A 114,652-nucleotide genomic window follows, 5' to 3' on the forward strand; every position below is an offset into this window, starting at 1 on the left:
TTTTACCTGTCTACTTGACAGGGGGCATATCATTATCCAGTGTTTTTTTGTTTCTTTATGTTTCTTTACGCTTCTTAAAATGCTCCCTGCAGGAATCGAACCTGCAACTACTCCTTAGGAGGGAGTTGTTATATCCATTGAACTAAGGGAGCTAGAGAAAAACCCTGCCGAATGAGCAGAGTTTTATTGTCGAATTAACGACGGATTTCTTTGATACGAGCAGCCTTACCTTGAAGAGCACGCAAGTAGTACAATTTCGCACGACGTACTTTACCGTAACGAACAACCTCAATCTTTTCAACACGTGGAGTGTGGATTGGGAAGATACGTTCAACACCGACACCGTTAGAGATTTTACGAACTGTGTAGTTTTCTGAGATGCCAGCACCTTTACGTGCAATAACAACACCTTCAAAGATCTGAACACGTTCACGGTTTCCTTCGACAACTTTCGCGTGTACACGAACAGTGTCACCAGGACGGAATGAAGGGATATCTGTACGAAGTTGACCTTCAGTCAAGCTTTGGATTAATGGATTCATTTTATTCTCCTATCTTTGTCAATCTTGAGGAACCTTCCTCAGCGGATAAACTGTATTTTTGTGCGTCCATTACACACAAAGTCTAGTTTATCAGATTTCTTTGAAAAAGTAAAGAAGTTTATAGCAGATTTGCTATAAAAAATGCAAGAAAACCAAGCAAGTAGGTTACTAGTAAATAACTAAAAAACGCCTTCTTGTCACTTAGGAGCCTTTGGAGCTCATCATTCAAAGTTGAAAAAGTCGTCAAACCGCCACAAAAACCAGTTGCAAGGACAGTATAGACTTCTTTTGACTCCACATGACTGTAAAATAATCCAATCAAAAAACAGCCTAGAATATTAGCTATGAGAGTTCCTAGAGGTAGTACTGAACCTTGATTATAACGTGAAAAGAAATAACGCACAAGGGCACCCAGTCCACAAGCAAGCATTAGATATAATACTACCATTTCTTCCTCCCTAAAATATAGGCCAATACGAGCCCACCACCGACACTCAACACTAGATAGATAACCAAACTGACATATCGCTCTGTGCTCATCAATCGATCAACGTCTACTATTAGACTAGAAAATGTCGTTAAACCGCCACAGAAGCCTGTTCCAAGAGCTAGAACAAGTCCTTTACTGGTTCCCTTATAAACTAGATACCCCTTTACGAGATAGACAAGACAGAAAATCCCTAGATAGTTGACAACTAATGTTCCCCAAGGGAAGTCTGGACTAGCTGGTAGCCATTTGGAAATCAGATAACGGACGAGTCCTCCTAACATACCAGCTAGAAAGATTCCTAGTGTATAGAATTGTTCTTTTTTCATTTGATGTTTTTATCCTGATAATCACGCGAACGTTTGAGAATATCTGAAAAAGTCTCAACGATTGTTTCTTCGTATTTTTTATTGCTGATACGACTTCTGACTTTTTCAAAGATAAGTTCTTCTCTTTTGGTATCCAAGATTGGTTTTCCTGTAGCCTTTTTATAAGCAACTACGTCTTCAACTAGATGCATTCTTTCTTCCAACAGTTGGACGATTTGGCTATCTATTTCGTCAATTTCTTGTCTAATCTTATCTAAATCCATCTTGTCTCCTTATTCATTTCTGTAATGAAAACTATAAATCCTCAAACAGTCCGAAAAACAAAACTCCTCGAAAATAAAAACTGTGCCAACCTTTTCCAGTCAGCACAGTCAGAGGTCTATCCTACTTTAGCAGCTAACTCTTCTGCGAATTGCTCCAAGCGTTCGATATCTTCTTCTTCAGCAGAAAGATCTACTTTGACACATTCTGAACCCTTTTCAGCTCCTGTTGCGACAAACACACGATCAAAGTCGTCAACAGCTTTACAAAATTCATCGTAGAAGGTATCACCTGAGCCAACTACTCCATAGATTTTACCATTCAAGTTGAGATCTGCTAGGTCTTCGTAGAAGTCCATCATCTCATCTGGCAATTCTCCATCACCATAAGTATAGGTCGCAACAATAGCGATATCTGCTTCTAAAAAGTCAGAAGCGTCCACAGTTGTACACTCATCAACATCGACATCTAAACCTAATTCTCTTAATTTATCTGCTACAATATCTGCGATTTCTTCGGTATTACCGGTCATGCTGGCAAATACAATTTTTGCTAATGCCATATCGTCCTCCTCAATTAATCTTTCTCCATTATATCACATCTTTTTCATTTTAAAAATAAAAATTCTTATGCTACAATGAAATGAGAAAGAAACGAGGTTACTTATGGAAATTTGTCACCAAATTTTAGAAAAAATCAAAGCATACGATACGATTATTATTCACCGTCATATGAAACCAGACCCTGATGCTCTAGGAAGTCAAATGGGACTTAAGTATTTACTTGAAAAACATTTTCCAGATAAACACATAAAGGCGGTAGGTTTTAATGAACCTACACTTACCTGGCTAGCTAAGATGGATACTGTTGAAGATAGTGATTACCAAGGGGCCCTCGTGATTGTCTGTGATACTGCAAATACTGCACGAATTGATGACAAACGCTATGACAAAGGTGATTACCTTATCAAAATCGATCATCATCCAAACGACGACCAGTACGGAGATCTCGCATGGGTTGATACAAACTCTAGTAGTGCGAGTGAGATGATTGCTCTTTTTGCTGAAGCTACAAATCTTGATTTATCAGACTATGCTGCTAGATTACTATGCGCTGGAATTATTGGCGATACAGGACGTTTTCTATATCCTTCTACCTCAGTCCGTACCTTGCGTATCGCTAGTCGCTTGAGAGAGCACAATTTTGATTTTTCCGAATTAACACGGAAAATGGATACTATCAGCTTTAAAATCGCTAAATTGCAAGGCTACGTTTACGATCACTTGGAAGTGGATGAAAATGGCGCTGCTCGTGTCACTCTTACTCAAGAAGTATTACAAGCTTATAATGTAACTGATGCTGAAACAGCTGCCATTGTAGGTGCTCCTGGTCGCATTGATAGTGTGAGCCTTTGGGGAATCTTTGTGGAACAAGCAGATGGCCACTATCGCGTACGTCTCCGCAGTAAATTTGTCCCAATTAATAATGTCGCAAAAGAACATGATGGTGGTGGTCATCCACTAGCAAGTGGCGCCAACTCCTACAGTTTAGAAGAAAACGAACAAATCTACCAAGAATTAAAAAACTTAGTAAAAAACTCATAAAACACTTGCCAAATCTTTTAATATCTGATAGACTAGTAAGGTAACAATCTATGGCTCGCAAAGAGACCATGGCAGAAAGGAAATATTGCAAAATGAAAAAAGATATCCATCCAGAATATCGCCCAGTTGTCTTCATGGACACTACTACTGGTTACAAATTCCTTAGCGGTTCAACAAAACGCTCTAGCGAAACAGTCGAGTTCGAAGGCGAAACTTACCCATTGATCCGTGTGGAAATTTCATCAGACTCACACCCATTCTACACTGGACGTCAAAAGTTCACTCAAGCAGATGGACGCGTGGATCGTTTCAACAAAAAATACGGTCTCAAATAATCAACCGCATTCCTTACATAAGGTTGAACAAAAACAACTTCGATTCGGAGTTGTTTTTTTATTGCTTTCATGAGTTTCATCGATTGACAATTTCAAATGTAGTCCCACTAGAAATACTATTTTATCTTCTCCTGCCCTTTTTTGCCCCCTACACACAAAAAAAAGCCTGTCACACAAACTCAAGTGCTTGATATGACGGGCTTTTTATAAAATCATTATTTAACTGCTTCTTTAAGAGCTTTACCAGCTTTGAATGCTGGAACTTTAGAAGCTTTGATTTTGATTTCTTTACCAGTTTGTGGGTTGCGGCCTTTACGAGCTGCACGTTTACGAACTTCAAAGTTACCAAAACCGATCAATTGAACTTTTTCACCAGCTGAAAGGAATTCAGTTACAGCTGCGAATACAGCGTCAACTGCTGCTGCTGAATCTTTCTTAGTCAATTCTGTAGCTTCTGCTACTTTAGCGATCAAATCTTGTTTGTTTGCCATGTTAATGAATCCTCCAAAATTATTTCTAATTAACACTTATAATCATAACCTAAAATTCCTTTTAGGTCAAGTCAAAAAGTTCCATTTCTTTGATTTTTCTTCATTTTTTTAGGAATTATAGTGAATTAAGATAGCCCAAGCGTTTTCACCAGTGTGAGTTTGGATAATTGATCCTGTTTCAAGAACTGAAATTGGCTTTTCAACATAAGGTTGAAGAACAGCTTTCATCTCATTTGCCCATTCGTTTGTACCGGCATAAGAAATACCAATCTCTGCCACCGAACGTTGTGACAAGGTCCCTACTAGCTCATCCAACCATTTCTTAAAGGTTTTGGCACCTCGTCCCTTAACAATCGGTTGAAGCTCATCACCTTTCATCTGCATAACTACACGAATATTGAGTAACGAGCTTATTAGACCTGTTACACGACCAATACGCCCACCCTTAACAAGGTTTTCCAAAGTAGAAACACCGATGTAGAGTTCTGTATTATTTTTTACTTCTTCTACACATGACAAGATGGTTTCTAAGTCTTTTCCTTCTTGAGCCAATCTAGCCGCTTCTACTACTTGAAACTTTAATGCCTGATCCGTAAATGAGCTATCCAAAACAGTCACATCAGCTGTTGATAGACTTGCTCCTTGGCGAGCTGCTTCTACAGTCCCTGACAAAGCATGAGACATGTGAATAGCTAAAATCTGACTACCATCTTTACCCAAATCATCAAAAATTTCTGCAAAAAGTCCCACAGGTGGTTGACTAGTCTTAGGAAGATTTTTACTTGCTTGCATCAAGCGAAGAAATTCTCCCTCTTCAAGATCTGCATCTGAATAAAGGACACTATCAATCATTACAGATAGAGGAACAATAGTAATATCTAATTCTTTAACCACTTCTGGTTCTATGGTAACAGACGAATCCGTTACAATTTTTACTTTTGTCATCATTCAAATCTTTCTATTTTTACATATTGTAATTATTCAACTTTACTATAACAATTATATCAAAAAAAAATAAAAAATTCACACTCTACTTATCTATTTTAATTACTTATTCTATAATTATTCTTTCGAAGTGTTTCCCAAAAAAATAATCGCCTGTTTAAGGGCGATTACAATCAATATCTTAGAGTAAATGATCATATAATTCCTGCATTTGCATATCGTCTGGTACTAAGTGAAGATAAATTTGGATGTATTCTTTTGCTTCTTCTAGCTTACCTAGTTCTCTGAGTAAATAGATAAATTGTTCCAAAAATTCTGGATTATCCTTGAGTTCAGGAAAAAGTTTCTCATATAGCTCGTATGCTGCATCTAACTCTTCTGTCTCTTGATAGCTTCTTGCAATTATCCATTTCGTTAAGAGATTTTCAGGTTCATACGTTTCTAAAGCTAGAATATCTTCGTATCTTTCTTGTTCTTGGTAGATGGTAGCTAAGCGTAGCAAAATTTCTTCCTGGTCATCAGCATTCTCTTGTGCTTGTAGTAGATATGCTTCTGCTTGTTCCGGTTGATGCAATTCATAAGATAGCTGAGATGCAAGGAGTAAAAGCCGAGTTTCAAAAGGATTTTTTGACAAGCCCTGTTGAGCTATTTTAAGAGCCTCTTCTGTCTGATGCTCCTGATGCAGTGCCTGACTATAGCCGTACTCGTATCCTTCGAAATCTGGAGAAATCGTATCTAACTGCTTAAAGAATAAGGTTGCTTTTTGATAGTCCTCTTGGTCTAAATAGATACTTGCAAGTTCATAGGCTGTTTGGTCATCATATTCTAACTCTAGGGATTTTTCTAAAAACTCAGTAGCAGACTCGAACTTTCCAAGTCGTGCATAGGCAAGACCAATTCTCTGATAGGTCGAAATTCCAGTTTGATCGTAGATAGCACGATTATCAAGTTGAGCATAACCCTTAATGGCCTCTAAATCGTTTCCTAGCTCGCTGTCTAGTTCAGCCAGTCCAAATATCAAGAGAGGATCATCAGAGTAGCTACGAGCTTCTAAGAGCTTCTCACGCGCAACATCAGTCAATCCTTCCATCTGATATAAATCTGCTTTTAAGGCAAGTGCTGATACATACCATTCGCTTTCTGGACCGATATTTTCTAAATAATCAAAAGCCTCCTCAATCAATCCATCCTCACCAGCTATTGCAGCTAGATTGATGTATACTTCTGGAAATTTTGGTGCTAGTTTCTCGTAGATTTGTGCTGCCTGAGGATAGAAGCCGATCCCTTCTAGATATGCAGCCAGTTCCAAAAGAACATTATCTGAATCTTCTTTTAGCGCCTTTTGAAAAAAAGAATCTGCACTTGATAAGTCTTGTTGTTCTAAAGCCTCAAGCATCTGTTGACTATTATTCACGATCAGACTCCTCTTTCGGTTGTTCATAAAGTCCACTTACTTCTGTGTACCAATCAAAAATAGCTGAAATGACTACTTTTGCAGAAGCATAGATTGGAATCCCAAGTAGTACTCCCCAGATACCAAACATAGAACCTGAAGTCAATAGAACAAAAAGTATGGTAATTGGATGAATATTCAATTGGCTTCCTAAAATCAGTGGTGAAACGAAACGACCTTCAATGGTTTGTTCAACAATAAAAACTACAATAACCTTTAGAAGCATGATTGGTCCTGCAATTAAGCCAAGGACAAGTGCAGGAATCATGGCAAGGAAACTTCCAAGATAAGGAACAAGATTTAAAAATCCTGCTGTAATACCTAGCACCACTCCATATCGAAGCCCTATTATCTTAAAGAAGATGATGAACATGATAGCTACAATAACAGCAACAGTAATTTGCCCTCTAACGTAGTTAGCAAGTTGTTGGTTTACTTCCGATAGAACCTTACCTACTGGTTCTCTCAATTTATTTGGTAAGAACTGAGTGATATAATTTCTTAAACCTTTTCCATCTCTAAGAAGATAAAAGAGCATAAAAGGCATGATAATCAAAGCGACAATTACTTGAGACGTTCCGCTAATAAGAGCACTCACCCAGTTAACAGCTTTGGAAGAAATATTACTTGCCCAAGCAGTTGCTTGTGTTGAAAATTGAGCTAAAACCTGTTCCAATTGGGGTCTAAAGTCATCTGGCAAACGCTTAGTTACAAGGTCATCAATAACTTTATCAGCATCTTCCAAATAACTTGGCACATTTTGCGCAAAAATGACTACTTGACGTTGCAGATTTGGGATTGCAACAGCTAGACCAACAATCAAGAGTATGGCGATAATGACGAAAATAATACTAATGGCTAAGACACGATTTATCTTGTGCTTCTCCATGAAATCTACTAATGGATTTAAGAGATAGAAAAGCAATCCTGATAAAATAACAGGCAACATCACAACAGATAAAAAGTCTATAACAGGTATAAATAAAAAGCTAATCTTACTGAGAATAAAAATATTGAGACCTAATAATAAGGTTACTAAGAAGACTGTGATAGCTTTATTATCTAAAAACCATGTAAAAAACCAAGATAAGTGAAATTGTTTCTCTTTTTGTTCCATATTTTCTTCCTTTCCTTTGTCCTAACATTATACCATTTTTTAAGAAAAATAAGGGGTTTTTATAGTGTTTTCGTTGAGGAGAAATTTATATTTTCCTAATCTGGATGCTCACTATTTTCACCTGAGAATTTTCATCTAGTAAACCTTTTTATGTTATAATGGAAGTATATTTTTTTAGAGGTATGTACATGAAAAAAACAGTCTATTTTGGAACTTATACTCGTCGTATATCCCAAGGGATTTACAAGGCTGAATTTGATACCGAGACAGGTCAATTAGCAAATTTAGAACTCTTTGCAGCAGAACCAAGTCCAACCTATTTAGCATTTGACAAAGACCAACATTTATACACTGTTGGAAGTCACGATGGCAAAGGTGGTATTGCAGCATTCAAAACTGATGGTAGCCTTATCAATCATGTAGTTGAAGAAGGTGCTCCCCACTGTTACGTTGCAGTTGATGAGAAACGTAGCCTAGTTTATGGTGCCAACTACCACAAAGGTCAAGTTTTGGTATACAAACGAAACGAAGATGGCAGTCTCGAATTGGCTGATAAAGTTCAACATGAAGGCCATGGTCCACATGAAAACCAAACTTCTCCCCATGTTCACTTTACAGATTTAACACCAGATCAATACTTAGTCACTTGTGATCTAGGTACTGACGAGGTCACTACCTATGATGTTGATTCAGAAGGAAAATTAAGTCCACTAGCAACCTACAACTGTAACCCTGGTGCCGGTGCTCGTCACCTTGTTTTCCACCATCACTACAAGATTGCTTATCTCATTTGCGAACTCAATAGTACAATTGAAGTGTTGATTTACGATGGAGTTGGAGCATTTGAAAGAATGCAAACTATCTCAACACTTCCAGAAGGCTACAATGATTTTAATGGTACTGCTGCTATTCGTCTATCAAAAGATGGTAAATACCTCTATGCTTCTAACCGTGGGCATGATTCTATTGCTGTGTATAGAATTTTAGCAGATGGAAGCTTGGAGTTATTAGAGATTGTACCAACTCATGGACAAAACCCACGTGATTTTGATTTATCTCCTGATCAAGAGTTCCTCATCGCGGTTCACCAAGATTCGGATAATGCGACTGTCTTTAAGCGTAATCCTGAAACTGGTCGACTTGCAGAACTTTCTAATGACTTCCATGTACCTGAAGCAGTCTGCATTAGCTTTACTAACTAACCAATAACAAAAAAGAACTTGAACAAACATCAAGTTCTTTTTTAGTTTATAGTTTATTTCCGACATTGATACGGTTAATGGCACGTTGCAATGCAATCTTAGCACGGCGCTCTTGGTCAATCAAATGTTTATCTTGTGCTTCTTCGATTTCACGTTCAGCACGAAGCTTCGCACGTTCTGCACGACTAACATCGATATCACGAGCTCGTTCAGCTGAGTCTGCAATGATAGTAATGACATCATTTGCAATCTCAATGATTCCCCCGTTTACTGCTATCCAGTTCACATGAGTATCATCATCGATACGTTTGACTTTAACTTCATCAACTGCTAATACCGCAATCATATTTTGATGTCGTGGCAAGATCCCCATCTCACCATCCAGAGTTCGAACTGATACAAAGCTGGCATGGTGATCATAGACGAGGCCATCTGGTGTCACGATCTGGACAGTTAACTGAGCCATAGGTCACCTCTTAAAATCCCATTTTTTCAGCCTTAGCAATAACATCTTCAATTGAACCTACTCCACGGAAGGCGTCTTCTGGGAGATGATCGTATTTCCCTTCAAGAATTTCCTTAAATCCACGAACTGTTTCAGCTACTGGAACATACGAACCTGGTTGACCAGTAAATTGTTCCGCAACGTTGAAGTTTTGTGAAAGGAAGAATTGAATACGACGTGCACGAGCAACCAAAGTCTTTTCTTCATCAGAAAGTTCATCCATACCAAGGATAGCAATAATATCTTGCAATTCATGGTAGCGTTGAAGGACACGTTTAACCTCAGCAGCAACTGCATAGTGTTCTTCACCAACGATTTCAGGTGCCAAGGCACGTGAACTTGAAGCAAGAGGGTCAACGGCTGGGTAAATACCCAATTGAACCAATTTACGTTCCAAGTTAGTAGTAGAATCCAAGTGAGCGAAGGCTGTTGCTGGCGCTGGGTCAGTATAGTCATCTGCTGGCACGTAGATAGCCTGGATAGAGGTTACAGAACCTTTCTTAGTTGACGTGATACGTTCTTGCAATTGACCCATTTCTGTTGCGAGTGTTGGTTGGTAACCAACGGCTGATGGCATACGACCCAAAAGGGCAGATACTTCTGAACCAGCTTGTGTGAAACGGAAAATGTTGTCAATGAAGAGAAGAACGTCTTGACCTTCTACATCACGGAAGTATTCAGCGATTGTCAAACCAGTAAGGGCAACACGCATACGTGCTCCTGGTGGTTCATTCATCTGACCAAAGACCATGGCAGTCTTTTCAATAACTCCAGATTCCTTCATTTCCCAATAAAGGTCATTCCCTTCACGAGTACGTTCCCCAACACCAGTAAATACTGAGATCCCACCGTGTTCTTGGGCAATGTTGTGAATCAATTCTTGAATCAAGACGGTTTTACCGACTCCGGCACCACCGAAGAGTCCGACTTTACCACCTTTAAGGTAAGGTGCAAGAAGGTCGATAACCTTAATCCCTGTTTCTAGAATTTCTGAAGAGGTAGACAACTCATCAAAAGTAGGGGCTTTTTTATGAATTGGCTGACGCTCTGCATCTTCTGTAAATGGAGCTTCCAAGTCAATGGTATCTCCCAAAACGTTGAAGACACGTCCTAAGGTTTCTTTACCTACTGGTACAGAGATTGGACGTCCTGTGTCCAAGACTTCCATTCCACGAGTCAAACCATCTGTTGATTCCATGGCGATGGTACGAATCATACCATCTCCCAACTCTAAGGCTACTTCAAGGACGATTTTTGTTTTCTTTTCGTCATTTTTGTAGACGACAAGTGCATTGTTTATCTCAGGTAGTTTTTCGCCTGCTGCAAACAAAACGTCTACAACGGGTCCGATAACCTGAGCAATTTTACCTGAACTCATCTCCTTCTCCTATTCTATATAAGATACTGTTGTTCCTAGTTTAGCTAGGTCCTAAGTTCATTGATTTTAGCAGGATAGCTTTATTCTAGAGCACTAGCTCCTGCCACGATTTCTGTGATTTCTTGTGTAATCGCCGCCTGTCTGGCACGGTTATACTGAATGGTCAAATCATTAATCACTTTTTTAGCATTATCAGTCGCTGTTTGCATAGCTGTCATACCAGCAGCATTTTCAGCTGTTTTGGCATCAATAATAGCACCATAAATCATGCTCTCTGCAAACTGTGGCAATAGTTGATCCAAGATTTCTTCTCGACTTGTTTCAAGATCAAAGGTCAAGCTATAGTTATCATCCGCTTCATTTGGATCCAAGTCCACGATAGGAAGCATCTGTTCCACACGCATTTGACTGGTCAAAGTATTCACATGGTGGTTATAGCAAACATAAAGCTCATCGAAAAGTTCATTTTGATACATTTCAATTGTTTTAGTGATAATCTTATGAACCTCATCAAAGCTTGGTTGACTTGCAAGGCCGCGTAATTCATAGATTGGTTGAATTCCACGAGCTTTAAAGAAGTCAGCCCCCATACCACCGATACAGATGACTTCAAAGTCATCACCATTTGGGTGGTATTCCTTCTGAAGTTCCATGACAGCCTTCAAGATTGAGGAATTATATCCTCCAACAAGACCACGGTCAGAAGTTATGACGATATAGCCTGTTTTCTTGACAGGGCGACTAATCAACATAGGGTTTGTTGATCCAGCGGCACCATCACCATGAAGGATATCTGTAACTAGCTTACGCACCTTTTGAGCATAAACCTGGAAGTTACGAGCAGCTTCTTCCGAACGACCTAACTTGGCAGCAGAGACCATCTGCATAGCATTAGTAATTTGACTAGTATTTTTTGTTGAGGCGATTTTTGTTTTAATATCATTTAGAGATACTGCCATTTGACACCTCTATTCTTATTGGAAGCTTGATTGATTGAGAAACTCAGTAATCGCAGCATCCAAGACTGCTTCATCTGGCAAGTCTTTTGTTTCACGAATGGTTTCCAAAATCTCAGGATGCTGAGCATCAAAGAACATATGGAACTCTTCTTCGAAACGAACGATATCGTCTACAGGAATTGTATCCAAGAAACCATGGGTCAAAGCATAGAGAATCGTTACTTGTTTCTCAACAGGTAATGGTTTGTGAACGGGTTGTTTCAATACTTCTACAGTACGACGACCACGGTTCAATTTAGCCTGAGTAGCCGCATCCAAGTCTGACCCAAATTTAGTGAAGGCTTCCAACTCACGATATGAAGCAAGGTCGATACGAAGTGTACCAGCAACCTTTTTCATAGCTTTAATTTGAGCAGAACCACCAACACGAGATACAGAAGAACCCGCATCAATGGCCGGACGAATACCCGCATTAAAGAGACCATCACCAAGGAAGATTTGTCCATCAGTGATAGAAATTACATTAGTTGCGATATAGGCTGAGATATCTCCCGCTTGAGTTTCGATAAACGGCAATGCAGTGATTGACCCACCACCAAGTTCATCTGAAACTTTGGCAGAACGTTCAAGCAGACGACTGTGAAGGTAGAAGACATCCCCTGGGAAGGCTTCACGACCTGGTGGACGACGGAGCAAGAGAGAAAGTTCACGATAAGCTACCGCTTGTTTAGATAAGTCATCATAAACGATCAAGACATGCTTACCTTGGTACATAAATTCTTCTGCCATAGCAACCCCTGCATAAGGTGCAAGGAAAAGCAATGGAGAAGGTTGTGAAGCTGATGCTGTCACAACAATTGTGTAATCCAAAGCTCCGTACTGGCGAAGTGTTTCTACTTGTGTACGAACGGTTGATTCTTTTTGTCCAATCGCAACATAGATACAAATCATATCTTGACCCTTTTGGTTCAAGATAGCATCAATTGCGATAGTAGTTTTCCCTGTTTGACGGTCACCGATAATCAACTCACGTTGACCACGTCCGATTGGAACAAGGGCATCAATAGCTTTCAAACCAGTTTGCAATGGTTCTGATACTGATTTACGTTGCATTACCCCAGGTGCTGGTGCTTCAACTGGACGAGTCTTGTTTGTGTCGATTGGACCAAGTCCATCTACGGGACGACCAAGTGGATCCACGACACGTCCAATCAAGCTATCACCAACTGGAACTTCCATGATTTTTCCTGTACGACGAATGGTGTCGCCTTCGCGGATATCTGTAAAATCTCCAAGGATGATAATACCAACATCTGTTGATTCTAAGTTTTGCGCCATACCATAAGAGCCGTTTTCAAAGATTAACAACTCTCCACTCATGGCATTTTCAAGGCCATGAGCACGCGCAATTCCGTCCCCGATATAGGTTACAACACCTGTTTCAGTCACATCAAAATTGGGTTTGAAATTTTCAATTTGTTGCTTAATTAAAGCGCTGATTTCTTGTGCGTTAATTGCCAAAAGAACACCACTTTCTATTTCAAATTTTCCTTAACAACTTTAAGTTGTTGTTTAATACTAACATCAATTGTCTTATGATTGGCGATAATGACAAAACCACCGATTAAACTATCGTCGATTTCTTCTTTAATGCTACGCACTTTTAAAGACATCTTTTTCTCTATAATAGGAAGTAGACGGTCTTTCTGTTCATCAGTCAGAGGATGAGCAGACATAATCGTTACTTCAAAACGATTCGTTTCTCTCTCAAGACGGTTTAAACAATCTACAATCACATCGTAAAAAAGATTTGAGCGATGATTGTACAACAGAACTTGAATGAAGTTTTGTACTAATGGTGATGCAGAGTCTTTGAAATAACTAACTGTTTTTTCCTTGTCAGACTCATCAACATCTACCTGAGCCAAAAAAGAAGGTAAGTCTGTTTCTTCAGCAACTTGTTTGATTTGAGTCAAGTCTGAAAAGATACGGTCTTCTTCTCCTTTTTCAATCACCAATTGGACAAAAGGCATGCTGTATTTTTCAATTACCTTTACTGTCTTTTTGTCCATTAAGCTTCTCCTAGCTGATCGATATACTGATCAATGAGTTCTTTGTGGGCATGACCATCAAGGTTTTGTGAGATAATTTTTCCAGCTAGACTTACTGTTAAATCTGCTACCTCACCTTTAACGCTTTGCAAAGCCTCAGCTTTATTTTGAGCAATTTCTTGGTTTGCTTTATCTTTTAAGCGTCCAGCTTCAAGCTTAGCTTCTGCTAAGATATCAGCTTTACTTTTCTCAGCTGTATCCTTTGCATTATCAATGATGGTCTTAGCTTCCTTACGGCTTCCAGCCAATTCATCTTCACGTTTTTGAGCAAGAGTTTCCGCTTTTTGACGGGCTTGTTCAGCTCCATCAATATCAGCAGCAATTTTCTCAGCTCGTTCTTCGAAGATACTTGTCAAATTTGACCACGCGAATTTTTTGACTAAGACGATCAAAAGGATAAAGGAGCCAGCAATTAAAATAAAGTTACCAATTAATTCACCTACTGTTACGTGCATCAGTTACTCCTTTCTACTCTTCTTCATCATTTATTTTATGTCCTAAATACATAGAAGACAATACTGTGAACACATAAGCCTGTACACAGGAGATGAACACAGAAAATGCCGTCCAGACAAGATTGGTAACAAATGCGACTGGATACCAATACAGTGCCTGATGAGAAAGAATAATTAGCAAGCTTGCCATCACTTCTCCGGCAAAGATATTCCCGAACACCCGCAAAGCAAGTGATAGGAAATTTGTGACTTCTTCAAGGAGATTCATCGGTGTCATAAAACCTGGGGTTGCAAAACCTTTCAGATATTGTTTAACACCACGACGACGAATTCCTTCGATATGGGTCATCAGGATAATTCCAAATGACAAAGCCAAGTCAAACTGGAGATTTGCTGTTGGCGATGTCCAAAGGTTTGTCCCATCTGTAGTTTGAATTTTTGCCATCAAACCAAGATTATTTGCGATGACCATAAAAAGAAACAAACACAAATAAAAGAGTGAGTAATCTTTCATGTACCGTGAACCTACGTTAGGTTCTGTAAAACCGACTACAAAGTCATAGAGATACTCTAGTACATTTTGCTTTCCCTTGGGTTTTACCGTCATGTTGCGACTTGCCCAATAGATAAAGCCAAAAATAACTGCCACAGACAACAAGGTCAAGGCTGTCAAGGTTAAATCAAAGGTAACAGGACCAATATTGATGGTTGGATTGATACTTTCTTCCATCTAGAATCCTCCCTTTTCCAATTTATACTTCTTTTTATTTGATGATAAATGAAAAGACAAGAGTTACAAAGAAAGTTCCTTCAATAAAGGCAATCCCCATGATCATCAAGCTACGTAATTGAGGGATGATATCTGGTTGGCGTGCTGCAGATTTGAACAAACCGTTCATCAAAAATCCTTCTGCAAGAGATACCCCCATACAGGCAAGACATAGACCAAAAAATGTTAAATTCATGACGAATTCTCCTTTTTATTTAATTTTTACTTAATTAGTTTAGTCCTAAAATTTTGATTTGTCAACTTTTTACTAATGTTGAAAGCGTTTCTCATTACTAATTTCCATTTTTTCGATTTTCAAGACTATCATATAGAAAATGTTATCGTATTTTCAGACCTATTTCGCTTTTTTCTTTATTTTCTGAAAATGAAAACCCGAGTTTTACAACCCGGATTTATCGTCTCTTATTTAAAATAATAGGAATAGTGACTCTGGCAAGCAGGATTAAATGCAGCTTTACAATAAGGACAGTTTCCCTTCCCTGAATACTCCTCATAGGTTAGTGTTTTCTTGCAGGAACCACATAAGACGGGCCTATCTCCTTTTAGACTTAAAGGGTAGGGAGAAAAAATGTGCTCCTCTATCTCATTGTGACACTGATAACAGGCGTAATACTTTTTACACTCGTAACACTGAAGCGCTACAATATCTTTATCACTATGGTAATGAACACATCTGCTTTCATCGTCCACTAGTAATCCCTGAGCTTGAACCATTCTTTTTCCTTATCTAGGCACGAACTGTGACGCTTGTTCCATCTTCTTTGTAAAGGTTAATCAGTCCTTCTTTCAAGGCACGTACCATATCCCCGGCTTGCACTGGTTGAGGAACCTTGATAGTCAAAAGTTCCATTGGGTTTGGTGCACGATCGATTTTATTTCCTTTAGCATCATGAAGATCTTGAATATAAGTTTCAAAATGACGGAAACCTGGTCCGTAAAATTCAACTTGGTCACCTTCGTTGATGACATTCCGTTGACGAATAGTTGCTGTTTGTGTTGCATCATCATAAGCTACTACTTCAGCAACAAACTTGTATTCTGGAATCTTACGACGTGCTCCGAACAGTTGTTCATTTTCAGATGGTGTTCCGTAGTAGAAACCTGTAGCCAATTCACGTTGGGCAACCTTCCACATTTCATCAATCAAGTCTTGCTTAATAGCTTCAAACTTTTCAGGACTCTCAAGATAGGCATCAACAGCAGCCTTGTAACAGTTTGTTACTGTTGAAACATAGTGGATGGATTTCATGCGACCTTCAATCTTAAGACTATCCACGCCATTTTCAATCATATCTGGGATATGGTCAATCATAGACATATCAACTGCAGACATAGAGAATTCTTCAGGAATTTCTCCCTTGAGACTCTTACGTTCTTGACCAAATGGCATATCATAAAGGTCGTATTTCCAACGGCAAGATTGAGAACAACCACCACGGTTGGCATCACGCATACTCATGTGGTTTGAAAGAGTACAACGACCAGAGTAGGAAATACACATAGCTCCGTGTACGAAGGCTTCGATCTCAACGTCTGTGCGTTTGCGGATTTCTGCCAATTCTTCCATAGAGACCTCACGCGCCAAAACGACACGCGTCAAGCCAAGTTCTTTCCAGAATTCAAGAGTTTCATAGTTAGTCGCACTAGCCTGGGTTGAAAGGTGGATTTCAAGTCCTGGAGCTTCTGTTGCTGCAATCATGATTAGGGCTGGATCAGACACGATAACCGCTGCAATCCCAATATCACGTAATTTACGGAACCATTCTCCCGCTCCCACTTCATTTCCTTCGTGCATGACCATATTAGCTGCTACATAGACTTTAGCGCCATATTTAGCAGCAAACTGTACTCCTTCTTCCATCTGTTCGAAAGTGAAGTTCCCTGCACGGCTACGAAGACCATAGGCCTGACCACCGATAAAGACAGCATCTGCTCCATATTGAACAGCTACTTTTAGTTTTTCAAGTGTTCCTGCAGGTGATAAAACCTCAGGACGTTTCAAAGTTTTTGTCATGTTTTCTCCTATTTGCAATATAAAAGTTTGACACTAATCTTTACCATTTTATAGCAAAAAGGTTTTAAAATCAAGTTTTGATTGATTGTTTAGACAATTTTAATTTTCTTCCAAAATCTAAAATCATCGAACTGTTTCAATTTGCCAAGAACTCCAGCCTCTAAAACGTATGGCTCCCTTTGTGTCGGTTTTGTAAATTGAATTCTCTATATTTTTATCTTCTTGGTAATTCTCCCCATTTTTAACTTTAAATGTTTTTTTCTTGTCTACTGAAATAACTGTAACTTTGGGTTGAAAGGTTTTGAATGCTTCGATATCTGAATTTTTCTTAGATGATTTCTGATGATTTATCACTACATCTGCTTGGAATTTTGGATAATGACTCGTTAAGAACTTCTCCTCTGTATTTCCTGTAACTAGAAAGGTTTGATTTAATAGCTTCCCGTACAAGGCAATTGAGCCCTTATTTTCTCTGTTTTGGCTAGCAATTACTTCCAAACTACTCCCAAAAATAGATAACTGCTGTCCTGTTTTGATAACACCTACCTTGACTTTGCTTTCAGTTAGCTTATCCATAAATTCTCTCTGTGATAGTATTTCTTCAGTTACTAGAATCTCTCTAAGCACGAAGGCTTTACCAATTTCTAGTAGATGGTCTAGTTGCTTAGGTTCACTATCCGTTAAAACAAGTTGATCAATCTTTGCCACACCTCGACTTTTCAGATAAGGAATTAAACTACGTTTGGCATTGCTAGTTGTGACTTTCTCTTGCCATGCTTCTTTCTTTTCGCGTTCAGATTTTTCTCCGACATCCAGTAGGATAGTCTTTCCTGTCGTGTCTCTTAGAAAAATACTCCGCCCCTGTTCCATATCCAGGACTGTGATTTCATTTTTCATGGGATGTTTGGTTATAAAAAAGAGCGAAATGACAACTATGACAAGCATAGATATTTTTTTCAAGTTTTTTCGATAGTCATAGATGAGAGCTAGAGTAATCAAAAGAAGGATTAAAATCCAAAGACTCGGTTGTCCAAAAACAAGAGGCCTCGTAGATAGCTGAGAAATATAGCGTATGATGTTTTCTAACCATTCAAAGAGAAAGTTGAACTGGGTGATGGGATATATAAATGACAGACAGAAGAGAATCGATAAGAGTGGTAACAGGATCGTATCAAATAAGAATGAAAAGGCAAAGGTCAAGAGTATAGACCACGGTTGGAATTCAGAAAAGTAAAAAGATAAAATTGGCAGAATACCCAAAGAAATGATGCAACTCTCTCTAACTAGTCCCTTTATTCCTTCTACTTCCTCACCAGTCATGGTCAGGATAAAGGCATAAGCACAGGAAAGAACTCCCCCAGCAGTTAAGAAAAAGTTCGGCATGATAAGAAATAGAATAAGAATCGTCAAAGCAAAATTATCCAGCCCCTTGAAGCCATGTTGAGCCAACAGTTTTTGTAGTAAGCTACGAATAACAGAGGCTGAAAATCCTGTCAAACCTGCATAGACCAAAGAAAATGGATAGGCAAGCCATTTGAACTTTTCTTGGGTCAATCCCAATCGTAAGAATAACTTCTTGAAAGCATCCATGAAAAATCCGACTTGCATTCCTGACAAAGCAAAAAGGTGAATAATCCCTAGACTAGAGTAGAGTTCATTCATTTCCTCAAAGTCGGTGTCCAAATGACCCAATAAGAGTCCCGTCATATAATTGCGCATGGGGTCAGGAAAATTCCTTTTTATCCAGACAACTGCTTTTCTCCGCAAGCTGGATAGATTTTCACCTATATCCCAGCTGGATGCTTTCTTTAATTCAACAATTTCCGAGATAGTTAAGCTCTGATAAATTCCCTGCGTTTTGAGATAGTTTCGATAATCAAATCCAGCAAAATTATTTGCTCCTTGAGGAATAGCTAGCTTTCCTTTTACTACTATCTCATGCAGTTCAGACAACTGCTGAAATTTTTCTTTTTCAGATTCTGACTGGAGTTTATAATAGACCTGAAAAAGTCTACCATCAGCCTTACCACGAAAAGAGAGACTATCACCATTCACCTTGATGGTATCTGGTAAGACTCGGACTGTATCAACTGTATTGACTAGATGTTGACTCACTTCTTCTTGCTGCCATTTTTGAAATACAAACCAACTCCCAAATAGGCTACAAACCAATAGAACCTTGACCACAGTCTTCCACGGAAATTGCAAAAATAGACAGATGACTAGAAAAACAAGTCCTAGCAAAGCAAGGAAGGAAGCTGAAAAAATAGCATAGTAAAGCCAAAGCAACAGAAAGCTGAGATAGATTTTAGGGATAGGGAAACGATTAATCCACTGTAACATAGTCTTTCAACTTTTCTATCGTCTTTGCACCAAACCCAGAAATTTTCTTGAGGTCATCAACTGACTTAAACTTACCATTGGAATCACGATGGTCGATAATATCTTGAGCACGTTTTGAACCTAGTCCTTTAACTTGTTTAAGCTCCTCCAAACTAGCTTTATTGAGATTAACTTTCTTATTTCCCTTGCTGTTAGAAGCACTTGATGGCGTTTCTTGACTAGTCGCTTCTTCCTTAGTTGGAACATAGACAAGTGTTTCGTCACTAATCTTCTGAGCAAGATTGATAGACTTACTATCAGCATTATCTGTCAGTCCGCCCGCTTTTTGAACAGCATCATTGATCCGACTTCCAACTGGCAAATCGTAAAGCCCTGGTGCTTTAACAGCTCCTTTCACATCGACAGTGATCAGATCTTGCTTAACAGACTCTTCTTTCTGGTTTTTGTCTTCCTTTTCATCCGTCGAATCCTTTGGAATAGTGGTAACTTCTGTTTGTGCCTTTGTTTCTTTAGCAGGTGCTTGAGCGACTGGTTTTAGGAGGAAAAATCCACCTAAAACCAGACCCAAACCAGCACAGATGACAATGATTTTATATTCTTTGATTTTCTCGATAAGTTCTTCCATATTTTCTCCTCTCTTAGCTTATTCGTAAGAGAAAGAAAAAAACAGCTGAAAAATCTTTTCAACTGCTTACTTATTTGCAAAATAATCTTCCTTGGTCAAGACATAATGTACACGTGTTACAATTCGTCCCGGTTCTTTTTTGTCCATTCTGGCATATGGTTCTTCGTGAGAAAAGTGCATGCCTGATTTCTCCATCACCTTTCCTGACGCAGGATTGTCTTTATCGTGAAGGGCGGTCAGCTTATTCATCCCTATCTTTTCAAAAGCTAGTTCAATCACGGCACGATTGGCTTCTGTCGTCAAACCTTGGTTCCAATATTTTTTGTTGATAATGTAACCAATAGCTGCCTTCTTAAGAACGGTATCCATCTTGTGCAAATCAATAGTTCCGATGAACTCCCCCGTACTTTTTAGTTCAATTCCCCAACGTCCCAAGGGACTAGCTAAGTAAAACTGAGCAATATTGTTCTTAGTTTCCTCTAAACTTTGATTGGTTGGAAAAGTGTAGCGCGTATTTTCCTTGTCAGAGGCATATTCAAACATGGCTTCTGCATCGTCCAAAGTCACAGGTCTGAGCACCAAACGATCCGTTTCTACAATTGGATACTCTGCAAATTTAACAAGAATCGATTCCATTCTCTTTCCTCCATTTCATGAGAATTTCTACTTAATATGGCACAAAAAATGAAGAAAACAAGAATATTCTTAGAGTTTAAAAAAATTAAATAGAAATTGACCATCTTTCAAACCGAGGTCAGAAATCTGTTTCTTCTTTAGCTTCCTCATTTTTAACTGGAGCTGGTTCATAAGCTCGGATAATCTGAGCAACGACTGGATGACGAACTACGTCCTTAGCTGAAAAATGAACAAAGTCGATTTGTTGAATATTCTTAAGCTTTTCCTGGGCATCAATCAGACCTGATTTAACATTACGCGGCAGGTCAATCTGGCTAATATCCCCATTGACAATCATTTTAGAGTTGAAGCCTAAACGAGTCAAAAACATCTTCATCTGCATGATGGTTGTATTTTGGGCTTCATCCAGAATGACAAAAGCATCATCCAAAGTTCGTCCACGCATATAGGCAAGCGGTGCGATTTCGATAATTTCACGCTCCATCAAGCGTGTAGTCTGATCTTTCCCGAGAATCTGGTACAAGGCATCATATACTGGTCGAAGATAAGGGTCTACCTTTTCCTTAAGGTCACCTGGTAGAAATCCTAGACTTTCTCCCGCTTCTACCGCTGGTCTTGTCAGGATAATACGCTTGACTTGCCCACGCTTGAGAGCCGTCACAGCTAAGGTCACTGCGAGAAAGGTCTTCCCTGTCCCAGCAGGTCCAATTCCAAAAGTTACATCGTGATGTTTGACACTATCGACATAGAGTTTTTGCCCTAATGTCTTCACACGAATCGGCTTTCCTGTACTATCCTTGATAATTTCTTCTTCGTAGAGGGCGACGAACTTATCAATTTCATGATTTCGAACCATATTAATAGCTGTCACCACATCAGGAGTTCCAACTGTCATCCCACGATTGACCAAGACCATCAAGGCTTGAATAACCTGACGCGCTTCCTCACAAGCAGACTCCTCTCCCAAGACTTGAACAATCTCAGTACGTGCATGGATGATAACATCTAACTCATCTTCCATCAAACGAAGATGGCGCTCATTGGAACCAAAAAGATGAAACAGGTCATCTGGATGACTTAACTGAATGTCTATTGAATGTTCCTTCAAACAAAGAACCTCTCTAACTCTTTAATTTCTTTTTATTATAGCAAAGGCACATCGAAATTACTATCTCTAGCACCTCAAGCCACTTAATGTTCTACATATTCTTGCCAGATACGATCAAATTCGCCTAGGTTAAAGGAAAAACTAGCATGCTCCTCCAAAAATCTACTCACTTCATCAAAATCATCCGTATGTTTTGGAAAAGCTGATTCCTGAAAGGCTAAGTCCGCTAATATGGCTTTAGGACTATTACTTTTAGGATTTCGTTCTGTCATAAGCCAGGTATAAAATGATTTTCTCATAAGTCCCCTTCAATCAATTCTGTTCCAAACTGATCTTGCTTGATTTTTCCTGCCTTCATCAAACCACCGAGTGCTTTTTTGAATTGACCTTTTGAAATACCAAAAGTAGCCTTGATGTCATCTGGAGACGACTTATCGTTTAGTGTCATGAAACCACCATTGCTTTCCAAGTAGGTCAAAATCATCTGCGCATCATTTTCTAACATCTCAAAAGAACGTGGCTTTAGAGAAAGGTTCAGTGTACGTTCAACCTCACGGAAACCAATGACTCGCGCATCTAAGACTTGTCCCAAACGTGGTTCTGCATAGCGCTCACTTGGATGGATAAATCCAAGCATGTTATTCTCTGGTAGATAGACAAAGGTTCCTGATAACTTAAGACGATATACGATTGCAGGCCAGTTTTGATTCTGCATGTTGTTGTATGCTGGACGTGCCAAACGTTGGAAGTCCTCTTGGTAGGCTAAGAGTCCCCAGATACGGTCTTTCTTGTCCACTTCTAGACGAACATAAAGTTTATCGCCCTTCTTAGGCCAGAGTTCTTTGAGTTCAGGGAGAATATCAAGAGATACAACGATTTCCTTGTCAGGAAGCCCTGTGTCAACAAAGACCCCCAAATCCTTGCGCACTTCTGTTACAGTTCCCCAGCCAAATTGATCCTGGGTCGCAGTGACTTCTGTAGTAGTGAGACGCAATTTTTGCTTCATATCTGTGTATGCAAAACCTTTGACCGTATCCCCAACTGCATGCTGACCTTCTTCTTTAGAAAGAGCATAGGTATGCCCGTCCTTTTGAACAAAGTAATAACGGTCATTTTCATCGATGATAAGTCCAACGATAAAACTTGCAAGATTTGTATTCATGTTTCCTTCTTTCGAATAAAACTCAGCCAGCAATGCCAACTGAGTTTTTCTGTTTATTTCTTAGACTTCCAAGATTTCTTTTTCTTTATTGGCAGTCATATCGTCGATGTGTTTAACAGCATCGTCTGTCGCTTTTTGAATCTCTTTCTCGAGAGTTTTCAACTCATCTTCAGTGATTTCTTTAGCTTTTTCTTGTTTTTTAGCTTCATCCATAGCATCACGACGGATATTACGGATAGCTACTTTAGCATTTTCACCAACTTTTTTCACTTCTTTAGCGAGATCGCGACGAGTTTCTTCTGTAAGAGCTGGGATAACCAAGCGAATAACAGAACCATCGTTAGCTGGTGTAATACCAAGATCTGAAGCGTTCAAAGCACGCTCGATATCCTTCAATGAAGATTTATCAAATGGTGTTACCAATAGGACACGCGCTTCAGGAATTGTGATAGAAGCGATCTGGTTCAGAGTTGTTTCGACACCATAGTATTCAACAGTAATACGGTCAAGCAAGCTTGCGTTTGCACGTCCTGCACGGATACCACCAAACTCACGAGCAAGTGAGTGGTGAGATTGAGTCATTCTCTCTTTAGCTTTTTCTACAATTGCGTTAGCCATAATTTTTCCTATTCCTTTTCTTCGATATTGTTTGAAACTGTTGTACCGATATTTTCACCAAATACAACACGTTTGATATTACCAGGTTGGTTCATATTAAAGACTACCAAGTCAATGTCGTTATCCATTGACAGTGTTGAAGCTGTTGAGTCCATGATACGAAGGCCTTTATTGATGACATCACGGTGAGTCAATTCTTCAAATTTAACAGCAGTCTTATCTTTCTTAGGATCGGCATTGTAGACACCGTCTACACCATTCTTAGCCATCAAAATAGCATCTGCTTCAATTTCAGCTGCACGAAGAGCTGCTGTAGTATCTGTTGAGAAATATGGTGAACCGATTCCTGCACCAAAGATAACGATACGTCCTTTTTCAAGGTGGCGAAGGGCACGCCCGCGAATGTAAGGCTCTGCTACTTGTTGCATAGCAATAGCTGTTTGTACGCGAGTATCAACACCTACTTGTTGCAATGAATCTGCCATCACAAGAGCATTCATGACTGTCCCAAGCATTCCAGTGTAATCCGCTTGAACACGATCCATACCAGCTTCTGCCGCAGGTTCTCCACGCCAAAGGTTTCCACCACCGATAACCAAGGCAATTTCAATTCCTAGCTCGTGAACTTCTTTGATTTCTTGGGCCATACTTTGGACAGTTTTGATATCAATCCCGACACCACGTTCGCCAGCAAGGGCTTCACCAGATAGCTTGATTAAGATACGTTTATACTTAGGTTCTACCATTTTCTCTCTCCTTTTTTTATCCTACCTATTTTATCACAATTTCAAAGATTTTTATAGTATCATGAGTAATTCTTTCAAAAAAATTAGACAGATAAAAATTTCTCTAAATCAGACAAGGCACGTTCCGCAATTTTTTCATAACGAGTCTTCTTATCACGGATTCGTTCACCTTCTAATTCTTTGATAATACCGAAATTGACATTCATAGGTTGAAAATGTTTGCTATCAGCATGGGTGATATAATGAGCTAAACTTCCGATTGCAGTTGTCTCTGGGAAAATAGCTTCGCTTTCTCCCTTGAAAAGACGAGCTGCGTTAATACCTGCTACTAACCCTGAAGCTGCTGATTCAACATAACCTTCCACGCCCGTCATCTGACCAGCAAAGAATAGATTTGGTTGTTTCTTAGAACGATAAGTCTGCTCAAGGAGATTTGGAGAGTCCATGTAGGAATTGCGGTGCATGACTCCATAGCGAACAAACTCAGCGTTTTCAAGACCTGGAATCATTTGGAAGACACGCTTCTGCTCTCCCCATTTGAGGTGAGTCTGAAAACCAACGATATTATAAAGACTTCCAGCTGCATTATCCTGACGAAGCTGAACGACTGCGTATGGCGTCTTAAATTCTCCGTCACGAGGACCAGTGTAATCATCTGGATACTCTAGACCAACTGGTTTCATAGGGCCGTAGAGCATGGTTTTTATGCCACGTTTGGCCATAACTTCGATGGGCATACACCCTTCAAAATATTTTTCTTTTTCAAAAGAATTCAACGGAGCTTCTTCCGCATTGACCAAAGCTTCATGGAAATCCATAAATTCTTGCTTGGTCATTGGAGCATTGAGATAGGCAGCTTCTCCCTTATCATAACGAGATTTGAGATAAACCTTGTTCATATCGATTGTATTGACATCCACAATAGGCGCTGCAGCATCGTAGAAATAAAAACCATCTCCTCCATTGAGTGCATGAATTTTCTCAGCAAGAGCATCACTTGTTAAAGGACCAGTTGCTACAACTGTAATAGCATCTATTGGCAATTCTGTGATTTCGTCACGAACGACCTTAATCAAAGGATGATTGGCAATCTTTTCAGTAACCATTTGCGAGAAACCATCACGGTCAACCGCGAGAGCACCACCAGCAGGAACACGCGTTGCTTCTGCTGATTCCAAGATAAGAGAACCTAGACGACGCATTTCTTCCTTGAGGAGACCTACAGCATTTGTAAGAGAATCTCCACGCAAGGAGTTGGAGCAAACCAACTCAGCAAAATTGTCTGTTTTATGCTGAGGTGTTGATTTGACACCACGCATTTCATAAAGTTTAACTGGAATACCACGCTCTGCGATTTGGTAAGCTGCTTCAGAACCTGCTAAACCCGCACCGATAACATTGATATAAGATTGAGACACGACACTAATACCTCTTTGGGTGGAACATAGGTCCATGTCAAAAAGCTGGACTGTTTGACACCCACAAATCTTTCTAAATTATTACTTGGTTCATTATACCAAAAAGCTAAGTAAAAAGACAGACAGGAAGATTCCTGAAAGTCTTTCCAAAATTATTGTTTAACAAAACTGAATTTTTTAAAATCATCCCAACTCAGTTTGCTTTTATAATTTATAGTAAAACGTACTTCTGTATTCTTAGGTAGTTTTTCGATTTCAACTATTTGACCGAGTAAATATTGGAAATCAGAGTCTGTCCAATTGTCAATATCTTCATTAGTTAATTGTAGATTTTGTTTTCGTACCTGTTCAATATCAGTATTTATATAAATACTAAAGGTCGAACGATTATCAGCAACCCTTTTTAAAAGTAGATCTCGATTGCGAACAAGCACATCTTCATCTAGACTGTTGACTCTACTTGGGTCTAAGTCCTCGATTAAGGGAGTTAGTTCTTCTACATCCGTCTTCAAAATTGCCTCTCTTTTTTCTTGCTCTTTAAGACGAGTATTAGGGTTACCACTGTATTCTTCTTTTGGAACTAAAGAATAATAGTAGTCAAAGGAGTCCAATTCAATTGAGTTTTTAACATAAAGCTTCCTAAGCTGATCATCTTTTAAATATGTCGAAGTCAAACTATCACTTTGAAGTATCCTACTGTAAGCTTCCTCAAGTCGGTCATAGTTCTTATCTTCAGAAACATACTCCATTTCTAAACGGTAAACTGTTTTTTTGGAAAAACCAAAGAAAATTTTCTTTTCAACTTCTTTAAGTTTCGGATTGTATTTAAGAACTGGAGTTTTCTCAACATAGTCTTTTTCAAAATCCACATAGACATCAACTACTCGTCTACTAGTTCCTTCAACGTAAGCTGTCGAGTATTCTTCTGCTTCTAGTCCTGCAGCTTCTACTACGGAACGAATGTTTGAAATAGCTGTTTTAGCTAAATCACGATCGACTCTATTGTTACATGCTGACAATATAAATAATGCGAGAATAGGAAACAGTAGGCCAATTACTTTCTTCATCGCTTTGATTTTCATTTCTCCTCCAAATAAGCAATCTTAGCAAAATGTTTATGATTGTTATTTTTGTTTCAGGAAGAAGGCAAACTTCCCTGTTTAGTCATCCGATTGTTTCTCTTCCCATTCGTGGTAGGCAGCGTAGAGCTGGCTTTTGTTCCACTGATAAATTTTAGCGACTTCCTTAATGGCTTGATTTTTCTTAACACCTTCTTGGATGCGCTCTTGGATTTCTGAGAACAAGTCCTCTTCATCCTTATCTTCTACTTCTTGACTAGCACCTTCTACGATGAGAAGGCACTCGCCCTTGAGCGGTGTTTGAGAAATATTTTCTAATAATTCAGTAATACTTCCACGTTGGTATTCTTCATAAATCTTGGTCAATTCTCGAACAAGAACTACTGAACGGTCACCGTAGACCTCTAGCATATTTTCCAAGGTATCTGCTACACGGTGAGGAGATTCATAGAAAATCTGAGTTTCTGGATAATCATTTTTTGATTCGAAAAATTGCTTTTGTTGACCTGATTTTCTTGGTAAGAAACCATAAAAAGTATGAGGTTGTGGTGCCAACCCGCTAGCTATTAAGGCAGAAATTCCTGCACTAGCACCTGGAACTGTAATAACCGCGATATCCTCTTCAATTGCAGCCTTAACCAAATCGTGACCTGGATCCGAAATGCTAGGTAGACCCGCATCCGATACCTGAGCGATATTTTGACCTTGTTTCAACAAATCAATCAAATCAGGAATTTTTTCCTTGGCATTGTGCTCATGAAAACTGATTTGTTTGGTTGAAATATCGAAATGCTTAAGCAATAGACCAGTATTACGAGTATCCTCGGCAGCAATCCAGTCCACTTCTTTCAAAGTCTGAATAGCACGAAAGGTCATATCCTCTAGATTTCCAATTGGAGTTGCGACAAGATATAACTTGCCAAAAGGTGATTGACCTTTAAAACTTTTTTGAATTTGCATGCTTACTCCCTAAACAACAATTCATCACAAAACATGCATTCTTCGTCTTGTTCACGACGTTGGCCGTAAAAATCGCGACAAACATGAAAACCGTCGTCATAGATTCGACTCACGTTTTCTCTAACATGCTTGGTCTTCGTTGGAGCTGTTTCTTCTTCCTCACTCAAGCGCTCTCTCAGTTTATCGTTCTCTAAACGAAGAGCTGTATTCTCTTCTACAACACTCTTGAGATTTTTTTTGATGGCTTCGACATCTGCCAAGGTCGCCAACAACTGTTGAGAAAAATCATCTAAGGCATCAAATAATTCTTTCTTGTTCATGAACAGCCCTTTCTTTTATTTTTCCATTTTATTATTATTGTAAAGCGAGGTATTCCAAAGAATTTTGGAAGGAAACATTTGCCTTCCACATTCTTCGAGCTTCAAGGAGATTTTGTAAGATTGTAAGTGCTACTTTTTTTTGAATCTCTTGGCCTGCTAAAACTTCTAAAATTCTAAACACTTGGTCTTGTTTTTCTTTGTCATCTGCTAAACTAGATAACTTTGCCACCTGCAAATACGATTCCTTTTTTCCAGCTTCTAACCAAGTATAGAATCTCTCACATTCTTCAACTAAAGTCCAAAAACTTGTTTGATTTGTCAGTTTTTCGGCTTCTGCTTGCGATTGACTAAACTCAGCTAAAAGTCTTGCCTTATTTTTGACCAAGCCTGATTTTTCAAGCTCAGCCATAAGATTTGCAACTTGTTTCTGAAATTGGAAAATCTGCGTGCGGCTTCGGATGGTTGGTAAAATCTGCTCTTGATCATTGGTTAAGAAGAAAATATAAATCTCACTTTGAGGATCTTCGATAACCTTTAGTAGCGAATTAGCAGCATTAACATGCATTTTTTCTGCTTGTTCAATGATAAAAACCTGACGTTGGTTTTCAATCCCTGATTGAGAAAACTGCCCAACTAATTCTCGGATTCGCTCCGTTTTTATGAGTTGATTCATCGGACGAATAATGGTGACATCAGGAAATTCTTCTTGATCAATCAACTTACAATTTCTGCAAGACTCACAGGGTAAGACACCTTGTTTTTCTGTACAGAATAAACTCTTAGACAGAAATAAGGCCATCTCCATACTTCCAAAAAATCCTGAAAAAAGATAAGCATGATTGAGTTGTCTTTGCTCTAAAATGTGAACAAAACGCTCAAATTGCTGAGGTTGAGAGGCTTTTAATTGCTCTTGATTCATTCTTGAATCCCCATTCTGTCAAATAAGACTTGCTTAGTATTCTCAACAACTTGATCTAGTGGTAAGCTGGCATCAATTTTAACAATGCGTTCACCCTCTTTTTCAAGAAGGGAGAGATATCCCTGACGGACTTTGCGATGCAAGTCTAAGCCTTCCAAATCTATACGATTGACTTCTCGATTGCTATTTGCAGCGATTCGTTCAAGCCCTTTTTCTACCTCAATATCAAAATAAAGTGTCAAGTCCGGCTTAAGTCCATCTGTCGCAAATTGATTGAGCCAATCAATGGCCTCAATATCCAAACCGCGACCGAATCCTTGGTAAGCAACTGAACTATCAATAAAACGATCCATGATGACCAGTTTCCCTGCTGCGAGTGCAGGTAAGACCTTCTCCACTAGGTGTTGTCTACGACTAGCAATATAGAGTAGAAGCTCTGTCTTGGCATCCATTTGAGTATGACTAGGATCTAAAATAACTTCTCGAATCTTCTCACCAATCAATACGCCACCTGGTTCACGTGTTGTTAAAAATTCGATATTTTTTTCTTTTAAAACAGGCAGGATAGCTTCAAGTACACTTGTTTTCCCAGCTCCCTCTGGCCCCTCAAGAGAGACTAAAAATCCTTTTGACATGACGAACTCATTTCTTTTTTTCTTCCTTCTATTTTATCAAAAAAATAGGCATTTGTGAAAAGCTTTTTAACCTTATAAAAATTTATTCTGAAAAACTAGGATATACATTCGTTAATAAATAAGGTAATTATTTAATTAAGTTTCTATATTCGTAATCAACTACCATACTGGCTTATTTTGTCTTTGTATAACTAGAAAAAAAGAACCTTGCATAGCAAGATTCTTTTAATGTCTGACTTAAATAATTGTTCTTCTGGGAACTAAATCGAATTAAGCTTCGATTTCTGTAACCATACCTGAACCAACAGTACGTCCACCTTCACGGATTGAGAATGTAGTACCTTGTTCTACGGCGATTGGGTGGATCAACTCAACGTCGATAGTCACGTTATCACCAGGCATTACCATTTCTGTACCAGCAGGAAGTTCGATTGAACCTGTAACGTCTGTAGTACGGAAGTAGAATTGAGGACGGTAGTTGTTGAAGAATGGAGTATGACGTCCACCTTCTTCTTTAGTAAGGATGTAAACTTCACCTTTGAATTTAGTGTGTGGGTGGATTGAACCTGGTTTAGCGATAACTTGTCCACGTTCGATTTCATCACGTTGGATACCACGAAGAAGTACACCAACGTTATCCCCTGCAAGACCTTCATCAAGTTGTTTACGGAACATTTCAACACCAGTAACAACTGCTTTTTGAATTTCTTCTTTGATACCAACGATTTCGATTTCGTCGTTGACTTTAACAGTACCACGGTCGATACGTCCTGAAGCAACAGTACCACGTCCAGTGATTGAGAATACGTCTTCGACTGGAAGAAGCAATGGTTTATCAGTATCACGTTCTGGTTCTGGAATGTATTCGTCAACAGTATCCATCAATTCCATGATGATGTCTTCGTATTTAGAATCACCTTCAAGAGCTTTAAGAGCAGAACCTTGGATAACTGGAAGTTCGTCACCTGGGAAGTCGTATTCTGAAAGAAGGTCACGGATTTCCATTTCAACCAATTCAAGCAATTCTTCGTCATCAACCAAGTCAACTTTGTTCATGAAGACGATCAAGTGTTTAACACCAACTTGACGTGAAAGAAGGATGTGTTCACGTGTTTGTGGCATTGGTCCGTCTGTTGAAGCTACTACAAGGATAGCTCCGTCCATTTGAGCGGCACCAGTGATCATGTTTTTAACGTAGTCCGCGTGTCCTGGAGCGTCGATGTGAGCGTAGTGACGTTTTGCAGTTTCATATTCAACGTGCGCAGTGTTGATAGTGATACCGCGTTCGCGTTCTTCTGGTGCAGCATCGATAGACGCATAGTCTTTAGGTTGGTTAACTGCTGAAGGCAAGCGACGTGCCAAAACAGTTGTGATAGCTGCAGTTAGGGTAGTTTTACCGTGGTCAACGTGTCCAATAGTACCAATGTTAACGTGTGGTTTACTACGATCGTATTTTTCTTTTGCCATTTGAGTAAAAGCCTCCAATAAAATATATTTTATAGATAGACAGTAGGCAATACAGTCTAACTTCCTTACTATTTTATCAAATTTTAGCTAAATTGCAAGTGTTTTACAAAGATTTTGTGAATTATTCTTATCCTTACACTTGCTTTTAGGGAGACTCTTTTAAGGTTATGAATCAAAAAACGAATCAGATAAAATCCGATTCGCTTATTCTGATAAATATTTTTCTACTTCTTTAGCTTCCTTGTGATTTTCATACAAACGAGCTAAAAATTTTGAAATTTCTTTTAAAATTGAGTAGGTAGGTACTGCTACAATCATTCCAACCACACCGTAAATATTACTTGATAACAACAGTAAGACTAAAATTGTAATTGGATGAACCTTCATGACTCCACCAACAATACGTGGATAAAGGATATTTCCATCTACTTGCTGGATAATCAACATATAAATGACAGCTATGATCATTTTTTGTGGGTCTGTGAATAAATTTGAAATAACCATAGGAATCAATCCGATACTTGGTCCAACATAGGGAATCAAATTCGCTAAACCAGAAAAAATTGCAAAAACCAATGCATATCTAAGCCCGATAACACTATAACCAATATAAGCTAAACATCCGATGATGAGAGCATCAATTGATACACCACTAATATAACGAGAAATAGTTGAATTCAGATTTTTTAATAAGCCAGAGATATTTCGCTTATCTCTTTTTAAAACAGATCTTTCCAGCATCGGTAAAAATTTATGCCCGTCCAGAAGGAAATAAATCAAGAAGACCGGTGTCATAATAATAATTAAAACAGTACTTACTAAAGCTGAAAGAACACTACCGACACTATTCGTCACACTATTTAAGATATTCTGTAAAATATCAACATAAGAAAGGTTTAATTGTTGAATGGTTTGCTGGATATCAATCTCTTGGAAAGTAGGATATTTTGATAACTCAATCACTAGATCTTGGAGTCGACCATAGATACCTTGGCTAGAACTGATCAAGCTACTCAACTGATTGATTAAAATCGGTAAAAGATAGACAACACCAATGACGATTGAACCAAAGAGAACAAAAAGAGTCAACAAAATCCCAATGATTCGGTTGATTTTACATTCTTTCTCTAAAAAGATGACAATTGGATTGGTTAGATAATACAAAAATCCTCCTAATAAAAAAGGAATCATGATTGTATTTACAACACTTACAAATGGCGTTATAATAGCCCCCATTTCCCTCCATAGGTATAAAATTAAGGTTATAAATAAAATTTCAGTTGTCCAGAAGAATAATTTATTTCTCCGAAACATAGGCCACCTCCTCTTTTTCCTATTTTACCATAATTCGAAAAAGATTGATAACCTTCATCATAAAAACAAGAATATTTTTAGTCTTTATGATAGAATAAAGTTACTATGAAGAAATTATTTTTAGCATTACTAACACTTATTTTGTGTGCTTCTACTACTACTGTTTTTGCTCAGGATTTTAACGTCCCTGCAAAACACGCCATTGCTGTTGAAGCTACTACTGGTAAAATTTTATATGAAAAAGACGCGACTCAACCTGTTGAAATCGCATCTATTAGTAAGTTACTTACTGTTTACCTAGTCTATGAAGCCCTAGATCAAGGAAAAATCACTCTTTCTACCCCAGTAGAAATTTCAGATTACCCTTACAAGCTCACGACCAACTCTGAAGCAAGTAACGTTCCTATGGAGGCTAGGAACTATACCGTTGAAGAGTTGCTAGAAGCAACTCTGGTATCGAGTGCCAATAGTGCAGCGATCGCTTTAGCAGAAAAGATTGCTGGTTCTGAAAAAGACTTTGTTGACATGATGAAGGCTAAACTTCTTGAATGGGGAATCCAAGATGCTACACTCGTCAACTCAACTGGTCTCAACAATGAAACCCTTGGAAACAATATCTATCCAGGTTCTAAGAAAGACGATGAAAATAAATTGAGTGCCTACGATGTTGCTGTTGTAGCTCGTAATCTGATTCTCAAATATCCTCAGGTCTTAGAAATCACGAAGAAACCTTCTTCTACTTTTGCAGGAATGACCATTCATTCTACAAACTATATGTTAGAAGGATTACCTGCTTATCGTGGTGGAGTTGACGGTCTTAAAACAGGAACAACGGATAAAGCAGGAGCATCCTTTGTAGGTACAACCGTAGAAAAAGGAATGCGTATCATCACAGTTGTCCTTAATGCAGATAACCAAAATACCAATCCCTACGCGCGTTTTACAGCAACCTCTGCCCTCTTAGACTACATCTCTTCTAATTTTGCACTTCAAACAATCGTCAATCAAGGAGAAAGTTATCAGGATAGCAAATCACCTGTCTTAGATGGAAAGCAAAATACTGTTGCAGCTGTCGCTAAAGAAGATATAAAGATTGTTCAACGTCTTGGAAGTCGAGCTCAATCATCTGTTACCTATACAGCGGATACTACTGAACACACTGCTCCACTTGAGGCAGGTACTGTCGTTGGACATCTAACATACGATGACAAGGACTTGGTTGGCCAAGGTTATATTACATCTGATAAACCAACCTTTGATATGGTCTCTGATAAAAATATCGAAAAAGCTTTCTTTTTAAAAGTTTGGTGGAACAACTTTGTACGATTCATAAATGAAAAATTATAAAAAATCGCGAATAATCGCGATTTTTTTGTATTGTTTAGAATTCGTAGTATGGGAACGGACGGTCACTATCTAAAGGACGATTTGAAATTTCTTGTTTCAGAATAGCGCGCCAACCAGATACCAATTCTTCAAAAGTCAATTTGGCTTCAGGAGAAGCTGTTATAAGCTTCCGTCCAAACCAAGCCATGGTTGCAGTTTCAAACTGAAGCATAGCGTACTGGATTACTGGTACATTTGCCTCTTCATAATTTTCATTTACTGCTTGGGCAACTTCTGATGCTTGTGGAAGAAGTTGATTGCTAATTTTATCTACAACACTTGCGTCCATCTCTCGCCAAGAAAGTAATTGACCATCTACCTGATAAAAGAGCTCAAAGGTTTCTTGATTTTCCTTGAAATTAGCAAGGACAAAAGCACGTTCTACTGCCTCAGGACCACCAGCAGCTTTTACAGCGTTTATCAAGAGAAGCTCTTCCGTTTGTCTCCAATAATCATCTGCTTCTTCTTCAAGATCAAAAACAATTGGCTGATCCAACTCTTCAATCGGTGCTTCTCCCTTATTCACTTTTTCAATCGTTCCAAACAATCGCTTTAAGAATCCCATTTGCGTCTCCTTTTTGTCCTTATCCGACTGATCCTTCCATTTCGTAGCTAATCAAACGGTTAAGCTCAACCGCATATTCCATCGGAAGTTCTTTGGTAAAGGGTTCGACAAATCCCATGACAATCATCTCAGTTGCTTCGGATTCTGACAAACCACGACTCATAAGGTAATAGAGTTGTTCTTCTGAAATCTTAGAAACCTTGGCTTCGTGTTCCAATGCAACTTGTGAGTTGTGGATTTCATTAAACGGAATAGTATCTGATGCTGACAAGTCATCCATGATAATGGTATCACACTCGATATGAGAAACAGATTTCTTAGAGTTCTTATTAAAGGTCACTTGTCCACGGTAGTCTACCTTACCTCCACCTTTAGCGATAGATTTAGAGACAATAGACGAGCTCGTATGTGGAGCATTGTGGATCATCTTAGCACCAGTATCTTGGTGTTGCCCTGCATTGGCAAAGGCAATCGAAAGCATAGTTCCACGCGCCCCTTCTCCATCGAGGTAAACTGATGGATATTTCATAGTTGTTTTGGCACCTAAATTTCCATCAATCCACTCAACTGTCGCATCTTTCAAAGCTTTAGCACGTTTCGTTACTAGGTTATAAACGTTATCTGACCAGTTTTGGATGGTCGTATAGCGCATATAAGCTCCGTCCAAAGCAAAGATTTCTACAATAGCAGCGTGCAAGCTGTTGCTTGAATAAGTTGGCGCTGTACATCCTTCTACGTAGTGGACACTTGCTCCCTCATCAACGATGATCAAGGTACGTTCAAACTGTCCAGTATTTTCGTTATTGATACGGAAGTAAGTTTGAAGTGGAATATCTACTTTGACCCCTTTTGGTACGTAGATAAAGGTTCCGCCAGACCATACTGCTGAGTTGAGGGCCGCCAACTTGTTATCTGTAGGCGGTACCAACTTAGCAAAGTATTGTTTAAACAAGTCTGGGTATTCCTTGAGGGCAGAATCTGTATCTGTAAAGATAATTCCTAACTTCTCAAATTCTTCCTTCATGTTGTGGTAAACCACTTCTGACTCATACTGGGCAGAAGCTCCAGCAAGATAAGCACGTTCAGCTTCTGGAATACCGATTCGTTCAAAGGTTTCTTTGATTTTTTCAGGAACGTCATCCCAAGAACGGGCTGGTTTATCCGATGGTTTTTGGTAGTAGATTAAGTCATCAAAATCAATCTCTGACAAGTCCGCTCCCCATGTTTGCATGGGCATTTTTTTGAAGGTTTCATAAGACTTCAAACGGAATTCTAACATCCACTCAGGTTCTCCCTTGGCAGCTGATAATTCGCGAATGACTTCCTCATTCAATCCTTTTCCTGTCGATAGGACAGGCTCTACATCGTCATGGAAACCAAATTTATATTCACCAAGGTCAATTGGTTTTGGTTCTATTCTTTCTTCAGCCATAATATCCTTTCTTTCATTCTGTATTTCTAATGATTCATAAGACAACAGAAACTTGTCTTATTGGTTTTCTTGGTCTTCAATTGTTTTTTTAAGGGCATTCCAAGCTAGGGTTGCGCATTTAATTCGTTGAGGGAATTTGGCAACTCCTGATAAGAAAGCTGCATCTCCGAGTTGGTCTTGGCGGTTATCATTTTGACCTTGAACCATTTCAGAAAAAATAGTCGCAAGTTCTAGAATTTCTTCCTTACTCTTTCCTAAAACAACGTCTGTCATCATGCTAGCAGAGGCAGTTGAGATGGTGCATCCTGAGTTTAGAAAAGCGATATCTACCAAACGATTATCTGCATCAAACTTAACAGAGAGATTGATGACATCTCCACAAGTAGGATTGTTGAGACTAATTTGCTCTGCGTCTTCCAACTTTCCTTGGTGATGGGGATTCTTCGAATGGTCTGCTACCACTGCCATATAAAGGCTATCTAGTTTAGAAAGTGCCATTGAAAAACTCCTTTGTCTTTAGTAAAGCATCGACTAGTTTGTCGCAATCTGCCTTGGTATTATAGATATAAAAACTAGCACGAGCTGTTGCTGGGACTTCCAAATACTGGAGCAAGGGTTGAGCGCAATGGTGACCGGCACGAACCGCTACTCCTTCATAATCCAGAGCTGTCGCAAGGTCGTGAGGATGAAGGTCTCCTAAGTTAAAGGCAATGACACCTGAACGTTGAGCTAAATCCTGCGAACCGTAAATGGTTAACCCCTCAATGGCCTGCAATTTTGGAAAGACATATGCAATCAATTCTTGTTCATGGGCTTCAATCGCTTCCATACCAAGATTTTCAAGATAATCTACTGCAGCAGCCAGTCCGATCGCACCTGCCATATTGGGAGTTCCAGCCTCGAATTTCCAAGGTAATTCCTTCCAGCTTGCAGATTGTTCATAAACAAAATCAATCATCTCGCCACCAAACTCAACTGGTGACATTTGTTCCAGATACTTTTCCTTCCCATAAAGGACACCGATACCAGTCGGACCAGCCATCTTGTGACCTGAAAAGGCAAAGAAGTCAACGTCCAAGTCCTGAACATCAATCTTCATATGAGGCGTAGACTGAGCACCATCTACCACCATAATAGCTCCAACTTTATGAGCCATTTGCGTGATTTCTTTGATAGGATTGATCACTCCAAGAACATTGGAAGCATGTGCTAGTGAAACAAATTTAACCTTATCAGTCAATTTAGCTCGCAAGTCACCCATATCCAGAGCGCCATCTTTGAGATAGACATAAACAAGCTCAGCTCCGGTCTTTCGACAAGCTTCCTGCCATGGGATAATATTGGAATGGTGTTCCATGACTGAAATCAAGACCTGGTCTCCCTCAGTCAAGATTTCCTCAGCGAAGCGTGCTACCCAGTTGAGACTAGTTGTGGTACCTCTGGTAAAGAGAACTTCCTTTGTTGAACCTGCATTGATAAACTTACCAATAGTTTCACGAGCAGCTTCATAAGATGCTGTCGCACGCTCTGCCAAAGTATGAACTCCTCGGTGGACATTGGCATTATCCTGCTCATAGTAGCGGTTAATGGCTTCCAGAACAGCTAGTGGTTTTTGTGTCGTCGCAGCATTATCCAAATAAATCAGAGGTTCGTCATTAACAATCTGATCTAAAATTGGAAAATCCTTGCGAATCGCTTCTACATCAAACATAGGCTTCCCCTTAGCGTTTTGACAATTTTTCTTCGATCGTCGCAATCATCTCATCACGAACTTCTTTGACTGGAATCTCAACGATTACAGATCCAAGGAATCCGCGAACAACCAAACGTTCTGCAGTTGCCTTGTCCAATCCACGGCTCATGAGATAGTACATGTCTTCTGGATCCACTTGACCGATTGAAGCTGCGTGTCCTGCAGTAACATCATTTTCATCAATCAAAAGGATTGGGTTAGCATCTGAACGAGCCTGGTCAGAAAGCATGAGAACACGGCTTTCTTGTTGCGCATCTGCTCCCTTAGCGCCCTTGATGATGTGTCCAATACCATTGAAAGTCAAAGTTGCTTTTTCAAGGATAACTCCATGTTGAAGGATATTACCAATAGAGTTGCAGCCATAGTTCGTCACTCGCGTATCAATCCCTTGAATCTGACGCCCACTTGATAAGGCAATGGCTTTAAGATCTGCATGGCTACCATTTCCAAGTAAATCACTATCAAAATCAGCAATGACGTTTCCTTCATTCATAACTGCAATTGCCCAGTCAATGCTTGCATCGTTGCCGAGTTTACCACGACGGCTAATGTAGGCCGTAACATTTTCACCTAGACGGTCAATAGCTGCAAATTTCACTTGCGCACCTGAACGTGCAATGACTTCTACTGTGATATTGGCAGTTGCTTTAGCACTACCTTCACCACGTGACTCTAGACGTTCAAGGTAGCTGATTTTAGAGTTTTTACCTGCAATGATCAGAATATGCTTGTTAAATGGTACATCGCTATCACTATCTTGGTAGAAAATCCCTTCAATTGGCTCTGTGATTTCTACGTTATCTGGAATATAGAGAACAGCACCACTGTTAAAATAAGCTGTGTGGTAAGCTGCCAACTTGTCATCATCGTATTTCACAGATGACATGAAGTATTCTTTGATAATCTCCGGAATTTCTTCTAGTGCTGAATGGAAATCAGTAAAGATAACACCCTGTTCAGCTAACTCAACTGGAGTTTGTTCAAAAACAGTTTGAGTTCCTACTTGCACCAACTTCAAATGATTATCCAAAGCAGTGAAGTCAGGGACATTTGCTGATGGCTCACTTTCTGTTATAGTTCCATCACCAAGATTCCAACGATGAAATTTTACACGTTCAATAGCCGGTAATTCCAAACTTTCAATTTTATCAAAAGCTTTTTGACGGAGGTCTGACAACCAGCTTGGTTCAGCGTGCATTTCTGAAAAAAGTTTAATAGTTTCTTTAGTCATTTACTTCTCCTAAAAGATACGAAGGAATTACAATTCTTCCTTGTAGTCATAGCCAAGTTCTTCAGCTAGTTTCGCGTATCCTTCACGTTCCAAGCGTGCAGCTAATTCTGGACCACCAGAAAGAACAACACGTCCTTCCATCATCACATGTACCACATCTGGTGTGATATAGTTCAAAAGACGTTGGTAGTGAGTAATGATCATAGCACCAAAACCTTCACCACGCATAGCATTCACACCTTTTGAGACAACTTTAAGGGCATCAATGTCAAGACCAGAGTCAATCTCATCTAAGAGGGCAAAAGTTGGTTCCAACATCAAGAGTTGAAGAATTTCGTTACGTTTTTTCTCACCACCGGAGAAGCCTTCATTGAGGTAACGCTCTGCCATTTCTTCTTTCATATTGAGCAATTCCATTTTTTCGTCTAATTTTTTCAAGAATTCACGAACTGAAATTTTTTCATCATCTTCTTTCCCAGCATTCATAGCTGCACGAAGAAATTCCGCATTGGTAATCCCAGGGATTTCTGATGGATATTGCATGGCAAGAAAAAGCCCCATGCGCGCACGTTCGTCTACTTCTAATTCTAAAATATTGACACCATCAAATAGGATTTCACCCTCTGTAACTTCATAGTTTGGATTTCCCATAATCGCTGCAGAAAGTGTTGACTTACCCGTTCCGTTTGGCCCCATAATAGCAGCAATTTCTCCAGTTTTAAGAGTTAAATTAACCCCTTTTAAAATTTCCTTATCTTCAATCGCAACATGAAGATTTCTGATTTCTAATACTGACATGATAATTCCTTTCTTTTCAATCTTTTTTACTGTTTTTACTTAAAACTAAATCTTTTTAAAGTCCTAGAAAAACACAGTAAAATGTCAATAAATATACTTTATTAGTATAACAAAAAAAAGCCTAAAAGGCTTTGATTTTGTCTAAAAACTAGTGTTACTCTTTTCTCTGAAAATGTTCATCTATAGCACTCACAATTTTACCCATGATATAAGAGACACGCAAATTTCGGAGAATGAGAATTGCCCAGAGAAGAGCCATTAAATACTGTCCATTCATCATTGATTCATTAAAAAAGTAAGTTTCAGCAGCTGTAAATAGAGCCATGATAATAAATTGTTGTCTGTTCATCGTCTTTTACCAAAAATTCCTTTTAGTCTTCTTCAATGACTACTTTATCCTCTAAAAATTCAAAACCTTGAGGTAGTATAGATTCATCGGTCGCTTCCTGAACTACCTGTTCTGGAGAAGATTTAACCTTTGCTGAGAAGTCTGCTCGAACTTCTTTCCACTCTTCCATTGAGATTGCAAGAATCTCTGGAGAAAATCCAGCGGCTTTACTGAGAATATTTCCGAACACAGTATTCAGATTGTCTCGTTTCATAGTTTGACCAGCGTTAAAGTTAGATTCAAAAGCCAAAATCGCATGGTGTTCATTTGCTGCGACAGGTTGAGAGCCAGCTAAAAGTGCCTTATCTGGTCCTGATAAGCTTTCGATGATTTCTCCCCAAGCATTTTGAAGTCGAATTAAGTTTTGACGGGCTAAGTCTGGATTTTCTATCGCTTCTTGCAAAATAGACTGAACCTTGTTTCGGTCTACACGATAGATTGACTTACTGTTAGACGGACGACTTGGTGTAGAAACAGTTTGCTTGGGATTAGAACCAACATTAGCAAGAGCTTGTTTCAATCGTGCAACTTCTTCTCGAAGAGAAGACAGTTCCTCAGACACTTCACCTGAAAGTTCTGGTTGGGCATCAATTTCTGCTAAACGAATGGTCATCATCTCGGCATAAATTTTAGGTTGTAGGCTAGCCTTAATATCAGCTAGACTTTTAGTAGCAAGACTAATCATCTCAAACAAGACATCCTGTGGAAGTTCTAAGTTACCCTTGAATACATCACTATGATGCGAATTTTCTCCACCTACTTGAACAATTAAGATATCACGCAAATATTGTAGTAAATCGACTACAAATCGTGTCATGCTTTTTCCATTCTCAAAAATCAGGTCCAGATTTTCCAAAGCACCTGTTACATCCTTTTGGGCTAAAGCTGCTACATAATTATCCAAAGCACTTAAACTAATGGTTCCAGTAATTTCCTCAGAAACTGCTGTCGTCAATTTGGCATCTTGAGTTAAACTCAGTGCCTGATCTAAAATAGACAAGGCATCACGCATACCACCTTCAGCTCGACGAGCAATAATTTCAACAGCTTCAGTCTCGTAATCAATCCCTTCCTTTTCTAAAATATGGAAGATGTGATCTCGAATATCCTGAGTTTTAATGGACTTAAACTCAAAACGTTGAACACGAGATAAAATCGTTGCAGGAATTTTATGAAGTTCTGTTGTTGCCAGAATAAAAACAACATTTGGAGTAGGTTCTTCCAGTGTTTTCAAAAGGGCATTAAAAGCGCCTGTTGAAAGCATATGAACCTCGTCAATGATATAAACCTTATACTGAGCTACACTTGGAGCATATGTTGATTTATCACGAATATCACGAATTTCATCAACCCCATTATTAGAAGCAGCATCCAGTTCGATAACGTCTTCTAAACTTCCATCTGTAACTGCTTGGCAGATATAACAGTTATTACAAGGTTCTCCCTCTACTTGATTAGGGCAGTTCATCGCCTTAGCAAATATTTTGGCTACACTAGTCTTACCAGTCCCACGAGGACCTGAGAATAGGTAGGCGTGACTAATTTTATCCTGTTCCACAGCCTGTTTAAGCGTTCGAGCAATAACTTCCTGGCCCACTAGTTGTGAAAAATTTTGACTTCTATATTTTCGATAAAGCGCCTGATACATTATGCTTTCTCCTCAAACATTGAAAATGCCCATTCTGTCTTTTCTAACAAGATGGTAACAAACTCTTCTAAATATCGTTGATCGATGTAATCATAATCATCTACATGAGATGAATCTAAGTCTAATACTCCAAGAAGACGCCCATCTTTTACCATTGGAAGAACAATCTCGCTACGAGCACTACTATCACAAGAAATATAATTTGGATAGGTCTTCACATCACCAACGATAACCGTTTGACGGCTTGCTGCAGACTCTCCACAAACTCCTTTTCCGAGCGCAATTCTAACACATGAGACTCCACCCTGAAAAGGGCCTAAAATAAGCTCATTTCCGTCATATAAATAAAAACCTGCAAAAACAGTATGCGGAAAGTTCATTTTTAAGAGAGCACTGGCATTTGATAGATTAGCCAACACATTGGTCTCACCTTCTAAAAGACTAGAGAGTTGTTCATTTACAATTTGATAAATTGATTCTTTTTCGGAATGTAACATAAATCCATTATATCAAAAAATACTAGTTGAAAAAAGAAAAATCCCTTGTTTTACAACAAAGGATTTTTAATTAAATCTGATTGATTAAAGTTCGATATCTCCGAACAAATCAGCCATTGAGAATCCTGTTTGAGTTTCAGGAAGTTCAAAGTCACGTTTTTCTTGACGTTTTGGACGACGTGGACGTGGAGCACGTTTTTCTTCGTTTTGTCCTTCTTCTTGAGCTGGACGTTCTTCAAGAGCTTTGATAGAAAGTGATACACGTTCTGCATCAGCGTTAACATCAAGAACTTTAACAGTAACTTCTTGACCAACTGTAAGAGCTTCTTTTGGATTTTCAATACGTTTGTGTGAAATTTGTGATACGTGAACAAGTCCATCGATACCTGGCAATACTTCAACAAATGCACCGAAGTCAGTCAAACGTTTAACTGTACCTTCTACAACGTCACCTTTAGCCAATTTTTGCTCAACGCCATCCCATGGTCCAGGTGTTGTTGCTTTAAGTGAAAGTGATACACGTCCTTCTTCTTCGTTAAGGTCAAGGATTTTCACTTCAACTTCTTCACCAACAGTTACAACTGATTTTGGTGAAACGTTACGTTCGTGAGACAATTCAGTCAAGTGAACCAATCCATCAACACCACCAAGGTCGATGAAAGCACCAAAGCTTGTGATACGTGCAACTTTACCAGTTACAACATCACCAACAGCCAATTTACCGAAAACTTCTGCACGAGCTGCTGCAGTAGCTGCTTCTACAACTTCACGACGTGAAAGGATGAAGCGGTTTTCTTTAGGGTCAACTTCTTTGATTTTAGCTTCAAATTCTTGACCTACAAAACGCTCAGTGTTACGTACGAAACGAGTATCCAACATTGAAGCTGGAATAAATCCACGCAAACCTTCAAATTCTACTGAAAGTCCACCTTTAACAGCGCGAGTTCCTTTAACTGTAACAACTTCTTCTTCGCGTCCTACAAGTTTGTCCCATGCTTTGCGAGCTTCAAGGCGTTTTTTAGATACAAGGTATGTTACTGTATCAGTATCTTTACCAACTACTTGACGAAGTACAAGAACATCAAATACTTCACCTACTTTTACAAAGTCATTGATATCTGCATCGCGATCGTTTGTCAATTCGCGAAGAGTCAAGACACCTTCAACACCAGTTCCTGAGATTGCAACGTTAGCTTGATTAGCATCAACTGTCAATACTTCGGCACTAACAACATCACCAGGTTCAACTTGGCTAACGCTATTTAGCAAATCTTCAAATTCATTCATCTAAAAAATCCTCCAACAATCAAGTTTTTTTAACTTGACATACTTATAATTTTTTTCCTAAGCACCCGCAACGACATGATAATCCCGAACGTCCTTCAATTATAAAAATAAAATACCCTAAGATATTTTCTTTTTATCTTGAACTTATTACCTAGAAACTGGGGTAGCTGGATTCGAACCAACGCATGAGGGAGTCAAAGTCCCTTGCCTTACCGCTTGGCTATACCCCATTAATGAGATGGAGAGAGAGGGATTCGAACCCCCGAACCCGAAGGAGCGGATTTACAGTCCGCCGCGTTTAGCCTCTTTGCTATCTCTCCGATAATGAACAAAGTCTATTATATCATGAAAATTTTCAAAAAACAAGCATTATTTTGCCAAATTATAGTTCTCAATCAAGATTTCCACAGCTTTTTCTAAATCTTTATAAAAACTTTCGACATTTCCATTTTTTACAATTGCAAATTGATTATCTAGTTCGGCAATTTCACCGATTAGCTTCTTCCCAATTGTTAACGTGTAACCATCGTAGTTGTCTTTTCCGACAGCTATTTTAGCATCCGATAACTGAATCTCTATTTTTTTATCTTTTTTGCTCATACCATACCTCTTTTCACTTTCTCTATTTTACAAGAATTTCCCTAATCTAGCAAGAAAAAAACTCTCTACCAAGCCAATCTTGATAAAGAGTTTTCTGGATCATATGTGGGATTTTATCCTGAAATTTGAATGATTAGTGAGTCGTTCCACCTATTAATTTCAAGTCTTTATCTTTGTAATCCACGATAGCGCCAATCGCAGCTTCGATACCCCTGATAATGTCTGTAAGGTTCATAGATGCTGTATTGGGTTTATTTATCACTTGTTCTGTCATATAGGGAATATGCATAAAGCCTGCTCTCATGTTTGGAAACTTTTTTTCCGCTAAATAGAGTGCCTGATACATCAAATGGTTGCAAACAAAGGTCCCTGCTGTATTAGATACTGTGGCAGGTAGTCCTTCCTCTTTTATGGCCTGCACCATTGCTTTGATAGGTAATTGGCTAAAGTAGGCTGCTGCTCCATCTGTACGAATCGGCGTATCAATTGGTTGATTTCCCTCATTATCAGGTATGCGAGCATCATCTTGATTGATAGCAACTCTCTCAGGAGTTAAACTCGCTCTTCCACCTGCCTGACCAATAGAGAGCACCACATCTGGTTGATATCGTTCGATTTCTGCTTCTAAAACCTCTGACGATTTATGAAAGACTGTTGGAATCTCTGCCCAACGAACCTCTGCACCATGAATTTCAGATGGTAATAATTTAACAGCTTCCAGAGCTGGATTGACCTTTTCACCACCAAAAGGATCAAAACCTGTAACTAATATTTTCATTTTATTTCCTTTGCTAAAATGCCAAAAAGTACATCAAAAACACATGTAGGATAATCATGACAATAGCAACTCCCGCTTGTGCTTTAATCACACCATTTGGATTTTTCATATCCAAGAGTGCTACCGGTAAGGTATTAAAATTCGCTGCCATAGGCGTCAATAAGGTTCCACAACAACCCGCTGTCATTGCTAGAGCAGAAGCTATAATAGGATTAGCTCCTAAAGAAAAAACAAAGGGAACACCAACTCCAGCGGTAATAACTGTAAAAGCAGCAAAGGCATTTCCCATTATCATGGAGAATAGAACCATTCCAAGAACATAAGCCAAAACTCCCATAAAGCGACCACCTGAAGGAACAAAATCGCTAATCAGATGAGAAATTAAATCTCCGACACCTGCAACTGTAAAAATCGCCCCCAAGGCTCCCAACAATTGAGGGACAATCCCACTAGTTGAGACTTGCTGAACCATGCGATTATTTTCAGATAGCAAACTTTTGGGATGACTCTTAGTAATCAACAAAAGAGAGATGGTTGCTAATAAAGCTGCGAGGCTGATAGAAATCTTACTAAACTCAGGAATCACTTTAGCTAATACTAGCGCAATCAAAGCCATTAGCATTACTGGAATAAAAATTTTATTCTTCAATCTTTTGTCTTCAATGTTTGCCTTGACTTCATCCACAGTGGGTAAGGTTCCGATACGAACCTGTTTAAAAAGTGTAAGTAGAGCTAATATCACTACGATAGCACCAATATAGAGAGATGGTAGATAAGAACCACCAATAAAACTGATGCCCAACAAAGCCCAAAATCCAGCTGTTCCAAATCGAACTGGGTTCGTTTTGTCTTTACAGCTACAATAGGCTGTATGAAGGAATTGACAACCAATCACAATATAGGTCCACTCTAAAATCTGGTTTGCTATATCTGTCATTTTTGTATTCCTTTACTAACCTTTTTTGCTAACAGTTTTCTATCAAATAGGTAATTATAAATTCCTACTACGATAAAAGCTATAGCAGCAATAATCAGAGAGGCTGAAGCAATTCCTGCATAATTGCTTTCGTAACCTAATTGGTCCAGTGTGCCCCCTATTAAGAGGACACCACCTGCACCAACGAAAGTGTTTTGAGCAAAGAAGTTTGCAAAATTATCATTTGCTGCAGCACGAGCTTTTATAGCTTCTTCTTCACTTTCAGTTAATTTTCGACCTAATTGTGATTCTGCAGCTGCCTTTCCCATGGGATGAACCAAGGGTCTTACAAATTGGGGCTGTCCTCCAAGACGAATAGCAAAGAAGCTATCTAGCTCTCGAATAAAGAAATAAACTGTATAAAAGCTTCCTACGGTTAATCCTTTAATCTTTTGAATCAAGTCAATCGAGCGTTTCTTGAGACCAAAAGTTTCAGATAAACCAACCAGTGGCAAGGTCACCATAAAAATCGTCAAAACACGTTGATTGCTAAATTCTCTTCCTAAAATTTCTAAGAATTCAGCAAGTGAAACTCCAGAAACTAGAGCTGTAACTAAACTAGCTAAGACTACCGTTGCAATGGTATCCAGTTTATAGATAAAACCAACCACAATGATAACGATTCCTATTAGTTTAATCCATTCCATATAGTCCCCTTTATACCAAAGATACTACCCTGTTTTATTGAACATGATTTTCTAGTTCTTTTTGGTATTTAGTATTTGATTCCAATTTTTCTTTTTGCCATTTTTCAAGGGCTGCTTGATATTCTTTAGCAGTTACAATCTCTTTTTGCAATTTCATTCCCTTAAAGATATATGGATCACCTTTAATACCAACTTGTGAGTATGGTTTAGAGAATGGAACGATATTGCTGACAACTGGTGAACCACCTGATGAAGCTGTTGGCAACAAGAGAGAACTGTCAGTGAGCCAGGCTTGAGCTTTGGCATATTTTTCATATCTTTTATCCAAGTCGTTTGTCTCAGAAACTGCATCATCCAAGAGTTTCTTATATTCGTCAAGACCTAGTTGAGCTACTACTTCCTTGTCTTTCCCTTTAGTAATACCAAAATGTTTCATAGCAGAACCGGTCTTAGGATCCATGATATTGAGATAACTTGCAGGGTCCTGATAGCTTGGAGCCCAACCAGTACTGTTCAAATCATAGTCTTTTTGAGAAGGGACACGTGCTTGTGATGTAATGGTTTCCTTTTCGTTATCTGTCATCTGAAGGACATCAATCACCACATTTTCTGAACCAAGAGTTGACTCGATTGATTGTTTAAAGGAATTGCTTTGTTGAACGGCAATGGTATCTGTTTGTTGAACTGGAACATCTAAGTGAATTGGGAAATTAACACCTTTTGCTTCCAATTCTTTCTTAGCTTTTTCAAATGCAGCTTTGGCTTTGTCAGGATTATAAATGGTATCTTTTCCGTCTACAAGCTCAACGCCTTTCCATTGGTCTCCATAGTTAACCAATTCTTTTTGAGCGATATCACCAAAGTTTTTGCCACCAGATTGTACAAAGTTATCTGGAACTAGACTGTTACGAATAATCTTGTCCGCACCATCTTCACCATTGAGCTGTGCAGCATATGAATGACGGTTGAAGGCAAAGTTGATGGCTTGGCGGAAGTCCTTGTTCAGCATTGCTTCTTTTGTAGAAGTTTTCTGTTCTTCACTTGTTTTCGCAGTCTTATTGTAGGATTGGCGGTTTACGTTAAAGGTAAAGTAATAACTAGTTGAATCCTGTGGACTGTAAGTGATTTTATCACCGTATTGTTCTAAAGTAGAGGCAAAGTTTGAACTACTTGGGAAGATACGAGCAGTTGTATAAACGCCTGAAGAGAAACTACGGATTAATGATTCTTGGTCTGAACCATCATAGTAGGTCAATTTAACCTTCTCAATTTTAACCTTTTCTTTGTCCCAATAATTTGGGTTCTTTTCATATTCGATTAAAGATTTTGAAGTCAATGTCTTCAAGATATATGGACCGTTATAAAGAATACCAGATGGGCTAACTGCTCCATAATTCTTGCCAGAAGCTTTGAGGAATTCTTCATTAACAGGCAACATAGTTGCGGAAGTCACTTTTGAATTCCAGAAACTTTCAGGTGCATTAAGAGTATACTGGACTGTATAGTCGTCCAATGCCTTAACCCCAACTGTAGAGAAGTCGTTAGTCTCACCAGTCACATATTCATTCAAGCCCTTGATTGAGTTTTGAATAAGGGTAATACCATCTGATTTGCCATCTGCTACGTGTTTCAACCCAGTAACAAAGTCATGTGCTGTTACTTCAGCGTATTCTTCACCTTCTGACGTGTACCATTTAACCCCTTTACGAAGTTTATAAGTATAAGTCAAACCGTCTTGTGAAACACTCCAATCCTCAGCGAGGGAAGGAATCAAATTTCCATATTCATCATTTTCCAATAATCCATCAACGACGTTACCGATGATATCTGTTGTTGAAGTACGAGTTGCAATACTATAGTCCAGAGATGATGGATCCACACCATAAACGTAAGAGAAGGTTTTAGGTGCGTCCGCTTCTTTATCAGTTTTTCCACAAGCTGCTAGAAGAACTGTTGTGCTCAGGGCTACTCCTGCTGTTACCATCCATTTTTTCAATTTCATCTTAAAACTCCTTTTATTTTCTTAATCTACTTTTACAATCCAACCTTCAGGTGCTTCTATATCACCAAATTGGATACCGGTTAATTCATCGTAGAGTTTACGAGTGACGGGTCCAACCTCTGTCTCACTGTAGAAAACATGGAAATCATCACCGTGTTGGATTCCTCCAATTGGTGAGATCACGGCTGCTGTACCACATGCTCCTGCTTCTACAAAACGATCCAAGTTATCAATTGGAACATCTCCCTCGATTGGAGTCAATCCTAAGCGACGTTCCGCAAGATACAAGAGGGAATATTTAGTGATAGAAGGCAGGATAGATGGACTAAGTGGTGTTACAAATTCATTATCTGCGGTAATTCCAAAGAAGTTTGCGGAACCTACTTCTTCAATCTTGGTATGTGTAGACGGATCTAGATAGATTACATCTGAGAAGTGACGGGATTTGGCAATCTTACCTGGCAAGAGACTAGCTGCATAGTTCCCACCGACCTTGGCTGCTCCTGTTCCATGTGGTGCAGCTCGGTCATACTCATCTTGAATCAAGAAATTAGTTGGGACTAATCCACCTTTAAAGTAATTTCCAACAGGCATCGCAAAGACCGTGAAAATATATTCTTCAGCTGGTTTCACGCCGATAATATCGCCAACACCAAGTAAGAGTGGGCGAAGGTAGAGTGTTCCACCTGTACCATATGGTGGCACATACTCTTCATTGGCACGAACCACAGCTTTACATGCGTCGATAAACATAGCAGTTGGCACTTTGGGCATCAAGAGACGGTCACAGGTGCGTTGCAGACGTTTTGCATTTTCATCTGGACGGAAGAGTTGAATACTACCATCTTTGGTACGATAGGCTTTCAATCCTTCAAATGCTTGCTGTCCATAGTGAAGACTTGGAGATGACTCTGAAATATGGAGAGTTGCATCTTCTGTTAGTTCTCCTTCATTCCACTTACCATTTTGGTAATGTGCGATATAACGATATGGTAATTTCATATAGGAAAAACCAAGGTTTTCCCAATCAATAGTAACTGTCATGTGTATCTCCTTTATTCTATTCAAACTATGTGTTCTATTCTACACTATTATCCCAAAAATTCAAGCATTATTTGTAATTTTCTGAAAATTTTATCGATAAGAAATCAGCCCTTACGGCTGACTTCTAATGTTATTTAATTTTCGTCCTTTAAAACTTCTTTGAGATAGGCGTCAAATACCTCTTCGTCTGAAATTGTTTCAGAAATGAAACTACCGTTGCTTGTACGCTCTGATAAATTCAAATCTTGTAAGATGGTTTCGTAAATTGTTCCTTTATTGGACTGAACAACTAGAGTCTGGTCACCATCTTCTACTTCTGTACTAAAGAGATCTCCAATGAAACCTTGCTCTGAAACCGTACCAGCCAAGAAGACGCGATGAGGTTTGTTCTTTAATTCTCTTAGAACTTGAAGACCACGTTTAGCACGGCTGGTAGCTGGGATTTCCTCTGTTGATACACGTTTCAAGCTTCCACGTTGCGTTAAAAGATAGAATGATGAAGTATTGCAGATAAAGGCAGCTTGAAGCTCGTCGTCTGCTTTCAAGTTCATAGACTTAACACCAGCCCCCTTAGCTCCAATGACTGGAACCTCTTCGATATTGAAACGCAAAGCGTAGCCGTTTTTACTGATTAATAAAACATCATCCAATTTGATAGGCGCTACTGCAACAATCTGATCGCTATCGTCTTTCAACTTGGCATATTTGACCGATTTAGAACGATAGGTCCGCCACGGAGTGAATTCTTTGCGTTCGACACGCTTAATCTGCCCAAGGCGAGTCGCTGCAAAGTAGGTTGTCGCATCATCAAACTGATCCACGACTTCTGCATAAAGGATTTCTTCATTGGTTTCAAAGTTGGTAATGGTCTGACTCAAGTGCTCCCCAATATCCTTCCAACGAATATCTGCTAGTTCATGGATAGGTCGATAAATAACATTTCCAAGAGTCGTAAACATCAACAAGTGCTGAGTTGTTTTGGCTACTTGTGTAAAAATGAGTCGATCATCTTCTCGTTTACCGATTTCTTCTAATGTTGAAGCCGCAAAAGAACGTGGGCTTGTTCGTTTAATATAGCCCGCCTTGGTCACACTCACATAGGTTTCTTCTTCTGCAATGAGACTTACAGTATCAATCTCAATAACCTTAGCAGTATCTTCTAAAGAGCTGAGTCGTGGAGTTGCAAATTTCTTTTTGACCTCACGGAGTTCCTTCTTCATGAGATTATACAAGGTACGTTCATCACCAATGACAGCTGCAAGCATAGCAATTTTTTCGCGAAGTTCTGCTTCTTCTTCTTGCAAAACAACCACATCTGTATTTGTCAAACGGTACAGTTGCAAGGTAACGATGGCTTCTGCCTGTTCCTCAGTAAATTCATAGCTAACTTTGAGGTTTTCCTTGGCATCAGCCTTGTTCTCAGAAGCACGGATAAGAGCAATGACTTCATCTAAAATAGAGATGACACGAATCAAACCTTCCACGATATGGAGACGTTTTTCGGCCTTTTCCTTGTCAAAACGAGAACGTGCCAAGATAACTTCACGACGGTGGGCAATATAGCTAGATAAGATAGGCACAATTCCAACCTGACGAGGGGTGAAATTGTCAATCGCCACCATGTTAAAGTTATAGTTGATTTGTAGGTCGGTGTATTTTAAGAGGTAGTTGAGAACAAGATCGGTATTGGCATCTTTCTTAAGTTCGATTGCGATACGAAGGCCATCACGGTCAGACTCATCACGAACCTCAGCAATACCTGCTACCTTGTTATTGACACGGACTTCATCAATTTTCTTGACCAAGTTAGCCTTATTAATCTCATAGGGAATCTCAGTGATAACGATTTGCTCCTTACCACCTTTTAACTTCTCAATTTCAGTCTTGGAACGAACAACCACGCGCCCTTTACCAGTTTCATAGGCCTTCTTGATTTCATCACGACCTTGGATGATAGCTCCTGTAGGAAAGTCTGGCCCAGGCAAGAATTCCATGAGCTTTTCAACCTTAGCAGTTGGGTGATCAATCATGTAGACTGTTGCCTCAATAACTTCGGCCAAATTATGTGGTGGAATGTCTGTCGCGTAACCAGCCGAAATCCCAGTTGAACCATTGACCAAGAGGTTTGGAAAGGCTGCTGGTAAGACAGTTGGCTCTTTCTCGGTATCGTCAAAGTTCCAAGCAAAAGGAACTGTTTTTTTCTCGATATCCTGAAGGAGATAGCCTGCAATTTCAGACAAACGCGCCTCAGTATAACGCATTGCCGCAGGCGGATCGCCGTCCATAGAACCGTTGTTACCATGCATTTCAACTAGAATCTCACGGTTTTTCCAGTCCTGTGACATACGAACCATAGCATCATAGATAGAAGAATCCCCGTGTGGGTGGAAATTACCCATGATGTTACCGACAGACTTAGCCGACTTACGGTAGCTCTTGTCAAAAGTATTACCATCCTTATTCATCGAATAAAGAATACGGCGCTGAACCGGCTTCAATCCATCGCGAATGTCTGGCAAAGCCCGGTCTTGAATGATGTACTTGGAGTAGCGACCAAAGCGCTCTCCCATGATGTCCTCTAAGGACATATTTTGGATATTACTCATATAAGATACAAAGGGACGTTTCGGCTTGCCGAAATTTCTGTAGAAAAATAGGAAATCGCTACAGGGTTCGATGAACCCAAGACGATTTATCTTTTTTCCTAAGTCTTAGTCCCGTGTTCAGTTACCTCTAGTAACTAAACTATCCTTTCTGTAGTTTAAAATACGTTTTAAAAGATGCGTCAGGAGTTTTCACACAGCATTTAGGGCGTGTTCAACTCCTTTCAAAGAATGTAGAGTAGTTTTTTATAGACAAAGGAGTTCAGTTACTATAAATAACCAAACTATCCTTTCTGTAGTTTAAAGTTTTGAATTGTGTTCATTATTTTCTAAGTGATTTAGAAGTTTTTCCTTAGCATATCTCATCATCTTCTCAGCCACTTCTTTTTCATACTTAAAGCCCATCTTTTGAGCAAGATATTGAGCTTCTTGATGGAAAAGTTGCATCGTAGCCAGAAGAGACTGAGTGATTTTCCCTATACTTGAAAAATCAAGGAGAGCAGAGAATTCCTTCTCTTTCTCTGTAGGTAAATACTGGAAAAGATATTTGTAGTTCTTACCAATATCGACTGTTCCCCTATCACTTGCGACCTGCCAAGCCCAGACCTTCAAGAGTTCATGTTGGCAAATACCGTAGAGATGGTCGGTCGCATAGATGAGCTGATTACGACAAATCCCTTTGACCACGTAGGCTGACACCCACCAAAATTCATTACAAGATTTTTCAAAATCCGTCTTACTAGCTGGATGTATCCAGAAACGCTGAGGACTGGGAGAATAAGTCTCAAAAATCCCCTTCTTATCTTCTAAAACTGTGAAGCCTGCCTCACTATCCACCCATTCTTGGATGTGCTCTTTTGGGCAGAGGGTCAAATCAAGCCGATTGCCATCTTCGAAAAGCATGAGATAAAGACGGCGATGTCCAAGAGTCAGCTCTTGCTCTACGATACGTTTACCAAACTTGTCCAGCCAAGAAAGGTCACTCGTTAGAGTGTCTATGTCATCTACGACACAGACAAGATCATAGTCTTGGAACTCGTCCTTGGGAGCCTTTGGGTTTGTCCGCGAGCCAGACATGGCGACTGCATTTACCTGTAGCACTTTTGCGGTTTGCAAAATCACATCAAACATCTCGGTTTCAGTTCTCATGGGAATACCTGCCTTTTTAGTGGAAACTCTTGATTCTGTAGAAGACATGTCTATAAAGCGGACTGTCTGCTGGAACTTTTTCATTATCAAATTCTTTGACAAATTCCATGTTCAGTTTTTGCATGACTTTTTGCGAAAGTTGATTGAGTAAGGATGTAAAAGAGTAAACTTCTGACAAGCCAGCTTGCTGAAAAGCAAAGTCTAGACAGGCTTGGGCAGCCTCCGTCGCATAACCATCTTGGCTAGTTCAAGCGAATCTGTCAGACCCAGTTTGTTGTCAAGCGTCATTAGCTGTCTCCTTTCATTCAGATTTTCTAAATCCTGTACCAACAGGCTTAAAACTTATTGACCGATAAAATCCATCTGCTTCAGATATTAATTCAATCCGTGTCAAAGGATATTTTTTGTGGATCTCCTCAATCAGCTGCTGTCCCAGTTTTTTTCTACGGTGGGATTTATCAATAATTATTTCAGCTAAAAAGGTCGTCATCACTTCATCTGTCAAGTAGCGGGCAAAACCAAGGATTTTCTGGTTCTCTTCAACTACCAAGTAATGGGACAGATTTGTTGAAAATAATGATGTCACTTTTTCCTCTGTAAAAGAAAGCCATTTTTCACTTTGATAAAGGCTATAAATAGCTTGACAATCTTTTCTGCTTGCAGGTCTGATAATCATCTTCTATTCCTCCAAATCTGTCAGACTTAATTAACACTCCCCACCGCTTCCGTTACCTTCATAGCAGGTTTGCGTTTTTTATAGCGACTACGGATACCGCAGAGATGGTCAGTCGCATAGATGATTTGCTTGCGACAAATTCCTTTGACCACGTAAGCTGACACCCACCAAAATTCATTGTATGATGCTGTAAATTCCTCTTCGGAGGGCGGAGCAGTCCAGTAGCGCTTAGGATTAGGCAGATACGCTTCAAACAAACCTTTTTTGTCTTTTAAGACTATGAATCCTACCTCACTATCTACCCACTCGTTGATGTGTTCTTTAGGACAGAGGGTTAAATCAATACGATTCCCATCTTCAAAAAGCATGAGGTAGAGACGGCGATGTCCCAGAGTAACCTCTTGCTCAATGATACGTTTGCCGAACTGATCCAGCCAAGAAAGGTCACTCGTTAGATTGTCTATGTCATCTACGACATAGACAAGATCATAGTCTTGAAATTCATCTGTTTGAACCTTTTGGTTTGTACGTGAACCAGATAGTGCCACAGCATCAACTTGTAATTTTTCAGCTGTTCCTAAAATCAGTTCAAGAATCTCTTGGTCAGTTCTCATTTGGCTCATCCTCAGTTGCCTCTATGTTCTGAATAACAGCATCTTCCCTTCTTTTCTGGAGAAGTTTTCGTACTCTTTTTCTTTCAAGCATCCAAAGTAGGAATTGAATTCCCGAAAAAAGGCTTTGCAAGAAAATAAGTATATAAATTTCTTTCGCTTCTCTAAATAATACAAAAATATTTACAATTGAGAGGAGAAATATAATCGTTACGTTGCATATTAATATCCAAGCAAACTTACTAGGAAAGTACTTGATGTGTTTGATACTTTTATAAAGAGTGGTAATCGCATAAGTTAAACTTAAAGGTATATGGGCTAGTATATAGAATATCTGTAAAAATACTTTTAAGTAGGGTTCGTCTATAGACGGATTAAATAATACGAACACACCAATATTACACGCCATAAATACTAAGGAACTTAATGAGTTTGAATAGTCTATTTCCTCTCTATTGGAGATTGCATCAAGAATTATACCAGCGATAACAATGATCTCGAAAAAGAAAAATATCATTATTAAAGAACTGTTCACTGTTCAACCTCCTTTAGCTTCTGAACTCTTTTTCTTTCAAGCTCTCCGACTATGAATTGAAAGATAAAACTAATACCAAAAATTGGTAATAGCAAAACAATTCCCATTTCTTGCGTCAGCATTATAAATAGTAGGTTCATACCTGATAAGATTGCTATTAGCCAAGCATTGATCCTAAGAAGTTTTGAGTAACTACTAGAGTAATACTTGAGATGTTTCGTACTCTTATAAATAGCTGTGATACTGAATGCTAAGCTAGCTGATGTGAAAATATAAAAGTCAAAAACATAGAATAGCAAACCTGCATAAGGATTGGTTCTTAAAGGATTATCAAATAAAAAGACAAAGATCGTTACTATGGTTAATAGTAAAAATTCAAGATAGCGACTTTGCTCAGGTTTACCTTGTTTGGCAATTATATACATCATTGCAGCTAAAGCTAGGAATATGACAAGAAATGGACTATCAAACAATAAACTGATCATGATTTATTCCTCTTTTAAAGAGTTGAAACTGTGAAGAAGGGTGATTTCTTTAAAACACTGTTGCTTCTTCTAGCGTAAATTTGACATTATCTTCAATCCATTTACGACGTGGTTCAACCTTATCTCCCATGAGGACATTGACACGACGTTCTGCGCGTGCTAAGTCTTCAATCGTAACACGGATGAGAGTACGAGTTTCTGGGTTCATAGTTGTTTCCCAGAGTTGGTCAGCATTCATCTCACCGAGCCCCTTGTAGCGTTGAAGAGTCGCACCTTTTCCAAATTGAATACGAAGTTTCTCTAACTCCCCATCTGTCCAAGCGTAAGCCACTTCTTCTTTCTTGCCTTTCCCTTTGGACATCTTATAAAGAGGCGGAAGGGCGATATAGACATGTCCGGCCTCGACAAGCGGACGCATGTAACGATAAAAGAAGGTCAAAAGAAGGGTTTGGATGTGGGCACCATCTGTATCCGCATCGGTCATGATAATAATCTTGTCATAGTTAGCATCTTCAAGAGAGAAGTCTGCCCCCACACCAGCACCTATCGTATAAATCATGGTGTTGATTTCCTCATTTTTGAGGATATCAGCCATCTTGGCCTTGGCTGTATTGATAACCTTACCACGTAAAGGAAGAATAGCCTGGAACTTGCGGTCACGTCCTTGCTTAGCAGAACCTCCGGCAGAATCTCCCTCAACTAGGTAGAGTTCGTTCTTAGCTGGATTTTTAGACTGGGCTGGGGTTAATTTCCCAGAAAGCAAGCCCTTATCTTTCTTACTTTTCTTACCATTACGGCTCTCATCACGCGCTTTTCGTGCTGCTTCACGGGCATCACGGGCCTTAATGGCCTTGCGAATAAGGTTAGAAGCTAGTTCTCCATTTTCCATGAGGAAGAAGGTTAACTTATCAGCTACAATCCCATCTACAACTGGACGAGCTAGTGGACTACCAAGTTTGTCCTTAGTCTGTCCTTCAAACTGAAGGTGTTCTTCAGGAACGAGAATTGATAGAATAGCTGACAATCCTTCACGGTAATCTGATCCTTCAAGATTTTTATCTTTTTCCTTAAGAAGACCCGTCTTACGTGCATAGTCATTCATAACCTTGGTAATGGCTGACTTAAGTCCTGTCTCATGCGTCCCACCGTCCTTGGTACGAACGTTATTGACAAAGGACAAGATGTTATCTGAAAATCCATCGTTGTACTGGAGGGCTACTTCTACTTGGAAACCATTGTCTTCCCCTTCAAAGTAGAGAACTGGTGTCAAGGTTTCCTTGTCTTCGTTAAGATAAGAAACAAAATCTTGCACCCCATTCTCATAGTGAAACTCAATAGTCTCATCTGTTCGTTTGTCCGTTAATGACAAGGTAACATTTTTTAAGAGAAAGGCTGACTCATTAAGACGCTCTGAAATGGTATGGTACTTGAAGTCTGTTGTAGAAAAAATGGTTGCATCCGGCATGAAGGTCACTTTGGTACCTGTTTTGGATTTTGGTGCTGTTCCTACCTTTTCAAGAGTTGTTACTGGCTTACCACCATTTTCAAAACGTTGCTTGTAGACTGCACCATCACGCGTAATTTCTACTTCAAGCCAACTAGAGAGGGCATTGACGACTGAAGATCCCACTCCGTGGAGACCACCTGAAGTCTTATAGCCACCTTGACCAAATTTACCGCCGGCATGAAGAACTGTAAAAATAACCTCAACAGTCGGAATCCCCATAGCGTGCATTCCCGTTGGCATTCCACGCCCATGGTCTTCTACGGTTAAACTACCATCTTTATTGATTGTCACATCAATGCGGTCACCAAATCCAGACAAAGCTTCATCGACTGCATTGTCGACGATTTCCCAGACTAGGTGATGGAGACCAGCACCATCGGTTGATCCGATATACATTCCTGGACGTTTTCGGACCGCATCCAACCCTTCTAGCACCTGAATGGCGTCATCATTATAATTGTTAATATTGATTTCCTTTTTTGACACAAGGAACCTCCTATTTGTTCATCTTTTCTATTTTACAGGTTTTCTAGCGATTTTGCAAAGTTTTTTAAACTCTATGAACATTTAATACTGGCTTTTTTGAAAAATTTTCCTTTTTTGCTCATAAAAAGAAACCAAGACATATGTCTTAGTTTTCTTCTCCTTTAATTTGTTCTGTTGCAACATCTTCACCAAACCATTTCTGGCTGATTTCTTGAAATTTTCCTTCTTGATAGAGCTCCACAAAAGCTTTATTCAGATTTGCTAACAAAGTCTGATCAGCTGGTCTTACTCCAACTGCAAAAGATTCACTTTCAAAACCTGCTGGAAAGATTTCGTACTGATCTAAAATCCCTTCTGTTTGCAAATAATAATTAGCATAGACACGGTCAATCAGCAGGGCATCAATCCGATCATTTTGCAGGTCAATCAAGGCTTCGTTGAAACTCTGATATTGATTGGCCTTCTGATCTTTTACGATATTTTTTAAAAGTTCAGGTTGGCCTTCAAAGTCCAAATAACCTGATGAACCTGCTTGGGCACCTAATACCTTATCTTTCATATCTGAAACTGACCGGATATTCTGAGACTTTTTAGAAACAATCACTTGCTGGTTTTGCATATAAGGGATCGTGAAAGCGACCTTTTCTCTTCGTTCATCCGTCGCAGAATAGCCATTCCAAATAGCATCAATGGTTCCATTTTGAAGTTCTGTTTCCTTCATATCCCAATCAATGGGCTGGAAATGAACCTTGATGCCGAGCTTTTCAGAAACTGCTTGCGCTAGGTCAATATCAAATCCAACATATTGCCCATTTTTCTCTTCAAATCCCATAGGAACAAAGGTATTATCAAAACCGATAGTGATGGAATCTTGTTGTTTATACTTGTTCCAATTATCTACTTTAGGATTACTAGCCTTTTGGGTACATCCCACGAGGAAAAGACCCAGTAGAAATACCAAAATAAGATTGATCTTTTTTAGAATCATAGATACCTCCTATTTGGGATCCACTTTGAGAATTTGATCAGCAATATTTTCTGCAAACTGGAGATCGTGGGTTACGACAATCTGAGTCATGCCCAATTCTCGATTTTGTAGAATCAATTTTTCTACTTCCAATCGTAACTCTGGATCTAGTGCTGAGGTTGGTTCATCATAACCAATCACTTCTGGATCAATCATCATAGCACGCGCTAGGGCAACCCGTTGCTTTTGACCACCAGATAAGGAATAAGGATAGGCATCTGCATGAGCTTCCAGTCCCAGACGAGTGAGTAAGTCGACCGCCTTCTTCTTTGCATCTGCTTCAGACTTTCCCATAGTCTTGATGGGTGACAAAATCAAGTTTTCCATAACAGATAGGTGAGGGAATAGCTGGAAATCTTGAAAAACAAAACCCAATAAGTTTCGCTTTTCAAGTTCATCTAAGTGAAGGGATTCCCCATCGTAAAAAATTTCACCGGAATCAATAGTTTCAAGACCAGCTAACATTCGTAGAAGTGTCGTTTTTCCACCACCAGAAGGACCAACAATTGCTAAAATCTGCTTTTCCGGAATGGTTAAATTAAAATTGGACAGAATTTGCTTATTTCCAAATCTTTTGCTGATATTTCTTAATTCTAACATAGTTAACCTCCTATCTATAGTGGCTGAACTTCTTCTCAAGTTTCTTAGCTACAATCGTAACGATACCAATCATAAGAAGATAGATAGCGCCTGCTAGAAACATTGGAATCAAGCTAGCATCACGATTAGCGGCAGTTCGACTGGCTAGGATCAAGTCAGAAACTCCCAAAGCATAAACCAGAGATGTATCCTTAACCAAGCTCATAACTTCGTTAAAGACACTTGGCAAAACAATCTTAGTCACCTGAGGTAAAATGATATAACGAACTGTGGCAAGTGGTGTAAATTTCAAAACCTTAGCTGCCTCATATTGTCCTTGCGGAATGGTTGCAATACCACCACGGAATATTTCTGCAAAGTAGGCTGCATAATTAAGCGTAAACGCAATGATCGCAGCTGGGACACGATCAAAACGTATCCCGACATTTGGAAGCACATAATAAATAAAAATCAACTGTAAAAGCAAGGGTGTGCCACGCATAATCCAAATATAAACGTCAATTAAATAATGGAGGGGTTTCCAATGAATTTGTAAACAAAAGGCAACCAAAATACCTAAAGGAATGGAAAACACTAAAACGAGTGCAAAAACCTGTAAAGTCATCGCCGCACCATTCAATAAACTTGGTAATATCTCAAATAAGTAAGACATACTGCACCTCCTAAAAACAATTGTTCCTATTATAGCATAAATAAACATAAAAACAAGGAATTTCTGAAATTTTCATGAATTTTTATAACTTTCTAAACCATCATAGAGTTTATAATAAACTTTTCTAAGTGTACAAAGTATCAGATGTCACAAATCGACACAAGATTCCTTTCCGTTTCTCTCCAATTTCATGGTATAATAGAAACATGATGACAATAATATTATTAATTTTAGCTTATTTATTGGGTTCAATTCCTTCAGGCTTATGGATTGGACAAGTATTCTTTAATATTAATCTAAGAGAACATGGTTCCGGTAATACTGGGACTACTAATACCTTCCGAATTCTAGGGAAGAAAGCTGGTATGGCAACATTTGTCATTGATTTCTTTAAAGGTACTTTAGCTACTTTACTTCCACTAATCTTCCATGTGCAGGGAGTTTCAGCAATCGTCTTTGGGCTTTTAGCAGTCATTGGCCATACCTTCCCTATCTTTGCCAAATTTAAGGGTGGTAAGGCTGTTGCAACCAGTGCTGGAGTTATTTTTGGTTTTGCTCCTCTCTTTTGCCTTTACCTTGCAGTCATTTTCTTTGGAATCCTTTATCTGGGAAGTATGATTTCCCTCTCTAGTATTTCAGCTGCCCTTGCCGCGATTATCGGAGTTCTTCTGTTTCCTCTCTTTGGATTTATTTTAACTAGTTATGACCTACTTTTCACTTTAATAATTATTGGTCTTGCAAGTCTAGTGATTGTACGACATAAGGACAATATCAAACGTATCCAAAATAAAACAGAAAATCTAATTCCTTGGGGACTTAATATAACACATCAAGAACCTAAAAAATAAAACGTCAGATGAAACTGACGTTTTTTTTTATGTTATTTAGATTTGATATAGTTGATACCATCTGCTTTTGGAGCAACTGCTTTACCAAAGAAGGCTGCTAGTACGACAATGGTCAAAAGATATGGTGCAATTTGCAAGTAAACGGCTGGTACTCCTTGCAAGAAAGGAAGCTGTGAACCGATAACTGCCAAACTTTGTGATAGTCCAAAGAAGAGACTTGAAAGCATAGCACCAACAGGATTCCATTTACCGAAGATCATAGCAGCAAGCGCGATAAATCCAGGTCCTACGATAGTTGTAACTGAGAAGTTAACAGAAATTGACTGAGCGTAGATAGCTCCACCGATTCCTCCAAGGAAACCTGAAATCACAACTCCCAGATATCTCATCTTGTAGACATTAATCCCCAAAGTATCTGCTGCTTGTGGGTGTTCACCAACTGAACGAAGACGAAGTCCAAAGCGAGTTTTAAAGAGGATAAACCATGCTAAGAATGAGAAGGCAATTGCTAAGTAACCAAGTAAACTTGTTGACTTGAAGAAGATATCTCCGATAACAGGGATATTCGCCAAAACTGGGAAGTCAAAACGCCCAAAAGTTTGCGTTAAGTTGTCCGTTTGGCCCTTGTTATAAAGTACCTTCACCAAGAAGACTGCCAAGGCTGGCGCCATCAAGTTAAGTACGGTACCACTGACAACATGGTCAGCACGGAAATGAACTGTAGCAACTGCGTGAATGAGGGAGAAGATAGCTCCGACTAATCCACCAACTAGAAGAGCCAACCAAGGAGTCGCTGCTCCTAAATCTTGTGCAAACTCAAGGTTAAAAACAACTCCAGAAAAGGCACCCATGACCATGATTCCTTCAAGACCAACGTTAACAACTCCACCACGTTCAGAGAATACTCCTCCGATACTTGTGAAAACAAGTGGTGCTGAGTAAATCAACATAGAAGAAACCATAAGGGTTAACATTGTTGTAATCGACATCCTTATTTACCTCCTTTAAGTTGTTTTCTTGGTTTGACAAAGCGTTCGATGATGTAGTGAACGCTGACAAAGAAGATAATTGAGGCTGTAACGATACTTACAAGCTCAGATGGTACTTGTGCAGCATTCATACCAGGGGCCCCAACTTGAAGCACTCCGAACAAGAAGGCTGCAAATAAAATTCCAACTGGTGAGTTTGCCGCAAGTAGACTTACTGCCATACCGTTAAATCCGACTGCCAATGATGAGCCTTGTACGTAGACGTTTTGGAAAGTTCCAAGTCCTTCTACCGCTCCACCAAGCCCTGCAAGGGCACCAGAAATAATCATTGATAGAATAATGGTACGTTTCGCTGAAATCCCTGCGTACTCAGATGCATTTGGATTGAGACCAACGGCACGGATTTCAAAACCGAGAGTTGTCTTCTTAAGCAAAAACCAGATAACTGCAACTGCTATGATAGCAAAGAAAATCCCAATATTCATACGAGAGTTCCCTGTTAACTCAGCAAGCCAAGGTGTTTGATAAGTTGCGTTTGCACTTACTCGGATGGATGAGTCAGTACTTTGCATGATATCTTTGGGGAAAGAGTGGATAAAGGCATTACTTGTATAGAGAACAATGTAGTTCATCATGATTGTTACAATGACTTCAGATGTTCCGAGGTAGGCCCTTAAAATACCAGGAATGGCACCAACGATACCTCCAGCCACCAACGCAATAACAACTGTCGCAAGAATCAACAATGGGCGTGGTAAATCTGGATTTGAAAGAGCGAACCAGCCACTCATAACCCAGCCAGCGAGTGCTTGTCCTGGGAGACCTACGTTAAAGAAGCCAGCACGACTCGCAACTGCAAATCCAAGAGCAATCAAGACTAATGGACCCATGGCACGGAAAATTTCACCGATTCCACGAACACTACCAAAGGCTGTGTAGAACAACTCTTCATAACCCCAGATAGCATCGTAACCGAAAATCCACATGACGATGGCTCCAAGCAAGATTCCAAGGATAACAGAAATCAAGGGAACCGAAATTTGTTGTAATTTTTTAGACATCACTCTTCTCCTTTTTCCAATTCACCACCAGCCATCAAGACACCAAGCTCTTGCTTGTTGGTTGTTTCTGGCGTAACAATCCCTTGAATCTTACCATCGTGGATAACAGCGATTCTATCTGAGACATTTAGAATCTCATCTAGTTCAAAGCTGACTACAAGGACAGCTTTCCCATTATCACGTTCTTGAATCAAGCGTTTGTGAATGTACTCAATAGCACCGACGTCCAATCCACGAGTTGGTTGGCTGACGATGAGGAGATCAGGGTTTCGATCAATCTCCCGAGCAATGATTGCTTTTTGTTGATTTCCTCCAGAAAGGGCTTGAGCTGGAACAATCTCACTAGCGGCACGAACATCGAATTCTTGCATTAATTTTTTCGCATAGTCAAGGATATTCGTATAATTTAAAATTCCCTTCTTGCTAAGAGGTTCTTTATAGTAGGTTTGAAGAGCGATATTTTCAGAAATCATCATTTCCAAAACCAAGCCATCACGGTGACGGTCTTCCGGAACGTGACCAACGCTCAGTTCAGTAATCTGACGCGGATGTAATCCTACAATGGATTGACCTTTCAACTCCACACTACCAGACTCAATCTTACGAAGTCCTGTGATAGCTTGGATCAATTCAGATTGACCATTTCCATCAATACCGGCAATTCCGACAATCTCACCAGCCCGAACATTGAGTGAAAGATTTTTAACAGCAGGAACGCCACGGTTTTCGTTTACTACTAAGTCTTTAATAGATAGGACAACTTCTTTTGGTTGTGCCGCTTCTTTAGCAGTTTTGAAGGAAACAGAACGTCCCACCATCATTTCTGCCAGGTCAGCATTAGTTGCTCCAGCAATTTCAACTGTTTCGATGGATTTACCACGACGGATAACTGTAACACGGTCTGATACAGCACGGATTTCATCCAGTTTGTGGGTAATCAAGATAATGGATTTACCTTCTTTGACCAAGTTCTTCATGATAGCCATTAACTCATCGATTTCTGATGGCGTTAAAACGGCAGTTGGTTCGTCAAAGATAAGGATATCAGCTCCACGATAAAGTGTCTTCAGAATTTCCACACGTTGTTGAGCTCCTACAGAGATATCTGCTACTTTAGCAGAAGGATCTACCGCTAAACCGTAACGTTCAGACAATTCGTTGATTTCTCGTGTTGCGCGAGCAATATCTAACACACCATTTTTGGTTAATTCACTACCCAAAATGATATTTTCAGCAACTGTGAAAGCCTCTACCAACATAAAGTGTTGGTGAACCATTCCTATTCCTAGACTAGCAGCCTTTGATGGTGAGTCTAGTTTAACAACTTGACCGTTGACCACAATTTCACCACTAGTTGGTTCTAGAAGCCCTGCTAGCATGTTCATAAGAGTGGACTTCCCAGCTCCATTTTCTCCTAAAAGTGCATGAATTTCACCTTTACGAAGTTCAAGGTTAATTTTGTCATTAGCAACAAATTCGCCAAAAACCTTAGTAATTTCATGCATTTCAATGACATTTTCGTGTGCCATATGCTCTCCCTTTCAGAGTTTTATTTTGTTTCAATAAAACCTACTAAAGAAACTTAGCAAGCTCTATTGAGACAAAACTATATGTCTCAATTCTTAAAGAAGCGGCCCAAGACCGCTTCCTAAGAAATGACTTCCCTCAATTATTTTTCAGGAACTTTTACGCTTCCATCAAGGATTTTAGCTTTTGCATCTTCAACAGCCTTTTTACCTTCTTCTGAAAGATTAGTTGTTACTAGGTCAACCCCTTTATCTTTCAATGAGTAGACAATTATTTGTCCGCCAGGGAATTCACCTTTTTCAGTTTTGTTTGCGATATCTTGAACAGTTGTTCCAACTTGTTTCAAAGTAGAAGCAAGTACGAAGTTAGCTTCTTTACCGTCTTTAGAAGTATATTTACCTTCTTCAACTTGGTCACGGTCTACACCGATAACCCAAACTTTTTCGCTTTCATTTTTGCTTTCATTCAAAGATTTAGCTTCTGAGAAGACACCTGCACCAGTACCACCAGCTGCTTGATAGATAACGTCTGCTCCTGCAGCGTATTGAGCTGCAGCGATTGTTTTACCTTTAGCGGCATCACCAAATGAACCGGCGTAGTCTACTTGGACTTTGATAGATGGGTCAACTGATTCAACACCAGCTTTGAAACCAGCTGCGAAACGAGAAATAACTTCAGATTCCATACCACCTACAAAACCAACTTGTTTTGTTTTAGTAGTTTTAGCTGCTGCTACACCTGCAAGATAAGCTGCTTCGTTGTCAGCAAATGTTACGCTTGCTACGTTCTTTTGATCTTTGATCACATCATCAATCAAAACATAGTTTTTGTCTGAATGTTCTTTTGCTGCTTCTTCAACCGCATTGTGAAGGGCAAAACCAACACCGAAGATCAAGTTGTAGCTTCCTGCTGCTTGGTTCAAGTTGTTAGCGTAGTCAGCTTCACTTGTTGATTGGAAGTAAGTGTAACCTTTATCTTTTGAAAGATTGTGTTCTTTACCCCAAGCTTGAAGACCTTCCCAAGCTGATTGGTTAAATGATTTGTCATCAACACCACCAGTATCTGTTACGATAGCTGCTTTAGTCTTCAAATCAGAAGATGAAGAAGCTGCGTTACGAGAAGAGCGATTACCACATGCAGCAAGTCCAAATGCTGCTACTGCAACTAGACCAAGGCCTAGCCATTGTTTCTTGTTCATTACTGAACCTCCTAAATAAGATGCGCAACTAGGTTGCAAGTATGGATTGATAGGTCATTAGGACCCTTGTCACTATAACAGTGACACAGACTAATGCAAGTCTGTAAAAGAATATGGAAGTAATTCCCCGACCGTCATCTCGACCGTCGTTTTATCTTTGGCGACTAAAGTCACCTTTAGATCAGGTTTAAAAAATTCGACCATAACCTGTCGGCAAGCACCGCAAGGTGAAATAGGTCTCTCAGTTTCCCCATAGACAATCAATTCTGAAAAGTCTCGTTGTCCTTCAGAAACAGCCTTAAAGATAGCAGTTCTTTCGCCACAGTTAGTCAGAGAAAAGCTAGCATTTTCAATGTTTACCCCCGTATAAATACTTCCGTCGCTGGCTACGAGAACAGCACCAATCGGAAAGTGTGAATAGGGTACATAGGCGTTTTTACTAGTCTCAATCGCTAAGTCAATCAACTCAGTAGTCGCCATCTGCTAACTCTCCTTTTAAGATTGCTACACCAGAAGATGTTCCAATACGAGTAGCTCCAGCTTCAACAAAGGCAACTGCATCTGCATAAGAACGAGCTCCACCAGCTGCTTTGACTCCCATATCAGGTCCAACTGTCTGGCGCATTAATTGAACATCTGGCAAAGTCGCTCCACCTGTTGAGAAACCTGTAGAAGTTTTGACAAAGTCTGCTCCTGCTTTTTGAGCAAGTTGGCAAGCCAGAACTTTTTCTTCATCAGTTAACAAACAAGCCTCGATAATAACCTTAACCAATTTGTCTCCGCTCGCTTCAACAACTGCACGAATATCTGACTCAACTAAATCGCTATTTCCTGATTTTAGTGCACCAACGTTGATAACCATATCAATTTCGTCAGCACCATTTTGGATGGCTTCTTTGGTTTCAAAGGCTTTGACAGCTGAAGTTGTAGCACCAAGAGGAAAACCTACAACTGTACAAACCTTGACATCAGTATCTGTTAGACCAGCTTTTGCATGAGAAACCCAGCAAGGATTTACACAAACACTGGCAAAATCGTATTCCCTAGCTTCAGATAGCAAACGATCGATTTGTTGTTCGGTCGCATCTTGCTTTAAAAGCGTATGATCAATGTATTTATTTAACTTCATTTCGAATCTTCCTTAAATCAGGAGATAATTTCAATAATTTCTCGTGTTTTTATCACTTTGTCACTTATTTTAATTTTAACATATTTTTGGAAATCTGTAACTAATTCAGGTGAAATTTTGCCATTCGCATATACTTTTGCAACAGTCTCACCATTTTTGACTGAATCTCCAACTTTCTTCTCGAAAACAATCCCTGTCTCATAGTCCAATGCATCTGTTTTGACAGCACGACCAGCACCTAATCTCATAGCAAAAAGACCAAACTCCATGGCTGGAAGTGCCTCTATAATACCATCCTCCTTAGCGGGAATTTCGACTACATGGTCAACTTTTACTGGACGATAGAGGTCTTCTAGGTCACCACCTTGAGCAAGAATCATCTCCTCAAATTTTTTGAGTGCCTGACCATTTTCAAGGTGTTGCTTCACTTCCTCAATTGTTTTTTCAACATTTGCTAAAGACAGCATAATCTGTGCCAATTCGCAGATAAAGTGACTGATATCCTCACGTCCTTTTCCTTGAAGTATATCTATAGCTTCTAGAATTTCCAAGCGATTTCCAATAGCACGTCCCAAGGGTTGACTCATGTCTGTAATCACTGCAACCGTCTTACGACCAACAGCCTTACCAAGACTTACCATGGTTTGAGCTAATTCACGCGCCTCGTCAACCGTCTTCATAAAAGCACCTTCACCGACTGTTACATCCAGCAAAATAGCATCGGCTCCAGCTGCAATCTTTTTACTCATGACAGAACTAGCAATCAATGGAATGGTATCAACTGTTGCTGTCACATCTCGAAGCGCATATAGAAGTTTATCCGCTTTGACCAGTTGGTCAGATTGACCAATAACCGAAACTCCGATATCCTGAACTTGTTTGATAAAGTCATCCTGACTGCGTTCGACTTGAAATCCTTTGATGGATTCTAATTTATCAATTGTACCACCCGTGTGTCCCAAACCTCTACCACTCATCTTAGCAACTGGGACACCAAAACTGGCTACTAAAGGCGCTAAAATCAGAGTGACTTTATCTCCTACTCCACCAGTTGAGTGTTTATCTACCTTAATGCCCTCAATAGCTGATAAATCAAATTCCTGACCTGTTTTAACCATATTCATCGTTAAGTCAGAAATCTCTCTCGTGGTCATACCTTTAAAATAAACTGCCATAGCAAAGGCTGACATCTGGTAGTCAGGAACAGTTCCTGCAACATAACCTTCAATCAACCATTGGATTTCGTTCGAACTGAGTACTTGCCCGTCTCTTTTTTTCTGGATTAGGTCTACTGCTCTCATTCTTTCACACTTCTGAGGATATAATATCCCTTATCTTTCTTTACAACTTCGCAATTGCCAAAGACTTCTTCCATCTTGTTTTTGGCACTTGGAGCTCCCTGTTTCTTTTGAATAACGATGGTTAAATCTCCACCATCAACAAGATAATCAATACTTTTCTCGATAATTTCATGGACGACTTGCTTTCCTGCACGAATGGGCGGATTCGAAATGACATGATTAAATTGTCCCTTTACCTGGTCATAAATATTGGACTGGAAGATAGTCGCTTGAACCTTGTTTTTCAGTGCATTTTGCTGAGCTAAATCCAGAGCGCGATTATTGATATCAACCATAGTGGCTTGGGCACCATAAGCTTTGACCAATGATAAGCCAATGGGACCATAACCACAGCCAACATCAAGAATTCTTTCACCTTTTTCGACATCCAAACATCTTAACAACAGCTGACTTCCGAAATCAATCATTTTTTTGCTAAAGACCCCTGCATCCGTCAAAAAGGTCATTCTTTGTCCCAGCAGCTCCACACTTAGTTCGTGAATATCGTGGGCTGCATCTGGATTTTCTGCATAATACATTTTACTCATAGCTTCATTTTACCACATAAATAAGATAATTGTAAATCGTTTGCATAACAACAAAACCAATCCCTTGCCATCGATTTATTGAAAAATAATATAAGTTCCCTAATCCCTTAGGGGCCAAGCAAGTAAGCACCCAAAGCCATCGTAATAGGAAAGGAAAAAATACAGACTAGACCAAATAAGCAAAGCCACCATTTTTTCATTAAAATACTGTAAATCAAGTAAGTCAATCCAATGATTGGTAGCAAAAATAACAAGACAAAAGCAGACCAGCTATAGGTTTGCTTGCCTATTGTTACAGTAAATTCTATTATAGTCGGAGATACCCACAAAATCGCTACAAGAAAGCTAGTTATTTTTAGAATTTTATCACTCACTACTAGTCTCATAACATCACCTCATTTGATGGTTATACTACTTATATTTTAACAAAGAAAGCGTTTTTCCTCAAATGATTCAGATGTCTTTCTTTGTAAAATATGATATACTGAGGTATCAAAAGAGGATTTTTTATGACCAACGAATTTTTACATTTTGAAAAGATTAGCCGAAAAACATGGCAATCCTTACATCGCAAGTCCACACCACCACTAACAGAGGAAGAACTGGATTCTATCAAGAGTTTTAATGACCAGATTAGTCTTCAAGACGTGACTGATATTTATTTACCACTAGCTCATCTGATCCAAATTTATAAACGTTCCAAGGAAGATCTTGCCTTTTCAAAAGGGATTTTCCTCCAAAGAGAGAGCAAAAGACAGCCCTTTATTATTGGTATTTCAGGTAGTGTAGCTGTTGGAAAATCCACTACAAGTCGACTAATGCAAATCTTGCTTTCTCGTATTTTTCCAGAAGCAAGTGTTGAGCTGGTCACTACGGATGGTTTTCTCTATTCTAACAATCATCTGATAGAACGCGACATTCTCAATCGGAAAGGTTTCCCAGAAAGTTATGATATGGAGGCTCTGTTAAACTTTCTCGACCAACTAAAAAACGGTCAAGATGTAGAAATTCCTGTATATTCCCACGAAATCTATGATATTGTCCCTAATCAAAAGCAACGAGTCAAGGCGGCTGATTTTGTTATTGTTGAAGGAATTAATGTTTTCCAAAACCCACAAAACGAACGCCTCTATATTACTGACTTTTTTGATTTCTCTATCTATGTTGATGCGGCGGTGGATGACATTGAAAGTTGGTATTTGGATCGCTTCTTAAAACTCCTCAGTTTTGCCCAAGATGATCCAAGTAGTTATTACTATCGCTTTACACAATTACCACTGAATGAGGTAAAAGACTTTGCTCATCAAGTTTGGACAAGCATTAATTTAATCAATCTCCAAAACTATATTGAACCGACCAGAAATCGGGCTGAAGTTATTCTTCATAAATCTAAGAATCACGAAATTGATGAAATTTACTTAAAAAAATAATTTCCCCTTGTCAAAACGTAAGTTTTCAGATATAATGGTATAGTTAGTAAATATGGAGGTAAGAACATTGGCAAACATTAAATCAGCTATCAAACGCGCTGAATTGAACGTTAAACAAAACGAAAAAAACTCAGCTCAAAAATCAGCTATGCGTTCTGCTATTAAAGCATTTGAAGCAAATCCATCTGAAGAACTTTTCCGTGCTGCTAGCTCAGCTATCGATAAAGCAGAAACTAAAGGTTTGATTCACAAAAATAAAGCAAGCCGTGATAAAGCTCGCCTTGCAACTAAACTTGGTTAATCAAGAACAAGATACAAAATGAGCTCTTCGGAGCTTTTTTTGTGCGAATTTTTTAGGAGGACATCATGAAAATAACCATTATAGGATATTCTGGAGCAGGTAAGTCAACTCTAGCAAAAAATTTGTCTCGCTACTACTCCATTCCCAAACTTCATATGGACACTCTTCAATTTCAGCCAGGCTGGGTAGACAGTGACCGCGATTGGATGTTAAAAGAGATGAGAGACTTTCTTACCGAACATTCCGATTGGGTGATTGATGGTAATTATTCATGGTGTTATTACGAGGAAAGAATGAAAGAAGCAGATCAAATCATCTTCCTCAATTTCTCCCGTTGGAATTGTCTGTTACGTGCCTTTAAGCGCTATTTAAAATACAAAGGAAAAGTCAGAGAAAGTATGGCCACAGGTTGTCCTGAGCGTTTTGATTGGGAATTTATCCGCTGGATTCTTTGGGATGGACGAACGAAAAATGCTAAGGATAGATACCAATACTTAAACAAAACATACCCTAAGAAGATGCGCATTCTCCATTCTCAAGCAGAGATTGATTATTTCTTACAATCTCTTAAAAAACAGACGATAGAGTAACATTTCATTAAGGTCAGCATAGCCTGAATGACTAAAAAAGGAAGATTTTCATTCAGAAAATCTTCCTTTTGTGTTCTCTTTTATTCAGCAATTAAGGTTTCTAGACCAACCTTCATCATATCGGTGAAGGTATTTTGACGTTCCTCTGCAGTTGTATCTTCATCGGGATTAACTAAACTATCAGAAATGGTCATAATGGCAAGAGCATCGACATGATGTTGGGCAGCAAGATAGTAAAGAGCTGCTGCTTCCATTTCTACAGCTTTCACACCCCATTTACCGAGTTCAATATTCTTTTCAAAGTAATTTGAATAGAAGACATCAGAAGATAGGACATTACCGACGTGAGTGGTCATACCAAGGTCTTTGGCAATGTGGTAGGCTTTATCCAAGAGATCAAAACTAGCGATTTGTGGGAAATCGTATTGAGGCCAGTCGTTGCGGATGATGTTTGAGTTGGTTGCAGCTGCTTGCGCCAAGACCAATTCACGAACATGTACATCTTCATTCAAAGAACCAGCAGTCCCGACGCGGATCAATTTCTTCACACCGTAGTCGACAATCAACTCACGCGCATAGATGGAGATGGATGGCATCCCCATACCTGTTCCCATAACAGAAACACGGTAACCTTTATAAGTCCCTGTGTAACCAAACATGTTCCGGACTTCGTTAAAGCATACAGCGTCGTCAAGGAAATTCTCAGCGATAAATTTCGCACGAAGAGGATCCCCAGGAAGAAGAATTTTATCAGCAATTTCACCCTGCTGAGCAGCAATATGGATAGACATAATATAAGATACCAAACCCGTCAAAAAGCGAAGGGAAAATAGGAGTTGGGCGCAGTGAGCGATGCTCGCTAGACCAACTATCTTTTTCCCACTGCTTTTAGGGTGGGTTCAATTCCTTTCTTTCTTAATTTTGATGATTTAGAGGAGAATAACCCGTATTCAGTTCAGTGAATACGGTTAACCCATACTTTCTTTTTTTGTTTAGAAAAGCTTTCCGCTCGTGTTCAAATCAGAACACACGCTCTACCTTTCTATAAGATACCAAGCCCGTAAAAAGTAAAGTGAAAATAGGGGATTGTCGCAGCAAGTACTGGACTTGCAAGACAAGCGATCTTTTTCACACAGCTTTTAAGCGGGTTCAATTAAATATCGTTTTGAAAGTCATGGATAGCCCGGGTTCAGTTTCAAACCCGAACTGCCCATCCTTTCTTGTTTTTAGTTTGTTAATGAATCCAAAAATGCGTACAATTTTGCATTCATCTCTTGGTAATCGTAAGCACGAATAGCTTCAGGTTTTTGGACAAACAACAATTTCTGACTTTGTTCTTCCAAAACAGCTTCACCGTCTGCAGCAATCAAGAGATTGACTGCATCTGGATCAAATTCCAAGTGGGCTTGGAAAGCATAGTGTTTAGGACTGAAGCGAATAATCTGACGTGGACACCCTTGACTGGTCGCAAGGACGACAGCATCATTCGTCAATCCCGGCATATCCCCATGCCAATGGCCTGAATCAAAGTTTGCACCAAGTAAGCTGACATGCGGATCTGCTAATCCTTCAGGCGTTAAATTCACCGGATAAACTCCAATCTCACGCTCTGGACTGTGTTCATACCTCGCGCCATAAGCAACAGACAAGAGCTGGGCACCAAGACAGACCCCAACGATGTAGCGATCTGCTTTCATAGCTTTTTGAATCAGTTCAATCTCAGCTTGTGGGTCATAGTAAGGGAAGGCTTCCCAATCCTCATCTGGCGATTGTGGTCCTCCCATTACGATCAAAAAGTCGATCTCATCCACAGTCTCAGGTAGGGCTTCATTCTCATAGACTTTGGTCATGGTCACCTGATGACCACGCTCCTGCGCCCACTTGAGATAAGCACCAGGAACTTCAAAAGTTTCGTGCAAGACAAAATGTACTCTCATCGTTTATTCTCCCATCTATTTTGAATCATATAAGACACACCAGCAGCTAGTGCCAGCGGTAGAATCAAAGCCCAGCTCTGTCCAGTAAAACCAAGACTTAGGGCAATGGCAGTCAAGGGAGCTCGTAAGGTCGTTCCTAAAAAGACCGTCGCTCCAAGTAGCATTCCTAGAGCAGGATCTAGGTGAATGCCAACGACTGTCAAAAGCAAAGTCGCTAAGTAGCCAGATCCAATCCCCAAGGCAAATGACGGTGTCAAAGTCCCTCCGTATGCCCCATTTCGTAAGAGGAGATAGACCAGGAGCCCTTTCACGGCCAAAGTCAAGGCTAGATTAGAAAATGGCTGGCCTGATAAGAGGGCTTGGGCTAGAACCTGGCCATTTCCCATAAAAATCGGATAAAAGGACACAATGGCTGCTAACACCATAAAAGCTACAGGCAGAGCCCAAAGAATGGTTCCATCCTTCCGCCGTTTGCGACTAGCCCGATTCGCTAGAAAACGAAAGGCCAGTGCCAAGGGAGTAACCAATAGAGCCACTATGACAGCCTGGAATAAACTACTGGCTGACCAATGAACTGGCGACATATGATAAATAGCACCATGACCAACGATTGGCTGGGCCACCCAAGTCGCCAAATAAGTACTGGACAAGACCAGTACAAAATTTTTCCAGTGATAGGCCAACCCTAGGGTCTCAAAGACAAACAAGCTACTGGCAAAGGGAACCTGATAGACCGCAGCTAAACCGGCTCCAGCTCCACAGGCAATCAATACTCTTCGTTCTTTGATAGCTAAGGAAAAAGCTTTGCCCAAATGACCAGCTAGAAGAGCCCCAACCTCTCGTGGGGCTCCTTCTTTTCCGACCGAAGCACCGGCCCCGACAATCGCAACCTGCATACTTGCATGAAGGAGGTGGGCTAAGGGCGCTGGTTCCCTGTCTCCAGCCAAGTCAATTTGCTTGCGAATAGACAGGATTTTATGGCGGCTCTGCAGGACATACCAGAAACCTGCTGCCAGGACCCCTGTCACACACAGGACTAAGAACCTACGAAGCGCTCCCGCTTCTTGAAATTGCTGGAGCAGATCAGCCCGATTTTGACCAAAAGCTAGTCTTTGCACGCCTTCTAATAAATAATGACAGGCTATTCCGACTAGACCCGTCCCTATTCCCAATGATAAAGTGGCTAACAGCAGGCGCCATCCGTAGGGTAGGCTTTGGAGTCGTTCTTTCATAGGATTAGAGTTCAGCAAGAATCGCTTTTAGCAAGCCTTTGAAGTCGCCTTTGACGCGCTCAGTCACTTCTACCACTTCTTCGTGGTTGAGCTCTTCTTGGAAACCAGCCGCAAAGTTGGTAATGCATGAAATACCAAGGACTTTCAAACCAGAGTGAGCTGCGATGATGACTTCAGGAACAGTTGACATACCAACAGCATCTGCTCCAAGCGTCTTATAAGCACGGATTTCAGCTGGAGTTTCATAAGTTGGGCCAGTCACTCCGATATAAACTCCATCATCTAATTTGATGCCTAATTTGTCAGCGACTTTATGAGCAGTCTCGCGGTATTCAGGAGTGTAAGCTTTCGACATATCTGGGAAACGTGGACCAAAATCATCCAAGTTTTCACCGATCAATGGGTTTTGACCAGTCATGTTAATGTGGTCAGTAATAGCCATCAAAGTACCCGGACCAAAGCCGATACCACCGGCAGCATTGGTGACAAGAACCCCTTCACATCCCAAGACCTTCATGACACGAACTGGGAAAGTCACCACTTCTAGTGGATTTCCTTCGTAGAAGTGGAAACGTCCTTGAAGGGCCAAAACCTTGCGTCCAGCAAGCTCACCGTAGACCAATTTACCAGCGTGTCCGACAACTGTCGAACGACCCCAGTTTGGAATTTCAGAGTAGTCTACTACGACTGGATTTTCGATTTCTTCAGCTAATTCACCCAAACCTGAACCAAGAATCAAACCGAACTCAGGAGCTTCGATTCCTTTGCCCTTCAAAAATGCTGCTGTTTCATTGATTTTTGCTAATAATGTCATTGTGTATCTCCTTTATGATTTCCTTAAAAATTGGCCAATTTTGTCAAATGTATTGGCATTGCGAATGGTCAAAAGACGGTAATCCGGCATCTTGAGGACTTGTCTGTGGTAAGCGGTCTTTGTATAGGTCTCTTCTGAGTATTTACCCCAGTAGATTCCTAGATTTCCACGATGGATGATTTCATCACCGAGCGAAAAAGAAGAAACCAGCCCCCAGACAGCATCCTGATCGAGGCCTTCTGTGTAAAAGAGAACATCCTTGCGGGCCAGATCCTCCTGCCACCAGGCTGGTAGAGCAGCGAGATCTAGTGCATAGTCCTCAGCTGAAAAGAGAGAAAAACTCTGGATAAATGGATAGTATCTTTCAAAGAAAGTCTGTAAATTCTCTATTAATTTAGTTCTAGGCACAATGCTATCAAAGAAGATATTGCCACTATTGATGTAGGTCTCTACCCCATCCAACCCGATCGCTTGAAGCTCCTCTCGAAGCTCCGCCATCACGACCTTGTTTTTCCCGCCAACATTAATGCCTCTAACGAGTAGAGCGTAGCGAATCATCTTAAACTAATTTATCAAAGAAACTTTCACCAATCATGGCAGTTTCAACTCCAAAGTTCTCTGCAATGGTCGCAGAGATATCAGAAAAGTGGCCAACTGGAAGCACACCGTTACCCTTGAAGGATGGGCTATAAGCCAAGAATGGGATGTATTCACGCGTATGGTCTGTACCAGCGTAGGTTGGGTCATTACCATGGTCAGCCGTAATCATTAAGAGGTCATCTTCACGCATGGCAGTGATGATTTCTGGCAAGCGCTCATCAAACTCATGCAAGCAATCGCGGTAACCATGGGCATTGCGACGGTGTCCGTAAAGAGCATCAAAGTCTACCAAGTTGGTAAATGAGAAGCCTTCTTGGAACTCAGGAAGTCCCATGGTCTTAATCAAGGTATCCATACCGTGGCTATTTGATTTGTTGTGGCCCATATCGTGGTTGATACCAGCACCGTTGAATATATCATTGATCTTACCAATTGCATAGGTATCGATACCAGCTTCGTTCAATTTGTCCAAAACAGTCGGCGCAAATGGTGAAACAGCCAAGTCACGACGGTTGGCAGTACGTGTGAAGCTACCTGGTTCCCCAACATAAGGACGAGCAATGATCCGACCAAGAAGAGCCGGACGTTCCAAGGTGATGGAACGAGCATATTCACAAATACGGTAGAGTTCATCCAAAGGAATGATGTCTTCGTGGGCTGCAATTTGAAGAACAGGGTCTGCTGATGTATAGATGATCAACTCACCAGTTTCCATTTGACGTGGTCCAAAGTCATCGATAACAGCTGTACCAGAGTACGGTTTGTTAGCTTCACGGATAACCTTACGACCTGAAAAGTCTTCAATCTTCGTAATAATTTCTTCAGGGAAACCATTCCAGAAGGTATCAAAAGGTTCGGTGATGTTAAGTCCCATAATTTCCCAGTGACCAGTCATGGTATCTTTCCCAAGAGAAACCTCTTGCAATTTTGTTGCATAACCAGTTGGATTGCTTTCAGCAGGAACCGTCTTCAATGGTACTTCACGAGGAATATTTCCAAGCCCAATCTTCGCCATATTTGGTACATTCAAACCGACGGTTTTTGAAATATGTCCAAGTGTATCAGATGCTCCATCAGGAACTCCTGCATTGACAAAGTTATTAGCATCTGGTGCCGCACCGATTCCTACGGAATCCAAAACCACTAAATGAATACGATTAAATTTAGACATAAATGCCTCCTTCTATTTCTTTTCTTTTTTTGAAGTTAAAATTTGAATACCATTTTGTCCCGCTACGATAACCTTGTCTACCATTTGGTTAAACAAACCGTGCTCTACAACACCGACAATATGGTCTAACTCTTGCCCAAGGGCAATTGGATCATCAATACTACCTAAGTCCAAATCGATAATAAAATTTTTCATATCTGTCACAAAACGTTGACCGTCTTTTTCACGAAATGCCGGCTTGTATCCTACTCGTTCAAAATAGCGGAAAAGCAGTTCTGCACCATACTGAACCACTTCTACAGGTAATTTAAAAGCCCCTAGTTTTTCAACTAGTTTGCTTTCATCAACAACCCAGATGTATTCTTTGGACGGGGTTGCTACAACTTTCTCCATGAGAAGTGCACCACCACCACCTTTGATACCATTGTACTGGCCATCGACTTCATCCGCACCATCTACAGTTACATCAACTTCATTGACTTCATCAATAGATTTTAGCGGAATATTTAGGTCTTCAGCCTGTTTACTGGTCGAACTCGAAGTCGTTACAGCTGTAATTTGCAGGCCTTCTTCCTTGATGCGACGACCTATTTCTTCTACAAAATAATAGGCAGTGGAGCCTGTTCCAAGCCCGACAACCATTCCATCCTTGACAAACTCAGCCGCCTTGATACCTGCCAGCTTTTTCAGATTTTCCACTTATATACCTCCAAATAGAGCTTCTTTTATTATATCATGAATACGCTTCAAATTCATCCAAATATTGGAAAAACCCGAACATTTTATTTCGGGCTTAATCTTTTTATTTTACCATATCAGGGTCGTAGTCATAAAATCCGGTATCAAGGAAACGATTTTTAGGGTGTAATTTGTGGACTTCCTCATCCAACATAAAGGCCTGGTCATGTGTAAAGTGACCTTCTTGAATCAAGTTACGCGCTTGGATAAAGAGTTTTGCTATTTCTACAAAGTTTTGTCCTGGAGTGTAGAGACCTTCCAATTTCCAGTGAGTAAATCCATGTTCTACCAATTCTGTCAACTTGGTCATCAAATCAAGGTCATTGTTAGCAAAGATATGTGTCCCGTGATTATCTTCAAAAATTGAATAGTGACTATCTGGATCACTTGGCTCTGCTAAAAACAAATCACGTTGACGTGTTTTTTCATCATGAATATGAGTAAAATTATAGTAATTTTGCAATAGAGGTCTCTTAGAATGGTGGATAACACTAGCACCATAAACCAACATTTCTGCTGGAATTTCCAAAATTTCTGGCATTTTAAAGAGCTCAGCAGATGGGATTTCACGCGCCAAAACAGCTTCAGAAGCTCCTGCCTTTTGACCCCAGAAATTAATCTGACGACTACTTGTGACCATGGTTGAAGCGTCATAAATCGTTTTAAAACTATAACCATCACGGTTAACGACATAAAAGACACCTGCTTCCCCAACAGTAATGTAATCTGTTTTTATTTCTTCCAAAAAATCAAGGAAAGGCTTAATACGATCCATCTTATCTTGATGCATGAGTGCATTAACCGCTACGACTAACGTTTTACCTGCATCATGAACCAAATTGGCAATGGTTCTCAGTTCCTCATAACTAAAGGTCTTTGGCAAACGAAGACCAAAATCTTTCTCACCGACATAAATGCGGTCGACACCAGCTTCAAGTAGCTGTTTTACTTGTTCAATACTTTCAGCAGTTGCTGTAATAATAATCTTTTCCATAGGTAAGATTATACCATATTTCAAAAAAATCAGCTATTCTTGAGAAATGAAAAGGTATTTTATGCAATTTGTAACAATCCTGTAACAATTCTCTCTTCAAAAAAATGATAAAATAGTAATGTATTGTTAAGGAGAGAAACATGCCCGCAAGAAAACTGCACCCGTATGAGTTAGAACAAGAAAGAATTAAAACTACTCAGTTTCAAGATTATGTTACGGAGAATACTTCTGTTGCTAGTGTAAAAGAAGTTCTATTTTTTGTAAACATTGCTTGTTTCTGTGTCTTTTTAGCGATCTTTAGTTTTATGTTCTTAGCGCTAAAATTGAACACTGTTTTATCCTTTGCTTTAGCAATTGGACTTAGCATTATCGTTTTGCAACTTCAACGAACGATTATCAAGAAAAAATTCAAATAAAAAACCTTCAATTTATCGAAGGTTTTTTTATTTATTCTTTCGTCTTGATGGTGTTGAGATAGCTATCTTGACTTCAAAAATTGTTCCGTTAGGTTTGTTGTCTTTCACACTGATAGAGCCTTTTAAGGCATCGACGATCTGCTTAGCTAAAGACAAGCCTAAACCGAAACCACCCTTTTGCCGTGTACGTGCCTTATCCACGCGATAAAAACGATCAAAGATTTTCTTTTTATCGGCTGCAGTTATACCGATCCCATTATCTGCTACCGTTAGATAGAGACTGCGTTCTGTCGTTGAAATCTCAAAATAAATATCTCCTTCTTCTTCTGTATACTTGACAGCATTGTCAAACAGAATAGTCATCAATTGCTTGAGGAGAAGTTTATCAGTAATAATTGTTCGATGAATACGATTCTCGAAACGAAAAACACGATTATTCTCGGATGCAATCATTTCAAAGTTGGTAAAGGTTGCGTTAAAGAAGTCTGGTTCTACTTCTGCAAGTTCAGGTTTAATTCCATCATCTCTACGTGCTAGATTGAGAAGATTCGTGGTTAGAAACCTCATATTTCTGACTTCTTCCAGACTTGAAGCAATGCTCTCGCTTGACTCCATAATGGTAGCTTCTGGTTTTCTAAAAAGAGTTTCCAGACGATTTTGCAGAACAGCTAAAGGAGTACGTAGCTCATGACTAGCATTTTCCACAAAACTCTTCTGTTTTTGAATGCTTTCCATTAAAGGTTTAACACTGACACGTGCAAGATAGAGACTAGCTAAGATAGATAGAATCCAAAAGCTCGCCATAACTACCACAATTAGCTGTTCGTGATTTTGACTAATCTGTTCTAGCTGACTCGTATTTATCAGGACAGCAGCATACTTAATGTTAGTCGAAACTGTATCAATGTTCATCTCTGTCAAAACAGCACGGTAAACCTCATCTTGGCCATAGCTATTTATTACATGAAGCTGGCGTATATGGTTTAAATCCTTTTTATTGAATGTTATTTTATCTAACCCTAAAAAGCGATTCCCAGTCACCAATTGATTGAGATTCGAATCCAATAAAATAACTTCCGTATTGGAACTGATTGTAACCTTTTTGTCCGAATTAGAAGTGACATCTCCTCCGTTTAAATCCTTTAGGTTCTCTGATGCACGATTCACTGCTAACTGAATAACATTCTGAGGATTATTACTGAGTGCCAAAAGCTTCTCATCCACTGATGTATAAAGACTGGAGTGCATAACTTGGAGAATAATCAAGGTCATAGCAGAGAAAATCAGCGTGAATACTCCAAAGTTTCGGATAAAGTAGCTGAAATCTTCTGCATACCAATTATTTTTAATTTTATTGAACATGTTTTAAAATATACCCAACACTTCTTAAGGTTTGGAGGTTTTCAGCAAAGTCTGATCCCTTTAATTTCTTACGGACTTTTGAAACGTAAACTTCAACAACCGATATAGTGGTGTCACTGTCAAATCCCCACAAGCGGTCAAAAATTTGGGTCTTAGGTAAAATGACATTTTGATTTTGGAGGAAATAAACTAATAATTCGAATTCTTTTCCGAGTAGCTCCACCACCGTGCCGTCAACTCGAACTTCATTGGTAGAAAGATTGACAGTCAAATCACCATAGGAAAGAGTATTTTCATTAAACTTACCTGAGCGTTTGAGAAGGGCTTGAATCCGCATCTTGAGCTCTTCCAAGTAGAATGGCTTAGTCAGATAATCATCCGCACCGAGTTCAAATCCGTGTCCCTTATCATCAATACTTTCCTTGGCAGTCATGATGAGGACTGGTGTCGATACTCCCTTTTCACGTAATTCTTTCAAGACTTGGAAACCATTTTTTTCGGGCAACATCAAGTCTAAAAGAATCAAGTCATAAACGCCACTCTCTGCTTCATAAAGACCTTCTTCTCCATCAAAAACCTGCATGACATCCGCAAAATCATCTAAAAAATCAAATACAGAATTTGATAGACTTAAGTCATCTTCCACTAATAGAATCTTGATCATCAAAAATTCCTCCTTGCTAAGACTATTATAGCAAAATTATCTTAAAAAAAACTCAACTTTCCTTGTTTTACAAGGAGAAAGTTGAGTTTTACTTTTTTTTATAGGATCAATCTATTATGCCTTCGCATATTGAGCAATAACTGCTTCAACAGCTGCTTTTTCACGGTTAATCAAGTCTACGCGAGCTGCGATTTCCTTGATACCCATACCGATATTACGGCTCAAAGCAAGGTCAGATAATTGTGGTTCAAAGAAGGCCTTGTATTCAGCTAAACGTTCAGCTGTTTTAAAAGTACGTGCTGGAATAATGACAAAGCTATCAAAGCTCATATCTCCACCAAGAGCTGCCTTAATCCATTCCCAATTGTCACGCGCCCATGTCCAAACAGTTTCTTGAGTTGCTTCATGTCCTAAGAATTGAAGATACCAAGCAGAAAGGTCTTGAGGTTTCACCACAAATTTATCCTTCCAAGTTGCAATCAACATTTGGATATTGGCTTCATCTGTACTGTAAGCCAAGGCTGCTGCTAATTGACGTTTAAAGACAGCATCAGTCGCATGTGTGTATAGATCAAGGTAAGTTTCTACCAGTTCTTTACTTTCATGATGTTTGATTTCATTGATCAAAATCTGAGCTCGTGTCGCTGCTGGAAGGCTTGTAAGATTTTCCTTATGAGCTGCGAAAATTTGGCTCGCTGCTTGACTAGCTCCTTCGTCATTTGAACGAATCATCATTGATACAGCCATTTGACGAACCAACTCATCCTCATCTGCTTCACCTACTTTTGCTTCCAATCCTAGGCGTTCATAATTGTGACGGGATAATTTGGCAACAAGAGCTTTGAAATCATGCTCAGTTTGAGTGCCTTCGTCGATAAAGCGTTCAAGAGCAACAATCACTTGAGAAACTGCCGATACTACAAGGTAAGATTCTTCCTTAGCAAGTTGATCCACTACTGGAAGTAAATCTGCATAAGAAACCTGACCTGCTTCAGCTAACAAACGACGTTCTTGGACGATTTGAAGCTTACTTGTATTATCTAGTTTAGATAAGTCTGCTAGGACTGCATCAAGCAATTCACCTTGGTAATCTGTAATATAATGAGCAGTATTTTCAGTGTTAAGACGAAGAGCTGTTTTGTTTGCAGCAAGCAAAGCTGCGTAACCAGGAATTTCGATACTTTCAGTTTCAAGTGTATCTGGCAAGCCTTTCCAGTTACTATTAAGAGGTACTACCCAGAGACGATTCTTGTCTTCGTGTTCACCGATAAAGAATTGTTTTTGTGAAATCTTCAAAACATCATTTTCAACTTTGACAGTGAGAACTGGATAACCAGGTTGTTCCAACCAAGAATCCATAAAGGCTGCTACATCACGACCTGATGCTTGACCAAGAGCATTCCAAAGGTCACGACCAATGGTATTGCTATACTGATGTTTTTCAAAGTAGGCATGCAAGCCTTTGGCAAAATCAGCATCTCCTAACCAGCGACGAAGCATATGCATGAGACGGCTACCTTTCGCATAGACAATAGCACCGTCAAAAAGCGTATTGATTTCATCAGGATGCTTCACTTCAACGTGAACTGATTGAACACCATCTGTTGCATCACGTTTAAGAGCAGCTGGTACGCCACCTGTTTGGAAATCTTCAAAGATGTTCCAGCTTGGTTCAATCGCATTTACACAGACGTATTCCATCATATTGGCAAAGCTTTCATTGAGCCAAAGGTCATCCCACCATCTCATGGTTACAAGGTTACCAAACCATTGGTGAGCCAATTCGTGTGCTACAACAAGAGCAACTTGTTGGCGGCTAGCAACTGATGAATTTTCATCTACAATTAAGCAAACTTCGCGGTAGGTTACGAGACCCCAGTTTTCCATAGCTCCAGCAGAGAAGTCTGGAATTGCGATATGAAGAGATTGTGGAATTGGATATTTAACCCCATAATAATCTTCATAAAATTCGATGGCACGAACAGCGATATCCAAAGAAAAATCAAGGTTTGTTAGTGGATGCGCCTTGGTAGAGTATACTCCTACAAGCGTGCCATTTTTAGTGTGGGCAGTCACGCCTTGCAAATCACCTGCTACAAAAGCAAGCAAGTAAGAAGACATGCGAGGGGTTGTTGCAAACTTCCAGATACCTGTTTCCTTGCGGTTATCTACTTCGATTTCAGGCATATTTGACAAGGCTAACTCACCTTCAGCTTGGTCAAAACGAAGAGATAAATCAAAAGTTGCTTTTGCTTCTGGCTCATCCACACATGGGAAAGCTTCGCGAGCAAAATGGCTCTCAAACTGAGTTGATACGACTTCTTTCTTTTCACCATCAAGAGTGTAGTAAGATGGGTAAATACCAGTCATATTGTCAGTAATCTTCCCAGAAAAAGCAAGGGTCAACTCCACTTGACCAGCTTCAGCGAGTTCGATATGAAGGGCTTCATTCTCATGATCAACTGTAAATGGACGAGCTTGACCTGCTACTTCTACAGAAGCAATTTCCAAATTCTTTTGGTGAAGAGAAATTTTGTCGCTCTTAGCGTGCCCAGAGATTGTAACCTTACCTGAGAAAGTCTTTGACTCACGACTCAAATCTAAAAACAAATCATAATGTTCAGGTACAAATTGATGAATAAAATGTTCAACTGCTTGCATCATTTTCTCCTATTCTATTTTTCAGAGCTCATTGGCTCTTCTTTCAAACAATCCTATTTTATCATATTTTGAGCTAGAAAGAAGGATTGGGACGGTTTTTGCCCGATTTTCTTTCTAATTTTTAACTATAAGGGATAAACCTTGCGAAATTCTTCTAAAACCACCTTGCTGTCAGGTGTAAAAGTCAGTCCAATCTCGCTCATCCACTCGGTGAAAACCTCCTCATGAACCTGACGCCAATAGGCCAGAGATTTGTCGCCTTCACCTTCCTTATAGGCATGGTCGGCTGACACTTGATGGAATGGCTGAACGGAAACCTTTGTAATTTCAATAATGCAAACAGCTTGTTCCTTACTATCTAAAATAACATCAAAGGTCCCTTCTTGTGGAAGGGGTTCATCCTCTACTGCGTAAAGATCGTAGGCTGAAGTTGTTGCAGTCTTTTCACCTTTAAAGACCAGTTCCGCTAAAAGGTCTGGATCCACTCCAAAGGCCCAGGCATCTATCTCGTCTCCTATAGAGGGGTTGATTTTCTTGTAGGCATTCCACATTTCTTGAGGTGTCATTTGTTCTCCTTTTTTTCTTTTACCTTCCAATTTTTATAGCTTGTCATGTCTAAATCTGGAAATCCTCGTAACTCTGCCTTCACTTTTAATACTAAGGGTGAGGCATTTTCTTTGGTAATTTCTTCCAAATCCAACCAAACTGCCTTTGCTGAATCATTGCTTCCATCAATAACCTCCTGAGGAATCGACTTCTGAGAGCTCTCAAAATTGAGTGCGATATCATAAAAGGCCATGATATGATGCACTGCGAAGTTTTTCCCCTCTTCTTGAACCATCACATCATAAATTCTAGGATTTGAATAACTGCTAAGAGAATATCCTGTCTCTTCAAGAACTTCTCTCTTGAGAGTTTCAGTCAGTCCTTCACCTGGTTCTTGACTACCACCCGGTAAATCAAAACGATACTGATAAGGGCCTCTCGTTTTTTCAATGCAGAGTAACTTCCCATTTTCGAAGCAAATTCCGTATACACCAAAGTGTTTTTTGATTTCCATTTGATTCTCCTACTTCAAACTCCATCCAGTATGCTCGTATTTCTTATTTGCTTTCAGTCCTAGTAAAATTTCTTCTAATGTCATGATTTTCCCCTTTATAGTTCTCTTATTTTATTATAACAAAAAACCGTTTTACAACGGCTTTTTGACAATTATTTTTATGATTCCTAAATTACCACTGTAATCCAGCTTCTCGGATTTCTTTTTTAGAGGCAAACTTCCCATTTGATCGATGCCATCTTCCATTTTTATCTCTATAGTAACCACCTGAATTACTGCTGTGCGATTCTTCCGCTGGTGCTTCAGTTTCCTGTTTCGTCTGTTCTTCCTTTGCTTTTTGTTCTGCTTCTTTTTTAGCTTTTTCTTGTGTCTCTTTCTCTTCAGCCTCTTTCTTAGCTTTTTCCTCAGCTGCCTTTTGTTCAGCAGCACGTTCTTCAGCTGACTTAACCGTGTTCTTTGCAGTACCATCCGCATAGTTGATTTCGGCATTGGCTGAAATATTATCTAAGGCAACATGAGTTACGGAATACTGATCAATTTTTTCCTTATTGCTACCTAATTGAATCTCAAGTAACTTGCCATCCTGATCAATTCCGACGTACTGAAGTTCAATCTGTCTAGGAATCAATTCATCATCCTTATAAACTGCTGTTACCTTATAGTCAAGATAATAGTTGGGATGATTTGCAAGCCATGAATCTAGCCCATTTTCATAATAAAGCATGCTACTTTGATTCTTATCATCCGTTCCAGTAAAGGAACCTGTATTTAACCAGGCTGTCATAGGAACTAGATTGCGACCTTCATCGTTAAGTCCGCTAAATTGATAACCAACTAAATGACCACGATTCATTAACCATGCTTCCTTCGTACCATCACCATAGTAAAATTTATAGTTATGCCATCCAACTGGGTCAAACTTTAGCTTTGGTTCCCGTTTCTTTTTGGGCTCATCACTATCTTTCAATTGAATATGAGCATAAGTTGCGCGAGATTTCGTATCAAGTTCCCCGAGTTCCAGCTGCTTTTCGTTTTTAAAAGTAAGTAAACCAGCTTCCTTGTATAACTTTGTATTATCTTGCGTAGTCTGTTCAGTCGTTACAGGTTCAGCTACTTTCGCCTTTTCCTTATGTTTCGAGCAACCGACTGATGTCAATAGAGAGAGTAAAACAACAGAAGTCAAAACTATTTTTCTCATTCTAAATACTCCTACTTTATTAAAATATTTATTATATTGTTATTTTACACCATTTTATCATTTATAGTTTGTGTTTTCAAACAATTATATAAATTTTTTTAAACAAAAAGAGCGAGATAGAATCTCGTTCTTAATAAAATATTTCTTTAGTTTCTATGGCAAATCATTCCCTGCTGCGAGGTAAATCTCATACCATTCTTTTCGAGTTAGGTTGACATTACTTGCTTGGCTTGCTTCTATCAAATGTTTAGGGTTAGTTGTTCCTACTACTGCCTGCATCTTGGCTGGGTATCGCAACACCCAAGCGATAGCAATAGCTGAAGGACTCACACCGTATTTTAAGGCTAGTCGGTTTAGAACTTGATTCAGTTGTTGGAATTGCTCATTGCCGACAAAATTCCCTTTGAAATATCCGAACTGTAAGACTGACCAGGCCTGAATGACCATATCGTTTAGTTTGCAGTATTCAAAGATGCTTCCATCACGCAAAGCTGCCTTGTCACCTTCCATATTGACATGGAAACCTGATTCAAATCCTGGCGTAAAAGCTACGCTTAGTTGTAATTGATTGATAGATAAAGGTTGTTTGACCTCTTTCTTCAGTAATTCCATCATCATAGGATTTTGATTGGACACACCAAAGTCTCGAACCTTACCTGATTTGTGAAGGATATCGAAGGCCTCTGCAACTTGATCAACTTCCATCAAAGCATCTGGGCGATGGAGAAGCAAGCTATCTAGATAATCAACCTGCAATCTTTTTAGAATCCCGTCTACTGATTCTAGAATATACTCTTTTGAAAAATCAAAATAGGTAAATTCTTCTATGCGAATGCCACACTTGGACTGGATCCACATCTTTTCTCGCAGGTCAGGACGATTGTTTAACACTTGACCCAGTAATTCTTCGCAACGTCCACCACCATAGATATCTGCCAAGTCAAAGGCATTGATTCCTGCAGATAGGGCTGTTTCTACCAGCTCTTCAACTTCTTTGACCGATTTGTCATTGATTCGCATCATGCCTAGAACGATTTCGGACAATTCTCTTTTCTCTTGACCAAATGGAATGTACTTCATGGCAATTTCCTCCGTTTTCATTCATTATAAAGTAGAATGACACTTTTATCAACTACTTCCTTACAAAAGAAAAGAACCAGTTCAAACTGGTCCTTTTAAATCTTAGCCGATCACACTTCCATTTGGTACAGCTGGATCCACTGTGAGGAGGGTTAATTTACCTTCATGTTCAGCTGAGAGAATCATCCCTTGGCTGACATATTTTTTCATCATTTTACGTGGTTTGAGGTTGGCAACGATTTGTACTTTCTTGCCGACCAATTCTTGTTCGTTTGGATAGTATTTTGCAATTCCAGAAAGGATTTGACGGTCTTCACCATCTCCAGCATCCAAGCGGAATTGAAGCAACTTATCAGAACCTTCTACTTTAGAAACTTCTTTTACTTCAGCGACACGGATTTCAACCTTATCGAAGTCTTCAAACTTGATTTCTTCCTTGTTTAGTTTGAGTTCGACTTCATCTGGATTCCATTCTTTTTCGACGGCTGGCTTGTTACCTTCCATTTGTTCCTTAATATAGGCGATTTCTTCTTCCATATCAAGACGTGGGAAGATAGGTGTTCCTTTAGCAATTACTGTTACATTCGCAGGGAAATCAGCCAAACTCAAGTTCTCAAGGCTAGAAACTTCTGCGAGACCAAGTTGAGTCAAGACTGCACGACTGGTTTCCATCATAAATGGTTCAATCAAGTGGGCTACGACACGAAGGCTTGCTGCCAAGTGACTCATCACACTTGCCAATTGCTCACGAAGGGCTTCATCCTTAGCCAGTACCCATGGAGCTGTCTCATCGATGTATTTATTAGTACGTGAGATGAGGGTCCAGACTGCTTCAAGTGCACGTGGATAGTCAACTGCTTCCATGTAGGTATTGTAGTCAGCGATTGATTGTTCAGCTACTTGAGCAAGTTCATTGTCAAAGTCTGTCACACCTTCTACATAGGCAGGGATTTGACCATCAAAGTACTTATTAATCATTGAAACCGTACGGTTGAGGAGATTCCCAAGGTCATTGGCTAATTCATAGTTGATACGACCTACATAGTCTTCTGGAGTGAAGGTTCCGTCTGAACCGACTGGAAGGCTACGCATGAGGTAGTAACGAAGGGGATCAAGTCCGTAACGTTCTACCAACATTTCAGGGTAGATGACATTTCCTTTAGACTTAGACATCTTACCGTCTTTCATGACAAACCAACCATGGCCAATCAAACGTTCTGGCAATTTGATGTCGAGCATCATGAGAAGGATTGGCCAGTAGATGGAGTGAAAACGAAGGATGTCTTTTCCGACCATGTGGAAGACGGTTCCGTTCCAGAATTTGTCAAAGTTTTCATGATCTTCTTGGCCATAACCAAGAGCTGTCACATAGTTGAGAAGGGCATCAAACCAAACGTAGACAACGTGTCTAGGATTGGATGGAACTTGTACTCCCCAGGTAAAGGTTGTACGAGAAACTGCCAAATCTTCCAAGCCTGGCTCAATGAAGTTACGCAACATTTCATTAAGGCGACCATCTGGAGTGATGAAGTCAGGATGTGATTTGAAAAATTCGACCAAACGGTCTTGGTATTTGCTGAGGCGAAGGAAATAAGACTCTTCTGAAACCCACTCCACTTCGTGGCCCGATGGAGCGATACCGCCCGTTACATTTCCAGCTTCGTCACGGAAAACTTCCGCAAGCTGGCTTTCTGTAAAGAATTCCTCATCTGAAACTGAGTACCAGCCAGAGTATTCACCTAGGTAGATATCATCTTGAGCTAGCAAGCGTTCAAAAATTTGCGCTACCACTTTTTCATGGTAATCGTCTGTGGTACGGATAAATTTATCATATGAGATATCCAGTAATTGCCAGAGTTCTTTAACACCAACTGCCATGCCATCAACATAGGCTTGAGGAGTGATGCCAGCTTCTTCTGCTTTTTGTTGAATCTTTTGGCCATGCTCATCAAGACCAGTCAGATAAAAGACATCGTAGCCCATGAGGCGTTTGTAACGAGCTAGGACATCACAGGCGATAGTTGTGTAGGCAGAACCGATATGAAGTTTACCAGATGGATAGTAAATCGGCGTTGTAATATAAAAATTCTTTTCAGACATAATATTTCCTTTCCAGGCAAATGAAACCTGTTTTTATAACACCTCATTATACCATATTTTTAGTGATTTTCGAAATGGAAATCCTTACAAATCAAGATAAACCAGTGTCCATCTTATTCTTCCTATCTGTTAGCTATGATAGGCTACCACCTAGTGTGAATCACAAGGGCAGAATGATGTGTAACGACGATGATACTTTCCTACTTCACTTACTTCAAAAACAACTTGCAGAATCTGATTTCAAGCCTTCTACTAGCTTTTCTACGTAGCAGATTTTTGCATTGACTTTCAAAAAAAGATAGAATATGACTAGAAAACAACTAAAGGAGCTTTCTTATGAGAGAATATGACATTATTGCCATTGGTGGAGGTAGCGGGGGAATTGCTACCATGAATCGTGCTGGCGAACATGGTGCTAAAGCTGCAGTTATTGAGGAAAAGAAATTAGGTGGAACTTGTGTCAACCAGGGCTGTGTCCCTAAAAAAATCATGTGGTATGGAGCTCAAATCGCAGAGAGTATCCACAAATATGGACCTGACTATGGATTCACAAATACTGGGAATCGATTTGATTATGCAACTCTTCGTAAGAATCGTGAAGCCTACATTGACCGTGCTCGCTCTTCTTACGATGGAAGCTTCAAGCGTAATGGAGTTGATTTGATTGAAGGGCGTGCCGAGTTTGTCGATGCTCATACTGTCAGCGTTAATGGCGAATTGATCCGCGCTAAGCATATTGTGATTGCGACTGGAGCTCATCCTCATATCCCTGCTATTCCTGGTGCAGAACTAGGTGGTAGCTCAGATGATGTCTTCGCCTGGGAAGAGTTACCTGAATCGGTAGCTATTCTAGGTGCTGGTTACATTGCTGTAGAATTGGCTGGTGTACTCCATACACTTGGTGTTCAGACAGATTTATTCGTCCGTCGTGAACGTCCGCTACGTGGATTTGATAGCTATATCGTTGAGAGTCTAGTTCAGGAAATGGAAAATACAGGACTAAACCTCCACACACATAAGGTTCCTGCTAAACTTGAAGAAACTGAACAAGGCATTACCATTCATTTTGAAGATGGTAGCAGCCACACTGCCAGTCAAGTTATCTGGGCAACTGGTCGCCGTCCAAACGTTGAAGGACTTCAACTCGAAAAAGCTGGTGTCACTCTCAATGAACGAGGCTTTATCAAGGTTGACGAATACCAGAACACTGTTGTTAAAGGTATCTACGCACTTGGAGATGTCACAGGTGAAAAAGAACTAACTCCTGTTTCAATCAAGGCTGGTCGTACCCTATCTGAAAGACTTTTCAACGGCAAAACCAATGCTAAAATGGACTACACTACTATCCCAACTGTAGTCTTCTCACACCCTGCTATCGGAACTGTTGGTCTAACTGAGGAAGAAGCTATCAAAGAGTATGGGCAAGAAAACATTAAAGTTTATACTTCAAAATTTGCTTCTATGTATTCTGCAGTCACTAACCATCGTCAAGAGGCTCGCTTCAAGCTCGTTACAGCTGGTGCAGACGAAAAGGTCGTCGGCCTTCATGGTATCGGCTATGGTGTTGACGAAATGATTCAAGGTTTCGCAGTTGCTATCAAGATGGGCGCTACAAAAGCTGATTTCGATGCTACTGTCGCTATCCATCCAACTGGTTCGGAAGAATTTGTAACTATGCGTTAAACCAATATAAAAGACCTTATAGGTCTTTTTTTTTAATTAAAATCGGCTGTTACAGATTTGTTACCCTTTATATAAAAATAAGTTGACTTTCCTAAAGAGTTCAGTATAATAGTTACTATAAAAGTGAAAAGAGGTTAACTGTTTTGAAAAAAGCTTATATCTATACTGTCCCAGCTATCGGTGCTGCACTCATTGCCGTTCTAGCACAAATTACTATCCCTATCGGACCTGTCCCATTTACGCTACAAAACTTCGCAATTGGACTCATTGCTACTGTTTTTAGGCCTAGAGAGGCTGTCCTTTCTGTGGCTCTTTATCTTTTGCTTGGGGGAATTGGTCTTCCTGTCTTTGCCGGTGGAGCTGCAGGTTTCCATGTTTTAGTTGGACCAAGTGCAGGATACCTGTGGTTTGACCTTGTCTATGCAGGACTTGCTTCCTATCTAACTCACACGAATAGTGGTGTTGTACGTATTTTCCTATCAAATCTCTTGGGGGACTCACTTGTTTTCGTCGGTGGTATTCTCAGTCTCCACTTCCTTGCTGGTATGCCTTTGGATAAAGCACTGGCTGTCGGTGTGATTCCTTTCATCCTACCAGACCTTGGGAAAATCATTGCAATCAGTTTTATCGGTCGACCACTCCTTCAACGACTCAGTAGTCAACCCTACTTTTCAAACAAATAAAAAAAGGTTGGGATTTTTCCCTCCTCTTTTTTATTTTTTCATGAATGCTTACTGATTCTTGAAGGCATCCACCATCACTTGAAACTCTTCGTTTGAAAGGGTAATTCCTTTACCCATCTTTGTATGGTCGGGACTCCAGCTACGAATATCAAACTTCGCCGGTGCTCCATTAAAGCTGACTCGATTGATTTCCTTGGTCCATCCTTTTTCATTTTCAGATAGAGTGAGTAAATGTTCTTCAATTTCAAATGTAAATTCTGCCATGTTCTTCTCCTTTTTGTTCTCAATTGATTATTCGAAAAATCTTGTAGATTTCATAAAATTTTTATATAATGATTTAAAGAAGGGAGGCCCAAATGAAGGAATTCTTGAAACAAGCTTTACAAAAGGTTCATAATTTTGTGAATGGTCATGAAGAATCCATTCCTGAAAAAAGCGACCCCCTCATTGCTAGACTTAAAGAAGCGTTAGCCAAAAAAACGGCTGTCCATATCATCTTTGCCGAAACGAGTTTTACAGGCGATATTATCAAGTATGATACTGACCGCCAACAAATTATCGTTAAAAACTTCGCCAAAAACGTAAGCCGTATTATTCGAGTGTCGGATATTCGAAGAGTGACTTTCGTTCCCTCAACGATTCAAACTGCTCAAAAAAGAAGATTTAAGAAAGAGTGAGATGAGTTATTCATCTCACTCTTTTTCTATTAACGAATTTGTTCAAAATGAAGGTGAACAGCGATGTGGTCACCATAACCACTTCTCTCCAAATCACGTTGCAAACGGTAAGAGATATAGTGTTCTGCAATAGTGATATATCCTGCACCTAGTAAGCGGTGCTCAACCATTGATTGGATCATACTGATAGTTGCACGTTCTACTTTTGCTTCTTCCAAATCCAAAACAACTTTTTTTGTAACTTGAGCTAGATTTTGGCGCAAATCGTCTGTCAATACATAGACTGTTTGAGCTGCCTTAAGGATGGCTTGGTAGATTTTATCTGGATCAAAATCAGCGACTTGTCCATCACGTTTAATTACTTGCATAGGGTTCTCCTTTTAATTGTTATTTTCTTTAATTTCTGCTAACATTTTCTCTTCTTCTGCTGTCAACTCATACTCTTCCAGCAAATCAGGTCTGCGTTGGTAAGTTTTCTTGAGGCTCTCATAGAGTCGCCATTGACGGATGTTTTCATGGTGTCCACTCATAAGCACATCCGGAACTAACATACCACGAAAATCGTAAGGTCTTGTGTACTGAGGATATTCCAAGAGTCCTGATGAAAAGCTATCATCCTGGTGACTTGCTTCCTTCCCGATAACTTCTGGAATCAAGCGAACCGTCGCATCAATCATGGTCATCGCTGCTAGTTCTCCACCAGTCAAGACATAATCTCCAAGAGATATCTCATCTGTTACCAAGGTCTTAATCCGTTCATCATAACCCTCGTAGTGCCCACAAATAAAGATAAGCTCTTCTTCTTGCGCTAAATCTTCCGCATAAGCCTGGTCAAACTGCTTACCGGCTGGATCCAATAGAATCACGCGCGGATTCTTTTTTTCAATGGCATCAAAGGCGTCAAAGATGGGTTGCGCTCTTAGCAACATCCCTTGACCACCACCGTAAGGTTCATCGTCAACATGACGGGCCTTTTCAGCGTAGTCACGAAAATTATGGTAGTGGATATCTAAGAGTCCTTTTTCTCGAGCCTTTCCAACGATGGAATGTTCTAAGGGTGTGAACATTTCTGGAAAAAGGGTTAAAATATCAATCTTCATCGTCTAACCCTTCCAAGAGTTCAACATCCACACGGTTATTAGGAATATCTATATTAAGGACAACAGGCGGAATATAGGGTAAGAGCAGGTCACGTTTGCCTTTACGTTTGACCACCCAGACATCATTGGCACCTGGCTGAAGGATTTCCTTGATGGTTCCAATCAAGTTATCTCCCTCATAGACTTCTAAACCGATAATCTCGTGGTAGTAAAACTCACCATCATCAAGTTCATTGAGATTCTCCTCAGCAACCTTTAGACTGTAACCCTTGTATTTTTCAATGTCATTGATATGGTACATATCCTTGAACTTAATGATATCGAAGTTTTTGTGCTTACGATGGCTAGCGATAACCACTGTTCGCACAAATTGATCTTTTTCATCAAATAAGGCAAGTTCTGCCCCTTTTTTAAAGCGTTCTTCAGTAAAATCTGTCACTGACAAGACTCGCATCTCACCCTGCAAGCCCTGAGTATTGACAATTTTCCCAACGTTAAAATAGTTCATTTGATCTCCTGTATCTGTTTCTCCCTTTATTTTATCATGTTACAGGGATTTTCACAAGTTGGAGAAAAGGAGAACTATGGAAGGTTTTTATCTAAAAAGCTTTCCAAATCTTGTACATGCTGATACTTGATGGATGCCTTTTTGTCTTTTTCAAAAATGGTCTTCGTTAGGTCAATATCGTTGATAGCTGCAATTGCCACTGTATAGTGAATGATATCTGCCAACTCCTTTGCCAATTCCTCGTTTGAATCTTGGACACCCTCTTTTCTACCGGAACGTCCATTTAAAACCTCAGCGACTTCTCCAACTTCTTCAACTAGTTTTATAAAGAGTCCTTCTTCTGTCCTAGATTGTTGATAATGGTCAAGTAAGTATTCCTCTAGTTGTCTAACTGTTAAATCTCTCATTCCTTCTCCTTGCAAAAAAAGCGAGACCATGTCCCGCTTTTCTTATTTTTCGTCAATAACGATTCTTACTTTTTTGTCTTCAGTTGGGACAGAGTAGACAATCGTTCTTATCGCAGAAATAGTGCGACCCTTACGACCGATTACACGACCCACATCGCTTTGGTCAAGATCCAAATGATACTCCAAAAATTCTGGTGTATCTTCAATCTTGATAGTTAAGGCATCTGGTTGTGAAATCAAAGGTTTCACAATTGCAATAATGAGATTTTCAATTGTATCCATCTGTCAACCTACTTTAAACTTATTTTGAGAATTTAGAATCGTGGAATTTCTTCAATACGCCTTCTTTTGAAAGGATGTTGCGAACTGTATCTGAAGGTTGAGCTCCATCAGCCAACCATGCAAGAATACGGTCTTCTTTCAAAGTTACTTGGTTTTCTTCAACAAGTGGGTTGTAAGTTCCAACTGTTTCGATGAAACGTCCGTCACGTGGTGAACGTGAATCTGCTACGTTAATACGGTAGAAAGGTTTTTTCTTAGAACCCATACGAGTCAAACGGATTTTAACTGCCATTTTTAATATCTCTTTTCTTTTATTTTTTAGTTCGGTGAAATAGCTAAGCTATTTAGCACATGTTCTATTATAGCAGATTTCTGAGAGGTGTCAAGAAAAAAACTTGACAGACTTTAAAATTTTTAAATTTTTTAGACTAATAGGGATAAATTAGAAAGAAAAAATTAACTTCTACACCTACAAAGCTTATTCTGACAGACTTTATAAGAGTCTAAGAAAAAAAGTAGAGATCCATACAGTATCTAGATTTTCCAAAGATTCTTTATCATCAAATATTATTAACGAAGCTATCCAAACCAAATCAGATGCATTGCTTCAAAGAATTCTTTAGTTGTTTGACTAGCGAGGTCTTTAATTAAAAAATTTTTTCAAATAATTACCACATTGACACATAAAATTCTTGCTTTCTAAATTTAAGTGTGATATATTTATAACATAACATTTAAATGTTATATATTTATAACACAAAAAAGGAGTCTATCATGAAAAAAAGTCAAAAAATGCGTGGCCTCATTGCAATGATTGCCGTAGCTCTCATTATTGATTTTATTGTTTTATTTGGTTCTAATCTTAGTTGGGGACCCAAGTTAGTTATTACTGGTATTTCAGTGTCAGGTCAAATTATAGCTATTTGGAGCTGGCTACATATGAAACTATGGTCTCATAAAAGTCAGAAAGGTAAGGGAAAGATTATTTTTGACTTGTCTGCTAAGCTTTACACGATACTTTTGTTTGCAGCAAGTATTTTTTATACATTAGGAATTTGGGTTGCGACCCCAAGCTTAAGTTCTGGTATTAAAGAATGGATTTTGGGAATTGGCCTCGTTATTGAAGTGATTTTATTTGCTTTTTTCTGTTTGAAAAATGTCAAGGAAACTCCGGACGAACGCTTTTATGCTAATTTAGCCAAGGCAGCTAGCTTGATGTTTGTTTTTATACTAGGCGCACTGATGATCCTAGCAGTTATCATTGGGTATATGGGGTCTCTCACTCTTTACATGGGACAGATATTTTTTAGCATAGCTGCCTTGATTTTCATCTTTGCGGTTGTCTATTTTATCTTGGAACGGAGAGGATAAGTATGGCCAAAGAAAGCAATATTATTACTAATCTCAAATCTGTTCGTGAGTCCACAGACATGACCCAGCAAGAGTTAGCCGACCTCATCGGCATGCGACGCGAGACAATTCTTCACTTGGAAAATAACCGCTACAATCCTTCGCTGGAAATGGCTCTTAAAATTGCTCAAGTTTTTGATTTGAAAGTAGAAGACCTCTTTGAACTCAGACAGAAAGAGGAAACATAATTCTTTTCGAGACCTAGCATTAAGTTCAATGATTAATTAGAAATTGAGCCAAAAGAAAAATCCTTTGAAAATGTTCTCTTTTAAAATATAGTAATTCTTATGGCATTGATATCCCAAAACATTTAGATACGCTTGTTGAAAAAGGATATGCTACTATCGAAACCGCCTTTGACTCGCTTGACCATCTAAATGCCACTACAAAAAAGAATATCCTTAAAAAGAAGGGGGTTGCCGGACTTTCTAAGATGAAGGCTGCCGACTTGAATCAAGCATTTCATGACCATTTTTCAGAAGAAGAATTATCCCAGTGTTTCTCCATCCGTGGCTATAAACTGACCCCTAAAGGGGAACAAGCGCTCAAAGACCATCAGGCAATCATTGACCGCCATCCTAAAAAGAATCTTTAATCAACCAATACTGGTTGATTTTTTTGTAATTTTTTAAAACACTTACAAATCATTACAATTATTGACAAATACTTATAAAAAGAGTATAGTATTAAAAAAAGGAGGAATTCCTATGTACCAAGCACAAAGATTAGAAGAAATCATAAAACTTTTAGAAGATAGAGGAAGTCTATCGGCAAGAGAAATGGTTGACTATTTCCAAGTATCCAAGGATACTATCCGGAGAGATTTTTCCATTCTTGCAAAGGAAAAGCGAGCGCAACGAACTCACGGAGGTTTGTTGCCAATTCAAAAGCAAAGAATTCTTGGTTTCCAAGGTCGAGCAGAACAATCTTCTAAAGAAAAAGCGAAAATTGCTCATTTAGCTACCCAACTCATTTCCGATTCACAACTGATATTCTTTGATGTTTCAACCACTATACTTGAGTTAGCAAAAATAACAGATAAAAAAGTTACTATTTTCAGCCATTCATTGGATAATGCACTGGTCTTAGGAGAAAATGAAAATGTTGATTTTCACATTATCGGTGGACGATTTCATAAAAAGAATCGTTTCTATTACTCATTAGAAGAATCCGAATCTTTGAATAGAATTAAATTTGACATAGCATTTTTTGGTGCAGCTAGTCTTTCAGACGGACAAGTTAGCTTTGAGGATCAAGAAGATGTTCTCATGAAAAAAAGAGCATTTAAAACTAGTAAAATTCGCGTCTTGTTAGCTGAAACTAGCAAAATAAACAAACACTCTCATTATATTCTTTCCGAACTTACTGATTTTGATTATTGGATTACAGACAAAGAACCCGACTTAGAAATTCAACAATCTTTAGATGGCAAAACAACTATTCTATTTTAATAAAAAGGAGAAAAATATGTCAGTAATAAAGTTAATCATGAGTGATATTGACGGTACTATTTTGGATAAAAATCACCAATTAGATTCTCATTTAATAGAACTGATGCCACTTTTAAAACAATGTGATATTCCTTTTGTTTTAGCTTCTGCTAGATCTCCTCTCGGTATAGCGCCAATTTCTAAAGAGCTTGGCATCACCGAATGTCCCATTGCCTGCTATAATGGAGCACTCATCAGTTTAGGAGATAAAATCCTAAGACAGCATACTATTAATAAAAAGGAATTACTCTTACTACATGATTTTTTAAAAAAAGAATTCCCGACAGTTTCTATCAATGTTTACTCCGGAAAAGATTGGCTTGTGAATACAATTGATGAGTGGGTAGAAATCGAAGCAACTATTACTGGAGAAAGTCCAAAAGTTACATCTTTAGCAGATTTTATAAAAGACGAGAAAACTCTTGTTCATAAACTTTTGCTGATAGATAATACGGATACCATACAGAAACTTCAAAAAAACTTATCCTCAATAGATTTCCCTCAAACCAACTTCTATCTCTCTAAAGATAACTATCTAGAAGTTACACATAATCAAGTATCCAAAAAACAAGCTTTATTAGAATTAGCCAAGTATTATCAACTTTCACTTTCTGAAATTATGACTATTGGAGATAATTATAATGATATTCCAATGATTGAGACTTCTGGACTTGGTGTTGCAATGGGAAACGCACCTACAGATGTCAAAACTTGCGCAAATACAGTAACAGATTCTAATGATCAAAATGGTGTAAGTAAGGCCATAAAATTGTATGTACTATCGGAATCATCACAATTGAATATTTGAAATCCACTTCTTTTTAGGGTACAATGGAAAAAATGATTTTTGAGAGGATTAACATGAAAAAATTAGCTACACTACTACTCATTTCAACTTTTGCTCTTGGTGGATGTACAAGCATCCAACGTGCTCTTCGTGGTGATGATTACGTAGATTCTAAAATTGCTACTGAAGAAAGTTCTAAAACCGCTACTCAAGCAGAAAAAGATTTCAAAGACGCTTTAACCAATGAAAATGCTAATTTTCCCCAACTTTCTAAAGAAGTTGCAGACGATGAAGCTGAAGTTATTCTTCACACAAGTAAAGGGGACATTCGTATCAAGCTCTTTCCAAAGCTAGCACCTCTTGCGGTAGAAAACTTCTTGACTCATGCTAAAGAAGGCTACTACAATGGTGTTACTTTCCACCGTGTAATTGATGGATTTATGATACAAACAGGAGATCCGAAAGGTGATGGTACAGGTGGGGAATCTATCTGGCACGGTAAGGATCAAACAAAAGACAAGGGAACAGGTTTTAAAAACGAAATCTCTCCATACCTCTATAATATCCGCGGTGCTCTATCTATGGCCAATACTGGTCAACCAAACTCAAATGGTAGTCAATTCTTTATCAACCAAAGTACAACAGACTATTCAGCTAAACTTCCAACAAATAGCTATCCTAAGAAAATTATCCAAGCTTACAAAGAAGGTGGAAATCCTACTCTCGATGGGAAACACCCAGTCTTTGGTCAAGTGATTGATGGGATGGATGTAGTAGATAAAATTGCCAAGGCTGAAAAAGACGAAAAAGATAAACCAACTACTGCTATTACCATCGACAGTATCGAAATTGTTAAAGACTACGATTTCAGTAAACAATAAACTCATTAACTTTAAGGAGATGTTAAAATGCTTTTACTTTGGGGTTCAAAAGGCTATCAAAAAGTGCTCGGACATACTCAAACTACTATTGATTGTGGGCACTGTAACAATGTAGGCACTTGGGAAATTACAGAAACCGGACGTAAGTTTACTCTTTACTGGATTCCACTCTTTCCTTACGGTAAAACATATTTTGTTTCTTGCCCTATTTGTCATTACGGTAAAGAAATTCAAAAGTCTGAGATCGAACAATATCTCAACTATTAAAAAAGATAGGTCACAGGGCCTATCTTTTTTAAATTACACTTCCATGTAAACGCTCTCTTTTTGTTTCAAATATGATATAATTTAGTCAATAGTAACGAGGAGGTTTTCCTATGAAACCTTATAAGATAAATATATTCCGGCTTGGTTTACTTTTATTTTCATATTTAATCTTTAATGTCGTTTATTCGATTACTTATGATTCCGGAGGTTTTGCTTTTATAATCTTGTGGCCAGCATTTTTCGTATCATATGCAGGAATTGTGCTAGGAAATATTTTTATTTTTAGAGATATTTCAAAATTAAAAGCCTCCTTTGAAGATAATGAGTTGATTCAAAAGACATGTACAATACAGTTAGTTCTAGCTACAATTGGATTTTTCATGCAAATAATAGGTTTTAAGGGTGCTCCACTTAATTACATTGATAATTATCCAGTACTAGTTAGCGCTAGTATTGTTTACTCTATCGTTCTCCTTATCAGTATTTATCAGACGATAAAGTTAGGACAAGGGAAAGATACTTTGGCCATACTCGGTTTTATCTTTGGAGTTACGGTAATTTTATACACTTGCCTAGGACTGATCACAGCCACTTCCTCCTCAATTAAAAATACTACTCCTTCTTTCGCTGAAGAATTTCAATCACTTGGACTTAAGGGAAAGGTTGAGTTAGTTGATAAACACAGAGAGATTGAAGCATTTTATGGAACTGCCTACAAGCTAACATATACAGAAAATTTATCCGATGGAACTATTTTAAAAGAAACTACTACTGCAAAAATTCATGGAAAGGATGGAGAACATTTATCAAATTTCTTTCTTCCTTCAGGAACAGATCTCGAAACACTTCTTAATGACAAAGAAAAGGCACTGTTTCACACTGTCAAACAAGACGAATTCAGTTTCTTGCTAGATGTATACAAAGAAAGACCAAATCTACAACAAGAAGAAGATAGTATCAAAAATGCTACTGCTGACAAAATAAATAAGCTTTTTGATACACCAGGAAAAATTGCTTCTAGTTTTGAATTTAGAAAATATCCTATAGAAAACTACTATGTTGCAATGATTAAGCAGGCTGTCAGCAATCGAGAAAAAGGGGATTCTGACGCAGCTGGTTTTTATAATATTACAACAAAAGATCTCATGAAAAACAAAGGTCTTACTCTCGATTTTGATTTCGACCTTTCGAAAATCAAGGTAGAAAATGGTAGTCCTGTGGAGACCTTAAAGGAAAAATTCTTATCTTTACCAAAAAACTCATTTTCCGATGGAATTTATAACATTAATTGTTATTATGAAAATAGAATACAGAAGAAAGTTGAAGTTACCTGCCCATTTGTTGTTGAAGATGGTGTGGGACACTTTGAAGAGGATGAAATTGTGGGAAATCAAACAAATTAGTTATTTTTGATACTAAAACAAGTTGATAGCAGTACGACTTTTACTGGTTTCATCCATCATAAAAAAGCCAAGTCACATTGACTTGGCTTTTTACGACCATTTATGTTAGTTCATTGAAATCCCAGATTTGATCCATCCAGCCTTCATAGAAGTCTGGTTCGTGGCAGACCATAAGGATTGAGCCTTTATACTCTTTCAAAGCACGTTTGAGTTCGTCCTTAGCATCCACATCCAAGTGGTTGGTAGGCTCGTCTAGAACAAGAACATTGTTCTCACGGTTCATCAAGAGACAGAATCTCACCTTGGCTTGTTCCCCACCTGACAATACTTGGATTTGACTCTCGATATGTTTAGTCGTCAAACCACAACGGGCAAGGGCTGCACGGACTTCTGCTTGATTGAGAGCAGGAAAGGCATTCCAGACTGCTTCTAGTGGTGTCTGGCGATTGCCTCCTTCCACTTCCTGTTCAAAGTAGCCAAGTTCTAGATAATCACCACGTTCAACTTCCCCAGCAATTGGCGGGATAATGCCCAAGAGGCTCTTCAAGAGGGTTGTTTTCCCGATACCATTGGCACCGATGATGGCAACCTTTTGATTGCGCTCAAAGGTAAGATTCAATGGTTTAGTAAGAGGACGGTCGTAACCAATCTGTAAGTCTTTGGCTTGGAAGATGAATCGTCCAGGTGTACGAGCTGGTTTAAAATCAAAGGACGGCTTTGGCTTCTCACTTTGAAGCTCAATAATGTCCATCTTGTCCAATTTCTTCTGGCGAGACATGGCCATATTACGAGTTGCAACACGCGCCTTATTACGGGCCACAAAGTCCTTGAGATCCGCAATTTCTTTCTGTTGACGTTCGTAGGCTGCCTCCAGCTGCGATTTCTTCATGGCATAGACTTCTTGGAACTGGTAGTAATCTCCAGAGTAGCGTATCAACTGTTGGTTTTCTACATGATAGACGATATTGATTACATCGTTGAGGAATGGAATATCGTGAGAAATGAGAACAAAGGCATTCTCATAGTTCTGAAGATAGCGTTTAAGCCAGTCAATATGCTCCGCATCCAAATAGTTGGTTGGCTCGTCAAGCAACAAGATATCTGGCTTTTCAAGAAGAAGTTTGGCCAAAAGTACCTTAGTTCTTTGCCCACCAGATAAGGCTGTTACGTCCGTATCCATCCCAAAATCCATGACACCAAGAGCACGCGCTACTTCGTCAATCTTGGCATCCAAGGTATAGAAATCACGACTTTCCAAACGGTCTTGGAGTTCTCCAACTTCTTCCATCAGAGCTTCGATATCTGCTCCTTCTTCTGCCATTTCCATATAAAGGTCATTGATGCGAGCTTCCGCCTTGAATAACTCATCGAAGGCAGTACGAAGAACATCACGCACGGTTTGACCTTCTTTGAGCACAGCGTGCTGGTCAAGATAACCTGCTGTCACATATTTGGACCACTCTACCTTACCTTCATCTGGTAGCAATTTACCAGTCACGATACTCATGAAGGTTGATTTCCCTTCACCATTCGCACCAACCAGACCGATGTGTTCACCCTTGAGGAGACGGAAGGATACGTCTTCAAAAATCGCACGATCACCAAAACCGTGACTTAAATTTTTTACTTCTAAGATACTCATTCTAGTTCCTTATCTTGTTTTTATGTAGTAGTTTATAGAGGAGCCAAGCCATGTAGCCACCCAGGGTATTGGTCCACAAATCATCAATCTCAAATACCCGATTGAAATCAAAGAAAAAGTCTAACAACAGCTGTGTACATTCGATTCCAAGGCTCAGTAAAAAACTAAACAGAATCACTTTTTTCGTTTTTCTTAAACTAGGTGTCAGATAGAGAAGTTGGAACATCAATGGGAAAAGTAAGAGAATATTTAAGGCGTTTTGCAAAAAAATCCAAAACAGCTGTGAAAGGCTGGTTACTTCTCCCACTTTCCATAGGGAGTTAAAAGGTGTCAAAAGAAAAACCAGGCGTCCAAAAGTTTGAATACCTGGAGTTTCCACTCCTGTAGGAAGTTGATGCTGGGGAGTAAAACAAAAACAGACGATACAAAGACTGTAAAATAGCACTCCCAAACTTAGTAATGTTTTTCGTTTCATCTTATGGATTTAGTTCTGCTACTGCTTTTTGGCGATCACGCTTCATGGTGTTTGAACGCAATTGACCACAAGCTGCATCGATATCAGTACCATGTTCCTGACGGACTACACAGTTGACACCATGTTTTTTCAAGGTATCATAGAAGGCCATCACACGCTCTTTTGGACTACGACTGTATTGGTCATGTTCAGTAACTGGGTTATATGGAATCAAGTTGACATAAGACAGTTTCTTGATGTTTTTAAGCAATTCAGCCAACTCAAGCGCTTGTTCAACTCCATCATTGACCTCATTGAGCATAATGTACTCAAAAGTCACACGACGGTTGGTTGTTTCGATATAATACTCAATCGCTGCAAAGAGTTTTTCAATTGGAAAGGCACGGTTAATCTTCATAATGCTTGAACGCAGTTCATTGTTTGGCGCATGAAGAGAAACAGCAAGGTTAACTTGTACACCTTCATTGGCAAAGTCACGAATCTTATGAGCCAAACCAGAAGTTGAAACAGTGATATGGCGAGCACCGATAGCCATTCCCTTATCGTCGTTGATGGTACGTATAAAGTTCAAAACGTTATTGTAGTTATCAAATGGTTCTCCAATACCCATAACAACGATATGGCTAACACGCTCATCTTGACCACGTTCGTCAAAATATTTCTGAACCAACATAATCTGTGCAACGATTTCCCCGTTATTGAGGTCACGTTGCTTCTTAATCAAGCCTGATGCACAGAAGGTACAACCAATATTGCACCCTACTTGAGTGGTTACACAGACGGACAAACCGTAGTGTTGACGCATCAATACTGTCTCAATCAGCATCCCATCTGGCAACTCAAAAAGGTACTTAACTGTCCCATCAGCTGACTCTTGAACGATGCGTTGTTTCAAAGGATTGACTACAAATTGATCATTGAGTTTGGCAATCAAATCCTTAGACAAATTGGTCATTTCTTCAAAGGACTGAACACGTTTACGGTAAAGCCACTCCCAGATTTGGTCAGCACGGAATTTCTTTTCTCCCTGTTCCAAGATCCATTCTTGCATTCCTTGACGTGTTAAACTATAAATAGACGGTTTCATGGTTTCTCCTTAAACTCTAATCTTTCTTACGGATGACGAAATGACGTTGTTCTTTTTCTTCACTCTGAGATTTCTGTTCTTTACGACGACGTCTATTTCTCATATCTGTGTTATTCCGTTTCTTGTTTTGAGGAATTTTCTTTCCTCTTCGAGTATCCTTTTCTTCCTCTGTTTTTCTCATTTTTTGATCAAACGGTGCTCGTTTAGGAGTTTCATTTTCTAGGACAAAATAGGCACATCCATAGCTACAATACTCGAGGAGATAATCTTGTAAACGACTGATTTCCTCGAGAGATTCTTCAGCTCTCTCATTTTTGTAGAAACCACGTAAGCGTAACTGTTCATTACTCCAGTCTCCTACAATATAATCGAACTTAGTTAAAACTTCTGAAAATCGTTGAGTAAATGCTGTTGCATCAAAGGCTTCCTTGCTATTTTCAACTAAGTTAAAAGCAAAACCTTCCGCTTCTACTTTATCTCCAGACAAATGAAATTCAGGACCAGGGAATTTATTGTAATTATATAATTCAGGTGCAATCTCTTTACGCATACTATTCCTTTTTAACGTTTACTTAATACTCTATTTTACCATATTTTTGCCATATTTTCACCTTTTATTTCAAAACGAAAAAAGTCTGGCGATTTAAGCAGTGATTCGTTGAAGATTATTCCATTTTAATTCAAGAAAAAAACTGGGAATTCCCAGTTTTTTAATAATTACATATAAAGGAACTTGAAGAGCATTACTGCTGCAATACCAGCTGCAATCGGTGCAATTACTGGTACCCAAGCATACCACCATTTTGAATCTCCTTTGTGTTCACCAAGGATTGATTTTGGAAGAACAGCATGAAGGAGACGTGGTCCAAGGTCACGAGCTGGGTTCAAACCTGGTCCTGTAGGTCCACCTAATGAAGTAACTAAGGCCATTACTAGGAAACCAAGTGCCAAGTGAGCAACAGCAAGGCCTGGTGACAAGAACGGAGCTACTTGAGTTTTTGCTTGCTCAAGTGCTGCTGTGACTTGTTCTTGAGGAATTGTTTGACCTTGAGCAGTTGCTTGTGCCACTTGATTGTTAATCAATGCCTGAGATTTAGCAACTAATTCAGCACCAAAGTAGTTCTTCGTCATTGCCATAGCTGCAAAGAAAAGAACGAAAGAACCGATAAACTCATTGACGAAACCATTGACAGATGCTGCAAAGCGGGATTCTTTTGTTCCTTGATCAACATTTGAAATAGTTGAGAAAGTTCCCAAGATATTATTTGGGTTTTCTGTTTTCAAGTAGTAAGGACGATGAGCTGCAACAACCAAAGCTTGTCCAAATATTGCTCCCAAAACTTGTGCGATAATGTATGGTACTACTTGAGCCCAAGGGAAAAGTCCGCTAACTGCTAGACCAAGAGTGAAGGCTGGGTTGATGTGGTTACCAGAAACATTCCCAAACATCAAGGCAGGGATCATAACCCCCATACCGTAACCAACAGCGATAACGAGCCAGCCACTTTGGTGACCTTTCGTACCTTTAAGTTCAACGTTAGCAACAGCACCATTCCCTAAAATGATCAAGATGGCTGTTCCCAAAAATTCAGTGGCATATTTGACTGCCCATGTGAAATCCATTGATAGATTCTCCTTAATATTTTTTAGACAATCCTTATTCTATCAATTTTTAGAGCTTTTAGCAACAGATTTTCTAAAAGAATCTAAGGAGAAAACGTTTTTATTTCAACTACTAAAAAAAGACTTAACAAAGTAAGTTTGTTAAGTCCTAATTCTTATTATTCTTTACGAAGAGCAAAGTCATGAATCATCTGATCCATTTCTTCACGACTTGGTGTCGTTAGCATATAAAGATAGTCGCCTTGCAATTCAGCAAAGGCTGCTGGCATGATTTTCTTTACCTTGAACTGCTGGCTGTATTTGGCAAGCAAGTCCTCTTCTGAATAAACATAGTTGGCATTGGCACGGCGTGATGTTGCTAAACAATAAAGTGGCTCAAAGTGAGAAGCTGGGAATGGCTCACCAGCAACGATCGCTGCATATCCTTTGTACAAATCGAAAGAGTGGGCGTAGTTATAAACATCAATGGTAAAGCCACCAGCTGGACGATTATTGTATTCAATGGCGATGTAATCACCGCCTTCACGGAAGAACTCGATATGGAAGAAACGTTCTCTCATACCAAACTCTTTGACAATAGCCTCACCATACTTACGCAATTTTGGATCCATCTCTTTGAGAACGTAATAAGAATTGTCCATCTTGTAGATCATGAGATCGAGGGGTGTATGAGCATAGTCAAAGGTCGTAGAAAAGACGATATTCCCATCTCTATCTACCAAACCATCGAAGGTACAGATTTCACTAGATGTGACAAATTTTTCAAAGAAATAAACGGTTGAGTGGTCCCATTCAGTCTTAAAGTGATTCACATCATCTTCTGTTTCAAGCTTGAAGGTTGCCGCTGCTCCAACTCCATTGTCAGGTTTGGCAATCATGGGAAGTCCAATTTCTTTCACAGCTTTATCAACATCTGCTTCTGTTTCAATTACCGCACCTGGTACAACTGGAACTCCAGCTTTTTGGAAGAGTTTCTTCATTTCGGACTTGAACTTAGTCTTCTTGAGGTCTTCTGGTTTAGCACCAAAAACATTGAACTGTTCACGAAGGGCAGCATCCAACTCTAGCCAGTATTCATTGTGTGATTCAATGCGGTCAATTGGTCCATGTTTATAGAAAAGAAAGGCAACTGCACGTTTAACCTCATCGATATTTTCAAGATTATCAACTCGGAAATATTCCGTCAAACTATTGCGCAATGGTTCATCTAGTTGTTCATAGGGTTCTTGACCAATCCCCAGAACAGTGATTCCTTTATTAGCTAGTTCAATACTGAACTGTTGGAAATTTTGTGGGTAATAGGGTGAAATTACAAGATAATTCATAAGCGACTCCTTTTATAGACTCATGTGACCAAGGAAATAAGGCATTTGTTTGCGCCACCACTCCCAGTCATGAGCGACATCGTATCCCCACTCTGCAAACCAAGCAGGGATTTGTTTTTGATCAAAGGCTTCTTTCATCTTGTAATAAGATGGAAGGCCGTCGTGTTCCCAAGCGCCTAGCCCAGTACAGATGACAATCTCAGCCTGACGATAACGGTCGATAAACCAGCCATCATTTTGATTCCAGATATAATCTACTGGTGAATTTTGATAGATGGCATCGTCATTGTAGTAATCTCCAACGAAGAAACGTGCATCATAAACACCGCTAAGAGCAATTACTTTCGTGAAAACATCCGGGTGTTGTAGGAAAAAGTTGAGAGCATGGTAAGCTCCCATGGAGCATCCTGTCGCCATCATACCGTCGAACCAACCTGTCTTATGCTTGATAAAAGGAATGGCTTCTTCAATCACATATCGTTCATAGGCGCGGTGCATTTCAGCTTGGTCATGACCGTTTTTCCATGTCGCAAGCCAGCTCTCGCTATCGACACTTGAAAGTGTAAAGAACTGGACACGGCCTTCCTCGATAAAGGACGAACAAGCATCAATCATGCCAAAATCATAGTATTCATTGTGGCTACCACCTGAAGAAGGGAAGACTACAATAGGGATACCCGCATGTCCATATCGGTTTACGTACATTTCACGATTTAGATGTCCACTCCAGTGGCTAAGATGTTCAATATTCATATCCTGTCTCCTTTTTACTATTTACCAATTTTCTGCAAAAAAACGTAGGCAAGCTGGTAGATTTTCTGACCAGGGCACTTCATGGTGAATGGCTCCAGCCTGAACCTTGAGAGAGAGATTTTCTAACCGTACCCCTCCTGCTATCAAATCATGATAATAACGAAGAGAAGAATCAATATAGGCCTGCTTGATATTGCCAGCCATTAGGGTCTTATCTGTGTCATCTGCTTCTTCCGTTCCAACATAGATAAAGATTCGTTGGTCAGGCAAAAGCTTTTTACGTTCAATATAGCGATCAAAAGCCTCTTGGTGAAGCCAGTTGGCAGATGAGAAAACTCCCAGGCAACCAATTTGATCTTGATATTCTAAACCAATAAACTGGGTAATATTCCCACCCAGAGAAGATCCTATCATGGCAGTGTGTTTACGGTCTGATTTTGTCCGATAGTTTTCATCGATAAAAGGCTTAACTACTTCCATTACAAACTCTGCATACTCGACTCCCTTACCACCAAATTGTTGACCAGGAATGTTGGACTCTTGAAATTTCCAAGCCGCATACTCATTCATCCGTCCAAGTCCATCGTTGTCAATGGCCACGATAATCATGCGACTGATATCCGGATTTCGCTTGATAGCTGGGATAATCTTCCAGGAATGGCCGACGTAGGATTCCTTACTATAAAAGACGTTTTGTCCATCATGGAAATACACGACTGGGTAACTTCTATCCGTATCTTTCTCATAGTTTTTAGGGAGGAGAACACGTACGCGGCGCTCCTTACCTGTGTAGGGAACCACCAATTTATGCTCTCGCATTTTTAAATAAAAATAAGATTGATTCATTGTCAGAAAACTCTCTATATTCAAAATTTTACCTAATTATATCATAAAAATAGAAAAAAAGTCAGTTCCCGTCCAAATTTAGGACAATAAACTAACTTTTTTTACTTATTCTATCTTTTCCTCTGGTTTTTCTGATTAGAGGAGGTCGTCAATTAGTTCATCAACCGCATCCTTCTCTGCTTGCGGTGTAATCTCAGTAATCATGATTCCCGCTACTGCTCGCTCAACTAATCCTTCAACGTCCATACGTGTTTCATACTGTTCAGCATTCTTAATCTTTGGATTTGTTTTGGGACGATCAGGTGCAAAAATCGTGCAACAATCTTCAAATGGTTGGATAGAAATTTCAAAGGTATCAATTTCTTGTGCAATATCAATGATTTCTAGTTTATCCATAGTCACAACTGGACGAATAATTGGTGTGTTGGTCACTGCGTTGATGGCCTGCATGCTTTCAAGGGTTTGGCTAGCCACCTGACCAAGACTTTCACCATTGATGATAACCAAACCATTTCGGACCTCACGGATACGGTCTGTAATGCGCATCATAAAGCGACGAGTCAGTGTCATCAGATAGGCTTCTGGCGCTTTAGCCTTGATCTCTTCTTGAATCTCCGTGAAGGGAACCTCGATAAATTGGATATTTCCTCCGAACTTAGTCAATTTACGAGTCAAGTCTTGGGCCTTCTTGAGGGCACCTGGGCTTGTGTATGGAGGGCTAGCAAAGTGGACAGCCTCGATATCTACCCCACGTTTCAGAGCTAGGTAACCAGCTACAGGAGAATCAATTCCCCCTGATAACATGAGCATCCCTTTCCCTGAAGTTCCGACAGGCAAACCACCTGCACCACGAATGGTTTCATATGAAAGGTAGGCTGCTTCTTCGCGAACCTCCACCTGAAGGTTAATATCAGGATTTTTCATTTGTGCCTGCACATTTGGAATAGCTTCAAATACTGCTCCACCAAGTGTCTGATTGAGTTCTCGACTATCTAGCTCAAAGTTGTGGTCGCTACGCTTACTTGAGATTTTAAAGGTCATCCCTTCCTTGTAGATGTCCTTCATAATCTCTTGAACAGCAGATTTAAGAACTTCTACGGATTTTTCAACCTTATATACTGGAGAAAAGTTTTGAATCCCGAAAACTTGCTTGAGAGACTCTGCCACCGGCTCATAATTTGCCCCATTCAGATAAGCGTGAGCACGGTCACGGTCCGCAGTCACTTTGACTTGAGGATAGATAGATAAAACGTCTGAGATATTATTACGAAGTTTATTGATGAAACGCATACGGTTTTTACCTTTGGTTGAAAGTTCCCCGTAGCGAATCATAATTTCTGAATATTGCATGAATACTCCTATCTTACTTTTCTAGTTTGATTGTAAATTAATTTCAACTTGGTCAAAAATTGCTCAACCTGGCTCATGTCATTTTCTAGATCCATACTAAGTCGAACTGCTGACTGGGCTTTATCCTTTTCGATTCCCATAGCAATCAAGGTACCAGCAGGTTTTCCTGCCTTGGACGAGCAAGCAGAGGTTGTGGAGATAAAAATATCATAGTCTTCAAATGCGTGAACAATGACTTCCCCACGAACTCCCTTAATCCCAAAGGTTAAAATATGAGGCGCAAAGTCCTCTTCACCTGAAAAGACAAAAATATCAGGATAATCAAGAAGGGCTTGACGGATGATTTCTTTCATCTGACTCGTTTTGCTAGCAAACAAGTCGAGTCTCTCCATAGCCAAACGCAGAGCCTTGGCTGTCGCAGCAATACCTGCTACATTCTCAGTTGTTGAACGATAGTCACGCTCTTGCCCACCACCAGTTAAAAGCGGTGTAATTTTCTTTCCAGACTTGATATAGACAAAGCCAACACCACGAACTCCGTGAAACTTATGACTCGAGAAGGTCGCAAAATCCACTCGGTCAGTTAAATATTTTTCTGTAGGAATCTTGGCCAAGGCCTGAACAGCATCTACATGGAAAGAAATGGTTGGTTTATCCGCTAAAATTTCTGAAATAGCTTGGATGGGTTGGATTGAGCCAATTTCATTGTTGACTGCCATGATAGAAACAAGCGTCGTATCAGGTCGAAGTAAACCTGCTAAAGCCTCTACATCTACAAATCCCTTTTCATCGACTGGTGCAAAATCCACTTCAAACCCTTGAGTCTTCAACCAAAGGGCTGATTCCTTGACTGCTGGATGCTCAATAGCAGACACAATAATGTGTTTCCCAAATTGTGCTTTTTCAAATGCAACCCCTTTGATAACCCAGTTATCTCCTTCAGTTCCACCAGAAGTAAAGAAGATTTCTTCACTTTTCTTACCAATCAAATCTGCTATCTGATGACGAGATGCCTCTAAGATTCTGGTAGACTGGTCTCCCAAACGGTGAAGGCTAGAAGGATTTCCAATAATTTTTGCAGACACCTGCATATAGGTTTCAAGTGCTTCTGGATAAGGTTTGGTCGTAGCCGAATTATCAAAGTAAATCATGGTTTCTCACGCTTTCTAAAATCACTTCTTCTATTGTAACACGAAACAGTTCAGGCGACAAGAAAGGCAATTCAGGTTCATTTAAGTTTTTTTTAAAGATTTTTAGTATAATCTATCATGACAAAGGAGAGAAATTATGTCTAACTATCGAAGAAGTTCAAAACCCAAAACCGAACACATCAAAAAAGGATTCACTGTTTTTCAAAAAACCATTGCAACTCTAGGGAGTATTTTAGGCTTAATCACTGCCAGTATCACTATTATGAGTGCTATGGATAAAAATAAAAAGGAACCAACTCCTAATACTCAGCAAACAACCATCATTAGAGAGGGAAAAAATGAATCTCGAACAGACACAAGGGTAAATAACGAAGAAAATCCTGTCAAAGCTAAAGAAGATACTCAACCTGCTAACAATCAAGAAGACAATAAAAAAGAGGACAACAATAACAAGTCTGAACAGCCTGTCACCTCATCTTCAAATAACCAAGCCCCTAAAACAGATACAACACCGACTACCGCAGCTTCAAATAACAAGAATCCTTAATTTTTAAAAGTCCTAACAATTACAAAGATTAGGAACATACCAAAACAAGCTAAAAAATCATAAAAAGCAAACTAGCGAGAAATTCACTTGTTTGCTTTTTTTTATATGTTTATTAAATAACTGACTCATTTTGACATAAGTTATTTGTATTGATTTACTGTTGCAAGACTTTTCGAGGTTTTGTTCCTTCAGCAGGACCAATAACTCCAGCCATCTCTAATTCTTCCATCAGGCGAGTTGCTCGATTAAATCCGACTGATAGTCGGCGTTGAATCATGGATGCACTTGCTTTTTGTGTCTCGATGACAAGAGCTTTCGCTTCTTCAAAAAGTGGATCTCCGGCATCATCGCTAGAACCAAAATCACCTTCTGTCTCAGACACTTCTCCTGGGTCAAAGCTTTCATCATAATCAGCGTCTGCTTGAGCCTTGATGAAGTTTACGATACGTTCAACATCATCATCTGAAATAAAGGAACCTTGGAGACGAACAGGATGATTTTCATCAATTGGCTTAAAGAGCATATCTCCTCGACCGAGTAATTTCTCAGCACCATTTTCATCCAATATCGTACGTGAGTCCGTTCCAGAAGATACAGCAAAGGCTACACGAGAAGGCACATTTGCCTTGATCAAACCAGAAATAACATCAACCGACGGCCGTTGGGTTGCAAGAATCATGTGAATACCAGCTGCACGCGCCTTTTGTCCAAGTCGGATAATGGCATCTTCTACTTCCTTGCTAGCAACCATCATCAAATCTGCCAACTCATCCACAATCACAACGATAAATGGAAGCGGAACTTGCTTGTATTCTGATTGAGCGTTAAATTCTTCAACCTTAGCGTTAAAACCAGCAATATTTCGAACTCCGACTTTGGCGAAAAGTTCATAGCGGTTTTCCATCTCATCAACAACTTTTTGAAGGGCCTTGCTGGCCTTACGAGGGTTGGTCACAACCGGAATCAAGAGATGAGGGATATCGTTGTATACTGAAAGCTCAACCATCTTAGGGTCCACCATCATAAACTTAACCTGGTCAGGACGAGCCTTCATGAGAATACTTGCGATGATTCCGTTAACCGCAACAGACTTACCAGAACCAGTAGAACCTGCTACTAACAAGTGAGGCATTTTAGAAAGGTCAAAGGTTCTTGCTGTACCATTGACAGCTTTCCCAAGAGGAATTTCTAAAAGATTTTCAGGTTTTGTTTGCGACTGTTCCCAAAGTTCGCGGAAGGATACAGTTGCAATTTCTGAGTTAGGAACTTCGATACCGACCAAGGATTTCCCAGGAATCGGTGCTTCGATACGGACATCTTTAGCAGCCAAAGCCAAAGCTAAATCGTCTGCTAGGTTTGAAATACGGTTGACACGGACACCAACTGCAGGTTTAACCTCATACTTGGTCACCGACGGACCGATTTCTGCTCTTTCAACCGTTACTTTAATAGCAAAACTTGCGAAGGTTTCTTCCAAAATCTTGATATTCTCCCGAACGATTTTCTTTTCTTTAGACTGATCTTTTGGTTTATCAGGTGCAAAGAGTTGCAAGCTTGGAAGCTTATACTCCAAGGCCTTTTTAGCAGAAAAATCAACCTCTACCTCTTCATCTTCTTCTTCTGGAAAAACATCTTCCTCTGGAATACCGACTTCTTCAGGATATTCAAAATCAGCTTGAGGGAGAATAATCTCAGGTTCTACCCATTCCTCCTCTGGAAGTGGAGGAAATTCTTGCAGTGGTTCGTCTGATAAAATTTCTCCAGTTTCCATATCTACAGGCGTTATGTCAAGCAAAGCCTGTTCTTCTTTTTCTTTCTCAAGCCTTGCTTGTTCTTCAGATTCTCTTCTTGCCTTTTCTTCTTCACGTTTGATAAATCGTTCTTGTTTTTTCTGTTCGTGTCGCTCCATCCAAATTGCAAATCGAGCAGCAATAAAATCAGCGATATCGTAGATTGACCATGGACTCATTAAAAGGGCTCCGATTAGGATTAAGATTGTCCCGATGAAATAGGTACCGATGTTTGAGAACAGAAAGGCTACTGGAATGTAGAGTATAACCCCTATCAAACCTCCACCAGCAAAGCTAGTCACTTGAAAGCTGGTTAAATCTTTAACGATTTGTCCAGCTGTCCCTTGTAAAACAGCGTTTGCCATGCTAAACTTCCAGACCAGATAAGCTTGAAAAATGAGGAGTAAACCTGCAAAAATAAAGAAGAAACCTGCTAACAAGCCTTCCTGCTTATGAATCCATTTAAATAAAAATAGATAGATTAAAAGAGAGAAAATAGCCAGATAAGCTAAACTCCCCACGAGTAAGCGAATCAGGTTATAAACAGTAATTCCAACAACTCCCCATTTGAGAGCTGCAAAAATTAAACAAATAGCCAAAGCTAAGGAAATCAACATTCGTTGAATCGCTTGTTTTCTTTCTAATTCTGCTTTAGACGGTCTCCGTCTTGATTTATTTGTATTCTTGTTTGCCATGCTTCTATTATACCATATTTCATGAACTTTTCGAGAGGTTAAAAAAATGACCGTCCACTTTCGTGTTCAGTCATTTGAATGTTTTTCTATTATTTGTCTAATGGTTTACGAAGGTAACCATAAACTACACCACTAACAAGTGCTCCTACCAAGACAGAGGCAAGGTAAAGAAGGGCATTTGAAGTAAGGGCGATAACGAAGATTCCTCCGTGAGGAGCCATGAGTTTGATATTTGCAAGACCAACGAGTCCACCTGTAATTGCTGAACCAAGGATAAAACTTGGGATAGCACGAGCTGGGTCTGCTGCACCAAATGGAATCGCTCCTTCAGTGATGAATGACAAGCCCATAACGATGTTCGTCAAACCAGAGTTACGTTCTTCTTTTGTGAATTTATTTTTAAAGAGAAGAGTAGCAACAAAGATTGCAAGTGGTGGAACCATTCCTCCAGCCATTACTGCTGCCATGGCTACTGAACCACCTGTTGACACTGTTGCGGCAAGAGTACCAGTACCAAAGACATATGCTGCTTTATTGACAGGACCACCCATATCGACCGCCATCATTCCTCCAAGAACAAGACCTAGAAGAACAGCGGAACCTCCACCAAGACCACCAAGGAAGTTATTCATACCAGTATTGATTGCTGCCATTGGGATATTTACAGCCAGCATAACAAATCCTGTCAAGATTGTTCCAAGTAGTGGTAAGAGAAGGATTGATTTAGCACCTTCAAGTGAGCGAGGAACCTTCACATATTTCTTAACCAAGAGAACTAAAGCACCAGCGATAAATCCACCAACAAGAGCTCCAAGGAAACCTGATGATACACCTGCAAGAGCTGAAGTTGCTTCACCACCTTGAGCATAAGGGATTTTACCAAAGGCAAAACCTTCTTTGGCAATAACTCCAGCTACGAAACCTGCTACCAAGCCTGGTTTTTCAGCGATTGAGTAAGCAACATATCCTGCAAACACTGGCAACATCAAACCAAAGGCTGCCCCACCAATTTTCATGAACATAGAAGCTAGTTCATGGTAAGATCCAAGATTTCCAAGGCTATCATTTGGTACACCCATAGCCCCATCAATCAAGAAGGCAAGGGCAATCA

General features: G+C 39.5%; 125 protein-coding genes, 3 tRNA genes and 2 pseudogenes (1 of these 130 cut by a window edge). 21 read left to right on the forward strand and 109 right to left on the reverse strand.

All coding sequences use genetic code 11. The features are described from left to right. Positions 1-80 precede the first annotated feature (80 nt). The 6 genes from HMPREF3237_RS01885 to HMPREF3237_RS01910 all read right to left on the reverse strand — a co-directional run bounded on the left by HMPREF3237_RS01885 (position 81) and on the right by HMPREF3237_RS01910 (position 2,181). Positions 81-152: transfer RNA gene (locus HMPREF3237_RS01885), tRNA-Arg, on the reverse strand. A gap of 42 nt (positions 153-194) precedes the next feature. Continuing rightward, positions 195-542, reverse strand: coding sequence for a 50S ribosomal protein L19 (gene rplS / locus HMPREF3237_RS01890; protein WP_001068670.1), 348 nt, complete (start codon positions 540-542; stop codon positions 195-197). A 118-nt stretch (positions 543-660) separates the two neighbouring features. Beyond that, positions 661-990, reverse strand: a complete 330-nt coding sequence (gene crcB / locus HMPREF3237_RS01895; protein ID WP_006145694.1) for a fluoride efflux transporter CrcB — start codon at positions 988-990, stop codon at positions 661-663. After that, positions 984-1,358, reverse strand: a complete 375-nt coding sequence (gene crcB / locus HMPREF3237_RS01900) for a fluoride efflux transporter CrcB (protein ID WP_006145695.1) — start codon at positions 1,356-1,358, stop codon at positions 984-986. The genes crcB (HMPREF3237_RS01895) and crcB (HMPREF3237_RS01900) overlap by 7 nt, the downstream gene beginning before the upstream one ends. Then, positions 1,355-1,621: a chorismate mutase gene (locus HMPREF3237_RS01905; RefSeq protein WP_070888640.1), complete on the reverse strand. Its 267-nt coding sequence runs from the start codon at positions 1,619-1,621 to the stop codon at positions 1,355-1,357. The genes crcB (HMPREF3237_RS01900) and HMPREF3237_RS01905 overlap by 4 nt, the downstream gene beginning before the upstream one ends. A 116-nt stretch (positions 1,622-1,737) precedes the next feature. Continuing rightward, a complete protein-coding gene (locus HMPREF3237_RS01910; protein WP_001162133.1) occupies positions 1,738-2,181 on the reverse strand; it encodes a flavodoxin in 444 nt (147 codons plus the stop codon). A gap of 103 nt (positions 2,182-2,284) precedes the next feature. On the opposite strand from HMPREF3237_RS01910, the gene HMPREF3237_RS01915 reads away from it, so the two are divergent. Beyond that, a complete protein-coding gene (locus tag HMPREF3237_RS01915; protein WP_070888641.1) occupies positions 2,285-3,223 on the forward strand; it encodes a DHH family phosphoesterase in 939 nt (312 codons plus the stop codon). Positions 3,224-3,315: 92 nt separating this feature from the next. After that, the gene (locus tag HMPREF3237_RS01920; RefSeq protein WP_004253349.1) at positions 3,316-3,558 is read left to right on the forward strand and encodes a type B 50S ribosomal protein L31; all 243 of its coding nucleotides are present in this window, start codon (positions 3,316-3,318) and stop codon (positions 3,556-3,558) included. 215 nt (positions 3,559-3,773) lie between these two features. On the opposite strand, the gene HMPREF3237_RS01925 is transcribed toward HMPREF3237_RS01920, so the two are convergent. The 4 genes from HMPREF3237_RS01925 to HMPREF3237_RS01940 form a co-directional block, all read right to left on the reverse strand. After that, positions 3,774-4,049 (reverse strand): HU family DNA-binding protein, encoded by a 276-nt coding sequence (locus HMPREF3237_RS01925; protein ID WP_004253345.1) that lies wholly within the window; start codon positions 4,047-4,049, stop codon positions 3,774-3,776. Positions 4,050-4,157: 108 nt separating this feature from the next. Then, positions 4,158-4,994 (reverse strand): DegV family protein, encoded by an 837-nt coding sequence (locus tag HMPREF3237_RS01930; protein ID WP_070888732.1) that lies wholly within the window; start codon positions 4,992-4,994, stop codon positions 4,158-4,160. A 181-nt stretch (positions 4,995-5,175) separates the two neighbouring features. Further along, entirely contained in the window at positions 5,176-6,408 is a 1,233-nt protein-coding gene (locus HMPREF3237_RS01935) for a tetratricopeptide repeat protein (RefSeq protein ID WP_070888642.1), read from the reverse strand. Further along, complete coding sequence (locus tag HMPREF3237_RS01940; RefSeq protein ID WP_006145701.1) at positions 6,401-7,564, reverse strand: AI-2E family transporter; 1,164 nt, start codon at positions 7,562-7,564, stop codon at positions 6,401-6,403. Before HMPREF3237_RS01940 ends, HMPREF3237_RS01935 begins: the two co-directional genes overlap by 8 nt. A gap of 188 nt (positions 7,565-7,752) precedes the next feature. Here HMPREF3237_RS01940 and HMPREF3237_RS01945 point away from each other — a divergent pair, with 188 nt between their 5' ends. After that, positions 7,753-8,766 carry a lactonase family protein gene (locus HMPREF3237_RS01945; RefSeq protein ID WP_025168696.1) on the forward strand — a complete coding sequence of 338 codons (1,014 nt, stop codon included), beginning with the start codon at positions 7,753-7,755 and terminating at the stop codon, positions 8,764-8,766. A 46-nt stretch (positions 8,767-8,812) separates the two neighbouring features. Here HMPREF3237_RS01945 and HMPREF3237_RS01950 read toward each other — a convergent pair whose 3' ends face one another. From HMPREF3237_RS01950 to HMPREF3237_RS02075, 26 genes are all read right to left on the reverse strand, one after another. After that, positions 8,813-9,232, reverse strand: a complete 420-nt coding sequence (locus tag HMPREF3237_RS01950; protein WP_006145703.1) for a F0F1 ATP synthase subunit epsilon — start codon at positions 9,230-9,232, stop codon at positions 8,813-8,815. A 10-nt stretch (positions 9,233-9,242) separates the two neighbouring features. Next, positions 9,243-10,649: a F0F1 ATP synthase subunit beta gene (gene atpD / locus HMPREF3237_RS01955; RefSeq protein WP_070888643.1), complete on the reverse strand. Its 1,407-nt coding sequence runs from the start codon at positions 10,647-10,649 to the stop codon at positions 9,243-9,245. Between the two features lie 80 nt (positions 10,650-10,729). Next, positions 10,730-11,608, reverse strand: coding sequence for a F0F1 ATP synthase subunit gamma (locus HMPREF3237_RS01960; RefSeq protein ID WP_006145705.1), 879 nt, complete (start codon positions 11,606-11,608; stop codon positions 10,730-10,732). A gap of 15 nt (positions 11,609-11,623) precedes the next feature. Next, positions 11,624-13,129: a F0F1 ATP synthase subunit alpha gene (gene atpA, locus HMPREF3237_RS01965; RefSeq protein ID WP_000996628.1), complete on the reverse strand. Its 1,506-nt coding sequence runs from the start codon at positions 13,127-13,129 to the stop codon at positions 11,624-11,626. A 14-nt stretch (positions 13,130-13,143) separates the two neighbouring features. Continuing rightward, positions 13,144-13,680, reverse strand: a complete 537-nt coding sequence (locus tag HMPREF3237_RS01970) for a F0F1 ATP synthase subunit delta (protein WP_070888644.1) — start codon at positions 13,678-13,680, stop codon at positions 13,144-13,146. Then, positions 13,680-14,174 carry a F0F1 ATP synthase subunit B gene (gene atpF / locus HMPREF3237_RS01975; RefSeq protein WP_070888645.1) on the reverse strand — a complete coding sequence of 165 codons (495 nt, stop codon included), beginning with the start codon at positions 14,172-14,174 and terminating at the stop codon, positions 13,680-13,682. The genes HMPREF3237_RS01970 and atpF overlap by 1 nt, the downstream gene beginning before the upstream one ends. A 13-nt stretch (positions 14,175-14,187) precedes the next feature. Continuing rightward, positions 14,188-14,904 (reverse strand): F0F1 ATP synthase subunit A, encoded by a 717-nt coding sequence (gene atpB, locus HMPREF3237_RS01980; protein ID WP_006145708.1) that lies wholly within the window; start codon positions 14,902-14,904, stop codon positions 14,188-14,190. A 34-nt stretch (positions 14,905-14,938) separates the two neighbouring features. Then, positions 14,939-15,139: a F0F1 ATP synthase subunit C gene (locus HMPREF3237_RS01985; protein ID WP_001054552.1), complete on the reverse strand. Its 201-nt coding sequence runs from the start codon at positions 15,137-15,139 to the stop codon at positions 14,939-14,941. Positions 15,140-15,366: 227 nt separating this feature from the next. Continuing rightward, entirely contained in the window at positions 15,367-15,678 is a 312-nt protein-coding gene (locus HMPREF3237_RS01990; RefSeq protein ID WP_070888646.1) for a CHY zinc finger protein, read from the reverse strand. A 13-nt stretch (positions 15,679-15,691) separates the two neighbouring features. Beyond that, positions 15,692-16,978, reverse strand: a complete 1,287-nt coding sequence (locus HMPREF3237_RS01995; protein WP_070888647.1) for a peptidase U32 family protein — start codon at positions 16,976-16,978, stop codon at positions 15,692-15,694. A 123-nt stretch (positions 16,979-17,101) separates the two neighbouring features. Next, positions 17,102-19,321, reverse strand: coding sequence for a ComEC/Rec2 family competence protein (locus tag HMPREF3237_RS02000; RefSeq protein WP_070888648.1), 2,220 nt, complete (start codon positions 19,319-19,321; stop codon positions 17,102-17,104). After that, positions 19,305-19,946 (reverse strand): helix-hairpin-helix domain-containing protein, encoded by a 642-nt coding sequence (locus HMPREF3237_RS02005; protein WP_070888649.1) that lies wholly within the window; start codon positions 19,944-19,946, stop codon positions 19,305-19,307. Before HMPREF3237_RS02005 ends, HMPREF3237_RS02000 begins: the two co-directional genes overlap by 17 nt. A gap of 66 nt (positions 19,947-20,012) precedes the next feature. Continuing rightward, complete coding sequence (locus tag HMPREF3237_RS02010; RefSeq protein ID WP_070888650.1) at positions 20,013-20,582, reverse strand: GNAT family N-acetyltransferase; 570 nt, start codon at positions 20,580-20,582, stop codon at positions 20,013-20,015. Between the two features lie 118 nt (positions 20,583-20,700). Further along, positions 20,701-21,690, reverse strand: a complete 990-nt coding sequence (locus tag HMPREF3237_RS02015) for a PhoH family protein (RefSeq protein ID WP_070888651.1) — start codon at positions 21,688-21,690, stop codon at positions 20,701-20,703. An 83-nt stretch (positions 21,691-21,773) separates the two neighbouring features. Next, on the reverse strand, positions 21,774-21,989 hold the full coding sequence (locus tag HMPREF3237_RS02020) for a YozE family protein (protein ID WP_070888652.1): 216 nt from the start codon (positions 21,987-21,989) through the stop codon (positions 21,774-21,776). Next, positions 21,986-22,852, reverse strand: coding sequence for an RNA-binding virulence regulatory protein CvfB (gene cvfB, locus HMPREF3237_RS02025; RefSeq protein ID WP_070888653.1), 867 nt, complete (start codon positions 22,850-22,852; stop codon positions 21,986-21,988). Before cvfB ends, HMPREF3237_RS02020 begins: the two co-directional genes overlap by 4 nt. Positions 22,853-22,912: 60 nt before the next feature. After that, positions 22,913-23,470, reverse strand: a complete 558-nt coding sequence (gene frr / locus HMPREF3237_RS02030) for a ribosome recycling factor (RefSeq protein ID WP_070888654.1) — start codon at positions 23,468-23,470, stop codon at positions 22,913-22,915. A gap of 8 nt (positions 23,471-23,478) precedes the next feature. Next, a complete protein-coding gene (gene pyrH, locus HMPREF3237_RS02035) occupies positions 23,479-24,216 on the reverse strand; it encodes a UMP kinase (protein WP_006145718.1) in 738 nt (245 codons plus the stop codon). 83 nt (positions 24,217-24,299) lie between these two features. After that, positions 24,300-25,634 (reverse strand): methylenetetrahydrofolate--tRNA-(uracil(54)-C(5))-methyltransferase (FADH(2)-oxidizing) TrmFO, encoded by a 1,335-nt coding sequence (gene trmFO / locus HMPREF3237_RS02040; RefSeq protein WP_070888655.1) that lies wholly within the window; start codon positions 25,632-25,634, stop codon positions 24,300-24,302. A gap of 152 nt (positions 25,635-25,786) precedes the next feature. Further along, the gene (locus tag HMPREF3237_RS02045) at positions 25,787-26,716 is read right to left on the reverse strand and encodes a hypothetical protein (RefSeq protein ID WP_070888656.1); all 930 of its coding nucleotides are present in this window, start codon (positions 26,714-26,716) and stop codon (positions 25,787-25,789) included. A 78-nt stretch (positions 26,717-26,794) separates the two neighbouring features. After that, positions 26,795-27,673, reverse strand: coding sequence for a 16S rRNA (cytidine(1402)-2'-O)-methyltransferase (gene rsmI / locus HMPREF3237_RS02050; RefSeq protein WP_070888657.1), 879 nt, complete (start codon positions 27,671-27,673; stop codon positions 26,795-26,797). 2 nt (positions 27,674-27,675) lie between these two features. After that, entirely contained in the window at positions 27,676-27,993 is a 318-nt protein-coding gene (yabA, locus tag HMPREF3237_RS02055; protein WP_006145722.1) for a DNA replication initiation control protein YabA, read from the reverse strand. 34 nt (positions 27,994-28,027) lie between these two features. Next, a complete protein-coding gene (locus HMPREF3237_RS02060; RefSeq protein WP_070888658.1) occupies positions 28,028-28,912 on the reverse strand; it encodes a DNA polymerase III subunit delta' in 885 nt (294 codons plus the stop codon). Next, positions 28,909-29,547 (reverse strand): dTMP kinase, encoded by a 639-nt coding sequence (tmk, locus tag HMPREF3237_RS02065; RefSeq protein ID WP_070888659.1) that lies wholly within the window; start codon positions 29,545-29,547, stop codon positions 28,909-28,911. The genes HMPREF3237_RS02060 and tmk overlap by 4 nt, the downstream gene beginning before the upstream one ends. A 270-nt stretch (positions 29,548-29,817) precedes the next feature. After that, a complete protein-coding gene (gene tuf / locus HMPREF3237_RS02070; RefSeq protein ID WP_006145725.1) occupies positions 29,818-31,014 on the reverse strand; it encodes an elongation factor Tu in 1,197 nt (398 codons plus the stop codon). Between the two features lie 204 nt (positions 31,015-31,218). Then, positions 31,219-32,328 carry an AI-2E family transporter gene (locus tag HMPREF3237_RS02075; RefSeq protein ID WP_006145726.1) on the reverse strand — a complete coding sequence of 370 codons (1,110 nt, stop codon included), beginning with the start codon at positions 32,326-32,328 and terminating at the stop codon, positions 31,219-31,221. A gap of 105 nt (positions 32,329-32,433) precedes the next feature. Between HMPREF3237_RS02075 and pbp3 the strand changes: the two genes are divergently transcribed. Beyond that, positions 32,434-33,675 (forward strand): D-alanyl-D-alanine carboxypeptidase PBP3, encoded by a 1,242-nt coding sequence (gene pbp3, locus HMPREF3237_RS02080; RefSeq protein ID WP_006145727.1) that lies wholly within the window; start codon positions 32,434-32,436, stop codon positions 33,673-33,675. 34 nt (positions 33,676-33,709) lie between these two features. Here the strand turns inward: pbp3 and HMPREF3237_RS02085 are convergent, their stop codons facing one another. From HMPREF3237_RS02085 to HMPREF3237_RS02220, 29 genes and pseudogenes are all read right to left on the reverse strand, one after another. Beyond that, positions 33,710-34,279 (reverse strand): hypothetical protein, encoded by a 570-nt coding sequence (locus HMPREF3237_RS02085; RefSeq protein WP_070888660.1) that lies wholly within the window; start codon positions 34,277-34,279, stop codon positions 33,710-33,712. Positions 34,280-34,298: 19 nt separating this feature from the next. Beyond that, positions 34,299-35,711: a Fe-S cluster assembly protein SufB gene (gene sufB, locus HMPREF3237_RS02090; protein WP_070888661.1), complete on the reverse strand. Its 1,413-nt coding sequence runs from the start codon at positions 35,709-35,711 to the stop codon at positions 34,299-34,301. A gap of 57 nt (positions 35,712-35,768) precedes the next feature. Further along, entirely contained in the window at positions 35,769-36,209 is a 441-nt protein-coding gene (gene sufU, locus HMPREF3237_RS02095) for a Fe-S cluster assembly sulfur transfer protein SufU (RefSeq protein WP_070888662.1), read from the reverse strand. Continuing rightward, positions 36,196-37,422, reverse strand: a complete 1,227-nt coding sequence (locus HMPREF3237_RS02100; protein ID WP_070888663.1) for a cysteine desulfurase — start codon at positions 37,420-37,422, stop codon at positions 36,196-36,198. The genes sufU and HMPREF3237_RS02100 overlap by 14 nt, the downstream gene beginning before the upstream one ends. Positions 37,423-37,432: 10 nt before the next feature. Beyond that, a complete protein-coding gene (gene sufD / locus HMPREF3237_RS02105) occupies positions 37,433-38,695 on the reverse strand; it encodes a Fe-S cluster assembly protein SufD (RefSeq protein WP_070888664.1) in 1,263 nt (420 codons plus the stop codon). 27 nt (positions 38,696-38,722) lie between these two features. Then, positions 38,723-39,493 carry a Fe-S cluster assembly ATPase SufC gene (sufC, locus tag HMPREF3237_RS02110; protein WP_006145735.1) on the reverse strand — a complete coding sequence of 257 codons (771 nt, stop codon included), beginning with the start codon at positions 39,491-39,493 and terminating at the stop codon, positions 38,723-38,725. A 154-nt stretch (positions 39,494-39,647) separates the two neighbouring features. After that, the gene (locus tag HMPREF3237_RS02115) at positions 39,648-39,842 is read right to left on the reverse strand and encodes a DUF3272 family protein (RefSeq protein WP_070888665.1); all 195 of its coding nucleotides are present in this window, start codon (positions 39,840-39,842) and stop codon (positions 39,648-39,650) included. A gap of 22 nt (positions 39,843-39,864) precedes the next feature. Further along, a complete protein-coding gene (gene dnaX / locus HMPREF3237_RS02120) occupies positions 39,865-41,529 on the reverse strand; it encodes a DNA polymerase III subunit gamma/tau (protein ID WP_070888666.1) in 1,665 nt (554 codons plus the stop codon). Then, on the reverse strand, positions 41,529-42,026 hold the full coding sequence (locus HMPREF3237_RS02125; protein WP_070888667.1) for a GAF domain-containing protein: 498 nt from the start codon (positions 42,024-42,026) through the stop codon (positions 41,529-41,531). The genes dnaX and HMPREF3237_RS02125 overlap by 1 nt, the downstream gene beginning before the upstream one ends. A gap of 84 nt (positions 42,027-42,110) precedes the next feature. Beyond that, positions 42,111-43,313, reverse strand: coding sequence for a 30S ribosomal protein S1 (rpsA, locus tag HMPREF3237_RS02130; protein WP_006145742.1), 1,203 nt, complete (start codon positions 43,311-43,313; stop codon positions 42,111-42,113). Positions 43,314-43,471: 158 nt separating this feature from the next. Continuing rightward, positions 43,472-43,543 (reverse strand) — tRNA-Gln (locus tag HMPREF3237_RS02135). A 9-nt stretch (positions 43,544-43,552) separates the two neighbouring features. Beyond that, a tRNA-Tyr gene (locus HMPREF3237_RS02140) sits at positions 43,553-43,633 on the reverse strand. A gap of 49 nt (positions 43,634-43,682) precedes the next feature. Next, positions 43,683-43,913 carry a DUF2969 domain-containing protein gene (locus HMPREF3237_RS02145; RefSeq protein WP_070888668.1) on the reverse strand — a complete coding sequence of 77 codons (231 nt, stop codon included), beginning with the start codon at positions 43,911-43,913 and terminating at the stop codon, positions 43,683-43,685. A gap of 133 nt (positions 43,914-44,046) precedes the next feature. After that, the gene (gene pcp, locus HMPREF3237_RS02150; protein ID WP_070888669.1) at positions 44,047-44,691 is read right to left on the reverse strand and encodes a pyroglutamyl-peptidase I; all 645 of its coding nucleotides are present in this window, start codon (positions 44,689-44,691) and stop codon (positions 44,047-44,049) included. 13 nt (positions 44,692-44,704) lie between these two features. After that, on the reverse strand, positions 44,705-45,628 hold the full coding sequence (locus HMPREF3237_RS02155) for a DUF979 domain-containing protein (RefSeq protein ID WP_070888670.1): 924 nt from the start codon (positions 45,626-45,628) through the stop codon (positions 44,705-44,707). Next, positions 45,625-46,314: a DUF969 domain-containing protein gene (locus HMPREF3237_RS02160; RefSeq protein WP_070888671.1), complete on the reverse strand. Its 690-nt coding sequence runs from the start codon at positions 46,312-46,314 to the stop codon at positions 45,625-45,627. Before HMPREF3237_RS02160 ends, HMPREF3237_RS02155 begins: the two co-directional genes overlap by 4 nt. Before the next feature lie 34 nt (positions 46,315-46,348). Next, positions 46,349-48,316, reverse strand: coding sequence for a peptide ABC transporter substrate-binding protein (locus HMPREF3237_RS02165; protein WP_070888672.1), 1,968 nt, complete (start codon positions 48,314-48,316; stop codon positions 46,349-46,351). Positions 48,317-48,337: 21 nt separating this feature from the next. Then, the gene (locus tag HMPREF3237_RS02170; RefSeq protein WP_070888673.1) at positions 48,338-49,360 is read right to left on the reverse strand and encodes a branched-chain amino acid aminotransferase; all 1,023 of its coding nucleotides are present in this window, start codon (positions 49,358-49,360) and stop codon (positions 48,338-48,340) included. 134 nt (positions 49,361-49,494) lie between these two features. Then, on the reverse strand, positions 49,495-51,966 hold the full coding sequence (gene parC / locus HMPREF3237_RS02175; protein WP_083327657.1) for a DNA topoisomerase IV subunit A: 2,472 nt from the start codon (positions 51,964-51,966) through the stop codon (positions 49,495-49,497). Positions 51,967-52,263: 297 nt separating this feature from the next. After that, the gene (locus HMPREF3237_RS02180; protein ID WP_142350554.1) at positions 52,264-53,112 is read right to left on the reverse strand and encodes an aminoglycoside 6-adenylyltransferase; all 849 of its coding nucleotides are present in this window, start codon (positions 53,110-53,112) and stop codon (positions 52,264-52,266) included. Between the two features lie 16 nt (positions 53,113-53,128). Beyond that, positions 53,129-53,347, reverse strand: a pseudogene (locus tag HMPREF3237_RS08735) (GNAT family N-acetyltransferase); the annotation flags it as partial. A 66-nt stretch (positions 53,348-53,413) separates the two neighbouring features. Next, on the reverse strand, positions 53,414-53,788 hold the full coding sequence (locus HMPREF3237_RS02185) for a GNAT family N-acetyltransferase (protein ID WP_070888676.1): 375 nt from the start codon (positions 53,786-53,788) through the stop codon (positions 53,414-53,416). Positions 53,789-53,817: 29 nt separating this feature from the next. Then, a pseudogene (locus HMPREF3237_RS02190) lies at positions 53,818-54,402 on the reverse strand (aminoglycoside 6-adenylyltransferase); the annotation flags it as partial. Continuing rightward, on the reverse strand, positions 54,392-54,934 hold the full coding sequence (locus HMPREF3237_RS02195; protein ID WP_257364790.1) for a hypothetical protein: 543 nt from the start codon (positions 54,932-54,934) through the stop codon (positions 54,392-54,394). The pseudogene HMPREF3237_RS02190 and the gene HMPREF3237_RS02195, both read right to left, overlap by 11 nt. Continuing rightward, positions 54,931-55,419 carry a hypothetical protein gene (locus HMPREF3237_RS02200; RefSeq protein WP_070888678.1) on the reverse strand — a complete coding sequence of 163 codons (489 nt, stop codon included), beginning with the start codon at positions 55,417-55,419 and terminating at the stop codon, positions 54,931-54,933. The genes HMPREF3237_RS02195 and HMPREF3237_RS02200 overlap by 4 nt, the downstream gene beginning before the upstream one ends. Positions 55,420-55,468: 49 nt before the next feature. Continuing rightward, on the reverse strand, positions 55,469-57,412 hold the full coding sequence (gene parE / locus HMPREF3237_RS02205) for a DNA topoisomerase IV subunit B (RefSeq protein ID WP_070888679.1): 1,944 nt from the start codon (positions 57,410-57,412) through the stop codon (positions 55,469-55,471). Between the two features lie 145 nt (positions 57,413-57,557). Continuing rightward, positions 57,558-58,400: an amino acid ABC transporter substrate-binding protein gene (locus HMPREF3237_RS02210; RefSeq protein ID WP_070888680.1), complete on the reverse strand. Its 843-nt coding sequence runs from the start codon at positions 58,398-58,400 to the stop codon at positions 57,558-57,560. 9 nt (positions 58,401-58,409) lie between these two features. After that, a complete protein-coding gene (locus HMPREF3237_RS02215; protein WP_070888681.1) occupies positions 58,410-59,039 on the reverse strand; it encodes an amino acid ABC transporter ATP-binding protein in 630 nt (209 codons plus the stop codon). A 10-nt stretch (positions 59,040-59,049) separates the two neighbouring features. Further along, a complete protein-coding gene (locus HMPREF3237_RS02220; protein WP_070888682.1) occupies positions 59,050-59,691 on the reverse strand; it encodes an amino acid ABC transporter permease in 642 nt (213 codons plus the stop codon). Positions 59,692-59,897: 206 nt separating this feature from the next. On the opposite strand from HMPREF3237_RS02220, the gene plsY reads away from it, so the two are divergent. Further along, on the forward strand, positions 59,898-60,539 hold the full coding sequence (plsY, locus tag HMPREF3237_RS02225) for a glycerol-3-phosphate 1-O-acyltransferase PlsY (RefSeq protein WP_070888683.1): 642 nt from the start codon (positions 59,898-59,900) through the stop codon (positions 60,537-60,539). 32 nt (positions 60,540-60,571) lie between these two features. Here the strand turns inward: plsY and HMPREF3237_RS02230 are convergent, their stop codons facing one another. The 9 genes from HMPREF3237_RS02230 to HMPREF3237_RS02270 all read right to left on the reverse strand — a co-directional run bounded on the left by HMPREF3237_RS02230 (position 60,572) and on the right by HMPREF3237_RS02270 (position 68,705). Beyond that, positions 60,572-61,528, reverse strand: a complete 957-nt coding sequence (locus HMPREF3237_RS02230) for an ABC transporter permease (RefSeq protein ID WP_006145762.1) — start codon at positions 61,526-61,528, stop codon at positions 60,572-60,574. A 2-nt stretch (positions 61,529-61,530) separates the two neighbouring features. After that, the gene (locus HMPREF3237_RS02235) at positions 61,531-62,589 is read right to left on the reverse strand and encodes an ABC transporter permease (protein ID WP_070888684.1); all 1,059 of its coding nucleotides are present in this window, start codon (positions 62,587-62,589) and stop codon (positions 61,531-61,533) included. Next, a complete protein-coding gene (locus HMPREF3237_RS02240) occupies positions 62,589-64,118 on the reverse strand; it encodes an ABC transporter ATP-binding protein (protein WP_070888685.1) in 1,530 nt (509 codons plus the stop codon). The genes HMPREF3237_RS02235 and HMPREF3237_RS02240 overlap by 1 nt, the downstream gene beginning before the upstream one ends. Positions 64,119-64,258: 140 nt before the next feature. Beyond that, positions 64,259-65,314: a BMP family lipoprotein gene (locus HMPREF3237_RS02245; RefSeq protein ID WP_070888686.1), complete on the reverse strand. Its 1,056-nt coding sequence runs from the start codon at positions 65,312-65,314 to the stop codon at positions 64,259-64,261. A gap of 90 nt (positions 65,315-65,404) precedes the next feature. Then, positions 65,405-65,794: a cytidine deaminase gene (locus HMPREF3237_RS02250; protein ID WP_070888687.1), complete on the reverse strand. Its 390-nt coding sequence runs from the start codon at positions 65,792-65,794 to the stop codon at positions 65,405-65,407. Next, complete coding sequence (gene deoC, locus HMPREF3237_RS02255) at positions 65,781-66,443, reverse strand: deoxyribose-phosphate aldolase (protein ID WP_070888688.1); 663 nt, start codon at positions 66,441-66,443, stop codon at positions 65,781-65,783. Before deoC ends, HMPREF3237_RS02250 begins: the two co-directional genes overlap by 14 nt. A 17-nt stretch (positions 66,444-66,460) precedes the next feature. Beyond that, a complete protein-coding gene (locus HMPREF3237_RS02260) occupies positions 66,461-67,744 on the reverse strand; it encodes a pyrimidine-nucleoside phosphorylase (RefSeq protein WP_070888689.1) in 1,284 nt (427 codons plus the stop codon). Next, positions 67,741-68,331 carry a class I SAM-dependent methyltransferase gene (locus tag HMPREF3237_RS02265; RefSeq protein ID WP_083327659.1) on the reverse strand — a complete coding sequence of 197 codons (591 nt, stop codon included), beginning with the start codon at positions 68,329-68,331 and terminating at the stop codon, positions 67,741-67,743. Before HMPREF3237_RS02265 ends, HMPREF3237_RS02260 begins: the two co-directional genes overlap by 4 nt. 107 nt (positions 68,332-68,438) lie before the next feature. Then, positions 68,439-68,705, reverse strand: a complete 267-nt coding sequence (locus HMPREF3237_RS02270; RefSeq protein ID WP_257364805.1) for a 1,4-dihydroxy-2-naphthoate prenyltransferase — start codon at positions 68,703-68,705, stop codon at positions 68,439-68,441. Between the two features lie 135 nt (positions 68,706-68,840). On the opposite strand from HMPREF3237_RS02270, the gene coaA reads away from it, so the two are divergent. The 3 genes from coaA to HMPREF3237_RS02285 all read left to right on the forward strand — a co-directional run bounded on the left by coaA (position 68,841) and on the right by HMPREF3237_RS02285 (position 70,652). Then, positions 68,841-69,761, forward strand: a complete 921-nt coding sequence (coaA, locus tag HMPREF3237_RS02275) for a type I pantothenate kinase (protein ID WP_070888692.1) — start codon at positions 68,841-68,843, stop codon at positions 69,759-69,761. A 52-nt stretch (positions 69,762-69,813) separates the two neighbouring features. After that, on the forward strand, positions 69,814-70,062 hold the full coding sequence (gene rpsT / locus HMPREF3237_RS02280; RefSeq protein WP_006145772.1) for a 30S ribosomal protein S20: 249 nt from the start codon (positions 69,814-69,816) through the stop codon (positions 70,060-70,062). 65 nt (positions 70,063-70,127) lie between these two features. After that, positions 70,128-70,652 carry a DNA topology modulation protein gene (locus HMPREF3237_RS02285; RefSeq protein WP_070888693.1) on the forward strand — a complete coding sequence of 175 codons (525 nt, stop codon included), beginning with the start codon at positions 70,128-70,130 and terminating at the stop codon, positions 70,650-70,652. 80 nt (positions 70,653-70,732) lie between these two features. Here HMPREF3237_RS02285 and deoD read toward each other — a convergent pair whose 3' ends face one another. The 8 genes from deoD to HMPREF3237_RS02325 all read right to left on the reverse strand — a co-directional run bounded on the left by deoD (position 70,733) and on the right by HMPREF3237_RS02325 (position 78,138). Beyond that, complete coding sequence (gene deoD / locus HMPREF3237_RS02290) at positions 70,733-71,443, reverse strand: purine-nucleoside phosphorylase (RefSeq protein WP_070888694.1); 711 nt, start codon at positions 71,441-71,443, stop codon at positions 70,733-70,735. Between the two features lie 435 nt (positions 71,444-71,878). Continuing rightward, complete coding sequence (locus tag HMPREF3237_RS02295; RefSeq protein ID WP_070888695.1) at positions 71,879-72,589, reverse strand: glutamine amidotransferase-related protein; 711 nt, start codon at positions 72,587-72,589, stop codon at positions 71,879-71,881. Then, positions 72,586-73,821 carry a chloride channel protein gene (locus HMPREF3237_RS02300; RefSeq protein ID WP_180364191.1) on the reverse strand — a complete coding sequence of 412 codons (1,236 nt, stop codon included), beginning with the start codon at positions 73,819-73,821 and terminating at the stop codon, positions 72,586-72,588. The genes HMPREF3237_RS02295 and HMPREF3237_RS02300 overlap by 4 nt, the downstream gene beginning before the upstream one ends. Before the next feature lie 4 nt (positions 73,822-73,825). Continuing rightward, a complete protein-coding gene (locus HMPREF3237_RS02305; RefSeq protein WP_006145777.1) occupies positions 73,826-74,635 on the reverse strand; it encodes a purine-nucleoside phosphorylase in 810 nt (269 codons plus the stop codon). Between the two features lie 12 nt (positions 74,636-74,647). Continuing rightward, a complete protein-coding gene (locus HMPREF3237_RS02310; RefSeq protein ID WP_070888697.1) occupies positions 74,648-75,193 on the reverse strand; it encodes a DUF1697 domain-containing protein in 546 nt (181 codons plus the stop codon). 1 nt (position 75,194) lies between these two features. Further along, positions 75,195-76,406: a phosphopentomutase gene (locus tag HMPREF3237_RS02315; protein WP_070888698.1), complete on the reverse strand. Its 1,212-nt coding sequence runs from the start codon at positions 76,404-76,406 to the stop codon at positions 75,195-75,197. A gap of 12 nt (positions 76,407-76,418) precedes the next feature. Continuing rightward, on the reverse strand, positions 76,419-77,105 hold the full coding sequence (gene rpiA / locus HMPREF3237_RS02320; RefSeq protein ID WP_070888699.1) for a ribose-5-phosphate isomerase RpiA: 687 nt from the start codon (positions 77,103-77,105) through the stop codon (positions 76,419-76,421). A gap of 103 nt (positions 77,106-77,208) precedes the next feature. Next, positions 77,209-78,138 (reverse strand): peptidase U32 family protein, encoded by a 930-nt coding sequence (locus tag HMPREF3237_RS02325; RefSeq protein ID WP_070888700.1) that lies wholly within the window; start codon positions 78,136-78,138, stop codon positions 77,209-77,211. A gap of 140 nt (positions 78,139-78,278) precedes the next feature. On the opposite strand from HMPREF3237_RS02325, the gene HMPREF3237_RS02330 reads away from it, so the two are divergent. Further along, a complete protein-coding gene (locus HMPREF3237_RS02330; RefSeq protein ID WP_070888701.1) occupies positions 78,279-78,554 on the forward strand; it encodes a DUF3270 family protein in 276 nt (91 codons plus the stop codon). Between the two features lie 27 nt (positions 78,555-78,581). Here HMPREF3237_RS02330 and HMPREF3237_RS02335 read toward each other — a convergent pair whose 3' ends face one another. From HMPREF3237_RS02335 to metG, 8 genes are all read right to left on the reverse strand, one after another. Further along, positions 78,582-79,916, reverse strand: a complete 1,335-nt coding sequence (locus HMPREF3237_RS02335; RefSeq protein ID WP_070888702.1) for a sensor histidine kinase — start codon at positions 79,914-79,916, stop codon at positions 78,582-78,584. Continuing rightward, positions 79,906-80,580 carry a response regulator transcription factor gene (locus HMPREF3237_RS02340; RefSeq protein WP_006145784.1) on the reverse strand — a complete coding sequence of 225 codons (675 nt, stop codon included), beginning with the start codon at positions 80,578-80,580 and terminating at the stop codon, positions 79,906-79,908. The genes HMPREF3237_RS02335 and HMPREF3237_RS02340 overlap by 11 nt, the downstream gene beginning before the upstream one ends. A gap of 114 nt (positions 80,581-80,694) precedes the next feature. Then, positions 80,695-83,241, reverse strand: coding sequence for a M1 family metallopeptidase (locus HMPREF3237_RS02345; RefSeq protein ID WP_070888703.1), 2,547 nt, complete (start codon positions 83,239-83,241; stop codon positions 80,695-80,697). A gap of 125 nt (positions 83,242-83,366) precedes the next feature. Beyond that, positions 83,367-83,807, reverse strand: a complete 441-nt coding sequence (locus tag HMPREF3237_RS02350) for an ASCH domain-containing protein (protein ID WP_070888704.1) — start codon at positions 83,805-83,807, stop codon at positions 83,367-83,369. Further along, positions 83,804-84,301: an NUDIX hydrolase gene (locus tag HMPREF3237_RS02355; protein WP_070888705.1), complete on the reverse strand. Its 498-nt coding sequence runs from the start codon at positions 84,299-84,301 to the stop codon at positions 83,804-83,806. The genes HMPREF3237_RS02350 and HMPREF3237_RS02355 overlap by 4 nt, the downstream gene beginning before the upstream one ends. Before the next feature lie 172 nt (positions 84,302-84,473). Beyond that, positions 84,474-85,499 (reverse strand): DNA/RNA non-specific endonuclease, encoded by a 1,026-nt coding sequence (locus HMPREF3237_RS02360; RefSeq protein ID WP_070888706.1) that lies wholly within the window; start codon positions 85,497-85,499, stop codon positions 84,474-84,476. A gap of 153 nt (positions 85,500-85,652) precedes the next feature. Further along, positions 85,653-86,579, reverse strand: coding sequence for an aldo/keto reductase (locus HMPREF3237_RS02365; protein WP_070888707.1), 927 nt, complete (start codon positions 86,577-86,579; stop codon positions 85,653-85,655). Between the two features lie 102 nt (positions 86,580-86,681). Then, complete coding sequence (gene metG / locus HMPREF3237_RS02370) at positions 86,682-88,679, reverse strand: methionine--tRNA ligase (protein WP_070888708.1); 1,998 nt, start codon at positions 88,677-88,679, stop codon at positions 86,682-86,684. A gap of 336 nt (positions 88,680-89,015) precedes the next feature. On the opposite strand from metG, the gene gor reads away from it, so the two are divergent. Together gor and HMPREF3237_RS02380 are read left to right on the forward strand one after the other, a co-directional pair. Further along, the gene (gor, locus tag HMPREF3237_RS02375; RefSeq protein ID WP_070888709.1) at positions 89,016-90,362 is read left to right on the forward strand and encodes a glutathione-disulfide reductase; all 1,347 of its coding nucleotides are present in this window, start codon (positions 89,016-89,018) and stop codon (positions 90,360-90,362) included. Between the two features lie 143 nt (positions 90,363-90,505). Further along, on the forward strand, positions 90,506-91,045 hold the full coding sequence (locus HMPREF3237_RS02380; protein WP_006145795.1) for a biotin transporter BioY: 540 nt from the start codon (positions 90,506-90,508) through the stop codon (positions 91,043-91,045). A gap of 48 nt (positions 91,046-91,093) precedes the next feature. On the opposite strand, the gene HMPREF3237_RS02385 is transcribed toward HMPREF3237_RS02380, so the two are convergent. Then, positions 91,094-91,309 (reverse strand): YdbC family protein, encoded by a 216-nt coding sequence (locus tag HMPREF3237_RS02385; RefSeq protein ID WP_006145796.1) that lies wholly within the window; start codon positions 91,307-91,309, stop codon positions 91,094-91,096. A gap of 92 nt (positions 91,310-91,401) precedes the next feature. On the opposite strand from HMPREF3237_RS02385, the gene HMPREF3237_RS02390 reads away from it, so the two are divergent. Beyond that, positions 91,402-91,722 (forward strand): hypothetical protein, encoded by a 321-nt coding sequence (locus HMPREF3237_RS02390; RefSeq protein WP_006145797.1) that lies wholly within the window; start codon positions 91,402-91,404, stop codon positions 91,720-91,722. 29 nt (positions 91,723-91,751) lie between these two features. Here HMPREF3237_RS02390 and HMPREF3237_RS02395 read toward each other — a convergent pair whose 3' ends face one another. The 6 genes from HMPREF3237_RS02395 to rpsP form a co-directional block, all read right to left on the reverse strand. Continuing rightward, a complete protein-coding gene (locus tag HMPREF3237_RS02395) occupies positions 91,752-92,090 on the reverse strand; it encodes an ATP cone domain-containing protein (RefSeq protein ID WP_004253071.1) in 339 nt (112 codons plus the stop codon). Positions 92,091-92,102: 12 nt separating this feature from the next. Then, positions 92,103-92,822 (reverse strand): tRNA (guanosine(37)-N1)-methyltransferase TrmD, encoded by a 720-nt coding sequence (gene trmD, locus HMPREF3237_RS02400; RefSeq protein WP_070888710.1) that lies wholly within the window; start codon positions 92,820-92,822, stop codon positions 92,103-92,105. After that, on the reverse strand, positions 92,812-93,330 hold the full coding sequence (rimM, locus tag HMPREF3237_RS02405; protein WP_070888711.1) for a ribosome maturation factor RimM: 519 nt from the start codon (positions 93,328-93,330) through the stop codon (positions 92,812-92,814). The genes trmD and rimM overlap by 11 nt, the downstream gene beginning before the upstream one ends. A 74-nt stretch (positions 93,331-93,404) precedes the next feature. Beyond that, positions 93,405-93,737: a MazG nucleotide pyrophosphohydrolase domain-containing protein gene (locus HMPREF3237_RS02410; RefSeq protein ID WP_049494604.1), complete on the reverse strand. Its 333-nt coding sequence runs from the start codon at positions 93,735-93,737 to the stop codon at positions 93,405-93,407. A 42-nt stretch (positions 93,738-93,779) separates the two neighbouring features. Further along, positions 93,780-94,019, reverse strand: coding sequence for an RNA-binding protein KphA (gene kphA, locus HMPREF3237_RS02415; RefSeq protein WP_000379617.1), 240 nt, complete (start codon positions 94,017-94,019; stop codon positions 93,780-93,782). A gap of 19 nt (positions 94,020-94,038) precedes the next feature. Continuing rightward, the gene (gene rpsP, locus HMPREF3237_RS02420; protein WP_004253064.1) at positions 94,039-94,311 is read right to left on the reverse strand and encodes a 30S ribosomal protein S16; all 273 of its coding nucleotides are present in this window, start codon (positions 94,309-94,311) and stop codon (positions 94,039-94,041) included. A gap of 482 nt (positions 94,312-94,793) precedes the next feature. On the opposite strand from rpsP, the gene HMPREF3237_RS02425 reads away from it, so the two are divergent. The 8 genes from HMPREF3237_RS02425 (at position 94,794) to HMPREF3237_RS02460 (ending at position 100,257) form a co-directional block, all read left to right on the forward strand. Next, entirely contained in the window at positions 94,794-95,390 is a 597-nt protein-coding gene (locus tag HMPREF3237_RS02425; protein ID WP_070888712.1) for a hypothetical protein, read from the forward strand. A 2-nt stretch (positions 95,391-95,392) separates the two neighbouring features. After that, positions 95,393-95,617, forward strand: coding sequence for a helix-turn-helix transcriptional regulator (locus HMPREF3237_RS02430; protein WP_049502995.1), 225 nt, complete (start codon positions 95,393-95,395; stop codon positions 95,615-95,617). A gap of 260 nt (positions 95,618-95,877) precedes the next feature. Then, a complete protein-coding gene (locus tag HMPREF3237_RS09050; protein WP_229026676.1) occupies positions 95,878-96,024 on the forward strand; it encodes a hypothetical protein in 147 nt (48 codons plus the stop codon). A gap of 112 nt (positions 96,025-96,136) precedes the next feature. Then, positions 96,137-96,880 carry a DeoR/GlpR family DNA-binding transcription regulator gene (locus HMPREF3237_RS02440; RefSeq protein ID WP_070888713.1) on the forward strand — a complete coding sequence of 248 codons (744 nt, stop codon included), beginning with the start codon at positions 96,137-96,139 and terminating at the stop codon, positions 96,878-96,880. A 16-nt stretch (positions 96,881-96,896) separates the two neighbouring features. Next, positions 96,897-97,727: a Cof-type HAD-IIB family hydrolase gene (locus HMPREF3237_RS02445; RefSeq protein WP_025168709.1), complete on the forward strand. Its 831-nt coding sequence runs from the start codon at positions 96,897-96,899 to the stop codon at positions 97,725-97,727. A 53-nt stretch (positions 97,728-97,780) separates the two neighbouring features. Beyond that, complete coding sequence (locus HMPREF3237_RS02450; protein WP_025168710.1) at positions 97,781-98,587, forward strand: peptidylprolyl isomerase; 807 nt, start codon at positions 97,781-97,783, stop codon at positions 98,585-98,587. Positions 98,588-98,614: 27 nt separating this feature from the next. Further along, on the forward strand, positions 98,615-98,854 hold the full coding sequence (locus HMPREF3237_RS02455; RefSeq protein ID WP_006145808.1) for a zinc-ribbon domain-containing protein: 240 nt from the start codon (positions 98,615-98,617) through the stop codon (positions 98,852-98,854). A 110-nt stretch (positions 98,855-98,964) separates the two neighbouring features. Continuing rightward, complete coding sequence (locus tag HMPREF3237_RS02460; RefSeq protein WP_070888714.1) at positions 98,965-100,257, forward strand: hypothetical protein; 1,293 nt, start codon at positions 98,965-98,967, stop codon at positions 100,255-100,257. A gap of 100 nt (positions 100,258-100,357) precedes the next feature. Here the strand turns inward: HMPREF3237_RS02460 and HMPREF3237_RS02465 are convergent, their stop codons facing one another. The 10 genes from HMPREF3237_RS02465 to HMPREF3237_RS02510 form a co-directional block, all read right to left on the reverse strand. Beyond that, positions 100,358-101,899 (reverse strand): ABC-F family ATP-binding cassette domain-containing protein, encoded by a 1,542-nt coding sequence (locus HMPREF3237_RS02465; protein WP_070888715.1) that lies wholly within the window; start codon positions 101,897-101,899, stop codon positions 100,358-100,360. A 1-nt stretch (position 101,900) separates the two neighbouring features. Then, complete coding sequence (locus tag HMPREF3237_RS02470; RefSeq protein WP_070888716.1) at positions 101,901-102,374, reverse strand: VanZ family protein; 474 nt, start codon at positions 102,372-102,374, stop codon at positions 101,901-101,903. A 1-nt stretch (position 102,375) separates the two neighbouring features. After that, on the reverse strand, positions 102,376-103,461 hold the full coding sequence (rlmN, locus tag HMPREF3237_RS02475) for a dual-specificity RNA methyltransferase RlmN (protein ID WP_070888717.1): 1,086 nt from the start codon (positions 103,459-103,461) through the stop codon (positions 102,376-102,378). A gap of 16 nt (positions 103,462-103,477) precedes the next feature. After that, a complete protein-coding gene (locus HMPREF3237_RS02480; RefSeq protein WP_070888718.1) occupies positions 103,478-104,011 on the reverse strand; it encodes a YutD family protein in 534 nt (177 codons plus the stop codon). A gap of 167 nt (positions 104,012-104,178) precedes the next feature. Further along, the gene (gla, locus tag HMPREF3237_RS02485) at positions 104,179-105,084 is read right to left on the reverse strand and encodes an aquaglyceroporin Gla (RefSeq protein ID WP_070888719.1); all 906 of its coding nucleotides are present in this window, start codon (positions 105,082-105,084) and stop codon (positions 104,179-104,181) included. A gap of 158 nt (positions 105,085-105,242) precedes the next feature. Then, positions 105,243-106,409, reverse strand: coding sequence for an ATP-grasp domain-containing protein (locus tag HMPREF3237_RS02490; RefSeq protein WP_070888720.1), 1,167 nt, complete (start codon positions 106,407-106,409; stop codon positions 105,243-105,245). Positions 106,410-106,421: 12 nt separating this feature from the next. Next, positions 106,422-107,162 (reverse strand): esterase family protein, encoded by a 741-nt coding sequence (locus HMPREF3237_RS02495; protein ID WP_070888721.1) that lies wholly within the window; start codon positions 107,160-107,162, stop codon positions 106,422-106,424. A gap of 21 nt (positions 107,163-107,183) precedes the next feature. Then, positions 107,184-108,008 carry an alpha/beta hydrolase gene (locus HMPREF3237_RS02500; RefSeq protein WP_006150039.1) on the reverse strand — a complete coding sequence of 275 codons (825 nt, stop codon included), beginning with the start codon at positions 108,006-108,008 and terminating at the stop codon, positions 107,184-107,186. A 135-nt stretch (positions 108,009-108,143) separates the two neighbouring features. Continuing rightward, complete coding sequence (thiI, locus tag HMPREF3237_RS02505) at positions 108,144-109,358, reverse strand: tRNA uracil 4-sulfurtransferase ThiI (protein ID WP_070888722.1); 1,215 nt, start codon at positions 109,356-109,358, stop codon at positions 108,144-108,146. Between the two features lie 8 nt (positions 109,359-109,366). Next, positions 109,367-110,509 carry a cysteine desulfurase family protein gene (locus tag HMPREF3237_RS02510; protein WP_070888723.1) on the reverse strand — a complete coding sequence of 381 codons (1,143 nt, stop codon included), beginning with the start codon at positions 110,507-110,509 and terminating at the stop codon, positions 109,367-109,369. A gap of 136 nt (positions 110,510-110,645) precedes the next feature. Between HMPREF3237_RS02510 and HMPREF3237_RS02515 the strand changes: the two genes are divergently transcribed. Further along, complete coding sequence (locus HMPREF3237_RS02515; RefSeq protein WP_006145821.1) at positions 110,646-111,056, forward strand: DUF6556 family protein; 411 nt, start codon at positions 110,646-110,648, stop codon at positions 111,054-111,056. Positions 111,057-111,210: 154 nt separating this feature from the next. Here HMPREF3237_RS02515 and HMPREF3237_RS02520 read toward each other — a convergent pair whose 3' ends face one another. Then, on the reverse strand, positions 111,211-113,541 hold the full coding sequence (locus HMPREF3237_RS02520) for an FtsK/SpoIIIE family DNA translocase (protein WP_083327661.1): 2,331 nt from the start codon (positions 113,539-113,541) through the stop codon (positions 111,211-111,213). Between the two features lie 89 nt (positions 113,542-113,630). Next, positions 113,631-114,652: the 3' portion of a PTS fructose transporter subunit IIABC gene (locus tag HMPREF3237_RS02525; protein WP_070888724.1), read on the reverse strand. The gene runs 934 nt beyond the window's last position; the window shows 1,022 of its 1,956 coding nt (coding positions 935-1,956); its start codon lies beyond the right edge, outside the window; it ends in the stop codon at positions 113,631-113,633.

Origin of the sequence: Streptococcus sp. HMSC34B10 (assembly GCF_001839505.1) — a bacterium.
GTDB classification, from domain to species: Bacteria; Bacillota; Bacilli; order Lactobacillales; family Streptococcaceae; genus Streptococcus; species Streptococcus peroris.

Coding starts and splice junctions, on each gene's coding strand:
- rplS (WP_001068670.1), bottom strand. CDS start 542: ATGAATCCATTAATCCAAAGCTTGACTGAAGGTCAACTTCGTACAGAT.
- crcB (WP_006145694.1), bottom strand. CDS start 990: ATGGTAGTATTATATCTAATGCTTGCTTGTGGACTGGGTGCCCTTGTG.
- crcB (WP_006145695.1), bottom strand. CDS start 1,358: ATGAAAAAAGAACAATTCTATACACTAGGAATCTTTCTAGCTGGTATG.
- HMPREF3237_RS01905 (WP_070888640.1), bottom strand. CDS start 1,621: ATGGATTTAGATAAGATTAGACAAGAAATTGACGAAATAGATAGCCAA.
- HMPREF3237_RS01910 (WP_001162133.1), bottom strand. CDS start 2,181: ATGGCATTAGCAAAAATTGTATTTGCCAGCATGACCGGTAATACCGAA.
- HMPREF3237_RS01915 (WP_070888641.1), top strand. CDS start 2,285: ATGGAAATTTGTCACCAAATTTTAGAAAAAATCAAAGCATACGATACG.
- HMPREF3237_RS01920 (WP_004253349.1), top strand. CDS start 3,316: ATGAAAAAAGATATCCATCCAGAATATCGCCCAGTTGTCTTCATGGAC.
- HMPREF3237_RS01925 (WP_004253345.1), bottom strand. CDS start 4,049: ATGGCAAACAAACAAGATTTGATCGCTAAAGTAGCAGAAGCTACAGAA.
- HMPREF3237_RS01930 (WP_070888732.1), bottom strand. CDS start 4,994: ATGACAAAAGTAAAAATTGTAACGGATTCGTCTGTTACCATAGAACCA.
- HMPREF3237_RS01940 (WP_006145701.1), bottom strand. CDS start 7,564: ATGGAACAAAAAGAGAAACAATTTCACTTATCTTGGTTTTTTACATGG.
- HMPREF3237_RS01945 (WP_025168696.1), top strand. CDS start 7,753: ATGAAAAAAACAGTCTATTTTGGAACTTATACTCGTCGTATATCCCAA.
- HMPREF3237_RS01950 (WP_006145703.1), bottom strand. CDS start 9,232: ATGGCTCAGTTAACTGTCCAGATCGTGACACCAGATGGCCTCGTCTAT.
- atpD (WP_070888643.1), bottom strand. CDS start 10,649: ATGAGTTCAGGTAAAATTGCTCAGGTTATCGGACCCGTTGTAGACGTT.
- HMPREF3237_RS01960 (WP_006145705.1), bottom strand. CDS start 11,608: ATGGCAGTATCTCTAAATGATATTAAAACAAAAATCGCCTCAACAAAA.
- HMPREF3237_RS01970 (WP_070888644.1), bottom strand. CDS start 13,680: ATGGACAAAAAGACAGTAAAGGTAATTGAAAAATACAGCATGCCTTTT.
- atpF (WP_070888645.1), bottom strand. CDS start 14,174: ATGCACGTAACAGTAGGTGAATTAATTGGTAACTTTATTTTAATTGCT.
- atpB (WP_006145708.1), bottom strand. CDS start 14,904: ATGGAAGAAAGTATCAATCCAACCATCAATATTGGTCCTGTTACCTTT.
- HMPREF3237_RS01985 (WP_001054552.1), bottom strand. CDS start 15,139: ATGAATTTAACATTTTTTGGTCTATGTCTTGCCTGTATGGGGGTATCT.
- HMPREF3237_RS01990 (WP_070888646.1), bottom strand. CDS start 15,678: ATGGTTCAAGCTCAGGGATTACTAGTGGACGATGAAAGCAGATGTGTT.
- HMPREF3237_RS01995 (WP_070888647.1), bottom strand. CDS start 16,978: ATGACAAAAACTTTGAAACGTCCTGAGGTTTTATCACCTGCAGGAACA.
- HMPREF3237_RS02000 (WP_070888648.1), bottom strand. CDS start 19,321: ATGTTACAGTGGATTAATCGTTTCCCTATCCCTAAAATCTATCTCAGC.
- HMPREF3237_RS02005 (WP_070888649.1), bottom strand. CDS start 19,946: ATGGAAGAACTTATCGAGAAAATCAAAGAATATAAAATCATTGTCATC.
- HMPREF3237_RS02010 (WP_070888650.1), bottom strand. CDS start 20,582: ATGGAATCGATTCTTGTTAAATTTGCAGAGTATCCAATTGTAGAAACG.
- HMPREF3237_RS02020 (WP_070888652.1), bottom strand. CDS start 21,989: ATGAGAAAATCATTTTATACCTGGCTTATGACAGAACGAAATCCTAAA.
- cvfB (WP_070888653.1), bottom strand. CDS start 22,852: ATGAATACAAATCTTGCAAGTTTTATCGTTGGACTTATCATCGATGAA.
- frr (WP_070888654.1), bottom strand. CDS start 23,470: ATGGCTAACGCAATTGTAGAAAAAGCTAAAGAGAGAATGACTCAATCT.
- pyrH (WP_006145718.1), bottom strand. CDS start 24,216: ATGGTAGAACCTAAGTATAAACGTATCTTAATCAAGCTATCTGGTGAA.
- HMPREF3237_RS02045 (WP_070888656.1), bottom strand. CDS start 26,716: ATGAAAATCAAAGCGATGAAGAAAGTAATTGGCCTACTGTTTCCTATT.
- rsmI (WP_070888657.1), bottom strand. CDS start 27,673: ATGCAAATTCAAAAAAGTTTTAAAGGTCAATCACCTTTTGGCAAGTTA.
- yabA (WP_006145722.1), bottom strand. CDS start 27,993: ATGAACAAGAAAGAATTATTTGATGCCTTAGATGATTTTTCTCAACAG.
- HMPREF3237_RS02060 (WP_070888658.1), bottom strand. CDS start 28,912: ATGAATCAAGAGCAATTAAAAGCCTCTCAACCTCAGCAATTTGAGCGT.
- tmk (WP_070888659.1), bottom strand. CDS start 29,547: ATGTCAAAAGGATTTTTAGTCTCTCTTGAGGGGCCAGAGGGAGCTGGG.
- tuf (WP_006145725.1), bottom strand. CDS start 31,014: ATGGCAAAAGAAAAATACGATCGTAGTAAACCACACGTTAACATTGGT.
- HMPREF3237_RS02075 (WP_006145726.1), bottom strand. CDS start 32,328: ATGTTTCGGAGAAATAAATTATTCTTCTGGACAACTGAAATTTTATTT.
- pbp3 (WP_006145727.1), top strand. CDS start 32,434: ATGAAGAAATTATTTTTAGCATTACTAACACTTATTTTGTGTGCTTCT.
- HMPREF3237_RS02085 (WP_070888660.1), bottom strand. CDS start 34,279: ATGGGATTCTTAAAGCGATTGTTTGGAACGATTGAAAAAGTGAATAAG.
- sufB (WP_070888661.1), bottom strand. CDS start 35,711: ATGGCTGAAGAAAGAATAGAACCAAAACCAATTGACCTTGGTGAATAT.
- sufU (WP_070888662.1), bottom strand. CDS start 36,209: ATGGCACTTTCTAAACTAGATAGCCTTTATATGGCAGTGGTAGCAGAC.
- HMPREF3237_RS02100 (WP_070888663.1), bottom strand. CDS start 37,422: ATGTTTGATGTAGAAGCGATTCGCAAGGATTTTCCAATTTTAGATCAG.
- sufD (WP_070888664.1), bottom strand. CDS start 38,695: ATGACTAAAGAAACTATTAAACTTTTTTCAGAAATGCACGCTGAACCA.
- sufC (WP_006145735.1), bottom strand. CDS start 39,493: ATGTCAGTATTAGAAATCAGAAATCTTCATGTTGCGATTGAAGATAAG.
- HMPREF3237_RS02115 (WP_070888665.1), bottom strand. CDS start 39,842: ATGAACAGACAACAATTTATTATCATGGCTCTATTTACAGCTGCTGAA.
- dnaX (WP_070888666.1), bottom strand. CDS start 41,529: ATGTATCAGGCGCTTTATCGAAAATATAGAAGTCAAAATTTTTCACAA.
- HMPREF3237_RS02125 (WP_070888667.1), bottom strand. CDS start 42,026: ATGTTACATTCCGAAAAAGAATCAATTTATCAAATTGTAAATGAACAA.
- rpsA (WP_006145742.1), bottom strand. CDS start 43,313: ATGAATGAATTTGAAGATTTGCTAAATAGCGTTAGCCAAGTTGAACCT.
- HMPREF3237_RS02145 (WP_070888668.1), bottom strand. CDS start 43,913: ATGAGCAAAAAAGATAAAAAAATAGAGATTCAGTTATCGGATGCTAAA.
- pcp (WP_070888669.1), bottom strand. CDS start 44,691: ATGAAAATATTAGTTACAGGTTTTGATCCTTTTGGTGGTGAAAAGGTC.
- HMPREF3237_RS02155 (WP_070888670.1), bottom strand. CDS start 45,628: ATGACAGATATAGCAAACCAGATTTTAGAGTGGACCTATATTGTGATT.
- HMPREF3237_RS02160 (WP_070888671.1), bottom strand. CDS start 46,314: ATGGAATGGATTAAACTAATAGGAATCGTTATCATTGTGGTTGGTTTT.
- HMPREF3237_RS02165 (WP_070888672.1), bottom strand. CDS start 48,316: ATGAAATTGAAAAAATGGATGGTAACAGCAGGAGTAGCCCTGAGCACA.
- HMPREF3237_RS02170 (WP_070888673.1), bottom strand. CDS start 49,360: ATGACAGTTACTATTGATTGGGAAAACCTTGGTTTTTCCTATATGAAA.
- parC (WP_083327657.1), bottom strand. CDS start 51,966: ATGAGTAATATCCAAAATATGTCCTTAGAGGACATCATGGGAGAGCGC.
- HMPREF3237_RS02180 (WP_142350554.1), bottom strand. CDS start 53,112: ATGAGAACTGAAACCGAGATGTTTGATGTGATTTTGCAAACCGCAAAA.
- HMPREF3237_RS02185 (WP_070888676.1), bottom strand. CDS start 53,788: ATGATTATCAGACCTGCAAGCAGAAAAGATTGTCAAGCTATTTATAGC.
- HMPREF3237_RS02200 (WP_070888678.1), bottom strand. CDS start 55,419: ATGATCAGTTTATTGTTTGATAGTCCATTTCTTGTCATATTCCTAGCT.
- HMPREF3237_RS02210 (WP_070888680.1), bottom strand. CDS start 58,400: ATGATTCTAAAAAAGATCAATCTTATTTTGGTATTTCTACTGGGTCTT.
- HMPREF3237_RS02215 (WP_070888681.1), bottom strand. CDS start 59,039: ATGTTAGAATTAAGAAATATCAGCAAAAGATTTGGAAATAAGCAAATT.
- HMPREF3237_RS02220 (WP_070888682.1), bottom strand. CDS start 59,691: ATGTCTTACTTATTTGAGATATTACCAAGTTTATTGAATGGTGCGGCG.
- plsY (WP_070888683.1), top strand. CDS start 59,898: ATGATGACAATAATATTATTAATTTTAGCTTATTTATTGGGTTCAATT.
- HMPREF3237_RS02230 (WP_006145762.1), bottom strand. CDS start 61,528: ATGTCGATTACAACAATGTTAACCCTTATGGTTTCTTCTATGTTGATT.
- HMPREF3237_RS02235 (WP_070888684.1), bottom strand. CDS start 62,589: ATGTCTAAAAAATTACAACAAATTTCGGTTCCCTTGATTTCTGTTATC.
- HMPREF3237_RS02240 (WP_070888685.1), bottom strand. CDS start 64,118: ATGGCACACGAAAATGTCATTGAAATGCATGAAATTACTAAGGTTTTT.
- HMPREF3237_RS02245 (WP_070888686.1), bottom strand. CDS start 65,314: ATGAACAAGAAACAATGGCTAGGCCTTGGTCTAGTTGCAGTAGCAGCA.
- HMPREF3237_RS02250 (WP_070888687.1), bottom strand. CDS start 65,794: ATGGCGACTACTGAGTTGATTGACTTAGCGATTGAGACTAGTAAAAAC.
- deoC (WP_070888688.1), bottom strand. CDS start 66,443: ATGAAGTTAAATAAATACATTGATCATACGCTTTTAAAGCAAGATGCG.
- HMPREF3237_RS02260 (WP_070888689.1), bottom strand. CDS start 67,744: ATGAGAGCAGTAGACCTAATCCAGAAAAAAAGAGACGGGCAAGTACTC.
- HMPREF3237_RS02265 (WP_083327659.1), bottom strand. CDS start 68,331: ATGAGTAAAATGTATTATGCAGAAAATCCAGATGCAGCCCACGATATT.
- coaA (WP_070888692.1), top strand. CDS start 68,841: ATGACCAACGAATTTTTACATTTTGAAAAGATTAGCCGAAAAACATGG.
- rpsT (WP_006145772.1), top strand. CDS start 69,814: ATGGAGGTAAGAACATTGGCAAACATTAAATCAGCTATCAAACGCGCT.
- HMPREF3237_RS02285 (WP_070888693.1), top strand. CDS start 70,128: ATGAAAATAACCATTATAGGATATTCTGGAGCAGGTAAGTCAACTCTA.
- deoD (WP_070888694.1), bottom strand. CDS start 71,443: ATGTCTATCCATATTGCTGCTCAGCAGGGTGAAATTGCTGATAAAATT.
- HMPREF3237_RS02295 (WP_070888695.1), bottom strand. CDS start 72,589: ATGAGAGTACATTTTGTCTTGCACGAAACTTTTGAAGTTCCTGGTGCT.
- HMPREF3237_RS02300 (WP_180364191.1), bottom strand. CDS start 73,821: ATGAAAGAACGACTCCAAAGCCTACCCTACGGATGGCGCCTGCTGTTA.
- HMPREF3237_RS02305 (WP_006145777.1), bottom strand. CDS start 74,635: ATGACATTATTAGCAAAAATCAATGAAACAGCAGCATTTTTGAAGGGC.
- HMPREF3237_RS02310 (WP_070888697.1), bottom strand. CDS start 75,193: ATGATTCGCTACGCTCTACTCGTTAGAGGCATTAATGTTGGCGGGAAA.
- HMPREF3237_RS02315 (WP_070888698.1), bottom strand. CDS start 76,406: ATGTCTAAATTTAATCGTATTCATTTAGTGGTTTTGGATTCCGTAGGA.
- HMPREF3237_RS02325 (WP_070888700.1), bottom strand. CDS start 78,138: ATGGAAAAGATTATTATTACAGCAACTGCTGAAAGTATTGAACAAGTA.
- HMPREF3237_RS02330 (WP_070888701.1), top strand. CDS start 78,279: ATGCCCGCAAGAAAACTGCACCCGTATGAGTTAGAACAAGAAAGAATT.
- HMPREF3237_RS02335 (WP_070888702.1), bottom strand. CDS start 79,916: ATGTTCAATAAAATTAAAAATAATTGGTATGCAGAAGATTTCAGCTAC.
- HMPREF3237_RS02340 (WP_006145784.1), bottom strand. CDS start 80,580: ATGATCAAGATTCTATTAGTGGAAGATGACTTAAGTCTATCAAATTCT.
- HMPREF3237_RS02345 (WP_070888703.1), bottom strand. CDS start 83,241: ATGCAAGCAGTTGAACATTTTATTCATCAATTTGTACCTGAACATTAT.
- HMPREF3237_RS02350 (WP_070888704.1), bottom strand. CDS start 83,807: ATGACACCTCAAGAAATGTGGAATGCCTACAAGAAAATCAACCCCTCT.
- HMPREF3237_RS02355 (WP_070888705.1), bottom strand. CDS start 84,301: ATGGAAATCAAAAAACACTTTGGTGTATACGGAATTTGCTTCGAAAAT.
- HMPREF3237_RS02360 (WP_070888706.1), bottom strand. CDS start 85,499: ATGAGAAAAATAGTTTTGACTTCTGTTGTTTTACTCTCTCTATTGACA.
- HMPREF3237_RS02365 (WP_070888707.1), bottom strand. CDS start 86,579: ATGAAGTACATTCCATTTGGTCAAGAGAAAAGAGAATTGTCCGAAATC.
- metG (WP_070888708.1), bottom strand. CDS start 88,679: ATGTCTGAAAAGAATTTTTATATTACAACGCCGATTTACTATCCATCT.
- gor (WP_070888709.1), top strand. CDS start 89,016: ATGAGAGAATATGACATTATTGCCATTGGTGGAGGTAGCGGGGGAATT.
- HMPREF3237_RS02385 (WP_006145796.1), bottom strand. CDS start 91,309: ATGGCAGAATTTACATTTGAAATTGAAGAACATTTACTCACTCTATCT.
- HMPREF3237_RS02390 (WP_006145797.1), top strand. CDS start 91,402: ATGAAGGAATTCTTGAAACAAGCTTTACAAAAGGTTCATAATTTTGTG.
- HMPREF3237_RS02395 (WP_004253071.1), bottom strand. CDS start 92,090: ATGCAAGTAATTAAACGTGATGGACAAGTCGCTGATTTTGATCCAGAT.
- trmD (WP_070888710.1), bottom strand. CDS start 92,822: ATGAAGATTGATATTTTAACCCTTTTTCCAGAAATGTTCACACCCTTA.
- rimM (WP_070888711.1), bottom strand. CDS start 93,330: ATGAACTATTTTAACGTTGGGAAAATTGTCAATACTCAGGGCTTGCAG.
- HMPREF3237_RS02410 (WP_049494604.1), bottom strand. CDS start 93,737: ATGAGAGATTTAACAGTTAGACAACTAGAGGAATACTTACTTGACCAT.
- kphA (WP_000379617.1), bottom strand. CDS start 94,019: ATGGATACAATTGAAAATCTCATTATTGCAATTGTGAAACCTTTGATT.
- rpsP (WP_004253064.1), bottom strand. CDS start 94,311: ATGGCAGTTAAAATCCGTTTGACTCGTATGGGTTCTAAGAAAAAACCT.
- HMPREF3237_RS02425 (WP_070888712.1), top strand. CDS start 94,794: ATGAAAAAAAGTCAAAAAATGCGTGGCCTCATTGCAATGATTGCCGTA.
- HMPREF3237_RS02430 (WP_049502995.1), top strand. CDS start 95,393: ATGGCCAAAGAAAGCAATATTATTACTAATCTCAAATCTGTTCGTGAG.
- HMPREF3237_RS02440 (WP_070888713.1), top strand. CDS start 96,137: ATGTACCAAGCACAAAGATTAGAAGAAATCATAAAACTTTTAGAAGAT.
- HMPREF3237_RS02445 (WP_025168709.1), top strand. CDS start 96,897: ATGTCAGTAATAAAGTTAATCATGAGTGATATTGACGGTACTATTTTG.
- HMPREF3237_RS02450 (WP_025168710.1), top strand. CDS start 97,781: ATGAAAAAATTAGCTACACTACTACTCATTTCAACTTTTGCTCTTGGT.
- HMPREF3237_RS02455 (WP_006145808.1), top strand. CDS start 98,615: ATGCTTTTACTTTGGGGTTCAAAAGGCTATCAAAAAGTGCTCGGACAT.
- HMPREF3237_RS02460 (WP_070888714.1), top strand. CDS start 98,965: ATGAAACCTTATAAGATAAATATATTCCGGCTTGGTTTACTTTTATTT.
- HMPREF3237_RS02465 (WP_070888715.1), bottom strand. CDS start 101,899: ATGAGTATCTTAGAAGTAAAAAATTTAAGTCACGGTTTTGGTGATCGT.
- HMPREF3237_RS02470 (WP_070888716.1), bottom strand. CDS start 102,374: ATGAAACGAAAAACATTACTAAGTTTGGGAGTGCTATTTTACAGTCTT.
- rlmN (WP_070888717.1), bottom strand. CDS start 103,461: ATGAAACCGTCTATTTATAGTTTAACACGTCAAGGAATGCAAGAATGG.
- HMPREF3237_RS02480 (WP_070888718.1), bottom strand. CDS start 104,011: ATGCGTAAAGAGATTGCACCTGAATTATATAATTACAATAAATTCCCT.
- gla (WP_070888719.1), bottom strand. CDS start 105,084: ATGGATTTCACATGGGCAGTCAAATATGCCACTGAATTTTTGGGAACA.
- HMPREF3237_RS02490 (WP_070888720.1), bottom strand. CDS start 106,409: ATGAATTATCTTGTAATTTCACCCTATTACCCACAAAATTTCCAACAG.
- HMPREF3237_RS02495 (WP_070888721.1), bottom strand. CDS start 107,162: ATGAATATTGAACATCTTAGCCACTGGAGTGGACATCTAAATCGTGAA.
- HMPREF3237_RS02500 (WP_006150039.1), bottom strand. CDS start 108,008: ATGAATCAATCTTATTTTTATTTAAAAATGCGAGAGCATAAATTGGTG.
- thiI (WP_070888722.1), bottom strand. CDS start 109,358: ATGCAATATTCAGAAATTATGATTCGCTACGGGGAACTTTCAACCAAA.
- HMPREF3237_RS02510 (WP_070888723.1), bottom strand. CDS start 110,509: ATGATTTACTTTGATAATTCGGCTACGACCAAACCTTATCCAGAAGCA.
- HMPREF3237_RS02515 (WP_006145821.1), top strand. CDS start 110,646: ATGTCTAACTATCGAAGAAGTTCAAAACCCAAAACCGAACACATCAAA.
- HMPREF3237_RS02520 (WP_083327661.1), bottom strand. CDS start 113,541: ATGGCAAACAAGAATACAAATAAATCAAGACGGAGACCGTCTAAAGCA.